This is a genomic window from Streptomyces sp. GQ60 (genome assembly GCF_059758875.1).
On sequence record NZ_JCAXEG010000002.1, the window covers coordinates 1 to 113,930 of the forward strand.

At 71.4% G+C, this 113,930-nt stretch carries 96 protein-coding genes and 5 pseudogenes (1 of these 101 running past the window's edge); 46 read left to right on the top strand and 55 right to left on the bottom strand.

The window, feature by feature from the left end:
- On the bottom strand, window positions 1-851 hold an 851-nt coding region (locus AC6CKD_RS05090; RefSeq protein WP_498325453.1), incomplete at its 3' end, for a hypothetical protein.
- Window positions 852-1,315: 464 nt separating this feature from the next.
- On the opposite strand from AC6CKD_RS05090, the gene AC6CKD_RS05095 reads away from it, so the two are divergent.
- Entirely contained in the window at window positions 1,316-2,926 is a 1,611-nt protein-coding gene (locus AC6CKD_RS05095) for an alpha/beta hydrolase (protein WP_498325454.1), read from the top strand.
- 213 nt (window positions 2,927-3,139) lie between these two features.
- On the opposite strand, the gene AC6CKD_RS05100 is transcribed toward AC6CKD_RS05095, so the two are convergent.
- Complete coding sequence (locus AC6CKD_RS05100; protein ID WP_498325456.1) at window positions 3,140-3,775, bottom strand: hypothetical protein; 636 nt, start codon at window positions 3,773-3,775, stop codon at window positions 3,140-3,142.
- Between AC6CKD_RS05100 and AC6CKD_RS05105 the strand changes: the two genes are divergently transcribed.
- Window positions 3,774-4,904 (top strand): YwqG family protein, encoded by a 1,131-nt coding sequence (locus AC6CKD_RS05105; protein ID WP_498325457.1) that lies wholly within the window; start codon window positions 3,774-3,776, stop codon window positions 4,902-4,904. The genes AC6CKD_RS05100 and AC6CKD_RS05105 overlap by 2 nt on opposite strands.
- Window positions 4,905-5,009: 105 nt before the next feature.
- Here AC6CKD_RS05105 and AC6CKD_RS05110 read toward each other — a convergent pair whose 3' ends face one another.
- Entirely contained in the window at window positions 5,010-5,855 is an 846-nt protein-coding gene (locus AC6CKD_RS05110) for a PaaX family transcriptional regulator C-terminal domain-containing protein (protein WP_498326252.1), read from the bottom strand.
- A gap of 38 nt (window positions 5,856-5,893) precedes the next feature.
- Window positions 5,894-6,529, bottom strand: coding sequence for a GNAT family N-acetyltransferase (locus AC6CKD_RS05115; protein WP_498325458.1), 636 nt, complete (start codon window positions 6,527-6,529; stop codon window positions 5,894-5,896).
- A gap of 118 nt (window positions 6,530-6,647) precedes the next feature.
- Between AC6CKD_RS05115 and AC6CKD_RS05120 the strand changes: the two genes are divergently transcribed.
- A complete protein-coding gene (locus AC6CKD_RS05120) occupies window positions 6,648-7,712 on the top strand; it encodes an alpha/beta hydrolase family protein (RefSeq protein ID WP_498325459.1) in 1,065 nt (354 codons plus the stop codon).
- A gap of 273 nt (window positions 7,713-7,985) precedes the next feature.
- On the opposite strand, the gene AC6CKD_RS05125 is transcribed toward AC6CKD_RS05120, so the two are convergent.
- Complete coding sequence (locus AC6CKD_RS05125; protein ID WP_498325461.1) at window positions 7,986-8,360, bottom strand: hypothetical protein; 375 nt, start codon at window positions 8,358-8,360, stop codon at window positions 7,986-7,988.
- 805 nt (window positions 8,361-9,165) lie between these two features.
- On the opposite strand from AC6CKD_RS05125, the gene AC6CKD_RS05130 reads away from it, so the two are divergent.
- Window positions 9,166-10,026 carry an SDR family oxidoreductase gene (locus AC6CKD_RS05130; protein WP_498325462.1) on the top strand — a complete coding sequence of 287 codons (861 nt, stop codon included), beginning with the start codon at window positions 9,166-9,168 and terminating at the stop codon, window positions 10,024-10,026.
- A 99-nt stretch (window positions 10,027-10,125) separates the two neighbouring features.
- On the opposite strand, the gene AC6CKD_RS05135 is transcribed toward AC6CKD_RS05130, so the two are convergent.
- Window positions 10,126-10,452: a hypothetical protein gene (locus AC6CKD_RS05135; protein WP_323182337.1), complete on the bottom strand. Its 327-nt coding sequence runs from the start codon at window positions 10,450-10,452 to the stop codon at window positions 10,126-10,128.
- Between the two features lie 409 nt (window positions 10,453-10,861).
- Between AC6CKD_RS05135 and AC6CKD_RS05140 the strand changes: the two genes are divergently transcribed.
- The 3 genes from AC6CKD_RS05140 (at window position 10,862) to cutA (ending at window position 12,022) form a co-directional block, all read left to right on the top strand.
- The gene (locus tag AC6CKD_RS05140; RefSeq protein WP_498325464.1) at window positions 10,862-11,098 is read left to right on the top strand and encodes a DUF8825 domain-containing protein; all 237 of its coding nucleotides are present in this window, start codon (window positions 10,862-10,864) and stop codon (window positions 11,096-11,098) included.
- A complete protein-coding gene (locus AC6CKD_RS05145) occupies window positions 11,095-11,373 on the top strand; it encodes a LexA family protein (RefSeq protein ID WP_498325465.1) in 279 nt (92 codons plus the stop codon). The genes AC6CKD_RS05140 and AC6CKD_RS05145 overlap by 4 nt, the downstream gene beginning before the upstream one ends.
- A gap of 322 nt (window positions 11,374-11,695) precedes the next feature.
- On the top strand, window positions 11,696-12,022 hold the full coding sequence (gene cutA, locus AC6CKD_RS05150; RefSeq protein WP_498325467.1) for a divalent-cation tolerance protein CutA: 327 nt from the start codon (window positions 11,696-11,698) through the stop codon (window positions 12,020-12,022).
- Window positions 12,023-12,519: 497 nt separating this feature from the next.
- Here the strand turns inward: cutA and AC6CKD_RS05155 are convergent, their stop codons facing one another.
- Window positions 12,520-13,110 (bottom strand): TetR/AcrR family transcriptional regulator, encoded by a 591-nt coding sequence (locus AC6CKD_RS05155; protein ID WP_498325468.1) that lies wholly within the window; start codon window positions 13,108-13,110, stop codon window positions 12,520-12,522.
- Window positions 13,111-13,876: 766 nt separating this feature from the next.
- Between AC6CKD_RS05155 and AC6CKD_RS05160 the strand changes: the two genes are divergently transcribed.
- Together AC6CKD_RS05160 and AC6CKD_RS05165 are read left to right on the top strand one after the other, a co-directional pair.
- Window positions 13,877-14,440, top strand: coding sequence for a hypothetical protein (locus AC6CKD_RS05160; RefSeq protein ID WP_498325470.1), 564 nt, complete (start codon window positions 13,877-13,879; stop codon window positions 14,438-14,440).
- A gap of 299 nt (window positions 14,441-14,739) precedes the next feature.
- Window positions 14,740-15,165 carry a hypothetical protein gene (locus tag AC6CKD_RS05165; protein WP_498325471.1) on the top strand — a complete coding sequence of 142 codons (426 nt, stop codon included), beginning with the start codon at window positions 14,740-14,742 and terminating at the stop codon, window positions 15,163-15,165.
- A 175-nt stretch (window positions 15,166-15,340) separates the two neighbouring features.
- Here the strand turns inward: AC6CKD_RS05165 and AC6CKD_RS05170 are convergent.
- From AC6CKD_RS05170 to AC6CKD_RS05180, 3 genes and pseudogenes are all read right to left on the bottom strand, one after another.
- Window positions 15,341-15,526, bottom strand: a pseudogene (locus tag AC6CKD_RS05170) (enoyl-[acyl-carrier-protein] reductase FabV); the annotation flags it as partial.
- Between the two features lie 185 nt (window positions 15,527-15,711).
- Window positions 15,712-16,086, bottom strand: coding sequence for a hypothetical protein (locus AC6CKD_RS05175; protein ID WP_498325472.1), 375 nt, complete (start codon window positions 16,084-16,086; stop codon window positions 15,712-15,714).
- A 206-nt stretch (window positions 16,087-16,292) separates the two neighbouring features.
- Window positions 16,293-16,604, bottom strand: coding sequence for an EthD family reductase (locus tag AC6CKD_RS05180; protein WP_498325473.1), 312 nt, complete (start codon window positions 16,602-16,604; stop codon window positions 16,293-16,295).
- Between the two features lie 337 nt (window positions 16,605-16,941).
- Between AC6CKD_RS05180 and AC6CKD_RS05185 the strand changes: the two genes are divergently transcribed.
- Together AC6CKD_RS05185 and AC6CKD_RS05190 are read left to right on the top strand one after the other, a co-directional pair.
- Complete coding sequence (locus tag AC6CKD_RS05185) at window positions 16,942-17,238, top strand: winged helix-turn-helix transcriptional regulator (RefSeq protein WP_498325474.1); 297 nt, start codon at window positions 16,942-16,944, stop codon at window positions 17,236-17,238.
- 193 nt (window positions 17,239-17,431) lie between these two features.
- Complete coding sequence (locus tag AC6CKD_RS05190; protein WP_498325475.1) at window positions 17,432-18,169, top strand: dienelactone hydrolase family protein; 738 nt, start codon at window positions 17,432-17,434, stop codon at window positions 18,167-18,169.
- A 487-nt stretch (window positions 18,170-18,656) separates the two neighbouring features.
- On the opposite strand, the pseudogene AC6CKD_RS05195 reads toward AC6CKD_RS05190, so the two are convergent.
- The 14 genes and pseudogenes from AC6CKD_RS05195 to AC6CKD_RS05260 form a co-directional block, all read right to left on the bottom strand.
- Window positions 18,657-19,464 (bottom strand): annotated as a pseudogene (locus AC6CKD_RS05195) (IS5 family transposase).
- Window positions 19,422-19,820, bottom strand: a pseudogene (locus tag AC6CKD_RS05200) (hypothetical protein); the annotation flags it as partial. The pseudogenes AC6CKD_RS05195 and AC6CKD_RS05200, both read right to left, overlap by 43 nt.
- 1,549 nt (window positions 19,821-21,369) lie before the next feature.
- On the bottom strand, window positions 21,370-22,005 hold the full coding sequence (locus AC6CKD_RS05205) for a VOC family protein (protein ID WP_498325476.1): 636 nt from the start codon (window positions 22,003-22,005) through the stop codon (window positions 21,370-21,372).
- A 579-nt stretch (window positions 22,006-22,584) separates the two neighbouring features.
- Window positions 22,585-22,988, bottom strand: a pseudogene (locus AC6CKD_RS05210) (transposase); the annotation flags it as partial.
- A 295-nt stretch (window positions 22,989-23,283) separates the two neighbouring features.
- Window positions 23,284-23,832, bottom strand: coding sequence for an SMI1/KNR4 family protein (locus AC6CKD_RS05215; RefSeq protein WP_498325477.1), 549 nt, complete (start codon window positions 23,830-23,832; stop codon window positions 23,284-23,286).
- A 319-nt stretch (window positions 23,833-24,151) separates the two neighbouring features.
- On the bottom strand, window positions 24,152-24,538 hold the full coding sequence (locus tag AC6CKD_RS05220) for a DUF8189 domain-containing protein (RefSeq protein WP_498325478.1): 387 nt from the start codon (window positions 24,536-24,538) through the stop codon (window positions 24,152-24,154).
- A gap of 544 nt (window positions 24,539-25,082) precedes the next feature.
- A complete protein-coding gene (locus tag AC6CKD_RS05225) occupies window positions 25,083-26,912 on the bottom strand; it encodes a hypothetical protein (protein WP_498325479.1) in 1,830 nt (609 codons plus the stop codon).
- Window positions 26,909-30,753, bottom strand: a pseudogene (locus AC6CKD_RS05230) (vWA domain-containing protein). Before AC6CKD_RS05230 ends, AC6CKD_RS05225 begins: the two are co-directional and overlap by 4 nt.
- A gap of 4 nt (window positions 30,754-30,757) precedes the next feature.
- On the bottom strand, window positions 30,758-31,948 hold the full coding sequence (locus AC6CKD_RS05235; protein ID WP_498325480.1) for an ATP-binding protein: 1,191 nt from the start codon (window positions 31,946-31,948) through the stop codon (window positions 30,758-30,760).
- Window positions 31,945-36,927: a hypothetical protein gene (locus tag AC6CKD_RS05240; RefSeq protein WP_498325482.1), complete on the bottom strand. Its 4,983-nt coding sequence runs from the start codon at window positions 36,925-36,927 to the stop codon at window positions 31,945-31,947. The genes AC6CKD_RS05235 and AC6CKD_RS05240 overlap by 4 nt, the downstream gene beginning before the upstream one ends.
- On the bottom strand, window positions 36,924-37,778 hold the full coding sequence (locus AC6CKD_RS05245; RefSeq protein WP_498325484.1) for a DUF4132 domain-containing protein: 855 nt from the start codon (window positions 37,776-37,778) through the stop codon (window positions 36,924-36,926). Before AC6CKD_RS05245 ends, AC6CKD_RS05240 begins: the two co-directional genes overlap by 4 nt.
- 548 nt (window positions 37,779-38,326) lie before the next feature.
- A complete protein-coding gene (locus tag AC6CKD_RS05250; RefSeq protein ID WP_498325486.1) occupies window positions 38,327-38,899 on the bottom strand; it encodes a snapalysin family zinc-dependent metalloprotease in 573 nt (190 codons plus the stop codon).
- Window positions 38,900-39,230: 331 nt separating this feature from the next.
- Window positions 39,231-39,764: a hypothetical protein gene (locus tag AC6CKD_RS05255; protein ID WP_498325487.1), complete on the bottom strand. Its 534-nt coding sequence runs from the start codon at window positions 39,762-39,764 to the stop codon at window positions 39,231-39,233.
- 204 nt (window positions 39,765-39,968) lie between these two features.
- The gene (locus AC6CKD_RS05260; protein ID WP_498325488.1) at window positions 39,969-40,823 is read right to left on the bottom strand and encodes a maleylpyruvate isomerase N-terminal domain-containing protein; all 855 of its coding nucleotides are present in this window, start codon (window positions 40,821-40,823) and stop codon (window positions 39,969-39,971) included.
- A gap of 253 nt (window positions 40,824-41,076) precedes the next feature.
- On the opposite strand from AC6CKD_RS05260, the gene AC6CKD_RS05265 reads away from it, so the two are divergent.
- From AC6CKD_RS05265 to AC6CKD_RS05280, 4 genes are all read left to right on the top strand, one after another.
- Window positions 41,077-42,354: an Nramp family divalent metal transporter gene (locus AC6CKD_RS05265; protein ID WP_498325489.1), complete on the top strand. Its 1,278-nt coding sequence runs from the start codon at window positions 41,077-41,079 to the stop codon at window positions 42,352-42,354.
- Window positions 42,355-42,504: 150 nt separating this feature from the next.
- Complete coding sequence (locus tag AC6CKD_RS05270; RefSeq protein ID WP_498325490.1) at window positions 42,505-43,077, top strand: hypothetical protein; 573 nt, start codon at window positions 42,505-42,507, stop codon at window positions 43,075-43,077.
- 172 nt (window positions 43,078-43,249) lie between these two features.
- Window positions 43,250-45,013 (top strand): aminotransferase class I/II-fold pyridoxal phosphate-dependent enzyme, encoded by a 1,764-nt coding sequence (locus AC6CKD_RS05275; RefSeq protein WP_498325491.1) that lies wholly within the window; start codon window positions 43,250-43,252, stop codon window positions 45,011-45,013.
- A complete protein-coding gene (locus AC6CKD_RS05280) occupies window positions 45,010-45,813 on the top strand; it encodes a phosphatidate cytidylyltransferase (protein ID WP_498325492.1) in 804 nt (267 codons plus the stop codon). The genes AC6CKD_RS05275 and AC6CKD_RS05280 overlap by 4 nt, the downstream gene beginning before the upstream one ends.
- Window positions 45,814-45,917: 104 nt before the next feature.
- On the opposite strand, the gene ligA is transcribed toward AC6CKD_RS05280, so the two are convergent.
- Window positions 45,918-47,966: an NAD-dependent DNA ligase LigA gene (gene ligA, locus AC6CKD_RS05285; protein WP_498326254.1), complete on the bottom strand. Its 2,049-nt coding sequence runs from the start codon at window positions 47,964-47,966 to the stop codon at window positions 45,918-45,920.
- Window positions 47,967-48,091: 125 nt separating this feature from the next.
- Here ligA and AC6CKD_RS05290 point away from each other — a divergent pair, with 125 nt between their 5' ends.
- The gene (locus AC6CKD_RS05290; RefSeq protein WP_498325494.1) at window positions 48,092-48,724 is read left to right on the top strand and encodes a DUF2461 family protein; all 633 of its coding nucleotides are present in this window, start codon (window positions 48,092-48,094) and stop codon (window positions 48,722-48,724) included.
- A gap of 50 nt (window positions 48,725-48,774) precedes the next feature.
- Here the strand turns inward: AC6CKD_RS05290 and AC6CKD_RS05295 are convergent, their stop codons facing one another.
- Together AC6CKD_RS05295 and AC6CKD_RS05300 are read right to left on the bottom strand one after the other, a co-directional pair.
- On the bottom strand, window positions 48,775-49,587 hold the full coding sequence (locus AC6CKD_RS05295; protein WP_498325495.1) for an ABC transporter permease: 813 nt from the start codon (window positions 49,585-49,587) through the stop codon (window positions 48,775-48,777).
- Complete coding sequence (locus AC6CKD_RS05300; protein ID WP_498325496.1) at window positions 49,584-50,642, bottom strand: ATP-binding cassette domain-containing protein; 1,059 nt, start codon at window positions 50,640-50,642, stop codon at window positions 49,584-49,586. Before AC6CKD_RS05300 ends, AC6CKD_RS05295 begins: the two co-directional genes overlap by 4 nt.
- 265 nt (window positions 50,643-50,907) lie before the next feature.
- Between AC6CKD_RS05300 and AC6CKD_RS05305 the strand changes: the two genes are divergently transcribed.
- Window positions 50,908-51,339, top strand: a complete 432-nt coding sequence (locus tag AC6CKD_RS05305; protein ID WP_498325497.1) for a VOC family protein — start codon at window positions 50,908-50,910, stop codon at window positions 51,337-51,339.
- A 97-nt stretch (window positions 51,340-51,436) separates the two neighbouring features.
- On the opposite strand, the gene AC6CKD_RS05310 is transcribed toward AC6CKD_RS05305, so the two are convergent.
- The gene (locus tag AC6CKD_RS05310; protein WP_498325499.1) at window positions 51,437-52,714 is read right to left on the bottom strand and encodes a saccharopine dehydrogenase family protein; all 1,278 of its coding nucleotides are present in this window, start codon (window positions 52,712-52,714) and stop codon (window positions 51,437-51,439) included.
- A gap of 117 nt (window positions 52,715-52,831) precedes the next feature.
- On the opposite strand from AC6CKD_RS05310, the gene AC6CKD_RS05315 reads away from it, so the two are divergent.
- The 4 genes from AC6CKD_RS05315 (at window position 52,832) to AC6CKD_RS05330 (ending at window position 56,170) form a co-directional block, all read left to right on the top strand.
- Entirely contained in the window at window positions 52,832-53,620 is a 789-nt protein-coding gene (locus AC6CKD_RS05315) for a TetR/AcrR family transcriptional regulator (protein ID WP_498325501.1), read from the top strand.
- A 192-nt stretch (window positions 53,621-53,812) separates the two neighbouring features.
- Window positions 53,813-55,207, top strand: coding sequence for a KamA family radical SAM protein (locus tag AC6CKD_RS05320; RefSeq protein WP_498325502.1), 1,395 nt, complete (start codon window positions 53,813-53,815; stop codon window positions 55,205-55,207).
- Window positions 55,208-55,385: 178 nt separating this feature from the next.
- Window positions 55,386-55,589, top strand: coding sequence for a hypothetical protein (locus AC6CKD_RS05325; protein ID WP_498325504.1), 204 nt, complete (start codon window positions 55,386-55,388; stop codon window positions 55,587-55,589).
- 131 nt (window positions 55,590-55,720) lie between these two features.
- Entirely contained in the window at window positions 55,721-56,170 is a 450-nt protein-coding gene (locus tag AC6CKD_RS05330; protein WP_498325506.1) for a pyridoxamine 5'-phosphate oxidase family protein, read from the top strand.
- 136 nt (window positions 56,171-56,306) lie between these two features.
- Here AC6CKD_RS05330 and AC6CKD_RS05335 read toward each other — a convergent pair whose 3' ends face one another.
- Window positions 56,307-60,242 (bottom strand): nSTAND1 domain-containing NTPase, encoded by a 3,936-nt coding sequence (locus AC6CKD_RS05335; protein WP_498325507.1) that lies wholly within the window; start codon window positions 60,240-60,242, stop codon window positions 56,307-56,309.
- A 399-nt stretch (window positions 60,243-60,641) separates the two neighbouring features.
- Here AC6CKD_RS05335 and AC6CKD_RS05340 point away from each other — a divergent pair, with 399 nt between their 5' ends.
- From AC6CKD_RS05340 to AC6CKD_RS05350, 3 genes are all read left to right on the top strand, one after another.
- Window positions 60,642-64,022 carry a S8 family peptidase gene (locus AC6CKD_RS05340; protein WP_498326255.1) on the top strand — a complete coding sequence of 1,127 codons (3,381 nt, stop codon included), beginning with the start codon at window positions 60,642-60,644 and terminating at the stop codon, window positions 64,020-64,022.
- A 386-nt stretch (window positions 64,023-64,408) separates the two neighbouring features.
- Window positions 64,409-65,776: a phosphatidylinositol-specific phospholipase C domain-containing protein gene (locus AC6CKD_RS05345; RefSeq protein WP_498325509.1), complete on the top strand. Its 1,368-nt coding sequence runs from the start codon at window positions 64,409-64,411 to the stop codon at window positions 65,774-65,776.
- 223 nt (window positions 65,777-65,999) lie between these two features.
- Window positions 66,000-68,342, top strand: coding sequence for a M9 family metallopeptidase (locus AC6CKD_RS05350; protein WP_498325510.1), 2,343 nt, complete (start codon window positions 66,000-66,002; stop codon window positions 68,340-68,342).
- Between the two features lie 133 nt (window positions 68,343-68,475).
- Here the strand turns inward: AC6CKD_RS05350 and AC6CKD_RS05355 are convergent, their stop codons facing one another.
- Complete coding sequence (locus AC6CKD_RS05355; RefSeq protein WP_498325511.1) at window positions 68,476-68,940, bottom strand: hypothetical protein; 465 nt, start codon at window positions 68,938-68,940, stop codon at window positions 68,476-68,478.
- A gap of 203 nt (window positions 68,941-69,143) precedes the next feature.
- Here AC6CKD_RS05355 and AC6CKD_RS05360 point away from each other — a divergent pair, with 203 nt between their 5' ends.
- Window positions 69,144-69,584, top strand: coding sequence for a nitroreductase family deazaflavin-dependent oxidoreductase (locus tag AC6CKD_RS05360; protein ID WP_498325513.1), 441 nt, complete (start codon window positions 69,144-69,146; stop codon window positions 69,582-69,584).
- Between the two features lie 22 nt (window positions 69,585-69,606).
- Here the strand turns inward: AC6CKD_RS05360 and AC6CKD_RS05365 are convergent, their stop codons facing one another.
- Entirely contained in the window at window positions 69,607-69,921 is a 315-nt protein-coding gene (locus tag AC6CKD_RS05365) for a hypothetical protein (protein WP_498325515.1), read from the bottom strand.
- Window positions 69,922-70,278: 357 nt separating this feature from the next.
- Here AC6CKD_RS05365 and AC6CKD_RS05370 point away from each other — a divergent pair, with 357 nt between their 5' ends.
- Window positions 70,279-71,508 (top strand): serine hydrolase domain-containing protein, encoded by a 1,230-nt coding sequence (locus AC6CKD_RS05370; protein ID WP_498326256.1) that lies wholly within the window; start codon window positions 70,279-70,281, stop codon window positions 71,506-71,508.
- A gap of 31 nt (window positions 71,509-71,539) precedes the next feature.
- On the opposite strand, the gene AC6CKD_RS05375 is transcribed toward AC6CKD_RS05370, so the two are convergent.
- Together AC6CKD_RS05375 and AC6CKD_RS05380 are read right to left on the bottom strand one after the other, a co-directional pair.
- Entirely contained in the window at window positions 71,540-71,686 is a 147-nt protein-coding gene (locus AC6CKD_RS05375) for a hypothetical protein (RefSeq protein ID WP_498325516.1), read from the bottom strand.
- Between the two features lie 398 nt (window positions 71,687-72,084).
- Entirely contained in the window at window positions 72,085-72,723 is a 639-nt protein-coding gene (locus tag AC6CKD_RS05380; RefSeq protein ID WP_498325517.1) for a PadR family transcriptional regulator, read from the bottom strand.
- A gap of 165 nt (window positions 72,724-72,888) precedes the next feature.
- On the opposite strand from AC6CKD_RS05380, the gene AC6CKD_RS05385 reads away from it, so the two are divergent.
- Both AC6CKD_RS05385 and AC6CKD_RS05390 read left to right on the top strand, forming a co-directional pair.
- The gene (locus tag AC6CKD_RS05385) at window positions 72,889-73,827 is read left to right on the top strand and encodes an ATP-binding cassette domain-containing protein (protein WP_498325518.1); all 939 of its coding nucleotides are present in this window, start codon (window positions 72,889-72,891) and stop codon (window positions 73,825-73,827) included.
- Window positions 73,824-74,648, top strand: coding sequence for an ABC transporter permease (locus AC6CKD_RS05390; RefSeq protein ID WP_498325520.1), 825 nt, complete (start codon window positions 73,824-73,826; stop codon window positions 74,646-74,648). Before AC6CKD_RS05385 ends, AC6CKD_RS05390 begins: the two co-directional genes overlap by 4 nt.
- Window positions 74,649-74,798: 150 nt before the next feature.
- On the opposite strand, the gene AC6CKD_RS05395 is transcribed toward AC6CKD_RS05390, so the two are convergent.
- On the bottom strand, window positions 74,799-75,239 hold the full coding sequence (locus AC6CKD_RS05395) for a hypothetical protein (protein ID WP_498325522.1): 441 nt from the start codon (window positions 75,237-75,239) through the stop codon (window positions 74,799-74,801).
- 101 nt (window positions 75,240-75,340) lie between these two features.
- Window positions 75,341-75,805 (bottom strand): MarR family winged helix-turn-helix transcriptional regulator, encoded by a 465-nt coding sequence (locus AC6CKD_RS05400; protein ID WP_498326258.1) that lies wholly within the window; start codon window positions 75,803-75,805, stop codon window positions 75,341-75,343.
- A 198-nt stretch (window positions 75,806-76,003) separates the two neighbouring features.
- Between AC6CKD_RS05400 and AC6CKD_RS05405 the strand changes: the two genes are divergently transcribed.
- Window positions 76,004-77,134 (top strand): NADH:flavin oxidoreductase, encoded by a 1,131-nt coding sequence (locus AC6CKD_RS05405; protein WP_498325523.1) that lies wholly within the window; start codon window positions 76,004-76,006, stop codon window positions 77,132-77,134.
- A gap of 88 nt (window positions 77,135-77,222) precedes the next feature.
- Here AC6CKD_RS05405 and AC6CKD_RS05410 read toward each other — a convergent pair whose 3' ends face one another.
- Both AC6CKD_RS05410 and AC6CKD_RS05415 read right to left on the bottom strand, forming a co-directional pair.
- On the bottom strand, window positions 77,223-77,456 hold the full coding sequence (locus tag AC6CKD_RS05410; protein WP_498325524.1) for a helix-turn-helix domain-containing protein: 234 nt from the start codon (window positions 77,454-77,456) through the stop codon (window positions 77,223-77,225).
- Window positions 77,456-78,040 carry a DUF2975 domain-containing protein gene (locus tag AC6CKD_RS05415; protein WP_498325525.1) on the bottom strand — a complete coding sequence of 195 codons (585 nt, stop codon included), beginning with the start codon at window positions 78,038-78,040 and terminating at the stop codon, window positions 77,456-77,458. Before AC6CKD_RS05415 ends, AC6CKD_RS05410 begins: the two co-directional genes overlap by 1 nt.
- A 129-nt stretch (window positions 78,041-78,169) precedes the next feature.
- Here AC6CKD_RS05415 and AC6CKD_RS05420 point away from each other — a divergent pair, with 129 nt between their 5' ends.
- Window positions 78,170-78,571, top strand: a complete 402-nt coding sequence (locus AC6CKD_RS05420; RefSeq protein ID WP_498325527.1) for a hypothetical protein — start codon at window positions 78,170-78,172, stop codon at window positions 78,569-78,571.
- 180 nt (window positions 78,572-78,751) lie between these two features.
- A complete protein-coding gene (locus AC6CKD_RS05425) occupies window positions 78,752-80,218 on the top strand; it encodes an amidohydrolase family protein (protein ID WP_498325528.1) in 1,467 nt (488 codons plus the stop codon).
- Between the two features lie 86 nt (window positions 80,219-80,304).
- Here AC6CKD_RS05425 and AC6CKD_RS05430 read toward each other — a convergent pair whose 3' ends face one another.
- The 4 genes from AC6CKD_RS05430 to AC6CKD_RS05445 all read right to left on the bottom strand — a co-directional run bounded on the left by AC6CKD_RS05430 (window position 80,305) and on the right by AC6CKD_RS05445 (window position 85,018).
- A complete protein-coding gene (locus AC6CKD_RS05430) occupies window positions 80,305-82,053 on the bottom strand; it encodes a carbohydrate binding domain-containing protein (RefSeq protein WP_498325530.1) in 1,749 nt (582 codons plus the stop codon).
- 370 nt (window positions 82,054-82,423) lie between these two features.
- Window positions 82,424-83,053: a TIGR03086 family metal-binding protein gene (locus AC6CKD_RS05435; protein ID WP_498325531.1), complete on the bottom strand. Its 630-nt coding sequence runs from the start codon at window positions 83,051-83,053 to the stop codon at window positions 82,424-82,426.
- Between the two features lie 88 nt (window positions 83,054-83,141).
- Window positions 83,142-84,638, bottom strand: a complete 1,497-nt coding sequence (locus AC6CKD_RS05440; RefSeq protein ID WP_498326260.1) for a UDP-N-acetylmuramoyl-L-alanyl-D-glutamate--2,6-diaminopimelate ligase — start codon at window positions 84,636-84,638, stop codon at window positions 83,142-83,144.
- A 224-nt stretch (window positions 84,639-84,862) separates the two neighbouring features.
- A complete protein-coding gene (locus tag AC6CKD_RS05445; RefSeq protein ID WP_478686321.1) occupies window positions 84,863-85,018 on the bottom strand; it encodes a hypothetical protein in 156 nt (51 codons plus the stop codon).
- Window positions 85,019-85,183: 165 nt separating this feature from the next.
- Here AC6CKD_RS05445 and AC6CKD_RS05450 point away from each other — a divergent pair, with 165 nt between their 5' ends.
- Together AC6CKD_RS05450 and AC6CKD_RS05455 are read left to right on the top strand one after the other, a co-directional pair.
- Window positions 85,184-85,597 carry a cytidine deaminase family protein gene (locus tag AC6CKD_RS05450; RefSeq protein ID WP_498325532.1) on the top strand — a complete coding sequence of 138 codons (414 nt, stop codon included), beginning with the start codon at window positions 85,184-85,186 and terminating at the stop codon, window positions 85,595-85,597.
- Window positions 85,598-85,694: 97 nt separating this feature from the next.
- Window positions 85,695-86,618: a CehA/McbA family metallohydrolase gene (locus AC6CKD_RS05455; protein ID WP_498325533.1), complete on the top strand. Its 924-nt coding sequence runs from the start codon at window positions 85,695-85,697 to the stop codon at window positions 86,616-86,618.
- A 67-nt stretch (window positions 86,619-86,685) separates the two neighbouring features.
- On the opposite strand, the gene AC6CKD_RS05460 is transcribed toward AC6CKD_RS05455, so the two are convergent.
- Window positions 86,686-87,696, bottom strand: coding sequence for a questin oxidase family protein (locus AC6CKD_RS05460; protein ID WP_498325534.1), 1,011 nt, complete (start codon window positions 87,694-87,696; stop codon window positions 86,686-86,688).
- Window positions 87,697-87,995: 299 nt separating this feature from the next.
- Complete coding sequence (locus AC6CKD_RS05465; protein WP_498325535.1) at window positions 87,996-88,658, bottom strand: deoxynucleoside kinase; 663 nt, start codon at window positions 88,656-88,658, stop codon at window positions 87,996-87,998.
- Between the two features lie 461 nt (window positions 88,659-89,119).
- On the opposite strand from AC6CKD_RS05465, the gene AC6CKD_RS05470 reads away from it, so the two are divergent.
- The 3 genes from AC6CKD_RS05470 to AC6CKD_RS05480 all read left to right on the top strand — a co-directional run bounded on the left by AC6CKD_RS05470 (window position 89,120) and on the right by AC6CKD_RS05480 (window position 93,351).
- Window positions 89,120-90,571 (top strand): purine-cytosine permease family protein, encoded by a 1,452-nt coding sequence (locus tag AC6CKD_RS05470; protein ID WP_498325536.1) that lies wholly within the window; start codon window positions 89,120-89,122, stop codon window positions 90,569-90,571.
- Window positions 90,572-90,621: 50 nt separating this feature from the next.
- The gene (locus AC6CKD_RS05475; protein WP_498325538.1) at window positions 90,622-91,791 is read left to right on the top strand and encodes an agmatine deiminase family protein; all 1,170 of its coding nucleotides are present in this window, start codon (window positions 90,622-90,624) and stop codon (window positions 91,789-91,791) included.
- Between the two features lie 144 nt (window positions 91,792-91,935).
- Window positions 91,936-93,351 (top strand): amidase, encoded by a 1,416-nt coding sequence (locus AC6CKD_RS05480; RefSeq protein ID WP_498325540.1) that lies wholly within the window; start codon window positions 91,936-91,938, stop codon window positions 93,349-93,351.
- A gap of 36 nt (window positions 93,352-93,387) precedes the next feature.
- On the opposite strand, the gene AC6CKD_RS05485 is transcribed toward AC6CKD_RS05480, so the two are convergent.
- The 3 genes from AC6CKD_RS05485 to AC6CKD_RS05495 all read right to left on the bottom strand — a co-directional run bounded on the left by AC6CKD_RS05485 (window position 93,388) and on the right by AC6CKD_RS05495 (window position 97,002).
- Complete coding sequence (locus AC6CKD_RS05485) at window positions 93,388-95,310, bottom strand: DUF2264 domain-containing protein (protein ID WP_498325542.1); 1,923 nt, start codon at window positions 95,308-95,310, stop codon at window positions 93,388-93,390.
- Window positions 95,311-95,432: 122 nt separating this feature from the next.
- Entirely contained in the window at window positions 95,433-96,188 is a 756-nt protein-coding gene (locus AC6CKD_RS05490; protein ID WP_498325543.1) for a hypothetical protein, read from the bottom strand.
- Window positions 96,189-96,372: 184 nt separating this feature from the next.
- A complete protein-coding gene (locus AC6CKD_RS05495; protein ID WP_498325544.1) occupies window positions 96,373-97,002 on the bottom strand; it encodes a TetR/AcrR family transcriptional regulator in 630 nt (209 codons plus the stop codon).
- A 105-nt stretch (window positions 97,003-97,107) separates the two neighbouring features.
- On the opposite strand from AC6CKD_RS05495, the gene AC6CKD_RS05500 reads away from it, so the two are divergent.
- Entirely contained in the window at window positions 97,108-98,142 is a 1,035-nt protein-coding gene (locus AC6CKD_RS05500) for an aldo/keto reductase (protein ID WP_498325545.1), read from the top strand.
- A 14-nt stretch (window positions 98,143-98,156) separates the two neighbouring features.
- On the opposite strand, the gene AC6CKD_RS05505 is transcribed toward AC6CKD_RS05500, so the two are convergent.
- The 4 genes from AC6CKD_RS05505 to AC6CKD_RS05520 form a co-directional block, all read right to left on the bottom strand.
- Window positions 98,157-98,417 (bottom strand): hypothetical protein, encoded by a 261-nt coding sequence (locus AC6CKD_RS05505; protein WP_498325546.1) that lies wholly within the window; start codon window positions 98,415-98,417, stop codon window positions 98,157-98,159.
- Window positions 98,414-98,719, bottom strand: coding sequence for a DUF6247 family protein (locus AC6CKD_RS05510; RefSeq protein ID WP_498325548.1), 306 nt, complete (start codon window positions 98,717-98,719; stop codon window positions 98,414-98,416). The genes AC6CKD_RS05505 and AC6CKD_RS05510 overlap by 4 nt, the downstream gene beginning before the upstream one ends.
- Window positions 98,720-98,864: 145 nt before the next feature.
- Window positions 98,865-99,485: a TetR/AcrR family transcriptional regulator gene (locus AC6CKD_RS05515; RefSeq protein WP_498325549.1), complete on the bottom strand. Its 621-nt coding sequence runs from the start codon at window positions 99,483-99,485 to the stop codon at window positions 98,865-98,867.
- The gene (locus AC6CKD_RS05520) at window positions 99,482-100,534 is read right to left on the bottom strand and encodes a redoxin domain-containing protein (protein WP_498325550.1); all 1,053 of its coding nucleotides are present in this window, start codon (window positions 100,532-100,534) and stop codon (window positions 99,482-99,484) included. The genes AC6CKD_RS05515 and AC6CKD_RS05520 overlap by 4 nt, the downstream gene beginning before the upstream one ends.
- A 108-nt stretch (window positions 100,535-100,642) precedes the next feature.
- Between AC6CKD_RS05520 and AC6CKD_RS05525 the strand changes: the two genes are divergently transcribed.
- A complete protein-coding gene (locus AC6CKD_RS05525; RefSeq protein ID WP_498325551.1) occupies window positions 100,643-101,554 on the top strand; it encodes an NAD-dependent protein deacetylase in 912 nt (303 codons plus the stop codon).
- Window positions 101,555-101,611: 57 nt separating this feature from the next.
- Here the strand turns inward: AC6CKD_RS05525 and AC6CKD_RS05530 are convergent, their stop codons facing one another.
- The gene (locus AC6CKD_RS05530; RefSeq protein WP_498325553.1) at window positions 101,612-102,673 is read right to left on the bottom strand and encodes an oxygenase MpaB family protein; all 1,062 of its coding nucleotides are present in this window, start codon (window positions 102,671-102,673) and stop codon (window positions 101,612-101,614) included.
- Window positions 102,674-102,770: 97 nt separating this feature from the next.
- Between AC6CKD_RS05530 and AC6CKD_RS05535 the strand changes: the two genes are divergently transcribed.
- Window positions 102,771-103,442, top strand: a complete 672-nt coding sequence (locus tag AC6CKD_RS05535) for a TetR/AcrR family transcriptional regulator (RefSeq protein ID WP_498325554.1) — start codon at window positions 102,771-102,773, stop codon at window positions 103,440-103,442.
- 49 nt (window positions 103,443-103,491) lie between these two features.
- Here AC6CKD_RS05535 and AC6CKD_RS05540 read toward each other — a convergent pair whose 3' ends face one another.
- Together AC6CKD_RS05540 and AC6CKD_RS05545 are read right to left on the bottom strand one after the other, a co-directional pair.
- Complete coding sequence (locus AC6CKD_RS05540; protein WP_498325555.1) at window positions 103,492-105,129, bottom strand: glycoside hydrolase family 13 protein; 1,638 nt, start codon at window positions 105,127-105,129, stop codon at window positions 103,492-103,494.
- 145 nt (window positions 105,130-105,274) lie between these two features.
- Entirely contained in the window at window positions 105,275-106,237 is a 963-nt protein-coding gene (locus AC6CKD_RS05545; RefSeq protein WP_498325556.1) for a helix-turn-helix domain-containing protein, read from the bottom strand.
- Window positions 106,238-106,383: 146 nt separating this feature from the next.
- Between AC6CKD_RS05545 and AC6CKD_RS05550 the strand changes: the two genes are divergently transcribed.
- Complete coding sequence (locus tag AC6CKD_RS05550) at window positions 106,384-107,412, top strand: saccharopine dehydrogenase family protein (protein WP_498325557.1); 1,029 nt, start codon at window positions 106,384-106,386, stop codon at window positions 107,410-107,412.
- A gap of 73 nt (window positions 107,413-107,485) precedes the next feature.
- On the opposite strand, the gene AC6CKD_RS05555 is transcribed toward AC6CKD_RS05550, so the two are convergent.
- Window positions 107,486-108,067, bottom strand: a complete 582-nt coding sequence (locus tag AC6CKD_RS05555) for a hydrolase (protein ID WP_498325558.1) — start codon at window positions 108,065-108,067, stop codon at window positions 107,486-107,488.
- Window positions 108,068-108,231: 164 nt separating this feature from the next.
- Here AC6CKD_RS05555 and AC6CKD_RS05560 point away from each other — a divergent pair, with 164 nt between their 5' ends.
- From AC6CKD_RS05560 to AC6CKD_RS05575, 4 genes are all read left to right on the top strand, one after another.
- Complete coding sequence (locus AC6CKD_RS05560; protein WP_498325559.1) at window positions 108,232-108,888, top strand: YwqG family protein; 657 nt, start codon at window positions 108,232-108,234, stop codon at window positions 108,886-108,888.
- Window positions 108,889-109,061: 173 nt separating this feature from the next.
- Window positions 109,062-109,403 carry a hypothetical protein gene (locus AC6CKD_RS05565; RefSeq protein ID WP_498325560.1) on the top strand — a complete coding sequence of 114 codons (342 nt, stop codon included), beginning with the start codon at window positions 109,062-109,064 and terminating at the stop codon, window positions 109,401-109,403.
- Window positions 109,404-109,514: 111 nt separating this feature from the next.
- A complete protein-coding gene (locus AC6CKD_RS05570; RefSeq protein ID WP_498325561.1) occupies window positions 109,515-109,949 on the top strand; it encodes a YdeI/OmpD-associated family protein in 435 nt (144 codons plus the stop codon).
- A 110-nt stretch (window positions 109,950-110,059) separates the two neighbouring features.
- Window positions 110,060-110,668 carry a GOLPH3/VPS74 family protein gene (locus tag AC6CKD_RS05575; RefSeq protein ID WP_498325562.1) on the top strand — a complete coding sequence of 203 codons (609 nt, stop codon included), beginning with the start codon at window positions 110,060-110,062 and terminating at the stop codon, window positions 110,666-110,668.
- Between the two features lie 66 nt (window positions 110,669-110,734).
- Here the strand turns inward: AC6CKD_RS05575 and AC6CKD_RS05580 are convergent, their stop codons facing one another.
- Window positions 110,735-111,910, bottom strand: a complete 1,176-nt coding sequence (locus AC6CKD_RS05580; RefSeq protein WP_498325563.1) for a terpene synthase family protein — start codon at window positions 111,908-111,910, stop codon at window positions 110,735-110,737.
- 326 nt (window positions 111,911-112,236) lie between these two features.
- On the opposite strand from AC6CKD_RS05580, the gene AC6CKD_RS05585 reads away from it, so the two are divergent.
- Both AC6CKD_RS05585 and AC6CKD_RS05590 read left to right on the top strand, forming a co-directional pair.
- On the top strand, window positions 112,237-113,271 hold the full coding sequence (locus AC6CKD_RS05585) for a hypothetical protein (protein ID WP_498325564.1): 1,035 nt from the start codon (window positions 112,237-112,239) through the stop codon (window positions 113,269-113,271).
- A gap of 20 nt (window positions 113,272-113,291) precedes the next feature.
- On the top strand, window positions 113,292-113,930 hold the 5' portion of the coding sequence (locus tag AC6CKD_RS05590; RefSeq protein ID WP_498325565.1) for an MFS transporter. It continues 741 nt past the right edge of the window; only the first 639 of its 1,380 coding nucleotides appear in the window; its start codon is at window positions 113,292-113,294; its stop codon lies beyond the right edge, outside the window.

The following is a 113,930-nucleotide window of genomic DNA, read 5'->3' on the forward strand; positions in this document are numbered from 1 at the left end:
ACGCGATCGGCACGATCGGCGTAGCGCACCGAGCGGAGCTCCAGCATGGCGTGGTGCAGGAGCGCGGCGGCAGCGTGCGCGTCGGGGCCCAGTTCTCCGCCAGGCGGCCGACGTAGACGGTCCGGCCGGCTGGTACGGGGAGGAGTGACCACGTCTGCGCGTCGACCGGCGGCTGACAGGTGCCATGAGCGGTCGTCCAGGCGATACTCGCCACCGGCGGCGCGGAGACGGCCGCCCCGCCCCAGGGAAATTCCGGTCACCCGCGCTCCGGGGTCCAGGGTCACTCCCCGCGTGTCGGGAGGGTCGAAGGCGATGTCTGTGACGCCATCCAGCCACACGTCCAGCAGGGCGGGCGGCGCAGCCTCATCGACACCGAACTTGCGGTCGACGACCAACTGGAGAAAAGCGGTCAGGCGGCAACCAGCACGCTCTACCCGCAGGTGGCGGACGGACGCCGTCGCCAGGTCGTAGTCGGGGAGCAGCTCATCCACGTTCTGGCGCGTAAGCCGGTACTGCGGTGCCATGACGTGTCCGCGGTAGTCGCGGCCCGGCGTGTGCGGCACGGGTGGTGGTAGGAGCGATTCGATATCGTGCCCGGCGGCTGCCGCCTGCTCGGTCATCCATGCCCGCCGCCGCTCGCCGAGCCCGGCCATCCACTCCAGTACGGTCGTCGCCCGTCGTTCGCGTTCGGGGGCGCCGGACGTGCTCGCGGCCCAAAACAGGGGAACCAGGTTGTTGTCCCACACGTCCGATGCCGCGCGAATAGCCTCACGGTCGAACAGGCGGACGTCTGCCGCAGCCTCCGCCATCTGTTCCACTGAGCGGTCCAGCAGCGCCATCAGCACGGCCATGGCCGACGGGTGACGCGTATGCGAGCGCGGCGCATCGGACGGTGGAAGGCTAGGTGTGACCACGTCGTGATCGTCGCACGCCCCTGGACGCGGCATGGAAGAGGGTCAGCATGCCGCTGACGCTATGAGCTGGTTGAGTTCGAGCTCATGGCGTCGCAGGTACAGATACGAAAGGGTCGATGTCGAGTTATCCGGCCCCGGCGACCTTGATCCCGTCGTAGAGCGAAACCCAGGCACCCGCAACCGCCTTTGAGAAGGGCTACGTCGGCTGTTCGTGAGTCGGTCGCTCCGACCGGGCAGCGTGAGACGTGGGTGGGGGGTTACCCCCTCTCGGTTGGGGGGTCAACTGTAGTGAGCGGGTCGGCTGTTCCGCCTAGCGTCTGACGGGTGAGAAACATACGACTGGCACCCACGACCGCAACGCCCCGCACGCCCCGCGCCCATCTCCCCGAGGAGACTTCGTGATGACCGCCGCCCCGGCCGTGCGCCGCGCCCCGGCCGTGCGCCGCGCCCCGGCCGTGCGCCGCGCCCCGGCCGTGGGCCGCGCCTCGGCCGTGGGCCTGGCCCTCGCCGTCTGCCTCGGGGTTGCCCCCGCCACGGCCACGGCGGTCCCCGGCACGCAGAAGCCCGCCTCCGGACTCGACCGCTTCTACAACCAGCGGCTGGGCTGGGGCAGCTGCGCCGAAGGCCCGGACGACACCGTGGGCGGTGGTCTGGACGCGGCCGGCGTGCAGTGCGCGGACGTCACCGTGCCGCTCGACTACACGGCCCCCCGGGGACGTACGATCACCGTCGCGATATCGCGGCTCAAGGCCACCGACACCCGCCACCGCATCGGTTCGATCCTGCTCAACAACGGCGGTCCCGGGGGCACCGCTTTCGAATCCCCGCCGGAGTTCCACGCCTGGATGAAGGAGGCGGGACCGCGGTACGACATCGTTGGTTTCGACCCGCGCTTCGTCGGCCGCAGCACCCCGCTGGACTGCGGGTGGCCCGTCGGTACCAGTCTCTCCTCGGCCGGTCTGGACCGGGCGGCCTTCGAGAGCCAGGTCGTCCTCCAGAAGGACCTGGCCGCCAAGTGCCGTGCCGCCGACGCCGCCGTGCTGCCGCACGTCAGCACCCGCAACACGGCGCGCGACATGGACGTCATCCGCGGGGCGCTCGGCGAGCGGAAGATCTCCTACTTCGGCTACTCGTACGGCACTTACCTGGGCACCGTCTACACCCAGATGTTCCCGGGCCGCACCGACCGCATGGTCCTGGACGGCGCCATCGATCCGCGCAAGTTCGGTCCCCGGTTGCTGCGGGAGGCCGTCGGCGAGAACGAGCAGGCGCTCGCCGGCTGGGCCGCGTGGGCCGCCGTCCGCAATGACACCTACGGTCTCGGCAGCACCCGCGACGAGGTCCTCGCGACGGTCGACCGCCTCATCGAGCAGTCCGCGCGCCGCCCGATCACCGTCGGCACCGGCCCGGACACCTTCCACCTCGACGACGCCCTGGTCCCGTTCGTTCTCGTCGCCGGGATCGACAGCGACACCGACGCGTCCCGGGCGGCCCTCGGTGAGCAGGTGTCCGTACTGAACCGGGCGGCGGCAGGGCAGCCGACACCGCTGACGCCGCAGTTCGCGGGGATCCTGCGCCTCGTGACGACCGGCGAGCAGTCGCACCACGGCAGCGTGCAGTCCGCGGTCATCTGCGGGGACGTAGCGGCCCCGCGCGACCCGGAGGTCTACTGGCGCGACATCGAGCGGAGCCGTGCCGCACACCCGCGCCTCGGTCCGCTGGTGAACAACATCGGTCCGTGCGCCTTCTGGGACCGGCCCCGCGAGGAGCCCACCGAGGTGAAGCGCGACGCCAAGATGCTGATCGTGTCCGCCACCGGCGACCCGCGCACCCCGCACACGGGGGCCGTCGCCCTGCACGGCCTGCTGCCCAGCTCCAAGCTGCTCACCGTCACGGACGCCAACCGCCACGCCGTCTACGGCCTCTACGAGAACGCCTGCGTCGACAACAAGGTCAACCGGTACCTGGCCACCGGCAAGCTGCCCGCCACCGACCAGACCTGCTCCAAGTAGGCCGGCGGGCCGGAGCGGACCAGTGGCTCGGCCAGCCCTTCGCGTGACGTCGCCCTGTGGTCTGCCGCAATGACAAGTCCCATCGCCTGGAGAGCGGCTAGCTGGATGGCTCGGGGGCCGTGACGTCGTAGAGGCGCCGACCTCGGTGGTAGTGGCGGGGCTGGTGGAGGTTGTCGCATGGGCGACGGTTTCGCCTTTGCCGTACAAGTTGGGTCAGGGAGACCCAGGGCCGGCTTCGGGGGCCAATCGCGCCGCGGCAGCGGCCCGTACCTCTGGTATCTCCATGGGGTCGTCGCGGAGTACGCCGATGCGGTCCAGGGTCCGCGGGGAGTCGGGTGCCGAGGCGATGGCCAGCAACCGTGCCCGTTCCTCGCAGTCCCATAGCGACTCGGCGTACGCGTCGTCCACGCCGGTCGGGTCGATCGCGGCGAGGGCCGCCAGGGAGTCAGCGCGCTCGTACGAGTGCGGGGTGTGCCGCCAGAAGCGCCAGAGGACGGGCACGGCGTCCGCTGCCTCTGGCCCGAAGCGGGCCAGTCTCTTCGCCGTCGTGTCGGGACCGCACCAGGCACGCGCCTTCCACTGTTCGGTGAGTTCGGCCACGAGTCCCGGTAGTGCTTCAGGCCCGGAGTGGTCGGCCAGGACGTCCTCCCCCAGCCCGGCCAGCCACTCCCGCCCGTCCACGGCCCACCCACGTGCCGCCGGCACGGCGAGGGCACCGAGGCGGTCGACCGCCCGCCGTAGCAGGGGCAACGGCCGGCGGCCGCCCGTGGTTCCGAGTGAGGGGACGAGCGGGATCAGCCCCTCTACCGGCTCCCGCCCGGCCAGCGCACGCAGCGCATCGATCTTCATGTTGAACTCCGGTGCCGTCAGCGGCCAGCAGGGCGAGCAACTCCTCGTCGCTCAGCCCGCCAAGGGACGGCCGCTGAGGGAATCTGCGGCCCGGCACCTCGATCCCGAACCGGCTCCACGGGCCGAAAGGACCTGCCCGATCCACCTCCCCGCCGATCCGGGCGCGCGCGACCTCGCCCAGGTCATCCCACCACTCGGCCGGCCAGCCATCCGCGACCGCCTCCAGTACGGAGACCCAGTCCTTGCCGTTCCGGATGTATGCCCGGAGCCCCTCACGGGCCTCGTCCGAACCGGCGAGGGCGAGCCCCTTGCCCACCAGCACTTGCCTTCCCCGGTCGCGGAGAAATGGATCGCGCTGCTCCGTCCGGCCGTCCGCTTGGAGACGGACGCGGCAGTGGGCCAGATCGGCGGCCTGCCGAAACTCCCGGCAGGTGCGGAGTGGCCGTCGTGGGAAGGCCACGGGCCGCTCTCGTTCATCGCCTCAGTGGACTGCGCCATGCTGCCTGCGGGTGCAGTGGACATCACGCTCCCTGCCTCGGGAACTCTGTCCTTCTTCTACTTCGACGGTCAGCTGGACGACGGCGAGGCCCTCGTACTGGCTGAGGATCGAGCCAGTTGGGCAGGGGCACGCGTCCTGTACACGCCGGCCGAGGAGACCTGCGGCGAGCGTGACGCGCCCGCATGCCTCCAGCCGTATCCCAGGGTTCCACTGGCTGCCCGGCCCGGTACGACCGCGACCGAACCCTGGCATCCTCAGCTCCGTGATGCCTTTGCCCACGGGGCTCCGCTGAGCAACCGGTATGACCATGCGGTGTGCGCGCAGGACTTCCTCGACGCGATGTGGGAGCTCGACGAAGGGACGGGCCACCAGATCGGCGGTCATGCCCACTCGATGCAGAACCCGGTGGAGATCGAGATCGCGGAAGCAGTCCTGGACGGGGGTGTGGTGTGGGGCGACCCGGCCCTGGACAAGGAGATCGGCAACTGGGTGTTGCTCGCTCAGTTCGACAGTGATGACGCTGCCGACATGATGTGGGGCGATGGTGGCGTGCTGTACTGGCTCATCCGCCCCCAGGACCTGGCCGAGTGCCGTTTCGACCGAGCGATGTTCACCTGGCAGTGCAGCTGATCAGCGCCGATCCACTCTGGTGTCGGCGTGCATACGCGAACACGAACATGCACCGGTTGGCATGAATCACCGTGCACGCCCTCTGCCCTGTCTTCTCTCCTGTCTTCAGCGCGCGGCCCGGTCCGCGGCTTCTCGGGTGATGTCGGTGTAGAGGCGGAAAAGGGCTGGACGGGCTTCGCCGCCGTCTCGTTCGCGCAGGGCCGCCCAGCACCGGGCGACGAGCTCGCGGGCCTGGGTGCCTGGCCAGGGCTGGGGCAGGAGCTGAGGCGGCAACAGCGGGTCGGGTTCCAGGGCGCGGGTGAGTTCGGCGGCCAGCTCGACCGCGATGGTGAGGAGTGCGGACGGGGAGGGTCCGGCGGGGCCGGTGAGCCGGGCGAGGCGGGGCCGGGTGATGCGGCTGAGGCGGTGGTAGCGGTCGGCGATGTCCGGCAGGGGCCATAGCCGGCGGGCGAGTTCGACGGGCTCGCTGGTATCGCCCTTGCGCAGGTCCGTCGTGGTGAGAAGGGTGAGCGCGCTCTGGGCGCCGAGGCGGTGGGCCGCTTCTTCGAGGTACGGTTCCCAGGCGTTGGCGCAGACGTACAGTCCGCCCTGGAGCGGGGCGCCGCCGAGGTGGACGAGCGTCTCGCGCAGGGCGTCCCGGGTCGTGCGCGCCGATTCGGGCACCGCGAAGGCGGCCAGGTGCCAGACACCGTCCCAGGGAGCGAGTCCGGCGTCCTGCTGGAACGCGTGCCGGAGGAAGTCGGCGTTGGGTGCCAGGGCGCGCGTGGTGTCCGCCGTCGCGTGCAGTACTGCCTTGCGGCCGCGGCCCTCGTGGGTGAACCGGCCCTCGGCCACGAGGCGTTTGACGCACAGCCGCACCTGCTGGTCGCTCATGCCCAGGGTGTTGGCGACGGAGTAGAGCTCGTCCGCGCCGACGGTGCCGTCCTCGCGGATCAGGGCGTGGACGAGCATGCGGGTGGGGACCTCGACGTGGTCCTCCGTCGTGGTGCTCACAGTTCTTCTACCCTTCTCGTTGCGACGGCGCGACGCATGGTGGTCACCGCGCCGAATCCCAGCAGCTCGCGCAGGTAGGGCGTGCGCTCGGTCCGCACGGCCGTGAAGCCGCGCCGCTCGTACAGGGCCCTGGCGCGCGGATTGGTGTCGATCACATCCAGTCTGATCTCCCGGCAGTGCTGCTCCGCCGCGACGGCGGCCACTTCCTCGATGAGCAGGCTCCCGACGCCACGGCCGCGCATGCCCGGGTCCACGGCGATGCCGTCCATGACGAGCTCTCCGGGGGCCGGGTGGCGTTCGAACAGGGCGAGGAGCGCGAGCCTGGGCAGTCCCCGCAGGTGTCCGTACGCGCGCAGCACGGCGGAGGCCGATCCCCCGGTGAGGGCACGGCCGTCGAGCTGGTAGCCGGCGAGGCCGACGAGCCGCCCGTCGAGGAGCGCGCACACCGCGCGATCGGCGTTCAGGTGGGCGGCGATGAAGGGCACCGCCTTGTCCGGCGGGTTCAGCGCGGGGCCGAGTTTGCGGCCGAAGGCGTCCCAGTACATCTCGGCCGCCCGCCGCTCGGCGCCGGGCGGAAGACCCCGCCGGACCGTCACCGGTCCCGTACCGGTGCCCGTGGCGTCCAGTTCCATGCCGTGCCCCCTTCTGCCGCCGCAATCCGAAACTCAAAACTATCATTCTTACGACGGTCGTGTTCGTTCTGTTAGTTTTGGGTTGGCTCACCCGAACAGAGGGAGACGGTCAGATCCCATGCATCCAAAGATCCAGCCCCGATGGCGCGGGCTCCGCATAGCCGTGTGGTCACTCGTCACGGCCTTGGTCGTGTCCGCCGGTCTCGGCGGTGTGGTGCTGTGGCAGCACTCCTACGCCATGGACGAGCAGCGGGTGTCGATCCGCCACGGCGGCCACACCCTCAACGGAGTACTGGCCACCCCGAAGGACAGCCGCGAGCGCCACGGCCTGGTCGTGTACGTCCACGGCGACGGCCCCGTCGACGCCACCCATGACGACGGCTACAAGCCCCTGTGGGAAGCGAACGCCAGGGCCGGCTACGCCTCCCTGTCCTGGGACAAGCCCGGCGTCGCGGGCGCGCCCGGGAACTGGCTCGGCCAGTCCATGGACGACCGGGCCGACGAGGCGGCCGCCACCATCGCCTGGGCGCGCGCCCGCCCGGACATCGACGGCGACCGGATCGGGCTCTGGGGCGCCAGCCAGGCGGGCTGGGTCCTGCCGAAGATCGCCGCCAAGACCCCCGTGAGCTTCGTCATCGCCGTCTCGCCCGCGATCAACTGGCTCCAGCAGGGCCGCTACAACCTCCTCGCCGAGCTGCGCGCCGACGGCGCGTCAGCAGCCCGTACGAGCGCGGCGATCGCCAAGAGCGACACCACCCGACGGCTGCTGGAACGGCACGGGACCTTCGAGGAGTACACCGAGGCCATGGGGGGCGACACGGACGGCATGACCGCCGACCGCTGGGGCTTCATCTCCAAGAACTACACCGCGGACGCCACTCACGACCTCCGCACCCTGCGCGGCGTACCGCTGCTGCTGGTCCTCGCGGGCCATGACATCAACGTAGACACCGCCGACACGGAGCGCGTCTACCGCGAGGTGCTGGACGCGGGTGGGGCGATGACGGTCAAGCGCTATCCGGACGCGACCCATTCACTTCTCAAGCAGTCCATCGAGCAGTCGGACCTCAAGATCACGCTCACCGCACTCTTCTCGCCCCGCTCGCTCTTCGCGGACGGATTCCTGGACGGCCAGCGACAGTTCCTCAAGGATCTCGACCGAGGCGGCAATGCCACTCCGTGACAGTCCAGGACCGTCCAGGACCGTCCAGGCGGGCCGTCGGCAACGTGGTCTGACGCCCCGGACGAGGATGCCGCACTGCTATGCCACGGGTTCGTCACGTGTCCTTGTCGTCGTCCACCCAGTGCGCGCCGGCGAGGCGGTCGCGCAGGTTCTGGGGCGGGACTCATCGCGGCCTGCCAGCCCCGGGTCTGGACGGCGTACCCGCCGGTGATCACGAGGGGTACGGGGCGCCGATGTCGATCACGGCGGCGAGGAGCCGGCGGTGCAGGTCGGTCACCTGCTCGCGGCGGCGGACCCCGTCGCCGCGAGCAGCTCGGGGAACGCCTCTTCCCAGACCTCGCGCAGGTGCCGGCTGACGAGGGTGCGAAGGACGGGCCACTGCGCGAGGAGGAGGTCGCGGTTCAGGAGGGCGACGAGGTCCCCGTGCTGCCCGTCGGCCAGGACGGTGCGGTACAGCCCCATGCGCAGCCGCGGCCGGTCCAGGTCGTAGGAACGTAGTCCGGACCAGGCAACATGCAGCGGCAGCTCGACCACACCGTGCCGGGGCCCCGCGAGCTTCTCCAGCGAGGCGGGCAGCCGGCCGGCGTACCGGGCATGGAGCACCTCGGCCGCCGAGGGCGCCGCGCTGCCGGAGGAGAGCATGACCATGAACCCGAATATCCCGCGTCCCGCCCGTCCCCGGTACCGCAGACGCGCGTACGGCCCCCACCAGCCGCATGGAGCGTCCCGCGCGGGGCCTACGCGGGCTACGACCGCTGCGGACATCCGCGTACGCGCCGCGATCCCGGCGCACGCATGGCGTTGTGGTCCGCCGTAGGAGGCTGCGGTGCTGTGGGACGAGACGGCAGCGCGACCGCTGCCGCTGCCGCTGCCTTGCCGATGATGCCGTGCGGCTCGGAACCTACAGGTGGCTCCTCTGGCCTCCCCGTCGGAGGGAAGACGGCGTCCGGGCGGCCGAGAGGCAGCCGCCCGCCGCGGCTTCGTGACCGGCTGAGGCTAGGCGTGTGCTGCCGACTTAAGGTTGACGTGGGGCTCGGCGCCCGGCGCCCGGCGTCTCAAGCAGGCAACGCGGGACCCCCGGACCGGGTGTCGTGCGAACCGCGATCGGATCGGCGGATCGGTCGGAAGATCCACGCGCACCGTGACGCGCCTGTCGCCCCAGGTCGTGGCGTGTCCCGTCTCCTCGCCGTCCACCAAGGCCTGCACCTCTACGGTGCGGCCTGTCTGGACGGTGGCACTGACCGAGTGACCGTCTTGGTCGATGTGGAAGTGGTGGCGTCGTCTCATGAGTGCGTCACCCTCGTCTGCCCCACCACTCAAGCCTAGTGCTGCTCCGCGGGGCAGCCCTTCGGGCACCCTGACGAGTGAACCCGCGCGTGTCCTGAGGGGCTCAGGACGGTCGTGCCGCACAACGTGGGTGGAAAGCCCCGAATCGGTGTGAGGACGCGACGAGATGACGACCGTAGTGGTAACCGGCGCGACCGGGAACGTGGGGCGACACGTGGTGAGCGAGTTGCGTCGGCGAGGCATCCCCCACCGCGCGCTCACCCGCGACCCTGAACGAGCCATGGCCGTACTCGGCCCCGGCGCCGACCTTGTGCAAGGGGACTTCGCCGATCCCGAATCGCTCCGGGCCGCCTTCGCGGGCGCCGATCAGGCCTTCCTGAGCTGCGCCAACGACCCGCGGCAGGTCGAGAACGCGACAAACGCGATCGAGGCCGCAGCAACGGCCGGTGTCCGGCAGATCGTCATGCTGTCCACGGTCGGAGCCGAGGCCGGAGCCGAGAAGACGTTCGCGGACCAGCACGGCCGCATCGAGGACCGCCTGCGCTCGGCGGGGATCCCTTTCGTGATTCTCCGGTCCGGCTTCCTGATGTCGAACCTCCTCGGTTCACTGCCGACGATCGGGCAGACCGGACAGATCTTCGTGCCCGCGGACGATGCCCGCGTCGCCATGATCGACCCCCGTGACGTGGCCGCCTGCGCGGTCGCAGTGCTCAGCGGGCAGAGCAGGAACGGAGAGACCCATCTGATCACCGGCCCCGAGGCCGTCACCTTCACCGAGGTCGCCGACCAACTCTCCACCGCCCTCGGACGGACGGTGGAGTACGTCCCCGTGCCCGACGAGGCAGCCCGGGGCGGCATGCTCGGGGCGGGTATGCCGCCGTGGCTCGCCGAGGGGGTGGTAGGCATCTTTCAGCTCCTCAGGGAAGGCGCCAATGCCGACACCACCGACGCCGTGCGCCAGCTGACCGGGCACGACCCACGCCCCGTCGGCGACTTCGCCCGCGACCTCATGGCACCGCTCCAGTGATGCTCGGTCTGCCACGCCACCTGGTCACGCTCCCGCTCCGTCCCTGACACGTGTGCACCGGGCAGGATCAGGACAGGTCATCCTGCGGCCCCGAAGTGATCAGGAACCCGTGGACTTGTGGAGGGTCAGGCGGCGGTAGGCGGCGCGGGCGTTGGCGATGCGGGAGATGGCGGTTCCGATGCTCGCCGCCGCCAGGAGGCATCCGAGGCGGCCCAGGTCGTAGCCGGCGGACCAGGTCAGTTCGCCCATGGGTGGTGTGGCAAAGCCGTTGAGGGCGAGCCAACAGACCAGAGCCGTGCCCGGTGCGGCGATGAGCCGGGCCCCGGTGCTCAGTACGGCGCACAGCACGGACAGAAGGAGAAGATCGATCGTGGGGTCGCCCTGGCCGTTCAGGTAGTTCAGCACGGTGACCACGACGAGGGCCACGACACCTGAGGCTGCCCACACCGAGGGGGTTGCGACGGGGTGTGGCACAGGGCGGGCACCTGAACTCAAACGCCTCCACTGCACCACGCGATTCCTCCCTCGCCCCGGCCTCCGCCGTTGGAGGGCCTCCGCCATGATGCCGGAGCCTGTCGCGCAACGACAGCATCGCCTACGCGCTCGTGGCCCAGGTGCCACCGGGACCCGGTTCTACCAGCTTCCGGCGGCGGACGTCTGATCATTTTGGGGCACAGCCCAAGCTCACGTGTCAGGGCTCAACCGATGACCACCGGGGCGTTTGGTGACAACCGCAGCGTTCAAGTGACCTCTATCGCGTTCGGTCACAGTCGCGACCATGGTGTGCAGTCGTGTCGGCTTGCCATTGAAATCGAACATATGAGCTACTGAGGGAATGGCTCCGCTTTTCCCTTCCGACCTGATCCGCCTCCAGAGCGAGTGGATCCGCACCTACGAGGCGCTCGCCCGGCTTGCCCCCACGCAGGGGTCCACTGAGCTGCGTCGTCGGCTCATCGAGTTGTCTGGCGCGTTGGCCTGCCATCCCTACTGGGCTACACCCGGGCACTCGCCCGCCGCGCGCACCGACCTGCTGCGCCGGGCCCGCGCGTGTGACTGGGAGGCGGCAGCGTGATCCGGCTGAAGGGACGCGGGATCTTGATCCTCGAGTCCATCTCCGGCTACATCGCGGCGCATGGGAGGGGCCCCACCATCCGGGAGATCGGGGTGATGGCCGGGCTTCGCTCGAGCTCCTCCGTCGCGTACCAGCTTGCCCAGCTGGAGAAGGGCGGCCTGCTGGCCCGGAGCGCGCGGTCCTGGAGCAGCGTGGAACTCACCGGCACCGGCCAGCGCCGCCTCGCCGCCGCGCAGGGCCGGCAGGGAGCAGCCGTCGATATCGATGCTTCATAGGTGATCGTCTACACCAGCTGGAGAACGGCATGCTCCTCGGTGGGCGCAACCTCTGGAGCGCGTGCGAGGACGGCGGCTGCGGTGTGTGGGAATGCTGCGGCAGCCCCTTCGAAGCACGGGAGTTCCTGGTTGCCGTGATACACGGCATGTCCCGGCGCCGGGCTCGCGAGCTTCGATTCCTCATAGAGCAACTCGACAACTCGTACTGAGCGAGGCAGGCAGGACGTTGAGCGTGATCTGCACACGTTCCCCTGCCGGGGCCGCAGCCTGTGATGTCGTAGGCATCGGACACCACAACACACAGACGACACGGGAGGACATCGTGGCGACCGAGATCGTGATCGCACAGACCACCATCGATGACGAGGGTGGGGCGAGGGCGCTGGCGCAGGGTGCGGTAGGGGCCCGGCTGGCAGCGTGTGCGCACATCGATGCTCCTCTCACCGCGGTCTACCGCTGGAAGGAGAACATCGAGACGGCCACAGAGTGGCGCGTGTCCTTCAAGACCACGAAGGACCGCCTGACGGCCCTGGCCGAGTGGGTCGGGAAGAAGCACTCCTACGACGTACCGGAGTGGATCGTGCTCCCCGTGATCACTGCCTCCGATGGCTACAGCGCGTGGGTCGTGGAGGAGACCACCGCCAGATAGTCATTCGCCGGCACGGCTGTGCAGGCGTCGGATCCTTGCGTGGGCCGGGTGAAATCGCGCCCTTCAGCCCGCGCGGGTGCACTCCCGCCTTCAGATGTACCGAGCCGGATCGGCGCACGCGTGAAGGGCCGGGCGGAAGATCCTCCATCTCAGCTCCGCGACCACCCTCGCGGCCGCGTTCCTCCCGTTAGACGGCGGGGCCGGCGGTGGCGGACTCCCGTTCCTGCACACACCACTTCTCCGGCCCGCAGATCTGCGCCCGGCTGGAGGGATCAAACGCGTGGCACACCCCGGTCGCCATCTGGGTCGACTGCCGAAGGGCGTGAAGTCGAGGCAGGTCTCGCTGAAACGTGAACGGAGAGCTGGCCCCCTACGCCAACAACCCGGCGGCGGCGAACCGAGAGGTGAAGATCATCAACCGGGCCCACTCTCAGTGCTTTGGGGTGGCGCGCGCCGGCCCGTCGGCGATGAGGTCCTCGTACTGTCCCGGCGCCAGGTCACATGTGCAGTGAGCGCTCACCGGGCGCAGGTACCAGCGCGGGCAGAAGCGTGGCGAGAACCTTTTCCATGTAGGCCTCCGGCAGGGGGCGGGTGCGCAGGAGCCAGGTGTGGTAGATCGGCCCGTAGAGCAGCTCGACTGCCATCTCGAGGTCGAGGTCGGGGCGGATCTGCCCGGCATCGCGTGCTTTGGCGAGGCGCGCGACGCATGCGTCGATGGAGACCCGCAGGATGCGGGTGACGCCGTCCGCCGCAGCCTCATCGGATTGGGCGGCGCCGATCAGTCCACGCCAGATCTCGCCGAACTCCGTGTTGAACAGTCGCATGACGCTCGAGGTCTGCGCGGCTAGGTCTGCATGGATGTCACCGGTGTCGGGGAAGCCGGCGGCGGCGTCCCGGGCGTTCTCGACGCCCTCGATGAGGATCGCGGCCTTGGAGGGCCACCACCGATAGATGGTCGTTTTCCCAACACCCGCCCGGGCGGCGATGCCTTCGATCGTGGTCGAGGCGAATCCCCGCTCGACGCACAGGCTGAGAGAGGCCTCGATGATGGCCTGTCGGGACTCTTCGCTGCGGGTTGCGGGGCTCACGGACCGACCCTATCCGAGCGCAACGCTACGTCTCGTGTTGACAGGCTTCCATTTCAGCCACACACTGATCACGCAACGAAGCGTTTCGTATCGATTGCACAGCGGGGGGCGTCCCCGGTACCCGGGACACGGGTACCGGGAAGACGCCCCAGCGTCGTCAGACAGCTCAGCATCCCGGCAGTGGGCATTCCCCCGCGGGTGACAGTCAGGCGGCCCGGCTCTGCTCGGCGAAACGGTTGGCCCGGCTCGTGGGTGGCCCGGCTCGGGGGTCTCCTACCTTGGACGCGATGCAACGTCCCCTCGCGGTGTTATCTGCTGCCACTGCCCTGTTGCTCGGCGCCACGCCCCCAGCTGCCGCCACTACGGCTGCGCTGTGTGCGGACCTGAAGGACTCCACCAGAGCAAGGCCCACAGCTCCGTCGGCGAGGGCGAGATCCGAGGTGGGCGTACGTCGAGCACGAAGTACAGGACCGAGTGGGCGCACGCGGTCAGAGTGTGGGTCTCCGGTGCGAAGATCAAGGTCCTCGCGGACTCCGCCTCGACCGTAGACCACCTGGACGTGGCCTTGCTCGCCGGATACGGCGCCGAGATGCGGCGCAACGTCCTCGTCCACGAACTGGGGCACGCACGCCCTTGGCTTCTGCCACAAGCCCGACGGCGGGAAGGCGGCTGTGCAGTCCGTGATGTGACCAAACGCGTCGGTGCACGAGGCTTCGGCCGAGGTTGACAAGGCGAATTGCCGAAAGTTGTGGGGCTCACGAAGAAGATGCTGCTGATCGCGCCGGTCGCCGCCACTGTGCTCCTCGGAGGTGGCGGCTGGTACGTCTGGGACTCGTCTTCGCCCGAGTATGCGGAGAGCCTGTGTGACGCGCCGTACGGCACGGACACTGAAGTTGCCACCTCCGCGCAGGGCGTTGCCGTGGTGGAGGCGACCGGCCCGGCTGGGCCGGTCTCGCTGGAGGGGATCTCCGACGCTGAGGCACGGAAGTTCGTGACAACGCCCGAGCGCATCCTGGAAGTGATGAAAGAGGAGTGGGCGCCTGCGGTGGCGATCACCCAGCGGGTGCAGGCGGGCGGGGCCCCGGGCAGCTACACGCTGACGGTCACCCCGAACCGGCAGGAGGTGCTCCTTGAGGCCGGCCGCCAGTACGTGGTGGCCGTCGGCCCCCGAGACCTGACGGCCGGGCCCGGGACGAAGAACTACGGCTTCGCATTCGCCGAGGTCGTCCAGCCCGTGAAGCGGGGCGTGGCCGGAGAGGCTGCCTACTGGCGGGACGTTCTGGCGAAGTCACCACCGAAGCCGGCTTGCGACGACTCGGTCACCAGCTGACTCTTGGCCTCGGGCCAGATCTGGGGGCATTCTCCCCTCGTACATCACCCTTGAGCCGACCCTCGATGTCGATCCGGCGCTGCCCGCAATCTCCCGCCCACGCCGCGATCGCCCCGCGATCGCTGTCGGTCGCGCTTCCTTCTCAGTGCCGTCTCGTTGACCTGGTCACTCGACCATTGGAGGCGTACCCCGTGCTCAGGACATCCCCCACCCGGCGGCTCTCGGCAGTACTGGTGGCAACCTCGGTCATCGCGGGTGCTGCGGCGATCAGCCCAGCGCATGCGGTGGAGCGGTGCAAGGTGTCGTCCAAGACCGTCGACAACCCGGCCTACAGCGGGGCCTGGCCCGACAACTGGGAGTTCACCGTCAAAGCCTGTGTGACCGAGTCCGGCGCCACCATCCGGCACTGGGCGACAGTCTCGTGGGACCTGCCTGAAGCCTCCACCGGCCGTAGCCCCGTCTTCAACGCCAAGGGCACGTACATTGAGGTGACCGCGATGATCGTCGGGGGCGGCCTGGCCGTCACGAGGCGCACCGACCTGGCCCAGCGGCTCAACAAGGCGAAGGACGGGGCCACGACCCCCGCCTCGTACTCCTCAAGCTGGTCCAACCGACACCGCCTTCTCACCGACGTGATCTTGTTCCTCGACTGGAAGGGGGACGGGAAAGGTTCCCGAGGGATCCGTTTCGCCCCTTCACCCTCCCTCCCCGGCTCGGCACGATGACGTAGGACACCGGGCGGCGACGAGGGACCTGAACGGCTGCGCCGCTCCTCCCAGGCTTCGTCCGTGCCGAGGAAGGTCCTCCCGGGGGCAGGCACACCGTACGGCCGCCCCTGGGCCGGGAGTTGGTCATCGAGGACGTGGAGAGGGACGGATCCCGGCCGGTGGCCGTGCAGCCTCACGTGCTGGGCGTAGGCCATTCGACCGTCGTCTCCACGGGCTGCCCGTAGTCGGTGCCCTCGACACCCCACCCGTACAACTCGCGGATCTGGCCCATGAACCAGTCCGCGCCGCCCTGCGCGCGGTCCAGTCCGGCTTCCGGGTCCGCCCAGAGCTCGCGCACCCGGTCTTGGACGTGGTCGTCGAGCTCCCAGCCGTGTTGCGTTGTGTGTAGGTCTCGCGGTCAAACGCCGGCGGTCTCCCGCCCCGGCTTCTCCGCCGCAGCCGATGGCCACGCTGATGGCGCTGGCACGGGGATCACCGCACGGACGCCCCGCTTGCGCAGGAGCTCGCGGATCGCGCGGGAGGAATACGCCAGGTCGGCCATGACTACGTCCGGCCTGGTTCGGGGGCGCCCGCGTCGACGCGGTACACGTAGTCCGCCCATGACGTGCATGAAGGCGGGTGCGTCGCCCGCCTGGCAGCCGGCCAGAACGCACAGCACGGGACGACAGCGGCCGTCGGCAGCAAGATTGGTTTCGTTGTAAGTCCCCCGCGCGACCGGCCGATGGCGTGGTCGCGCGGCTCGGCGGCCGCGCTCCCTTTCTTGCGGACCCCAGCGGCGTGCTGATGAGCGCGCACGATGGTGGCGTCCACCGAGACGGCCCAGTCAAGCTCCTTGGCGGCGTCGGTCTGCACCATCAGCGCCGTGAACAGCCGCTCCCAGGTGCCCTCGACGGCCCACATCCGCGGCCAGTTGTACACGCCTCGCCAGTTTCCGTGCTTCTCCGGTAGATGGACCCACGCGGTTCTCGTCCGGAACATGAAAACAATCGCGGCTCGATCCGCGCCCCCTGGGCGTCAGCCAGCGACACGCCTAGACCAACGTTCCACCGATCCGAACGAGACTGCCTAGCCGGGACCTGCCCTAAGCGGCCGACCGAACGCGTCCCGGAGCGTACCGGCCTGCCTCAGCCGGTGCCGTTCTGCACCGGATAGTGGATGACGACCGCACCGCCGGTGGCGTAGTTGGCGACATCGGCGGCCAGCCGCTGGCCGTGCGGCGACGCCAGCGCCGCGTCCATGGCGGCGGCGTCAGCGAATTCGGCTTCGAAGACCGCGAAATACGGCGCTTCTCCCTCGAGCGCCGCCACGTCGAAGCTGTAGCGCCACGCAAGAAGGCCGGGCCAATTCAAGACCAGCGGAAGGTGGTTGGTCACGTAGTAGGCGCGGAAGTGGTCAGGGTCGGCGGGTTCGGGATACAGGACAACAAGCTTATGCAAGACGACCTCCGTCCAGAGACGTCAGCCGGCTGCCCAACTCGTAGCGACCCGACCCGTACATGGCGCCAGCCATCGGGAGGTTTCTGGCGAACATGCGGAAGAGCCCGATCGGCGGGGCGTCCCCGGGCATCATGCGCGCGAGCGGTACGCCGGCCTGGTCGGTGTCCGGCGGTTCCAACAGGGGCATCCGCGACATCGTCTCTCCCGTCGAGTTCGTTTCGAAATCAGAAACACCGGGGGTGGATGCTAGTGTTTCGAATAACGAAACGCAAGGAGGGTCATGCCGACACCGCGCCCAGGAACACCGGTTCGTGGATCGACTACCGGCCGTCCCCTCATGGCCGCGATGGACCTGTTCGGCCGTCGGTGGGCGCTGCGAATTCTCTGGGAACTGCGCGCGGGACCGCTCGGCGCCCGCGCGCTGCTGGCACGGTGCGAAGGGCTGTCATCCAGCGTCCTCTACCAGCGGCTCCGCGAACTCACATCGAGCGGGATCATCGCCCCCTCGGCCGACGGTTATGAGCTCACTCGACTGGGGACAGCACTCCGTGATGCCCTCCGTCCGCTCGACGAATGGGCGATCACCTGGGCGCAGGAGCAAGAACACGACGATCAGGAGCCCACGGAGACGTGAAGATCACGCCCAACCAGGTGGAGCGGTGATCTGACGGGTGTGACCGAGGTACGCGCCAAAGGGGCAGCGATATGATCTTGAAGCCCTGAGCCTCGGCCCCGTATTCCAGAGGGGCACGAGGGACACGCACGCTGTTCTGCCAGCGGCAGAACACCGGCCGGACCGAGCTCGACGATCACTACAGTCCAGTCTCATGACGACGATCACGACGCGCACGGTCGAATACCCGGCGGACGGTTTGACGATGATCGGGCACCTCGCGCTCCCGGCCGGTGTCGACCGCCGGCCCGCGGTGCTGCTCGGACCAGAGGGCATGGGACTCAGCGACGTCGAGCGCCGCCGGGCCGATGCTCTCGCCGAGCTGGGATACGTAGCGCTGGCCTTCGACCTTCACGGCGGGCGCTACTTGGACGACCCCGAGGAGATGCTGGCCCGTTGCATGCCGCTGCTCGCCGACGCCGACCGGATGCGGGGCATCGGCCATGCGGCACTCGACGTGTTGCGCACCGAACCGCGGACCGATCCCGACCGGATCGCCGCCGTCGGCTACGGCACCGGGGGAGCCATCGGGCTCGAACTCGGGCGCGACGGCGTCAACCTGCGCGCGATCGGAACAGTCAACGCGACCACCACGGGCCGGACGGGCGAGGCAGCGCGCATTCGCTGCCCGGTGTGGGCCGGGGTCGGGTCTGAAGACCCGATCATGCCGCCCGCGCAACGGAACGCGTTCACCGCCGAGATGCAGGCAGCGGGCGTCGACTGGCGCCTCACGGTCTACGGCGGCGCCTTGCACGCCTTCCACCACCCGCCGGTCGACCACCCCACGGTCCCCGGCGTCGGCTACCACCCGCAGCACGCACAGCGAGCCTGGCGCGACGTCGTCGACCTGCTCACCGAGTGCCTGCCCGTGACGGAGGATCTGGGGGCATGACCCGACATGACCCAAGCAAACAGCCTGGCGCCACGTTTGGTCCGCGTCGAGCACTGACGGTCCAGTCCCGATCCCTCAAGTCCGCATAACAAGAGCACCTGAGGGCGGGCGCTCGATCGCGGAGATGCGTTCGCAACGGTCGCAGTAAATCCGGCATTTACTGGGATAGTTCGCCTTGCAAGATCATCCTGTTGCCCCGTTGACGGCGTATCTTGGCTGAACCCCCACCAAGCAGCACGGGCACCCCGGTCGGCACGACGACATCCCCATCCCCTAAGCGCACGCCGCGCCACCGTGCGCGCCCTGCACGCCGCACACCGCCGCCTGGTCTTCAGCCTCCTCGGCCACCCCCTGCACCTCGGCGAACTCCGACCCCCCAAACCGGCCGGCCACTAGGCTCGCCGCATGACCTCCGACGACGAGTACGCGCATCGCCCAGAACCCTCGCCGGAGGACGCGCAGGCCGACTCGCCACTAGGCTGTGTCTTCAAAGGGGTTTCAGCCAGAGGAACAGGGACGCGATGGTGACGGCAGCCTGGTAGGACTCGCGGGTCTTGTCGTAGCGAGTGGCGATCGCGCGGAACTGTTTCAGGCGGTTGAAGCAGCGTTCGACGACGTTGCGCTTCTTGTAGAGCTGCTTGTCGAAGCCACAGCGTCTGCCGCCGGCGCGGCCTCTGCGGGATCGGTTGGCGCGCTGGTCGCGGCGTTCGGGGATGGGTGACCGATCCCGCGTTTGCGCAGGTAGGCGCGTATTTTGCGGGAGCTGTAGCCTTTGTCGCCGAGGACGTGATCCGGCCGTGTTCGTGGTCGACCGGGCCCGGCCCGGCGGACGTTGATGGTGTCCATGACCTCTTCGAAGTGGGTGCAGTCGGCGGCGTTGCCGCCGGTGAGTACGAACCCGAGCGGCCGGCCACGCCCGTCACAGGCGAGGTGGATTTTGGTCGTCAGTCCGCCTCTGGATCGTCCGAGGGTGTGATCGTATATTTCGTCCCCCGGCCCTGCCCCTTTTTGCGGGCGCCTGCGGCATGCTGATGGGCCCGCGCGACGGTGGAGTCCACGGACACCAGCCAGTCGATGTCTCCGGCCGAGTGCTTCTCCGCCTGGACCGCGGCCAGCATCCGCGTAAACGTCCCGTCCAGCGCCCACCTGCGAAAACGCGTGTACAACGTCTGCCAAGGCCCGTACCGCGCCGGCACATCACGCCAGGCCAGACCGCGGAGGGAACGGGTTCGGTGATCGCGGGCCGGTAGGTGGTGCTCGGCTTGAAGTCGAAGTCCGCGTAGAAGCGGTCCCACAGAGGACCGTCGTCGTGGAGCCAGTCGAGGAACTGTGCAGGGCGGGTGGTCTCGGGGCTGGCCGGCGGGCTCCAATAGTAGGAGCGGACAGTGGCGGCCTCGGTGAAGCCGGCTTCCAGGAGGCTCTCGCGCTGGGAGCCATCGGCTTCGGCGAGCAGGGGGTGCCCGAGCCAGCTGTCGCGCCGCCACCGGTCGGTGACGGCTGTGACGAACTCCGGATCGTCGCTGGTGAAGCCGCCGATGAGAGTGAAGGGGATTTCGTCGCCGTGCGCCCAGGCGACCTCGGTGACGATCCCGGCCTTGAGCAGGACCTCGATGAGGACGTCGCCTTCGTCCGAAGAGCCGTCCGCGATCATCTCCGCGTACGGTGCCGCGTGGGGCCCGGGGGAACCGACGGCGACCTCCCAGGCCCGCTCAGCTTGGCCCCGTACCCGGTACAGGTCGTGAACCCCCTCCCGGGGCTCCGTTACGTCGCTGGGCTGCTCACGGGAGAGCGGGGCGGCGATCAGCACAGAGCGCTCCCAGCCCGGGGTGAACCCTGCCGCTGTCAGTTCCTGCGCCAGGTCCGGCGAGTCGTGCCCGTACACCTTCCACTCCACCGGCTCACCACGCTCCGCGAAGGCCTCCTGCTGGCTGCGCACTACTGCGGCGATGTCCGTGCCGGGCGTGAGCGGGGCGTGCTCAGCGGTGCCGTGCGTACCCTAGTGCCGACGTACGACCGGCCCGTCGACCTCGACGACCACCCCGACCGGATGCCACGCGGGAACCCGCCCCCCGCAGCCCCTCGTGCATCGCCCACCATTCACCCATGTTCATGATCGGAAGCTTAGACGGCACCGCACGGGCCAAGTAGAGGGCTCAGGGGCCAGCTACAGCGCTCAAGATTCCGTGCGTCCATACCTGCAGGTCAACGTCGCTATGGGCCGCTTGCGGAGAGAGCTGCCCTGGGGAGATCCGCTGTCAGAGGCGCCAGCCGCGCCAGGAGCCTGACCCGCAGGAACGAGCAACCTTGAGCGGATCCCCCCCTCGGAAGTACCCGCATACGCTGGCCGTCCAGCCGTACGACGGGTCCATGGCGATACTGCCCGTTGCACAGTTGCACGCGCGGGACGTACCCGATCTGCACACGCCTGAAGAAGCGGATCTGCTGCAGGTTCTGTGGCGTCCGTTCGACCACCCGATCATGCCCAGGCCCGTGCTGTTCTGGCGGTTGGCAGCCAGGGTCACCCACATCCTCAGCACGCCGCCCGAGCCGCCCGCGATGCAGTTCGACGGCTACCTGACCGAGCCGTGCCTGCTCAGCCAGGAGCAAGTAGCCGAGACTCCGCCGTCTGTGACGGCTTCGACCCAGGCGTCCCACTGCCGTCCAGATCGGCAGCGGATACGACCAGCAGCTTTACATCTGCCCGGCTGCTCGCAGCAGCACCCCACGCCGAGCAGATGCAGTGGTGGTCAGACGAAACCGACGCCCCTCCGTGAAGGAGCAGCACAGCACGGGCCGATGGCACGCGGCGGCGCGAGTCGGACCTGCCGGCCGCTGGGGCCAGAACCACGGTGATCGCGGACGGCGGCTACTGGGAACCGGCCTGATCGTCCGTACCGCAGACGGCCGGATGCCCCCTCCTACACGGCCAGGAGGAGGGCAACGCCGAACATCGAAGGCTCCGCGCCCGCGTCGCGCGCACCTTCGTCCGCATGAAGAACTGGAGGATCCTCCGCGAGTGCCCGCAGAAGGGAGACGCCTCCCCCACGCCGTCCAGGCCGTCGCCACCCTGCACGACCTCGCCCTGGCAGGGTGAAACAGCAGCTCAAATGCCCCTCAGGCCTGCAAGGGCCGGACCTTCTGCAACGACGTTTGGCCAGGAGACTCCAGCTGGCTGCACCCGCTGGGCAGTAGGGCCCTTGTCAGATCGTCACCGGGCCGTGGGCGGTGGCGAACTCGACCGAGACCAGGCCCGGTTCCTCATCCTCGACCCAGGTGACGTCGATCTGGTCGAGGGGGTGGTCGGCCGGTTCGCCGAGGAATCCGGCGATGGAGGCGGCGTCGCCTGCGATGGAAACCCCGTGGATGGTGGTGGAGGTGCGGGGGTCGGCGCTCGGGCGCTCCTCCATGGGGACCAACCACTGAAGGAAGTAGGGCAGTTGCGGGTCCTCGATCAGTTCCAGCAGGCCGATCTGCTTCCACCTCAGGTCGAACCCGTCGGGGCGGACACGGTGGCCCTCGGCCGAGGCGCGGCCGAGGCGGGCCTCGACGGGGGTGATGTCGTCGACGGAGACCACCCAACCGAGCCAGCCGCCGCCCTCGGCGGCGCGGCGAGCGACCGCCTGGCCGAAGGGCGCGCGGTCGGCGGCGGGGTGGTCGAGTGTGGTGACGACCTCGACGTAAGCGCCGCCGCTCAGCGGGAGAATGAAATTGCGGGTGCCGAATCGCGGGTGTACACCCCCGTCGACGAAGCCGGCGCCGAGGGCCGACCCGATCCACTGGACGGTCGAGACGAAGCTGTCGCGGGCAACCGCATAGGACACGTGATCAAGTCGCACTGCGCCATCATCACCCGACAACCCGCATGAATCCGGACGCCACGCCCGTCGCCCCGGCCGCGTCCGCCGTGGATACATCCCGGGGAGCGGATCCATCATCGTCATCCCGGCGGGGCAGGCCCTGTCGAAGCCGGATAGCAGCGCTGCCGCTTCGTCCAGGCCCCCGACCCGCTCGATCATCCGCTGCGGAACGAGCGTTGCTGCCAGAGAATAGCGATCCGGCATGCAGCACCATGCGCACCGCACTTCAAAGAGGCAGGCTCGGAGCTGCGGATTCTGACTGCCTATAGGGCCGCCGCCCGACGCACGTGCGGGATGCCGCCGAGCAGCCCTGAGGGGAACGCGACCAACCCCTACGGACCGAGCGTCACCGACTCCCCTCAGCGGCCGGAGCAGGGTAGCCGTCACTGGGAGGTTCGCTCGGGCGTAGCGCGAATGCCCGGCTGGGCCCGCCATGGTGGCAAGGCCGCAGCGACGCCGTTCCACCCGCCGACATCGGTCGGTGGCTCTCGTCGCGGAACTAGTCCCACCCGGCCCCGCGGCCGACGCTCAGCGCTTGACGCATGCCGCGCTTCCGCAGATGTCGAAGTCGTAGCCCCGGTCGGCATACAGACGCCGTGGCTTGCGGCGGGGACGTCCCCGCCGACCCCGAATTCGTGGGATTGTTTTGCGTAGAGGCAGAGGCTGGGTGACGTCGTGCCGATTTCCGCCGGTGAGCGTGACGGCGAGCGGGTTCCATGACGGTCGACGATCAGGTGGTGCTTCGAACCGTGGCGGGCGCGATCGACGGGTGAGGGGCCGACGTGGTCCTGCCTTTGAGGGACCGGACGTGCGACCCGTCCACGAAGCAGTCGTCCAGGTCCAGCGGACCGGCGCGGCGCAGGTCGGGCAGCAGGGCAGCGCGGCCACACGCCTGTCTCCGTCCAGTCCCGCATCCGACGCCAGGCCGTCACCCCGGAACAGCCCACCGCCTCCGCGGGAACATCACGTCACGCGCGATCCGCTCGCGGCTACGCCGGCGCGGGATCCGGGGGGTGATCCCACAGCCCTCCGAGCAGGCTGCCCACCGCAAACGTCTCGGCGGCCGTGGCGGCAGGCCACAGGCCTTCGACCGCGAGGCCTACAAGCAGCGGAACACCGTCGAGCGCTGCATCAACAAGCTCAAGCAGTGGCGCGGCCTGGTCAACCCGCTACGACAAGACCGCCACCATTTGCCTCACCGGACTCCACCTCGCCGCCACCCACATACGGTCAGCGAGGTGACCCGGAAGAAGTGGCCTAGCCGTTCCGCCAGCTGACGAAGGACGCCTCATCCTCCAGGACCACGCTGATTGTCCCCTGTCGAAAGGCCGCATCGCTCAGGAGCCTATGAAGGAACCCGGCCATCCCGAGGGGGTGCAACTGCATCTCGGGGCTGGTGTGCCTGCCGCATATCAGGACAGGCCATTGATCCGGGTCGTTGTCCGAGGTCACCCAGCAGTAGATGTCCGCGCCCGACGTCACGCCCCACGCCAGAATGGACTCGGGGTCCACGTCGAAGTCGGCGTCGTCGCAGCACATCTCCCAGGTCTCGCGGGCGATCTCCGTCTCGTCCTGCAGTCCTGGGCCTGCCGTGTACGGATACCCGTCAGCCTGCAGTGACGGCAGCAGGATGCTGATCCCGTCGCCGATTGCGCCCGATCCGTACACCTCCATGAAGCGGACGTAGTCCGAGGGGAACCGGGTCCCCCAGGCCGCCTCGACCTCACCCCAGTCGACCCGCTCGTCAGCCCCGTGAGTCACCGGCATGAACTCGGCAAGCGCCGCCATCGCGTCCGTCCCGCGCATGTCCCACCCTTCGTCCCGCCGCCCGCTCCGTGCGGTGCGTCGTATCCGAGGGCCCGACCTACGAAGCCGGGCTCTGCAGCGAATCTCCGGGGCGCCACCTCCGGATCCTCACGATCCGAAAGAGACGGCCTAGCGGCGGCGCCTCTCAGGAGCGGGCGGCAGAAGCGGGGCCGCCAGCTCCCACAGGTCGTACGAGCAAGATCCGCACGCAGCCCGGACGCCCTGCCGACCAAGATCGGTGAGTGCGAGACCCGCGGCTCAACTCGTTCTGAAATGACAGTAAGCCCGCCGGCTTTGTTGGGCCCCGGCTCATCGGGGGTTACCTGAGGGGCCTGAACCAGGCGGTCCAGCCCTCGATGACACTGGTTCGTCTTCTGTTCCAGGTGGCGCCGTCCGTACCCGTTACGGTGATCATGCCCCACCCGGTCTCATGGAACGTCACCCCGCTCCGGGCGACTCCACCCAGCGACTTCCACGGACCCCATTCCCCGTCCCTCGTCATGCGAGTCCACACCGCGGAGTCGAGACCGATCAGAAACTCTTCTTCTTCCCCGTGGAACAGCGTGTGCTCGGTCACCCCGTACTCACATATGTAGAGGGCCCCGCCGCCTCCCTTGCACGGCGTGGCTTCAGCCGGAACAACAGACACCGAAAGACTCGCTACGACAGCAGCCAGGACGACCGCGGCCTCTTTTGCTCTCTTCACGCTCGACACCTCCCCGTTCACTCGGACGCCGGCAGCCGGTCAGCCGGCCCCCGTACGCCCGGCAACCTTAACTTCAAGATCAATTGGGGCCCGCGACTCATCAGAGAACCTCGTAGGTGATGCTTCACCCCGTACTCGTCATCGGCCCGGCCCTGCTCATCACCGGTCTCGATGACAGCAGCCGAGCGCACTCCCTGGCGAAGTCGGCGCGGGGGTTCGCCGGGAGCCGTGGCGTCAGTTTTCCTCAGTGAGGATGAGATCGGCTACGTGGTGCGGGCAGACAGGGGTGTGCCAGGTCACCGACAGGGACTCCCCCTGCGCGCTGAGGGTCCGCGCTCCGCCAGTGGCCGTGGTGGCCCGGCAAGCAGGTCTGCCGAGAGGCGGGCTCGTGTCGTCGGTTCCATGGTCTGCTCCTGTGGTGCCGGCGCGGGCGATCTCTCACCACCGTTCAACGCCCAGCAGCCGCGGGCGCGCACGGCGAAACCACGAAGTGCGCAGCAACAGTGAGCGGGCTCCGACGCATCTTCGCGGCGCCAGGGAGGGATCAGGTGAGTAGGAGGGGGTTGATGCCGTCGTAGCCGCCATCGGCGTGGTCCTCGTCGGGCCCGTCGTCCCGCCCCTCCGGCTGCCACGCCGCCGCACACAGTGAGGTCTCGGCCGCCTCTGCGTACAGGGCCGCGCCCAGCCAGGCGCGGGCGAAGTCGGTCGGGTCGGCGGGGAGGAGGCGGCCGAAGGGGTCACGGGGGCGCCGGGCTGCGGTGCGTTGCAGTTCGGCCAGAAGGTCGGAGGCGGTGGGGAGGGCCGAGCGGCGCAGCTGCCCGGCGTCGGCCGACAGCGATCCGGGGACGGCCAGGAAGGGGCGTCCGGCGGCGACGGCCTGTTCGAGGCGGCGGCGCAGGAGGTGGAGGGGGGCCGGGTCCGCCCCCCGGCCGGTGGGGACCGGTGCGACGGGCAGCGGCGGGGTGGAGGGGAGGTCGGCGCGTTGCAGCCGGTCCAGGCCCAGGTCGACGCGCCGGGCGGGATCCGCCGGATGGGCGGCCGCCAGGAGCTGGAGGGTGGGCCGGGAGTCCGGGACGAGGCGGCCTACGACGCGCAGGCGCGTGCCGGGCAGGGCTGCCAGCATCCGGAGGTTGTCGCGGTACGCCAGCGCGGGATGGTCGTGGGCGGCGGTGAGGCGGAGCGTCAGGTCGTCGCACGTGGCGAGGAGGCAGTCGCCGCCGATCTCGCGGGCGGGGCCCAGGATCGTCACGTCGAGGAAGAGCAGGTCGCCTCCGGGAGCCTCGGAGTGCAGGGCGCGCGCGGCCTGTTCGGCGGCCGGCGGGGCCCATAGGGCGGCTATGGGTTCGTCCGTCCAGGCCGCGCCCGCCGCCTGGACGGCCTTGCTCCCGGCGCCCGCGCCGAGGCGGCCGGTGGGCGAGACGGTGGCCCCCGACAGGGCGAGCCCGGCGTGGGACAACTGGCGGTGGGTGAGCGCGGTATCGCCCAGGCGTACGGTGCGCCCGGCTGCCGCCGTGGCACGGCCGGGGCCGCCCGGGGCGATGTCCGAGACCGTGTAGAGGCGGCCGTCGGCGGCGGCGGTCCAGGTGATGGCACCCGCGTAGCCGCCGGCGGTGATCAGGGGTTCGGTGAACAGGCCGTACAGGCGCAGGGATCCGTCCGGTACGTAGGTCTGCCGGGCGGTGCCGCGCAAAGCCGCCAGTTCGGAGCCGGTTGCGTCGGGCAGCCGGTGGGCGGTGCCGAGCAGTTCTCGGACGGCTGCCGTGAGGGCGGCGAGGCGGTGGGCGGGGTCGGCGGAGCGGGCGGAGCGCAGCGCGGTGACGACGGAGACGGCGGCCGCGGCCGGCCGGGGCAGACCACCGAGCTTGGCAGTGTGGGCCGCCCGCAGCAGCTCGGACTGCAGGACCGCTCCGGCGCCTTCGATGCCCGTGTCGAGCACGGCGGCGCCCGCGGCCCACAGGTGGCCGGCCGCGGCACGCTGCTCGGGGGTGGCCCAGCTCTCCTGGGCCTCCGGCGGCTCCGGGGATCCGGTGTCCTCGCCGGAGGCCGATGGCCCGGCGTCCGTGTCGGAGGACGTGCCGGCCACGGGGTCGGCCACCGGCGCGGCGGACGCGATCGCCGCCCGGTGCAGGCAGTCCGGGGCGAGCAGGCAACCGCAGCGGATCGCGGCAGCGGTGGCCACCACCCCGGCGGGGGCGTGGAGTTCCAGGCCGGTCTCGTCGTCGATGGCGATCCGTACGGTGTCACCCTCGCGGGTGACGGGCCGGTCGGTGATCTTGGTGATGGCGGCGTCGAGCCTCTTGCGCAGCCTGGGCGAGAGCGCGCCGACGATCTCGGCGGTCACCGCGGGCGCGACGGCGGGCAGGTGCTGGCTCATGCGATCTTCTCCCCTACCCAGCGGGCGAGTTCGAGTGGGCTGAGGGCGGCTACCGGCATCCCCGCGGCGACGAGCTGCCCGGCGACGCCGGTCGAGTACCGGGGGCGGCCGGCGTCGTCCAGGCTGGCGCAGCCGAGTACATGGCACCCGGCTCCGACGAGGGTGCGCACCTCGGAGAGGAGCCCGCCGACCGGATGGCCCTCCTCGAAGTCGCTGATCACGACGACCAGGGTGCGGGACGGCACGGTCACCAGGGTGCGGGCGTGGCGCAGCCCGGCGGCGATGTGGGTGCCGCCGCCGACCCGTACCTCCAGCAGGAGGGAGAGCGGGTCGTGCACGTGGTCGGTGAGGTCGATGACCTCGGTGGAGAAGGCGAGGAAGTGGGTGGAGACGGCGGGTACCCCGGCCAGGACGGCGGCGGTGAGGGCCGACCAGATGGTGGAGGCCTCCATGGAGCCGGAGACGTCGGTGACCAGGATCAGCCGCCAGTCGGCGGCGCGCCGGGCGCGGGAGCGGAACACCGGGTGCTCGGGGATGATCTGGACGCTGCCGTCGGGGGTCCGGCGCGCGGTGGCGAGGTTGGCGCGCAGGGTGCGGGCCAGGTCGAGCTGTCCGCCGGGGCGTCGGCTCGGGCGGGGCAGCGTCATGCCGGTCAGGGCGGGGCGCAGCCGGGTGGCCAGCTGCCGGGTGAGTTCGTCGACGAGCCGGCGGACCAGGGGGCGGAGTGCGCCGAGCCGGGCTTCGGGGAGGCCGCCCGCGTGCTGGAGGACCGTGCGCAGCAGGTCGACGGAGGGGCGGACGCTGGCGGGATCGAGTTCGCCCAGGACGTCGCGGCGGCCGGTCGCGGCGGCCGCGGCGAGGACCTCCTCGCGGATGCCGGGGCCGAACAGGGCGGACAGTTCCTCGGACCATTCGCGGGCGCCTGGGTAGGGCGACTGGCGGCCGCCGCGGTTGCCCGCGCCGAGATCGCCGCGGGAGCCCTCGCCGCGGCCGTTGCCGTACAGCTCGTCCAGCGCGGTGGCCAACGGTGCTGCGGATGGGGGCAGTTGGTCGGTGCGGCGGCCGAGCACCAGTCGCCAGCGGTCGGCGGGGGCCAGGACGCGGTCCCGCGCGGGTGCGGCCTTCACGGCCGCGCGCCCGGGTGCGGGGGCCGCCGCCGCCGGGAAGGCTGCCGGTGGCAGGCCGGCCCGCTGTGCGGCCGCGCGGTCGGCGGTGCCACCGGGTGCGGCGGCGTCCGGTGCCGGTGGGTGGCCAGGGGTGTGCTGGTGCGGTGGCGTACCGGTCGGATCAGGGGTCGTGGGCTGCGCCAGGGGGGCGGGTGACGGTTCGCCGGGGCGGTGGTCGCCGTCGTGCGGCGGCGTCGCGGACGGTCCGCCGACGTCGGGACCCGCCGAGAGGGCTGGAGGCAGGAGGCCCAGCCGGGCCAGGGTCTCGCGCGCGGCCAGGTCGGCGCGGGTCCACAGCGCGAGCGCGGCGGGGTCGATGCCGCCCGTGTCGGTGACCAGGCCGGCCGCGTCGCCGAGCCGGGCTTCCACCGCCGTGAGCAGCCGGTCGCGGGAGGCGGGGCTGAGCGTGTCGAAGCCGCCGCGCAGTGCGGGCAGCCGGTCCAGGAAGGCGGTGTCCGCGAGGTCGGTGACGCGGTCCAGCACGGGGTCGAGGACGGGGGCCATGGTCTCCAGGAGCGGGGCGGCCGCGGTGAGCAGGCCGGTGAGGCGGGCGGTCAGCGCGGTCCGGGTGACGGCGTCGGTGGCCGCGTCCACCCAGGACGCGGTACGGGTTCCGAAGGCGTGGGCGTCCTCGTGGCCGAGCAGGACGCGGACGGCTCCGGCCGCGGCGGACATCAGCGGCGAGCCGTCGGCGGCCAGCCGGGTGAGGGCGTCGTTGAGCCGGATCCCTCCGAAGACGTCCGCGCGGTGGGCGAGTTCGAGCAGGGCTCGGGCGTCGGCGGGGTCGTCGGAGCCGGTGAGGCCGTCGACCTGGCGGACGGGGCCGAGGTGAGCAGTTCGCCTGTCGCCGCCGACCGCGCGGCGCGGTCAGGGTCCGGGCCGAGTCCGGCGACGTGGCCGGCCCGGATGCGGTCCAGCAGGCCGAGGGCCGCCAGCAGTTGGGGCAGCGTGCCGGTGGCCGGGACGACCTCGGCCAGTTCCGTGAGCCGTTCGTCGGCCAGTGCGGGCAGTCCGCAGGCCGCGGCCTCCGCGAGGCCGTCGATGCTCTGGGCGGCGGTGGGCCCTCCGTCGTCCTGTTCGGCGCGGCGCCGTTCGCGCAGCAGGCCTTCGGCGGCCTGGGCCGGGGTGACGCCGCGGATTCCGGCGGCGGTGAGCATGGCGGCGGTGGCCGGCGTCCAGCGCACCTCCCACCGGGTGGTCAGGGCCTCGCCGGCGCCGGCGCCCGTGACGGGCGTCGAGGTGGCGTAGGGGATGCCGCAGACCGTCAGCCGGCGCAGCAGGAGTTCGCGGCGGCGGTCGAGGTCCGAGCGCGAGGGGTCGAGCCGCAGGTCGCGGGCGGCGGGGCCCGTGTCGGCGGGACCGGGCAGGCCCAGGGCCGCGACCTCGTCCTCCACGGCCGGTGCCAGACCACTGCGCGGGGCGGCGGGCGCGGGACGGCCGGAGCGGGTGCCGACCAGGACCCGTTCCAGCGATCGGGCGACTGCGCGCCCGCGGCCGAGGGGTTCGCCCTGGGTCAGTACGGTCTGCACGGCTTCGATGAGTTCGCCGCGGCCGGGCGCGGGCAGGTCGCGCAGCCGGGCGAGGTCGCCCGCCAGCCGGACGATCTCGCGGGCGTCGGCGGGCCCCGAGGGGTGGTCCTGGGCGCGCAGTTCGCCGCAGATCCGCACGGCGGTGGTGAGCAGTGCCTCGTCGATGGCGGCCGGACGGCCCGCCGCCTCCAGGACGAGGTGCTGCCATTCGGGGTCGCGGATGCCCGCCGGGTAGCCGGACCGCTCGTCCAGCAGCGGATAGGTGTACGGGATGAGGGAAACGGTCCAGGCCGGACCGCTGGGGAGCGCGTCCTCGGGCGGCACCGGGCCGGGACCGGGGCCCAGCAGCGCCGGGGTGTGGAAGGCGCCCACGACCACGGCGGCCCGCCGGCCGGCGGCCGTGGCCTCGTCGATCCGGGCGCGCATCCAGCGCTCGCGGGCCAGGTCCGACTCGGCCACCGCCCCGTCCCGTTCGGCGTCGTGCCGCAGCGCCCAGCCCGTGAGCAGGGCGGCGCGGCGCAGCGCCTCGGGCGGGGAGCCGGGGGCGGCGGTCTCCACCAGGCGGTCCCACAGGTCCTCGCCTGGACGGCCGGTGAGGCGGGCGGTGAGCGCCTCGCGCAACCCGGGTCCTTCCTGGCCCGCCCCGGCCGGGCGCCGGGGCTCGTGCCGGGCCGGGTCGGACAGCGGCAGGTCGCAGGCGATCACGGGGATGTCGTGGCGGGCGGCCCAACGCAGGGCGACGAGTTCGGGCGAGAAGTCGGCGAACGGGTAGAAGGCGGGCCCGCGCCCGTCCCCGGCGCCGTCCCTACGGGAGGTGGCGGGGACGGCGGCCAGGGCGACGGGGGCCCGGGTGTCGGCGTGGGCGAGCCAGGGCAGCCACTCCTGCAGGTCCGCGGGAAGCTCGACGAGCAGCACCTCGGGCTGCGCTGCGTCCAGGAGTTCCGGCATGACGGCGGCGAGCGACGGCGCGTGGTGGCGCACGCCGATGAGGTACGGGGCGGTGGGGTCGGTCAGGGCCGCCACCGCCCCGTCCGGAGTCATGGACGGGGCGGTGGAGGCGGCCGGAGCGGAGGCGGCGGCCGGGGGCGGAACGGTGGCGGCGGCCGGGGACGGAGGGGTGGCGGCGGCCGGGGACGGAGGGGTCATGGCGTCAGCTCTCCAGGGCCGGGCGCAGGTCCCACAGGGTGCGCCATGTCGCCGAACCCTGCTCGGCGCGGCGGCGCACCGCGCCGTCCCAGTAGCCCAGCAGCCGGGCGGCGTCGGCCGGGTCGTCCTTGCGGACCACGCCCAGCAGGTGGCCGGGGAGCAGGGACAGCACGTCCCGGTCGCCCGGGAAGTACGCGGCGGCAAGGGCAAGCGAGCCGGCCACGGCCACCGCCTCCGCGGTGCTCATCACCGTGGAGGGGCGCTCGACCTCCCAGCCTTCGGCCGACCGCCCGTCCCGCAGGTCGCGGAAGGCGGTCACGAGGGCTTCGAGGATCGCGTCGTCCACCTGGAAGGGGGCACCGGCCCGGGTGACGGCCGCGTGGGCCTGGCGGCGTACCAGGGCGGTCTCGGCGTCCAGGTCGCCGATGGGCCCGACGGTCTCGAAGTTGAAGCGCCGCTTGAGGGCCGCGGACATCTCGGAGACGCCCTTGTCACGGAGGTTGGCGGTCGCGATGAGGGTGAAGCCGGGGGCGGCGTGGGCGAGGGCGTCGGCGCTGCCTGCGAGCTCCGGTACGGCGATGCGCCGTTCGGACAGGAGGGAGACCAGGGCGTCCTGGACCTCGGGCAGGCAGCGGGTGATCTCCTCGACGCGGGCCACCGCGCCGCGGGTCATGGCGGTGAGGACCGGGGAGGGCACCAGGGCCTGCCGGGTGGGGCCCTGGGCCAGGAGCAGCGCGTAGTTCCAGCCGTACTTGAGCTGGTCCTCGGTGGTGCCGGCGGTGCCCTGCACCACCAGGCCGCTGGTGCCGCACACGGCGGCGGACAGCAGCTCGGAGAGCATCGACTTGGCGGTGCCGGGCTCGCCGACGAGCAGCAGCCCGCGTTCTCCGGCGAGGGTGACGACGCAGCGCTCCACCAGGGCGCGGTCGCCGACGAACTTCTGCTCGACCACCAGCTTGCGGGGGACGCCGTCGGGCGCCGCGGCGCCCTCGGGCAGCCGCAGGGCCTCGCCCGCGCTGCCCATCACGAAGGTGACGACGGCGCGCGGGCTCAGCAGCCAGGCGGGCGGGCGGGGGCCGCTGTCGTAGGCGGCGAGGAAGGCCAGTTCGGTGGCGTGGCGGTCCTCGGGCGGGCTGACCTGCCGGGCGGACGGGGGTACGGACGGGGGTACGGAAACGGTGGTGTCGGTGGTCATCGGCGGCGGCCCTTCCGGGTGGCACGGGTGGTGAGTTCTTCGAAGGCGGGGGCGTCGCCGTCCTTGACACGGCCCCATGCGCGGGCGAACAGGGCGGGCACCGGCAGGTGCGGCACGGCCCGGGTGTGGTCGCGGAGCGGGTAGAGGGGTTCCTTCCAGGTCTCCACCGGCAGGGCGGGGGCCTTGAAGTCGTGCCAGCCGCAGGGCAGGAACAGGGTCCGGCCCGCGCGGGACCGCTTGGCCTCCAGGACCAGGCCGGTGGCGGCCAGTTCGGTCCTGGCCTTCTTCGACCGGCCCGGCGTCCAGCCGGTCCAGCGCGCGCGGTCGCGGTCGGTCGGGTCGGGCAGTGCGAGCAGTTGCAGGTAGAGCGCGGCCGCGTCGTCGCCCAGCCCGTGGGTCGCGGCCACCTCGGCGACCAGCTCCGGAACCGAGCGGGCGGGGTCCTGGGCGTAGCCGGTGAAGCCGCCGGAAGCCGACCCGGCCAGGACGGCCTGTTCGAGGTCGTCGCCGAGCAGGGTCCGGACGGCGGCCAGGGAATGGCCACGGCCCGGGCCGACGAGCCCTTCGAGCAGCCCGAGGACGGGATCATCCGCGCCGGTGATCCCGGCCGTACGCACCAACGTCATCTCGGTGTCGCCGTACCAGGGGCGGAGCACGAGGGCATCCCCGAGCCGGGTGAGGCCGTCGGCTCCCGCCCCTCCCGTCGCGGGCAGGCCGTAGGCGGTGCGCAGCGGGACCGCTGTCGCGGTGCCCTTCTCCGTCCACTCCACGTCCAGGTCGAGGAGGAGGTCGGGGTCGGCCAGGCGCCTGCGCAGCGCGGCGAGTGCGGCCGGGAGGTGGGCGCGTAGCGGATGGCCGTACGGCAGTCCGTAGGCGAGCCCGCTGAGCGCCGCCACCGCGCTCGTGAGGTTTCCGCGGCCAGGTACCGCGGCCGGATCCTCCGCCACGAGGTCGCCGTCCTTGTCGAGCCGCATCGGGGTGGTGCGGCTGATCCACGCGGTGTGGCCGGGGTTGAGGACGGCTTCCGCCGACGCGATGGAGACGCCTGCCAGGACGTCTCCCAGCTCCTCCGGCAGCCGGACCAGCGATCCCAGGCGCTCCGCCCAGGTCTTGGCGGCCGCCGCGGTGTCGGGGCCGGTCTCCCACAGGTCGGCGGGGTCGGCGGGCAGCAGCGCGTCCAGCAGTGCCAGCCGGTTGGTGCCGCCGAGCGCGCTCAGCCGGGCGTCGGCCCGTTCGGCCTGCCGGGCCTTGAGGCCCACCAGGGCCAGCCCGGACGCATCGAGTTCGCCGGTCCCCGCCGCGACGAGCAGGGCCGCCTGCGCGGGCCCGATGCCGGTGGCGGCGTCGAGGGTGACGGGCGCCTCGGGCCGCCACGGCGCGGCGCCGCGCTCGCGGACGAGGCGGATCAGCGGGAGCAGGCGCTCGTGCGGGAGGGCGGGGGTGTACCGCCGGTCCTCGTGGTGGGTGAAGTCGGCGATCTGGCCGAACGCCCCTTCCGGGTCGTGGTCGAGGGCGAGCCAGTGGACGCGGTCGTTGCGGCGGGTGTGCTCCCGGCCGAGGATCACCACCGTTCGGTCGCCGCGGCGCAGCACCTGGCCGAGCCGCTGCTTCTTGCCGACCTGGTCCTCGCTGTCCTCCTCGCACAGCAGGACCTGTCGCAGGGCGCCCGCGGGGTTGGCGAGCGGGCCGGTGGCGACCGCTTCCAGGAGGAGGACCAGCGCCTCCCGGTGTTCGTCGGTGGTGGTGGGGGCGGCGGCGCGGTAGGCGAGGGGGCCCAGGACGTCCAGGAACGGCAGCCAGGCCAGGTCGATGCCGGGGACGGTGTGGGTCTCGCTCGTCCAGCCGTCGCCGAGTGCCGGCAACGTGGTGGGGTCGGGCAGCGGCTTGCCGTCGGCGGGCTTGCCGGACAGGACGTGGTTGACGGAGAGGATCTGCTGGAGGGCGCTCCACTTCGCTTCGCGCCCCCAGTAGCCGTATCTGTCCGGCGCGGCGATCCCGTCCACGGCGGCCGTCAGGGTCGTGTCGTCCCCGTGGAGGGGCCGGTGGTCGGCGTACATGCCGTCGCCGTGCCGCTTCCCGCCGTGCGGCTCGTCCTGCGGGGGTGCGACGTACGCGGCGGTGTCGGCGCGATGGCGGGCGGCCGTCCGCACGAGCGCGCTCACGCCGGTGAGCAGCCGGGCGTCGGTCAGCGCGGGGAGCGCCGTGGCGACGGCGGCCTCGATGAGCTCGTCCGCGGAGGGGCCGTCGTACGACTTGTCGGCGGCGACCGCGGCCTTCCGCCCGGCCAGTGCCGTGGCGACGGTGTCGAGGAGGGTTGCGATCTGCGCGTCGGTGACCGCGCGCAGGGCGGCCGAGCCCCGCTCGTCGCGCGGGCGCAGGGCGTGCCAGAACGCGGGCGGCGGGACGTACCGGGTGCCGGCGGCGTACTCGCCTCCCTGGTCTCCCAGGGGTACCGATCCCAGCGCGTCGGTGGTGACGGCGCCCGCCGGATAGAGCTCGACGGTGCCGCCGACGACGGCGGCGAGGGGCGCGGCTCCGCCCGGCACCCGCAGGGCGCCCAGCGGTACGGGGTCGTTCCGGCGGCCCGGCTCGACGGCCAGGGTGACGGTCCGCCCGTCGGGGGTCCCGGAGGTGACGCGTCGGTCGGGGTCCTGTCCTTCGGTGCGCACCCAGCGGCCCAGGACGGTGCCGTCGGTGCCGAACGGCGTGGTCTCCAGGCCCGGGAGCAGCGGCAGGACCTCGCATTCGTCGGTGACGAGGCGGGCGCCGTCGCGGATTCCCGACTGCAGGAAGGCGGGCAGCGAAGCACGCCCGTGGGTGCCGCCCGCCGGGTCGTACTCGACCCAGCAGTGGTCGCGGCCCTGCTTGCCCTGGCGCCAGTGGCCGGTGCCGTCGCCGAGCACGGGGCGGGTGGAGGGCAGGGTGGTGTCGCCCGCGTGCAGGGTGCGGCCGCCGGTGGCGCGGCCGCCGCCGGGCAGCGGCAGCGACGGGGAGCCGACCTCCTGCCCGTTCCACCACTGCGGCAGCTGCTCGCCGCCGAGGGTGAAGGGTTCGCCGGGGCGGGCCGACCAGTACGCGCGCTGCTTGCCGTCCTCCACCCAGATGACCAGCAGTTCGCCGTCGGTGTACCGGAAGCGGGGGCGCCGCCAGCGGTCCAGGTCGGCGGGCAGGCGCAGCTCGTGTTCGAGCAGCACCCCTTCGGGGCCGACCACGACGGCCGTGTGGCGGTTGGCGAGGACCAGGGCGGGCCAGGCCTCGGCTACCACCATCCAGTGGTTCTGGTCGGTCCGGTCGGTGTCGAGCCGCCGGTAGGTCTCCTCCAGAGCGGGCCAGCCCAGTTCGTCCAGAACGCCGGCGCGCAGGGTGGCGCCGAGGACCGGCGCCAGGTCGTGGGCGGCGATCCGGGCGATGGCCTCCGGGTTGACCTGGCCGGCGACCGCGCGGAAGGACGACAGACGCCCCAGCGCCGCTCGCGAACCGGGCAGTCCCGCCGCCCCGGTGAGTTCCGCCGCGCGATCGCGCAGCCAGTCGTGGAGCACCGCGCCGAGCACCGGGTGGGCGGCGATCGCGGCGAGCACGGAGTCCTTCGAGCGATGGCCGTTCATGCCGTTCAGCGCGTCGTACAGCAGGCCGCGCAAGCGGGGACGGCCGGCGACGGCCGTCAGGTCGCGGCGGCCCGGGGTGTCGTCGCCTATCCAGCGCTCCAGCGGCAGGTGGACGGTGGCGCCCGCCGCCGGTTCGGTGACGGGGATGCCCCAGGCCACACAGGCGTCGAGCAGGTCCAGGTCGGCGCCCGCGTGCCAGCGGCCCTGGAAGAGGTCGACGGGGCGGCCGTCGGAGCGCAGGCGGGGGGCCATGCGCTCGACGAGGGCGAGGGTGCGCGCACAGCGCTCCGAACTGGACGAGCCGTGCTTGCGGTGCAGGGCCCAGCGGCTGAGCCAGTCCGCGGGGTCGACGCCGTCCGTGCTCTCCGCATCGGTGAGCAGGGCGTCCGCGCCCGTCTCGGCGAGCAGCGACAGCCAGGCCTCGTCGGCCTTCCGGTCGTCGCCGAGGCCGGTCGGCATGATCTCCAACAGGCGGGTGCGGATCTCCGGTCGTGCGGCGGCGAGCGCCACCAGGGTCGGACGGTAGGCGGTCCAGAACGACGCGGGTGCCCGGACGATGCTCGGTGAGCCGATCAGGTCGCCGACGAAGGCACTCTCGGTGGTCTCCCGGTCCAGGCCCGCGGCCTTGACGAGCGCGCGGGCGTCCTGCGGCAGGGCGGCGTACGGTGCCATGCCCGCAGCGCAGCGTTCGACGGCGAGCTGTCGGAACTGCGCCCAGGCCTCGGCCGGGTCGAGGCGACGCGAAAGGTCCTGCGCGTGGTCCTTGAGCGCCTTGACGGTCAGGGCCCCGGCGAAGGCGAACTCCAAGAAGACGGCCCGTTGGCGCTCCTCGTCGACCGGCAGGCCGTGGACGCGCTCGGCGGCGCGCGCCTTGCCGAAGAGCGTCGCGGCGTACGTGCTGTTGTCGTGCTGGAGGAAGACGCGCGCGGCCTGCTCGTAGAACGTCGGCAGGAAGTGCGGTACGGCGCGACCGAGCCGGGTGGCGAGTGCCTCGAAGCCGTCCTTGGCGGCGCCGGCCCGGGACTTGGCCTGACGGGCCAGCCGTTCCATGTCCTTGACCAGGGCCAGCGCGTGGTGGCCGTTGGCCGGATCGTTGACCAGGGCCCAGGCGGGAAAACCCAGTGTCTCGCGGCGCACCTGCCCCACCTCGGGGGCGTCGGGCTCGCGGGCGAGGCCGAGGAAGTCCAGTGCCAGGTCCTCGGCCTCGCCCAGGGTGCCCGCGACCAGGCGCACCACGCGCCGGTCGTCCAGGGCCGGGTGGGTGTAGGTGCGGGCGGTGAGGGTGTCGGCGTCGTCACGGGCGACCGTGTCGGTGCGCAGGATCGCCCCGGCGTCCAGCAGGGCAGCGGCCCGGGTGATGTCGTCGGTGTTCATGCCGCCTGCTCCTCGTCGTCGATGTCGCGTCCCGCGTACAGGGCAGCCGCCATGCGCATGCCTTCCGACCAGGCGACCGGGCCGACTTGTCCGGCGGTCAGTGCCCGGCCTGCGGCGTCGGTCCAGGTCAGCGAGCCGGTCTCGGTCCGCTCGTAGCCGTCGTAGTCGCCGATCCAGATGCGCGCCTCGACCGTCGCGCCGTCCTCGACGACCGGGCATACCGCCTGGCCGCCGCGGGCCCGGTAGCCGAGCTGGGTGGTGCGCCCGTGCAGGAACCGCAGTTCCTTGAAGGCGCCGCCCGCGTAGTCGTCGACCGAGGCGGTCTCCGGGTCGAGGTCCGCCGGGCGGTGCCAGACCTCGCGGAAGAGCTGCTGCACCCGCTGGTCCACGGTGAGTTCGACCGCGAACTCGCGGAGTTCTTCCAGGTCCGCCAGCAGCACCGGGTGCGGGATGCGGACCAGCTCGGGGCTGATGCGCACCGTGTCGCCGTCGAGGTCGACCAGGCCGAGGCCCCGTACGGGGTCGGCGTCACGCAGGAATCCGGCGACTTCGCCGTCGTCTCCCGTGACGACGAGGTCGTGCAGCGCGGAGCGCCAGGCCGTGTCCTGCCACACCTGGGCGATGACCGCGACGGGGACGGGCAGCGAGCGAACCATCCAGCGCTCGACGTCGGCCACGCATTGGCGTTCGTGCCGATCCAGCCACTCCACCAGCTGGCGCAGACCGACCACGGCCGGGTCGTCCGCGAGTTTCCCCGGGACCGTCTTCAGCCGGCGACCCGCCGCATTGCGGCAGACCACTTTCCCGTCGTCGAGGGCGACTTCGTAGTCGCCGGCCGGAACCCACCCCATGTGCTGTCTCCTCGGTCAGACGGCCTGGTCCGGGGCATGGCACGGCATGGCACACCCCCGGTCGCAGCGCCGCCGCGATCACGTTGGTGTGACTCTAGGCGCAGCCTCGGACAATGCCTCCGGCAGCGCCTCAGGGAGGGGCGGATCACGACTGCGGGGGTCCGGAGCGACGCCCCGGGTGGCCATTTCACGCCATGCCGGCACGGGCATCGGTCGAGCCGGCGGCAGCGATACCGCCCCGGACGCAACGTGCCGGTTGCCGAACGTGGCGTGCCGCCCGGTCCCCCGGGCCGCACGGGAGACACAAGAAGGGGATGCCGACGCGGACTTGGCCCGCGTCGGCATCCCCTCTCACCCGGCGGGGCCGAGTGTGACTGCTGCGCCCAGTGGGCGGATTCAAGGGTGTGGAGGCGTACTCGACCACGACACCGTGCTCATCTACGGAGCCAGCACGTGCGACTTCGTGCCTGCCCGAGGGCACCAGCCACGGACAGGGGCAGTCCCGTCCCGGCCAGGACCCCGCACCGGCCCAGCCGCCGACCCGCCGGTCAGGGGGCGTCGATGAGTACCCGGCCGTCGGCCGGCACGGTCGCCGCGAGCCCGTTCGCGTACGTGTTCTGCACGCGGGACCGCTCGGTCGAGTTGGGCACGGCGTTGGTGCAGGCCGTCCCGGCGCTGGACCCGGACATCAGCTGGGAGCACGGCCCCGGCTTGGTGTCCGGGAGGCCCAGGCTGTGGCCCAGCTCGTGCGCGGCGATGCGCGTTTTGTCGTACCCCTGGCTCACGGCCTGCGCGCCGAGTTCGACTCGCACCTGTCGCCCAGGACGGACCGGACCGAGAGTGGCCTGCGGCCAGCCGGTGGTGGCCACGATGACGATCTCGGCTCGGACCCCGGGTGCGGCCTCCACCAGGCGAACGTTACTGACGTTCGCGTTCCAGGAAGCGACGCCGGCCGCGACGGCCGCTTCCCAGCCGCCGGCCCGGCTGTCGTCGTAACGGAGCGTCACTACCGCTGTGGCGGCGTCCGGTAAGGGCGCGGGTGCAGCGGTCGCGGCGGTTGCCGCTGTGAGGACCAGCGCGGCGGCAGCGGTGCCGGCCTTCAGCCAGGTGCCCAGAGACATGTCGTCTTCCTTCACGCGTGGGGGGCCCGACCCCTCGGCGGAGCCGGGGCACTGGAGACGCCGCCACCGCCCGCCTGTGGCCCGCACGTTCGGACAGCCGCCCCTCCGGAGCCCTAAGAAGGTAGCCCCGCACCCCGCCAACCCGTCATGCACCTGCCAGCCAAATTCGGCAGGCGCTCCAGCCGATGCCCGGTCAGCGGGCGATCAGTGTCAGCGGGCGGACCGACGCCCGGCCCGGTCCCTGGACGCGGCACCGAGCGGGTGGCCGTGTTCGTGGACGAGGGCTCCGGCCCCCACGCTCAGCAGCAGGGGTGCCACTCGGCGTCTCGCCTTACGGGCAGAGCCTGCCAGGCATCGGCGTACAGTCGTCGCCCGGATCCACAGGGCCGCCCGGCCGGAAATTGGACCACCACAGGGGGGTGGACCCGTAAGAGACCACGAGGTTCCCGCCGTTCTGGATCGCCAGATGCGCACCCCAGTGATGGTGGGTGGCACTGTTCCACAGCGGGCGCATCGCCGCGTCGTAGGAGACGAGGTTCCCGTCGGCCTGCATGAAGAAGGTGTTCCCGTAGCCGTAGCTGCCCACGGCCGTCCAGATGGCGACGTTGTCGTGGTAGAGCACCACGTGGCCGTCGTACTGCTGGATCAGCATGGTCCGGCGGTCGGGCGAATACCAGGCCTCGCCCCGGTTCAGGCCGGTCGTGCCCGTGATGACGGTCTCGGTGTCACTGCTGCCCGGGGCGGCCGGGGCAACAGCCGAAGTGGCGGGCGAAGCCTGCGCCGCCGTAGCGCCGAGCCCGGCTGGGACCAGGGCGAGCACCGCGGCGGCGGTCAGTAAGAGGGGGCGAAGGCGTACTCGGTTCATGGGAACTCCGTCTGGTGCGATCCGGATGGACGCCCGTAGCCTCGCAGTGGAATCTCGCACTCAGCAGAAGGAATTCGGCCGATGGGCCGCGCGATGACCGGGAGGGGGCCGCCGGAATGGTTACGGAGAGTCAGGCAGGCTTCCGCGGCCTGGCGAGGGACAGAGCAGGAGCAGGTATTCGCAGGGCAGAGTCGTTTTCCCCGGTCAGGGCGTGGCTATGAGTTGGCCGAGCCGCATGGCCAGCCACGGCTTGCGGCCGCCGGCCCTCATCTGGCCGCGTGCGATCGCCTTCCAGATCGGCGTGCGCCGGAAGGCGACCAGAAGGAACGCGGTCGGTGTCGCCGTGATCCTGCAGTCGTAGGTCCGCGGCGCGGCGTCGCGGAGCACCGCCGCCTTTCCGTCGTCGATGACGACGGCGAGCCGCGGGCCGCCCTTGATCGCGAGGTCGAACGTGATGCTGACGCCCTGAGCCTTCACCGGGTCCAGGGCCAACGGCATCGTCGCCGGCATCACCTGGCCGATCACCAGGCGGGCCTCGTCCGGGCTGATGGGCCAGGGAAGTGCGGCGCCCCGCGCGATGTCCAGGCCGTGCACGAGGCTCTCGCTGAGCATCAGAACGGTCACCGTCGCCAGCGTCACCTCCTGCCCGTACCAAGGCGCGGAAACGGGAGTGTCCGGGGCGAGGCCCTCAGTGACCCGCAGGAACATCTGGCCGCGCTCGGCGAGCAAGTCGCCCAGACGAGCGCGCGCCTCACCGGCGATGAGACTGATCGACTGGGCGTTCATGGCCGTTACCCGGTCGATGAACGGCCGGTCCCCCGGGGGCATCACGTCGGCCCATGCGGTGGACTCGTCGCCGGAGGAGGCCGAGGTGTACGCGAGGTACACGGCGGCAAGGTGCGCACCGACGTCACCCACCGTCCATAACGGGACACCGGAGTCCGCGTGCAGGTCGGGGACGTCGCGCAGTAGACGAACCAGGCGCGGGATCGCGGCACGCAGCGCGGCGCGGGCCTTGTGGTGCTCGGAGACGGGATCGAAGCTCGTGACGGCACTCATTCCACTCCCCTGCTGGGACGAGCCTGCAGGTTACCGCCGGGTAGTACGTGTGCGGTAGCGCTCTCGCGATCACGCGGGCACGTATCGCCGTCCGCTCCGTGGTTCCAGCAGTACCGCCAGCAGACTGGGCAGCACAGCGGCGAGCCCGTTCCGATCGGGCGGAGCCCTCGGCGCAGAGGGCCTCTTGCGGAACCGCCGCCGAACCGTTTTGGTGACTCCCGTCACTCACGGGGCGAACGGGAAGGCGGCCACGATGGCAGACACCACCCAGGCCAACACGGTGGAGAGCGAGAACCACACTCCACGCAAAGCGAGTTGGCGATCCATCGGCCCCGGAGTCGTCGTGGCGGCGACCGGTGTCGGGGCCGGCGACCTCGTTGCCACGCTCATCGCGGGCAGCAAGTTCGGCTACACCCTGCTGTGGGCCGCGGTCATCGGCTGCCTTGTCAAAATCTCGCTCGCCGAGGCGGCCGGCCGCTGGCATCTCGCCACCGGCCGCACCCTCTTCGACGGCTGGCGCAGCCTCGGCTCTTGGACCACCGTCTACTTCGCGGGGTACGTCGTCGTCTGGGGCTTCGTCTACGGGGCCGCCGCGATGTCCTCCAGCGCGCTCCCGCTGGCCGCGCTCTTCCCGGACACGATGGACCTGAAGCTCTGGGCCGTGCTGTGTGGTCTGGTCGGGCTGGTCTTCGTCTGGTTCAACCAGTACGCCGTCTTCGAGAAGGTCATGACGGTCCTGGTCGGCGTGATGTTCCTGATCACCGTGTACCTCGCGATCCGCGTCACACCCCGCCTCGGCGCCGCCTTCGCCGGCCTGGTGCCCGTCCTGCCGGACGGTTCGCTGGTCTACACGCTCGGCCTGATCGGCGGTGTGGGCGGCACGATCACGCTCGCCGCGTACGGCTACTGGGTCAACGCGAAGGGCTGGACGAACACGAGTTGGATCAAGGTGATGCGGCTCGACAACCGCGTCGCCTACCTCACTACCGGCGTCTTCGTCGTGGCCATGCTCATCGTCGGGGCCGAGCTGCTGCACTCGTCCGGCGTAGCGCTGGCGAAGGGCGACAAAGGCCTGCTCGACCTGAGTGCCGTTCTGGAGGAACAGTACGGACAGGCGACCGCAAAGCTGTTCCTGGTCGGGTTCTTCGCAACATCCTTCACCTCGCTGATCGGCGTTTGGCACGGCGTGAGCCTGATGTTCACCGACTTCGCCATGAAGTTCCGGCCGTCCCTCGCCCGAGCCGGGACGAACCCGGCGAAGTCTCTGCCCTTCCGGGCCTATCTGCTCTGGCTCACCTTCCCGCCCATCAGCCTGCTCTTCCTGGACCAGCCCTTCGGGCTCATCATCGTGTACGGAGTGATCGGCGCGCTCTTCATGCCCTTCCTGGCCCTCACGCTGCTGTGGCTGCTCAACTCCTCGCGCACACCGGCCGACTGGCGCAACGGCCTCCTGAGCAACGCGATGCTCGGGGCCGCCGCCCTATTGTTCGTGGTGCTGTGCGTCCAGCAACTGCGGGAGCTGCTCCGGTAGCGGCCCGAAGTCCCGGGGGTGACGACCCGGCGGCGGCGCGAGCCGACCCACGAGAGGCCCGAGGGGCCTGGTCAGACTCGGAACGGTGTCGCGGCGTGGTCGGGCGGGGGTGACGCCGGCGCCTGGCGGCGCGCCGCGTACGGTCAGCGTGTGCACGATCAGCGAGATCAGGACCAGGGCGGCGGCGAGCCGGAGCTCAGCAGGCAGGCCTCCTTGCCTGCTGACACCACCGACGGAGGTGGAGAGGCTGAAGCGGTGGTGTTCGTGTGTGCGACATGTGGCATACCACTGACGGGCCCACTCACACGGCTGCCCGAAGTTCCCGATGCTCCGTACTACGAATGGTGGGAGGCGGATGAGCCCGGGCCGTCACCCGCGACCGTACCGTCGGGCCGCTACGCCATCGAGACGGAGCCCTACGGTGCGCCGCTGGTCGTCGCCGAGGTGCCCGGGCCGGTGATGCCGCGCCTCGGGCAGCGCCGGAACGTGGACAACAAGCCCTTGGTCTCGCAGGGCCCCCGGGGCAACATCGTCATCAACCCGGACGACTCCCGCGGCCTGGAGCTGCGGCACGCGTCCTCGGCCTGCTGCGGAGCGACCCCGGGCGGTGGGATGAACCAGGTGTGCGCCTGCGGGACCCTCGTCGCGACCCTCTGCTCCGACTGTTGCCTGCCCTACGAGTTGCACCTCTCGGCCGACCACGTCCGAGCGGTGCGCCCTTGAGGATGGCTCGTGCCCAGCGGGGCGGTGAGGGCGTCACCCGCCCGTGAACTCGGCCTGACCTGGACCTCTGCCAACTCCCCCACGGGTCGGCTGAGTACGCGTACTCAGGTGCTGGATATCGGACTCCTCCATGCTGGGCGCGAACGCCGGACCGCCTCAGGAGGACATACGCATGGACCACGCCCTGCAGCTGCGCACCGCCACGCCTGGGGATCACGACTGGATCCATGAACTGCGCCACCGGGTCTACGCGGAGGAGCTCGGCCAGCATCCGGTGGATCCGTCGGGAAGGCTGAGCGACGGACTCGACGGTGACAACGTCTATCTCGTGGCCGCACGCGGCGAGACGCGCATCGGCTTCGTCAGCCTCACTCCGCCGTGGGTCGGCCGCTACTCCCTCGACAAGTACCTGACGCGTGAGGAGCTGCCGGTCCTGACGCAGGAGGCTCCGTTCGAGATCCGCGTCCTGACGGTCGAGGAGCACTGGCGGTCCACCGCGGCGGCGCCGCTCCTCATGTACGCGGCGCTGCGCTGGGTCGCGGCGCGGGGCGGCCGCCGGGTGGTGGCCATGGGACGCACGGAGCTGCTCGACATGTACCTCGCCGCCGGGCTGCGGCCGGTGGGGCGCACGGTCCGCTCGGGCGCGGTGTCGTTCGAGGTCTTGAGCGGCTCCGTGGCCGAGCTGACGAGGACGGTCGCGGAGCGCCACGGCCGGACCCTGGAGCGGCTGCGGACGGGCCTCGACTGGCGGCTCGACGTGCCCTTCGCACCGCGCGCGGACGGCTGTGAGCACGGCGGGGCGTTCTTCTCGGCGATCGGCACCGACTTCCGGACCCTTGCCCGCCGTCACGAGGTGGTCGCCGCGGATGTGCTGGACGCCTGGTTCCCGCCGTCTCCAGGGGTCCGCGCGGTCCTTTCGGAGGATCCGGGGTGGGCGGCCCGTACCTCGCCGCCGACGGGCGCGGAGGGACTGCTCGCGGAGATCGCCGGGGTCCGCGGGCTGCCGGTGGAGTCGTTGGTCGTCGGGGCGGGCTCGTCCGATCTGATCTTCAGGGCGTTCGGCCGGTGGCTGACGCCGTCAAGCCGGGTGCTGCTGCTCGATCCGGGCTACGGGGAGTACGCCCATGTCACCGAGCGGGTGATCGGCTGCCGGGTCGACCGGCTCCCACTGCGCCGGGAGGACGGCTGGCTGCTCGACCCGGCCCGGCTCGCCGCCGCGACCCGCGACGGACGGTATGACCTCGTGGTCGTCGTCAACCCGAACAACCCGACCGGCCGCCACGCCCCGGCCGACGCGCTGCGCGCGGTGATCGAGGGCTCGCCCGTGCGGACCCGGTGGTGGATCGACGAGGCGTACCTGGGCTATGTCGATCCGGAGGACTCGCTGGCCGGGCTGGCCTCGACCGACGCCCGGGTCGTGGTCTGCACCTCGCTGTCGAAGATGTACGCGCTGTCGGGCATGCGGGCCGCCTACCTGGTGGCCGCTCCGGAGACGGCCGGGGAGCTGCGGCGCTGGACGCCGCCGTGGCCCGTGAGCCTGCCGGCCCAGCTGGCTGCCGTGACGGCGCTGCGCGACCCGGCCTACTACGCGGAACGCTGGGCCCGCACCCATGTGCTGCGCCGGGGGCTGGCGTACGACTTGGAGAAGTTGGACGGGTTCTCCTCGGTCGACGAGGGGGTGGCGAACTTCCTCACCGTGACCCTGCCGCCGGACGGGCCGAGTGCGGCGCGGCTGGTGCGCGAGTGCCGGCGGCACGACGTGTTCCTGCGTGACCTGTCGCCGATGTCCCCGGCGTACGAGGGGCGGACGGTACGGATCGCCGTCCGCGACACGGCGGAGAACGCGCGGATCGTGGCGGCGTGCCAGAGCGCCCTGGACGCGCTGCGTGAGCGGGCCGCAGTGGTGTCGGGCGCGCCGGGGCGGGCCTCCCGGTGACGACGGTCGCCGGCCTCGTGCCGTACCTCGGCGGGGCACTGGCGGTCGGAGGCGTCGCGGTGGCGGCGACCCGGCGCCGTGAGCTGATGGTCCGCTGGTGCGTGTGGGCGCTCGGAGTGCCCCTGGTGACCTCCGCGTTCTGGCTCGGTCCACCGGGGATCGCGGTGCTCGCGACCGTGGTCGGTGTGGTCGCGGTGGCGGAATTCGGCGGGCTGCTCCGGATGGGGCCGGTGGACCGGCTGGTGCTGGGCGCGGCGATCGTCGGCCTCGTCCTGACCGCCTGGCTGGCCCCCGGGGAGGTGCTCCGCGTGGCGGCGGCCGGGGCGCTTGCGATCGCCGGGGTCCCGTTGCTCTCGGGCGACGCGGAACACGGACTCCGCCGCCTGGGGGCGGGGCTGTTGGGGCTCGTGTGGCTGGGCGCCCTTGCAGGCCTCGTGCCGTCCGGCGCCCTCGGCCTCGTCCTGTTCGTGGCAGTGTCGATCGCCGACATCGTCGCGTACGCGGCGGGTCGCCGTCTCGGGGGCCCCCGGCTCTCCCCGCTGTCGCCCGCCAAGCGGTGGAGCGGCACGCTGGCCGGGGCCGCGGCCGGTCTCCTCACGCTGGCCGTGCTGTCCTCCCTGACGTGGCAGACGGCGGTGGCCGTGGCGATCGGCGGCCCGCTCGGAGACCTACTGGAGTCGATGGTCAAGCGGGGCGCCCGCGCCAAGGACGCCGGGCGGTGGCTGCCCGGCTCCGGCGGCCTCCTCGACCGGATCGACTCCCTCCTCGTCGCTCTTGCGGTGCTGTTGGTGCTGGAGTGAGCTACGGGGCGGGGGGAGCCCCGCGCGGGGAGGCTCACCCCGAACCGGAGCGGGCACCTCCCCCGGGCCCCTCCCCCGCCGGGGACTTGTGGGGGGGGCGACGGCTAGGCGGTGGGGAGGAGGCCGGCGACCAGGGTGGCGAATTCCTCGGGGTCGAGGATCCGGATGCCCAGCTCTTCGGCCTTGGTGCGCTTGGATCCGGCCTTCTCGCCCGCCACCAGGAGGGTGGTGCGCTTGGACACCGACGAGGACGCCTTTCCGCCGGCCCGCTCGATCAGCTCGTTCATCTCGTTCCGTGACAGCACCGCGAGGGGACCGGTCATGGATCCGGTGACCACGACGGCCTGGCCGGCCAGCGGGCCCCCCGCCTGGTCCCCGCCGTCGTTCGCGTCGGTCGCGGGCGGCTGTGGCTCGGTGACCTGCGTGCCGACCTGCCGGGCCTGGAGCTTGTCGAGGAGCGGGGCGAGTTCGACGAGTTCCGCCTCGATGACGCGCGCCTTCTCGGTGCCGATGCCGTCGACCCCGGCCAGCACGTCCGCGTCGGCGGCCCGGATCGCGGCCATCGAGCCGAAGTGCGCGGCGATCCGGCGGGACATCGTACGCCCGGTGCCGCGGACGCCGAGGGCGCAGAACACGCGGCTCAATGCGGCCCCGCGGGCCGTCTCGATCGCGGCCAGGAGGTTGGTGGCGCTGGTCTCGCCCATCCGTTCCAGACCGAGGAGCTGCTCGCGGGTCAGCGTGAACAGGTCGGCTACGTCCTTGACCAGGCCGGCCTCCACCAGCTGGATCGCGCGCGTGTCGCCGAGACCTTCGATGTCGAGCTGGTCGCGGCCGGCCGCGTAGATCACCGAGGCCACGGCCTGACAGCTGCGGCCGCGCACGCACCGCCACCGCTGCTCGGACGTGTCGATCGCGTCGCCACAGCGGGGGCACGCCTGGGGGAAGTCGATCGTGCTCTCGGCACCGGTGCGCTGGTCGAGCAGCGGTGCCTCGACCCGGGGGATCACGTCGCCGGCCCGGTAGACGAACACCTGGTCGCCGATCATGAGCCCGCGACGGGTGATGTCGGACGGATTGTGGAGCGTGGCGTAGGTGACGGTCACCCCGTCGATGACCACGGGCTCCAGGACGGCGCGCGGGGCGATGATCCCGGTCCGGCCGACGTTCCACTCCACCGCCAGCAGGCGCGTCACCTTGTGTTCGGCCGCCAGTTTCCGGGCCACCGCCCACCTCGGGGCGCGCGAGCCGTTGCCGGCCTGCCGCTGGTCCTCGGACGTGTCGGCTTTGACGACGACACCGTCGATCCCGAACGGCAGGTCCGCGCGCATGCCGGCGATCGCGTCGATGCGCTTCTGCACCTGCTCCACGGTCTCGCAGCGCATCGGCGCGGCGGCCGTGCCGGCGGCCGTGTTCGCGCCGAGCGCGGCCAGGTTCTCCAGCAAGGCGACGTGGCCGAGGTCGTTGAGGCCGATCGCGCCGTAGGCGAAGAAGGTCAACTCGATCCGGTAGGGGCGGTCCTTGGCCCGCAGGGTGCCGGCCGCTCCGCTGCGCGGGTGCGCGAAGGGCGTGGCCTCGTGGGCGAGCCGGATCCGGTTGGCCTCCTCGAACTGCGCGGTCGTCAGCAGCACTTCGCCGCGCAGCTCGACGTCGATCGGCTCGGTGAGCATCGGGGGCAGACCGATGACGGCGTCGGCGGCGTGCGTGATGTCCTCGCCGGCCAGGCCGTCGCCGCGGGTGAGGACCTGAACGAGCCTGCCGCCCCGGTACCGAGCGGCGACCGCGAGGCCGTCGAGCTTCGGCTCCACACACCACCCGGCCACAGGGCGCCCCAGACGCCGTTCCAGTCCCGCGGCCCACTCGGTGAGCTCGTCGGCGCCGAAGACGTTGTCGAGGGAGAGCATGGGAACCGAGTGCGGCACGTCACCCTGTACGGCCCCGCCCGCCACCTTCCCGGTCGGCGACTCGGCAAGCACCTCGCCCGGGTGGGCGTCCTCGTAGGCCGCGATGGCGCGGAGCAGCCCGTCGTATTCGTCGTCACCGAGCGGGGTGGTCCCGTTGCCGTAGTACGCGGCCGACGCCGCCACGGCGGCGGTCACGGCCTCCGTGTAGGCCACAGGGGAAAGCAGGGCGCTGTTTTCGGTCATGCGGGTCATCATGCTGCCCCGCACTGACAACGCCGCCGGAGCTCGACTTGCCGCAGCACGCAAGCGGGCCGCCATGGGGCCGCAGCCGCCCTGCGGCCCCATGGACGGCAGTGGCGGTGAGCTAGCCTGCCCACATGCGCGGACAGTTCACCGGCTGGCCTGAGCAGGCCATGGACGTGTTGTGGCAGCTCCAGGGCGAACCGACCCACACGACCCGCGAGCGCTGTCGTGCGGACCGTGAACGCCTGGTCCGGCAGCCGATGATCGACCTGCTCAACGAGGTCGCGGACACCGACTCCCGGTACGAGGACTTCTCGGTCTGGCACTACCGCACCGACTCCTGGTGGTGGCAGCACCAAAGTGCGGTGATCCGGCTCGACCGCAAGATCGAGATCGGTCTCCGGTTCGCCCTGGACGGCCTGCGGATCCAGGGCGCCTGGTGGTACCCCGATCCCGGCCAGGTGGACAGGTTCCGCAAGGCGGTGGCCTCCGAGGGGAGCGGCCGCGAACTGTCCGCCATCGTCGAGGACGTGCGGAAGAAGGGCTACGACATCTCCGGGGACGTCATGAAACGTCCCCCGCGCGGCTATCCGACGGACCACTCCCGTACGGACCTGCTGCGCCACCGTTCTCTGATCGCCGCCCGGCCCCTCGGCTGCGAGGAGTGGCTGCACACCCCCGAGGCGGTCGACCGGGTCCTCTCGGCCGCCGCGGACCTGGACGAGCTGCTGATGTGGCTGGTCCGCCACGTGAAGCACGCCTCCTGACGAGCTTCGGGCTACCACCTCCTGCGGAGCGGAGCCGGACCCGCTCCCGCTCAGCGGTCCTGAGAGCGGTACGCGCGCATCGCGAGCGGCATGAACACGGCGGCGATGCCCGCCGCCCAGACCAAGGACCACAGGATCGGTTGGCCCGCCGGGGTGCCGAGCAGGAGCCCGCGGAAGGCGTCCGACAGGTGGGTGACCGGGTTGACCTCGACCCATGCCTGGAGCCAGCCCGGCATCGTGTCGACCTGGGCGAACGCGCTGCTGGTGAAAGTGATCGGGAAGATGACGGTGAAGGCGTAGACCTGCACCTTCTCGGCGTCACCGGCCACCATCCCGATGAGCACCGCCGTCCAGGAGACGGCGGCGGCGAAGATCAGCACCAGCACGGTGCCGCCGAGGAAGCCGCCGATGCCCCCGGTGACCTCGAAGCCCAGCAGCATGCCCAGCGCGACCATCAGGACGATCGCCCAGAGCTGCTTCGCCAGGTCGGCGGTGATGCGTCCGAAGAGCGGTGCGGAGCGGGCGATGGGCAGGCTCCGCAGACGGTCGAAGACCCCCTTCGTGAGGTCGGAGTTCAACGACATGGCGGTGTACATGCTCATGAAGAGGGTGTTCTGGACGATGATCCCCGCGAGCGCGTACTGGAGGTAGTCGCGGGGAGTACCGGACATCTGCCCGCCGAAGACGTAGGTGAAGAGGAACACGAACATGATCGGCGTGATGCTGTAGTCGACGAGTTCCAGGGGGTTGTGCTTGACGGAGACCAGGCTGCGCCACGCCATCGTGGCGGTCTGCCGCACGGCCGCCAGCGGGCGCACCCGGCCGCCGCGGCCCAGGGTGTCGGTGACGGTCATGGACGTCATGACGGGCTCCCCGCGTTCACCTGCCGGGGGTCTCCCGCACCGGCATCTGCGTCTGCCTCTGCGTCTCCATCTGGATCTTTGTCTGCGTCTGCGTCCCCATCGGCTTCGCCCCGGGGGCCGTCGGCCTCGGCGCGGTGTCCGGTCAGGACCATGAACACCTCGTCGAGGGACGAGCGCCGCAGGGTGATCTCGCCTACCTCGATGCCGGCCTGGTCCAGCCGGCGCACGACGCTCGGCATGAGCGCCGGGTCGTTGACCGGCGCGGTGATCCCGTCGCCCTCGATCTTGGTCTGCGGCCCCGCCACCTCCGAGATCAGCGCGTGCGCCGCGCCGAGATCCGCCGGGCGGGTGGGGCGCAATTGCAGCACCTGTCCACCGACCTGCGACTTCAGCTCGTCGGGCGTGCCGTCCGCGATCACCGTGCCCTTGTCGACCACGACGACGTTGTCGGCGAGCCGGTCGGCCTCGTCGAGGTACTGGGTGGTCAGCAGGGTGGTCATGCCCTCCGCGACCAGGACGCGCAGCATGTCCCACACCTCGCCGCGGCTGTGCGGATCGAGTCCGGTGGTCGGCTCGTCGAGGAAGAGGATCCGCGGCCGCCCGACCAGGCTGGCCGCGAGGTCGAGACGTCTGCGCATGCCCCCCGAGTACGCCTTGGCGGCGCGCCCCGCCGCGTCGGTCAGGTGGAACCGGTCGAGCAGCTCGGCCGCCCGGGCGCGGGCGTCCGCTCGCGGCATGTCGAGCAGCCGCCCGATCATCAGCAGGTTCTCGGTCCCGGTCAGATTCTCGTCGACGGCGGCGTACTGGCCCGTCAGGCCGATCAGGGAACGGACCCGCCCCGGCTCCCGTACGACGTCGTACCCGCCGACCTCCGCCCGCCCGCCGTCCGGGCGCAGGAGCGTCGCGAAGATGCGGACCGCCGTCGTCTTGCCCGCGCCGTTGGGACCCAGCAGCCCGCACACGGTCCCGGCGGGAACCTGGAGATCCACCCCGGCGAGCGCGCGCGTTTCCTTGAACCGCTTGGTCAGGCCTTCCGCCTGGATCGCGTGCTTCATCAGATTCACCTCACCCTCCCCACTGTGACCCACGCCACTGACAGTCCGCCTGCCGGGCGGTGCCGTGGCCGGAGCGAGCGGATCGGCATACGAAAGGTGCCGGTCGCGGCCTCTCCGCCTCCCTGCGGCCCGGCTCGGACGGCTCGGACGGCTCGGACGGCTCGGCCCCCGTGAGGATGACGCGGCGCGTTATGGCTCGCACACGGGCAGGCTGTGGGCGACCGTGGACCTTTCCCGCACCATTCGTGTTCCGAGGAGGCCCGTCATGAACTGGACACTCGAAGTGGTTCTTGTCCCTGTCACCGATATGGACCGGGCGAAGGAGTTCTACGCGGACAAGGTCGGCTTCAGGGTCGACCTCGACAGCGAGGTCGCGCCCGGTATCCGCATCATCCAGCTGACTCCGCCCGGCTCGCGCTGTTCGATCGCGCTGGAGCACGGGATGCCCCCGGCGCCCGGTGCGCGCCAGATGACCCCGGGAGCGCTGCAGGGCCTGCAGCTCTGCGTCACCAGCATCGAGGCCGCGCGCGAGGAGCTGACCGGGCGCGGCGTGGAGGTGTCGCCGGTGCGGCACATCGGCGAGAAGGGCTGGGAGGACGGCAGGGGTGACACCTGGAACTCCTTCCTGACCTTCACCGACCCGGACGGCAACGGCTGGGTGGTCCAGGAGGCACCCTCGGAGCTGTCGGAACGCTGACGGCTCCGGTGACCCCTCCGACTCGGGCCCCCTGCCCGGTCGGGGGTGCTTTCGTGCGCCGGCTTCGTGGCGGGACCGTCCGGGCAGGGTGACGGCGTCAGTGGTTCGTTGCCGGAGTCGGCTGTGTCGCGGCCGGCTGTGCCGGAGCCGGGTCCTGTTCCCGGATCGCCCAGGGGGATCCGTACGCGGTGAGCAGGTCGAGGAAGGGGCGGGGCGGGAGGGCCTCGGGGCCGAGGACTCCTGCGCCGGTCCATGCGGCGGCGGCGAGCAGTTCGAGGGCCACCACCGGGTTGACGGCGGTCTGCCAGACCACGGCCTGGGAGCCGTACTCGCGCATGGACCACTGGTTGTCGACCACGTGGTAGAGGTACACCTCGCGCGGCAGGTTGTCCTTGGTGCCCTTGACCCAGGTACCGGCGCAGGTCCGGCCGGTCATCCTGTCCCCGAGCGTCGCCGGGTCGGGCAGGCAGGCCGCGACCACGTCGCGCGGTGAGACGCGGACCGGGCTGCCGTCCTCGCCGCGGACGGTGACCGGTTCGGTCGAGTCCAGGCCGAGCGCGTGGAGGGTCTTGAGCTTGCCGATGAAATCGTCGCCGAGGCCGTACTTGAAGGTGACCCGGCGGGCACCGACCCAGCGCGGGATCAGGAGGACCTCCTCGTGTTCGACGTTGACGCACTCCACGGGGCCGATGCCCTCGGGGAAGTCGAAGACCTCCGGCTCGCTGAACGGTTCGGTCGTGAACCAGCCGCGCTCGCGCTCGTACACCACCGGAGGGTTCAGGCACTCCTCGATCGTCGTCCAGATGTTGAAGGACGGTGCGAAGTCGTAGCCCTCGACGGTCAGATCGGCCCCGTCCCGGATGCCGATCTCCTCGATGTCGTCGAAGAGCTCCTCGGCCGCGTAGCGGGCGAAGACGTCCGAGAGACCGGGCTCGACGCCCATGCCGACGAGCGCGAGCCGGCCCGATTCCTCCCACTCCGCGGCCCGTTCGAACTGCTCGTCGCCGAGCTTCACCCCGCACGTGCCGTACGGGTCTCCGGGGTGCGGGCGGGACAGGGACATCGCCATGTCCACGTAGTGGGTGCCGGCCGCCAGGGCGGCGTTGAACAGCGGCATCACGAACCGCGGGTCGGTGGCGTTCATCAGGACGTCGCACCCGTGCCCGGTGAGCAGCCGGGCGATCTCCTCCTCGTCGGAGGCGTCCGCGCGGCAGGCGCTGAAGCGCTGCTCCGACGCGCCCAGGGCGGCGACCGCGGCCTCGGCGCGGGCCAGGTCGTAGTCGGCGACGACGAAACGGTCGAAGAAGCCGCGGCGGGCGGCGATCTTGGCGATCGCGCTCCCGACACCGCCGGCACCCACAAGCAGAACGCGCATGGCGAAGTCCTCTCTCGTCGGGGCGTGTGCCCCAGGGGGCTGATGGAATCGTCTGCCGGGAGTTAAGGTCAATGCCGTTGGCATAAGGCTACGAACGGTCCAGGGGGCGAGTCCGCGATGCCGAAGGACGTGGTTCCGGAGGAGGCCCGCCGACGGCGGCGTCCGACCCGGCAGGGCACGGTGCTCTCCGAGCGGCTGATCGTCGAAACGGCGCTGCGGATGGTGCGGGAGCACGGCAGCGCGGGCCTGACCGCCCGGCGGCTCGGCGCCGCCCTGGGCGCGGACCCCAGCACGCTCTACCGCTACTTCGACGGTATGGACGGGCTCACGCTCGCCATCGGTGAGGAGCTCATCGGCCGTGCCCTCGCCGGCTGGGTTCCCACCGGGCGCTGGCGCGAGGACCTGCGCTCACTGGGCCTGCGCATCCACGGTGCCTACCTCGCCCATCCGCAGGCCGCCCTGCTGACGGCGAGCCGGGTGACCGGGCGACCCCGGGAGATCGCGGCCGACGAGGCCATCCTCGGCAGCCTGCGCGGTGCGGGGTTCGGCGACCAGGACGCCGTGCGGATCTACCACGCCTACATCGACCAGTGCCTGGCCTTCGCGGCGCTCGACGCGGGTTCCCTGGCGCTGACGGAGCAGGCCCGGGAGTCCGACGAGGAGCGGTGGGAGTCTACGTACGCCCGCTTGCCGGCCGGGGAGTACCCGAACATCGCGGCCACCGCCGGACTCCTCGCGGCCCGGATGCCGCACAGCGCCTATCCGGTCGCGCTGGACATGCTGCTGGAGAGCGCCGAGCGTGAGCTGGCCGGCGCGCGCGGGAGCACAGGCGCTGGCGGGGACGCGGACGCAGGCGCGGGCGGGAGTCCTCGCCGCCGCCCGAGGGGCCGACCGGCCGGGCCGTGAGGGCGCCGGGCGACGAGGACTTGGGGCTCTGAGGCAGGCCCGGGGTGACGGGCGAGCCCGCCTCGGGCCCACCATTCCGGCCATGTGCCACTCCTATCGGCCGACCTTGGGCGCACATCGGTCCGCCCGGCCCGATCGACCTACGATCAAGGAACTTGGCCGCGTCGACTTCTGAAGCCGGAGACCTCCTCCATGCCCATAACGCCTCCCGCGGCCCTGGAAACGGAGAGGTTCCACGCCTACGGCGCCCGCCACGTGGACGAGCTCAGTCGACGGTTCGCGATTCCGGGCGACATCTCCCGGTCCATAAAGTCACTCGCCTCCGTTCTGCCGTTCCGCGTGAACGAGTACGTCCTCTCCCAGCTGATCGACTGGGGCGACGTTCCGGACGACCCCGTCTTCCAGATGGTCTTCCCCCAGAGCGGCATGCTCCGGATCGAGGACGAACGGCGGCTGGCCGGCCTGGTGGACGATCCGGGCGCGAGGAAGGAACTCCGGCTCGCGGTCCAGCAGATCCGAAGCGGCCTCAACCCCCACCCCTCGGGCCAGAAGCAGCTCAACGTCCCGACCCTGGACGGGGATACGGTGCCCGGCCTCCAGCACAAGTACCGCGAGACCGTCCTGTACTTTCCCGGCCAGGGGCAGACCTGCCATGCGTACTGCACCTACTGCTTCCGATGGGCGCAGTTCGTGGGGGATGCCGGCCTGCGCTTCGCGGCCCCGGCACCCGACGGCCTCGTGGACTACCTCGGCCGCCACCCCGAGGTCGACGACGTCCTCGTCACCGGCGGCGACCCGATGATCATGTCCACCGAGCGGCTGCGCAGCCACCTCGGCCCCATCCTGGGCGTGCCCAGTGTCCGTACCGTCCGCATCGGTACCAAGTCGGTCGCCTACTGGCCCCAGCGGTTCGTCACCGACGCGGACGCCGACGACGTGCTCCGGCTCTTCGAGGGCGTCGTCGCATCGGGGAAGAACCTGGCGCTGATGATGCACTTCACCCACCCGCGAGAGCTGGAGTCGGACCTCGCCCGCCGGGCCATCGCCCGGATCCGGTCCACCGGTGCCCTCGTCTACTGCCAGGCGCCCCTGGTCGCACACGTCAACGACGACCCGCGGACCTGGAGCGCGCTGTGGCGTGCGGAACTGGCCGCGGGCGCCGTCCCGTACTACATGTTCGTCGAGCGGGACACGGGCCCGTACGAGTACTTCAAGGTGCCGCTCGCCCGTGCCCACGACATCTTCCGGTCCGCCTACCTGACCCTGCCCGGGCTCGCCCGCACCGTGCGCGGGCCGGTCATGTCGGCCACACCCGGCAAAGTGGTCGTCGACGGGGTCACCGAGACCGCCCAGGGCCGCTTCTTCCAGTTGCGCATGCTCCAGGCCCGCGACCCGCAGCTGGTCGGGCGACCCTTCCGGGCCCACTACAGCGAGGACGCCGCCTGGCTGGACGAGCTCGAACCCGACCACGACACACCCTCCGACATCGCCGCGGCCCTGCGGCTCGGCACGCAGCGGCAATGCCCCGACGGTCCGCAGCGGGCAGGAATCGGCGGCCGGGGACCGGCAGACCTGCCGACCGCGTGAACCTCGGCGGGTCTTGATCCGATCGATGGGGCGTTCCGTCAGCGGCATGGTGGGCTGGCTCAGGTGCGCGACGAAGGCTTCCCCGCCCGCCCTCCGACGAAGCCGGCCGATCGGTCCGCCTCGTCGGTTCGTGCGGCCCCCACTCGTTCCCCGACGCCGAACGAGCCCCGGGATCGGCATGGTCCAGTACTTCCGGGACCGCGCGTACGACCTCGAAGTGGACGGCCGGGGCAACATCGTCGGCGCCGGCATGTCGCTCATCGCCAACTCCCGGCACACCGTGGAGATCGACGGCACCCTCTTACGTCCGCTTCTGCGACCGCGTCAACCTGTACGCCGACCAGGCCTGGACCACTCCAACGACCTCGCCAACCTGTTCTGACGTGCCCCGGCCCTTCGCCACCGCCGTCGTCCGTGACGTTGTGCAGACCGGTCACCGCGCGCGGGGTCGGCCCCTGGTCGGGGGCATGCCTGGCGACCGGCGGCCCCACCTTCCGGCCGGGCGTCCGCGCGATGCCTAGAGCGCTGTGCGTCACCGCGACCCTGATCGACGGTGTCATCTTGGGCCGGGCCTCCTCCCACCACTCGGCCGCCTACCGCTCAGTCATGATCTTCGGCAAGGCCACCCCCATCGAGGACCCGGCCGAACGCGCCGACGCACTCGCCCGCGTCGTCGAAAGCGTCGTCCCCGGCCGCCTGGACGGGCCCTACGCCGCCCGCCGCCCCAGTGTCGAGGAAGCCCACTACACCGCGTGCCTCACCCTGCCCATCGAGGAGTTCTCGATGAAGGTCCGCGCCGGCTTCGCCCGCGACGAACCCAAGGACGACGCCGTCGAGGCATGGGCGGGTTGGATCCCGCTGACCACCGCCCCCGGCACTCCCGTCCCGGACACCATCACCGGCACCCGCTTCCCCGCCCCCGTCTACGACCCCGCCGTCCACCGCTTCCGGCAGGACCGCTGACCCACGTCCGCGCACCGCACCTCGACGGCCGGCCCGGGCTGTCGGGCGGCCCGGGCGTCGGAGCGGGCCCCGGTGGGGAGACGCCTTCGCCGCAGCGGGCGCCCGTGGCGGTCGCTGTGCTCGTCCGCGGGCCCTGTCAACAGGTCTTTCTGTACGGGAGATCCGGGAGGTAGGTGCTCCAGTCGGTCCGGGAGAGTCCGGTTCCGGCACGGGTGCAGACGGAATCCGCGAGTCGGCCCGGGGCCACCTGGTGGGTGCGTACGGCACTGTGTTCGCCCGCGCTGTGCAGGGCCTGTCCGTCGGGAGAAAAGGCGACGGCGACGATCCCGTCGCCGGGGGTCGGCAGCGGTAGTCCCAGAGGTCGGCCCGAGTCCACGTCCCAGAGCCGCAGGGTGCCGGAGGCGCCCGCCACGGCCAGGGTCCGTCCGTCGGGGGAGAAGGCCAGGGCGGTGACGGCCTTTGCCGAGTCGGGGCCGATCGCGTCGAACCGGGCCGGGAGGGTGGCCACGCGTCGCTCGGCCTCCCCGTCCCACAAGGTGACCCCGCCCGTCGCGTCACCGACCGCCAGGCGCGTGCCGTCGGGGCTGTAGGCCATCACCCCGGCCCGTTCCGTGGTGGGGCCCCCTTCGGTGCGTCGGCCGGTGGTGATGTCGAAGATGTCCGAGGACGTCGCGAGCAGTCGGCCGTCAGGGCGGACCGCGATCGGGGCGGCTCGGTCGCTCCGCGGGCTTTCCACGGCACTGGTCCGGTCCTTCGTGAGGTCCTCGGGTCGGGTCCGGTGGCCGCTCGCCACGTCCCGGACGTCCAGGGTGTCAACGCCCGCGCGCGTCGTGAGGAGGGACCGGCCGTCGGGCGAGACGGCCAGTCCCGTGATGGGCATCCGGGCGGCGAACGGCGGTTCCGGGTCGGTGGGGAGCGGGCGGACCGAGTTCGCCGTCACGTCCCAGAGAGTCGGCTCCTTGGCGGTCTCCCGCTGTCCGTCCCCGGCGTCGGAGCCTTCGCCGAAGTCGGTTCGGGCGTGGGCGAGGGTTCGTCCGTCGGGAGTGAGCGCGAGCAGGACACGGCAGTCGTGTCCTGTGGGAGCTCCGGTGGATCCCGGTTCGGCTTCCGGGCAGTCGGCCGGCGGGGTGCGGGCGGTGCGCCGGCCGTCGGCGACGGCGTAGGCCTCGAACCAGGTACTGGCGCCCTGCCGGCGGTCGACCGCGACGGTCGCGGCGTCCGCGCTGAAGGTGCCCGTCGAGGCCGGTTCGGGGTTCCAGTCCGGTGTCGTGGCCGGTCCGTAGGAGATGGTGCGCACCATCGTGTCCCCGAGCCGGCGCTCGGTCAGGTACCTGATGACGCCGTCCTTCGGGTCGATCCGGAGCTGGGAGGCGGCCCCGTTGGCGAGGGAGTACCGGAAGACCGGCCGTTCGGGCGAGGCGAGTCGCCACATCAGGATCTCCCGGCCGTCCAGGGCCGCGGCGAACCGCCCGTCGGGGCTGGTGGTCACCTCGGTCAGGCCGGGATGGTCGATCCGGGCCGGTTCCCGGTCCGTGACCGGGTCCCACAGGCCCAGGCCGCCCGGCGCTTGGGTCATGAGGACGGCGCCGTCGCCGGTGAAACGGAACGAGTCGACGGCACACGCGCCGGATCGGGTGGCGGGCAGCTCCGCGCTCCGGGCCACGTCCCAGACCCGCAAGGGCACGTCGGCCCGTTCGGAGGAGTACGCCGCATCCCCTCCGCTGGCGCACAGTGCCAGGTGGCGTCCGTCCGGGCTGAGTGCCCACATCGGGTGCCGTCCGGTCGGCACCTCCAGCAGGGTGCGGCCGCTTCGGGCGTCCCGGAGCGAGAGCCGGCCGACGGCGCCGTCCATGTCCAGGTTGGCGAGGACCTGTTCGGCGGCTGTCCAGACAACCGAAGGGCCCGACGGCCGCGGCACGGCGTCGAGCGCGGTCCCGGATGCCAGATCCAGGCGGCGCGCCCCGAGCCCGGATTCGGGCTCCGCCTTCTGCCGGGACTCCTGTACCAGGGCGGTGCGGCCGTCCGGGGAGATCCCGCGGAACAGAGCGTCCCGGCCGAGGGCCGTCTCCGGTCCGACCGCCGTCCTCTTCGTGACGTCCCAGGCGCGTACGGAGTCCACGTCGGCGGTGACCGCGATCCGGCCGTCCGCGCTCAGCCGGACCGGGAGCGCGGGGTGGGAGTCCCAGGGCCCCGCCTCGTCCGGCACGTCGTAGGCGTCGGATTCGGCCTGGGCGGACGCCGCCAGCAGCGCCGAGCGGGTCTCGGCGGTCTCGGCGAGCCGCCAGGCGGCCACGCTCAGCCTCATCGCCAAGGCCGGGTCGGAGCCCCGCAGGCCCTGGGCCACGGCCGCCAGCTGGCCGGCCGCCAGTTCCTCCCCCTTGACCCGCCGGATCTCGGCGTCGACCCGCTGCCGGACGTTGTCGCGCCCCTGCTGCCAGGCGGTCGTGCTCGCCACCGTGAGGAGGACGAGGAGGAGGGCGACGACGGAGGTCACGCCGCGACGGATCCGACGCGTGCGGGCCCGGGAGGCGAGACCCGCGCGCAGGAACTCCCGCTCCGTCGGGACCAACTCGGCGGAGCGGCCCGTGCCGTCCGCGAAGGTGGCCTCGGCCTCGGCCAGTTCCCCTCCGCGCAGGAGCGCTCCGGCGTCCCGTCGGCGGGTCAGCCAGTTCTGGGTGGCGTGGGTCAACCGGCGGTGGCGTCGCAGCCGTTCGCGGTCGGTGTCGATCCAGCCGCGCAGCCGCGGCCACCCGGTGATCAGGGCCTCGTGCGCCAGGTCCACGACGTCCCGGTCCAGGGTGACGAGCCGGGCCCGGGCCAGCCGGTCCAGCACGGCACCCGCCTCGGCGGCCTCCGGTGCGTCCGGGGGCACGAGGGTGTCGCGGGGTACGGGCCGACGGGTGTCGGGGGCTCCGTCGCCGGGGGTGATCAGGTTCAGCAGGAGACGGCGCGCGACGGGGGCGCGGTCTGGCCCGAGTTCCGCGTACACCTCCTCGGCGGTCTGGGTCAGGGCGCCTCGCAAACCGCCGGCCGCCTCGTGTCCGGCCAGGGTCAGCATGCGGCCGCGGCGGCGCCGCCAGGTCTCCAGCAGGGCGTGGGAAAGCAGCGGGAGGCTGCCGGGTTCGCGGGTGACCTCTTCCACGAGCCGGGCCGTGAGGGCGCGTTCGACGGTGAGGCCGGCCGCTGCTGCGGGGCGCACGATCGCGCCGCGCATCTCCTCGGGGGTCAGCGGGCCCACGGGGAGGGTCGCGGCTCGGGCGGCCTCGGCCAGGGCCGGGTGGGCCAGGTAGTTCGCGTAGAAGTCGGCGCGCACGGCGAGCACCACGCGGATCCGGCTTCCGGGGGTGCGGGCGGCCAGGAGGGCCGCGAGGAAGTCGCGTCGTTCGTCGGGGTCCGTGCAGAGGGTGAAGACCTCCTCGAACTGATCGACGATCAGCCAGGTCTCGCCGTCGCCGGCGGCCGGGGTGAGAACCGGGGCGTGGGTCCGCATCGGGTGTTCGCCCGGAGTGAGGACGCGCAGGGCGGCGGCGGGCGGCAGCGGCGGCGCGGAGCGGCGCAGCCGCGGGACGAGACCGGCCCGCAGCAGGGAGGATTTGCCGCTGCCGGAGGGGCCGAGGACGACGGCGAAGCGGTGCTGGGCGACCAGGGCGGTCAGTTGGTCGGTCAGGCGTTCCCTGCCGAAGAACACCGATTCGTCCTCGGGTTCGAAGCGTGTCAGGCCCCGGTAGGGCGGAGTGCCGCCCCCGCCCGCACCGGGCGAGGGGCAGGCCAGGGCTGCGGTCTGGGCCTCGGCTCGGGCCTCGGCCTCGGCCTCGCGCCACCGTCGTTCCCACTCCGTCCGGGCTGCGCCGCAGACCTCGGCGTAGGCCAGCGTCACGGGCAGGCTCGGGAGCCGGTTCCCGGCGGCGGCCTGGGAGAGCGCCGTCACCGAATAGCCGGCCCGCGCGGACAGTTCCCGGTAGGGGACGGAGCCGGCCGCGCGGCGCAGTGCGCGGAGCTCAGCGGCGAACCGGGCGGTTGGACCAGCCTGTGGATCGAGCGCCTTCTCCGGACGTCCCACACCACTTCGCATGCTGCTCCCCTCCCCCGGGGTCAAGATCCTTTCCACCGTAGGAGGGGGCACCAGCAGCCACAAGGGACTCTTCGGCCACGGAAAACAATTGTTCAGCCCCCCGGATCAGGGCTGCTGAACAATGCGCGAGCCGGTGGACTGCTGCCGTACCCGGTCGCCGCACGGCCCGGACGGCTCCCGCGTCCCACCTCCGCCCCTCCCCCAGGGAGCGCTGGTGGGACGCGGGCCGACCGGGCCCCGGCGATCGGCGTCACCACAGCGCCACGCATACACCGCACGCACCGCACGCACCGCACCGCATACACCGCACGCACCGCGTACGCCACGTACGCCACACGACGGGGGCGTGCGCCGCGGCTCCGGCCGCCGTGCACGCCTTCCACAGGAGCAGAGTTGTTCATACGGACACGCACGCCTCGACGCGCCGCCGGGGCCCTCGCCCTCGCCACCGCCGTCGTCGCCCTCAGTACGGGGCTGACCGGCCCCGCCGGGGCGGCACCCGCCGCCTCCCCCACAAGGACCACCCCGTCCGCCGACACCGCGACCACGCCCGTGACCGTCACCCTGATCACCGGCGACCGGGTGACCGTGAACGGCAGCGGCGCCGTCGTACGCTTCGAGCCCGCCAAGGGCCGTGAGCGCGTACCGGTCGAGATCGAACGCGCCGACGGCCGCACCCTGGTCCTGCCCGCCGACGCCCGGGCCCTGCTGGCCGCCGGCACGCTGGACCGGCGCCTCTTCGACGTCACCACGCTCGCCGACCCGACCCTGCGCGCCCTGCACCGCGGCGGACTCGGCCTGATCGTCCAGTACGAGGGGGCCGCCGGGGCGGCGCGCACGGAGCTGCGGTCCGCCGCCGGAAACGGACCGAAGCGCACCCTGCAGACCGTCAACGCCGAAGCCGTCGAGGCCTCGCCCGCCGACGCCACGAAGGTCTGGGAGGCCCTGACGGCTCCCACGGCCCGCGGCATCCGGGCCACCGAGGCCGGCATCGGCAAGGTCTGGCTGGACGGCGTGCGCAAGGCGAGCCTGGACACGAGCACGAAGCAGATCGGCGCCGACCGGGCCTGGCAGGCCGGGTTCGACGGCACAGGTGTGAAGATCGCCGTCCTGGACACCGGTGTCGACAAGACCCACGAGGACCTGAAGAGCCAGGTCGTCGGGGAGAAGAACTTCTCCGACTCCCCCGACACCGCGGACCGCGTCGGCCACGGCACCCACGTGGCCTCCATCGCGGCCGGGACCGGGGCCGCGTCCGGCGGTGCCCTCAAGGGCGTCGCGCCCGGCGCCAAGGTGATCAGCGGCAAGGTACTCGACGACCAGGGCTACGGCACCGATTCCGCCGTCATCGCGGGCATGGAGTGGGCCGTCGCCGAGGGTGCGGACGTCGTCAACCTCAGCCTCGGAAGCAGGGACTTCCCCGGCGTCGACCCGGTCGAGGCCGCCGTCGACCGGCTGTCGGCGGAGAAGGGGGTCCTGTTCGCCGTCGCCGCGGGCAACAACGGCGCCGGCGAGTCCACGGTCGGATCGCCCGGCAGCGCCGACGCCGCCCTGACCGTCGGCGCCGTCGATGCCAAGGACGTCCTCGCGGAGTTCTCCAGCAGGGGCCCGCGCGTGGGCGACGGCGCGGTCAAGCCCGACGTCACCGCGCCCGGTGTGGGCATCACCGCCGCGGCGGCCCCGGGGAGCATGCTCGACACCGCTCCGGGTGCCCAGCACCCCGCCCCGGGCTACCTGCGGCTCAACGGCACGTCCATGGCCACCCCTCACGTGGCCGGAGCGGCAGCGCTGCTGAAGCAGAAGAACCCCGGCTGGACCGGGACGGAGCTCAAGGGCGTGCTGACGGCGTCCACGAAGGACGGCTCGGCCGGCGTCCAGCAGCAGGGCACCGGCCGCGTTCAGGTGGACAAGGCCCTCGACCAGACCGTGATCACCGAGCAGCCGTCGGTGTCCCTCGGCACGGCCCAGTGGCCGCACGCCGACGACGTACCCCTCACCAAGAAGGTCGCCTACCGCAACCTCGGCACCACCGACATCACCCTCGACCTCGCGGTGACCGGCACCGACGCCCGGGGCAACGCCGCCCCGGCCGGGTTCTTCGCGCTCGGCGCCGACAAGGTGACCGTGCCGGCCGGTGGCCGGGCCGAGGTCGACCTCACGGCCGACACCCGGCTCGGCGACACCGACGGCGCCTTCTCCGCCTACGTCACCGCCACCGGCGGAGGCCAGTCGGTGCGCACGGGCGCGGCGGCCGTCCGTGAGACGGAGGCGTACGACGTCACGATCACGACCCTCGACCGCGACGGCTCGGCCGCCCGCGCGTTCTCCCACTCCCTGTTCGGAATCGCAGGCGCCGCCTCCGGCGTATGGGTGGGCGTCAGCAACGAGGCCGGTCCCCGCACGCTCCGTGTCCCCAAGGGCACGTACGCCCTCCACGGCTCCGTGTACCAGGACGAGTCGGACCTCGCCCGGGGCGTCGACTGGCTGGTCCAGCCCCGGCTGGAGGTCTCCGGAGCCACCGCGGTCACGGTCGACGCGCGCACCGCGAAGCCCGTGGACATCACGGTTCCCGGTCTGGCCACGGCCGACTTCGCCCTGCCGTACTACCAACAGGCGGTCGGCGACGGCCACCTCGGCAACGGCTGGGTCCTCCCCAAGGGGTACACCGGGTTCCGCTCCGCCCACATGGGACCGGACGTGACCGACGGCTCGCTCACGCAGAGCTGGCAGGCGACCTTCCTCAAGGACCCGGCGACCCAGTACTCCGTTGCCCTCGGCGGCGTGACGAAGCGCCTCGCGACCGGGTACACCCGGCACGTAGGGGCGAATGCGCTGGCGAAGCTCTCCCTGGACATGGGCGCGCCCGCCCCCGGCAAGTCCGGCTTCGCCTATGCCGCGCCCACCCTGCCCGGCATGCGTGAAGGCGACCTCTACGGAGCCGTCCAACCCGCTCCCGGCACCCGTACGATCCTGCTCTCCGCCCTCGACGGCGCGACCTGGCGGAGCGGGTTCTGGCAGCTCGGCGCCCCCGACGAGGACGGCAACCAGCGCATCGAGGCGGACCAGGCCGCTCTGAAGCCGAAGCGCTACGCGGCGGGCTCCTCCCACCGCGAGACCTTCAACACCGGAGTCTTCTCACCGCTCCTGGGCAAGGGCCTGGGCGTGTTCCGCAGCGCGCCCGACCCGGAGACGGGCGAGCAGACCATCACCCCCTCGGTTCCCCTCTTCAGCGACGCCGCGGGGCACGCGGGCTCCTCGTCTCTCACCAGGGCCGCGACCACCCTGTACCGCAACGGAGTCAAGGTCGCCGAGAACGAGGACCCGCTGAGCGGCTGGGCCCCCTTCACGGTCGACGGCGCCGACGCCGAATACCGGCTGACGACCTCCGTCGAGCGGTCCCCGGACCTCTCCGCCGTCTCCACGCGCATCGACACGAGCTTCACCTTCCGCTCCCGCCAGGTCGCCGCGCACACCGAACTCCCGGTCTCCACGGTGCGCTTCCACGCCCCGCTCGACACCGCCTCCCGCGCCCCCGCGGGCAAGGTCACCCGGATCCCCGTGACCGTGCAGGGCGCGGCCTCCGGCAAGAACCTCAAGTCGCTGACGATCTCCGTGAGCGAGGACGGCGGCACGACGTGGAAGCGCGTCACGGTCACCGACGGCGCGTTCTCCGTCCGGAACCCCGCGAAGGACCAGGGGATCTCCTTCCGAGCCCAGGTCACCGACAAGCAGGGCAACGTCTCCGAGGTCACGACCATCAACGCCTATCTGGGCAAGTGATCTCCCTTCCCTGAGCCGACAGCGGTACGGAGGCCGGTCCCCGGGCTCCACCTCGCCCGCCCGCCACACGACGTGGCGGGCGGGCGAAGGTACGCGGCGGCATTCGCCCCCTTGCCCCATCAGCCCGCCTCCTCGAAGGCGGATTCTCTCCCCTTGATCCGAGTAGGAGTTCCATGTCTCGACCATCCATTCATCAGGCACACCAGGGGTCACGCCCGTGGCTTCGCCGGCTGGCACGCCGGATGGTGACCGGTGTCGCAGCCGGCGCGGTCGTGATCGGTGTCGCGGGCAGCACCGCTCTCCTCGCGCCGACTCCCGCCCGAGCCCACGGGAGCAATTTCGGGGACGCCTTCGGAAACATCGGATCGGCGACGAACGCCGACTGGATGAAGGACATCGCGGGCGGCACATGGCTCGCGGCCCTGTCCCTTCCCGGCACCCACGACTCGCTTTCCATCCAGGGAGGACCTCCGGCGGAGACGCAGCAGAACTTCGGAAAAAGCGCGAACACCTTGACGGCGCAATTGGAGCGAGGCATCCGCGCTGTTGACATCCGGGTCCGTGTCACTGGGGGAACGCACTTCACGATTCATCACGGATCGTCGTACCAGGACGCCAACTTCGATGACGTACTGACCAAGGCCAATGATTTCCTCGGCAAGCACAAGAGCGAGACCATCGTCATGCGCCTGAGGGCTGAATGCCCTCGCGGTAACGTGGGCACGTTCGAGTGCGCGAACGATCCGAAGAACGTCGACAGCAAGAAAATCGAAGAGATCTTCAAGAACTACACGGATCGCTACCCGAACCTGTTCTACGCCCCTTCGATCTCCAGGGGAACCGTGGCGTACGTGCCGCGCCTCTCGCAGGTCCGGGGAAAGATCGTGCTGGGCAGCTTCGACAACGTCGACGGTCAATACGGGATCAACACCTTCAACAGCCACCAGGAAGATCACTGGGAGCCGGATGGCATCCAGCAGAAATTCGGCTTCGTCAAGGAGAACATCGACAAGGCCGTCCGTGACGGCAGCGGTGAGATGTTCGTGACGTACACGTCCGCGTCCGACTACAACGGCGACCTCATGTCCCCCGCGCAATTCGCCGGGGGGTACGGGTGGGCCAACGGCCGGCCCGCGGTTCAAGGCGTCAACTTCCGCCTGATGCAGTACCTGAACTCCGGCGGCGGCAACGGCCACCTGGGCATCGTCATGATGGACTTTCCCGGCTGGGCCCTGATCCAGAACATCATCGACCGCAACAAGGGCTACACCGTTGCCGGTGGCCACCAGGCGATCTGGCTGGTCAATGCCGACAAGACCTACGTCGACACCAAGTACGGCAAGTGCATGGTGCGTGGCCCGGAGTTCGACAGCTCCAAGACCGGCGGCCTGGTCACCCAGCGCACCTGCCAGTCGACGGCGCCGACCAGCCACCGGTGGAGCGCCGAGGCACCCTCGTACGACGGCCAGGGCTACTACTGGATCAAGTCCGGCAACGGCATGTGCCTGACCATCCCGTGGAACAACGGAACCCCACCGTCAGCCGGGACCCAGCTCTACTGGTGGGGCTGTGAGACCCGCTGGTTCTCCGGCAACCAGATGTGGAACATCATGCCGACGCAGGTCGAGGTCGGAAACGAGCGCCGGACCGCCTTCAGGTTCATCAACCAGTGGACCGGCCTGTGCCTGACGGTCAACCCCGACACCGCCGCCACCGCGGGCGGCAAGGTGACCCACGACACCTGCCCGAAGTAAGAGCCTCGTGTCTCGCGGCCGTCCAGGCCGCGAGACACGCACTCGGTTCACCACCGGGTGCCGACGGCAGCCCGAGGCAGCCCGACGGCCGACAACGTTCCCCTGCTCCAGGTGCCAATCCAGCCAAAAGACTTCCGGCGCGATGCGACATGTGAAATTTTACATGTCACACACCAATCGCCCGTGTATCACGCGGGCACAACGGCCCCGGAGGCCCCCGCAGATGCATCCCTTCCGGATATCGAAGGCCACCACGCGCAGACTTCCCGCGCTGGGCGCAGCCGCCTTCCTCGCACTCGGCCTGCTCGCGCCACAGAGCCAGGCCGCCTCCGTCGGCGCCACGACCCAGGCCGCCGCGTACGCGGGTGGAACCGCGGCCGCGACGCCGCGGTCGATCCCGGTTCCCAAGTCGCCCGACGCGATGAGCAACGGCTCCCGCTTCCGGATCTCCTCGCAGGACAGCACCGAGGAGTCCCCCACCGCCGCCGCCCCGACCGTCAAGCCCGTACTGCCGACCAAGTCCGGCAAGGACGGCCATCGGTCCTCGGCCGCCGCCGGGGACGAGTGCGGCGACCTCTCCGGTGTGATCAACGCGACCGGCGGCACCCTGGTCCAGCAGCTCAAGGCACTCCCCCGGATCACCTGTACGTACCCGCTGTTCAACCTCACCGGGGAAAACGCGCGGAAGGCCTTCAACGAAGCCCAGATGGTGACCGTCGCCAACGCGCTGCGCGACGCCTCCGCCACCTACTCGGGCAGCAACAGCGCCTCCGTCGGGCAGTTGGTGCTGTTCCTGCGGGCCGGCTACTACGTGCAGGACAACAACGGGGACGCCGTCGGCCCGTACGGCACGGCGCTCGACGGTGCCGCGCTCGGCGCGCTGGACGCCTTCTTCGCCTCCCCGCGCAGCAAGGACGTCACGGACGCCAACGGTGAGATCCTCAACGAGGTCGTCACCCTGATCGACAGCACCCACGCGGCCGGCCGCTACGCCGGCGTCGTCAAGTGGATGCTCGGCAGCTACGACGGCACGTGGCCCGGCCAGATGAACCTCGCGATGCAGCACGTCGAGTGGGTCGTCGAGAACGGCTTCAAGGCCAAGAACGACGACCGCGGCTGGCGGGCCGCCCTCAAGGCCGACCCCGCCATCCTCAACACCTGGGCCGGATTCGTCACGCGCAACAGCGCGCAGCTCAACCGCCTGGACGTCGTCAGCAACGTCGGCCGCTTCCTCGGGCACGCCCTCGACGTCCCCGAGCTCAAGGACCGGGTCCGCCCGCTGCTGAAGGACCTGATCAACCGCTACCCGAACGTCGGCCCCACCGCGCCGATCACCATGAACCTGGGCTGGTACACGCGCCAGTACGACAGGAACAACTGCGCGGCCTACGCCATCTGCGACCTGGGCGCACGCGTGCTCCCGGCCATCCTCCCGATCCAGCACACCTGCACCCCGGGCCTGAAGATCCGCGCCCAGGACATGTCCCCCGGACAGCTCGACGGCACCTGCACCAGCCTGTCCAACCAGGACGCATACTTCCACCGGGTCATCGGCGACAAGGGCGCGATCCCGGGTGACGTGAACACCAGCCTCGAGGTCGTCGTCTTCGACGACTACACCAATTACTCGCTGTACGCCTGGGCCATCTACGACATCGACGTCGACAACGGAGGGATGTACGAGGAGGGCAACCCGGCCGTCGCCGGCAACCAGGCCCGCTTCATCGCCCACGAGGCGCACTGGCTGCGCCCGGACTTCCAGATCTGGAACCTCAACCACGAGTACACCCACTACCTCGACGGCCGCTACAACATGGCCGGCGACTTCGAGGCCGGCATGACCACGCCCACCATCTGGTGGGTCGAGGGCATCGCCGAGAACATCTCGTTCGGCTACCGGGGCGAGCGCAACGCCGACGCGATCACCGAGGCCGGCAAGAAGACCTACAAGCTCAGCGACCTCTTCGACACCGTCTACGGCCAGGACGCGGACCCCGAGGTCAACTCGAACCGGGTCTACCGCTGGGGCTTCCTCGCGGTCCGCTACATGCTCCAGGCGCACCCCGCCGACGTCGAGACCGTGCTGGGCAAGTACCGCACCGGTGACTGGAACGGTGCCCGCGCCTTCCTGAAGCAGACCATCGGCACCTCCTACGACGCCGGCTTCGCCACCTGGCTGACGACCGCCTGCGCGACCAACGACTGCGGCCCCCTGCCCGACGCCCCTTCCACCCCGCTGTGCACCATCAGCGACCCCCGTCAGTTCGACAAGAACTGCCGCCGGGACAACCTCTCGGCCACGAGCGGGAACTACAGCTACCACTTCGTGTACCTGCCGGCCGGTGTCAAGCAGCTGACCATCACCAGCAGCGGCGGCGCCGGCAATGCCGACCTCTACTACGGCGGCAGCGGCTGGGCCACCACGAGCAGCTACCAGGCGAAGTCCACCAACGCGGGCAACAGCGAGGCCCTGACGGTGGACAACCCGCCTTCCGGGTGGGTGTACTTCAGCCTCGCCGCCGCGCAGGACTTCAGCGGGGTGAGCGTCTCCACACAGACCAGGTGAGGCGGCCCACCGGGTCCTGAACGTGCGGACGCTCCTTGCCATCCGATCACGGATGGCAAGGAGCCCGTACCGGAGAAGCCGCCGAACGCGCGGGGCGCGGGTGAGCGATGCCGCCCGCGAGGCGCGCGGGGTCTCAGCAGGCGAGGGTGGCCTCGTGGACCACCGGCACGGCCGCGTGGGGGTACACGGCCACGCCGAAGCTGCCGCGGACGGTCGAACCGCACGATGCGGTGACGGCGGGAGCGCGCACCTCGAGGGTGGTGGCGGTGAAGCGGACCTGCTTGACCTGCGTACGGGGTGCGGCGGCTCCGACGACCTCCACGGACAGGGTGGTGAGGAGCTCCTTGGCCGCGGGTTGCGGGCTGCCCGGGGAGGGCGGGCCGGCCAGTCCGACCTTCCCGTAGAACGTGATGGTCGTACCGGTGATCTCCGCGCACAGCCGTGTGGCCAAGCCCGCCTGGAGGCCGGCGTTCCCGCAGGAGGTGACCGTCCCGATGGTGTCTGCCGGCGGGGTGGCGGCGGTGGCCGTGCTGGTCGTGGTGGTGGTGCAGACGGCCAGGGCGATGGCACCGGCCGCGAGCAGGGCTAAGCGGTTCATGGTGGTTCGTTCTCCTTGTGAGGGAGCACCGTCCGAGGGTTCTCGGAACCGGTGCTGATGTCATGTGATATTTCACATGACATCAGAACGGAACATGTTCAGGATCTGAACTCCACCCGGCCGCATCACGACACTCTTGCCCATCAGCAGGTGGCCATGGTGGATGATCGACGACGCCGCCCCTCACTTCCGGAGGTTCCCCCATGACCAGCTACGACCCGGCGACCGTGAAACTGAGCCCCCATCCCCAGGTGCGCGACCAGAGCGTGAGGTACGAGGAGTCGGACGGTACGGAAGGTACCGACATGAACGGGTCGCCCTGCCTGTTGTTGGACTATCAGGGCCGCGTCAGCGGTGCATGGCATCGCACCGTCCTCATCCACGCGCAGGACGGTGACCACTATCTGGTCGTGGCGTCCAACGGAGGTGCCGACCACCACCCGATGTGGTTCGCGAGCGTCGAGGCCAACCCCGAGGTGCACGTACGGGTACGGGGCGAACGCTTCCGGGGACGCGTCGAAGTCTTGCCCGCGGAGGAGAAGGCCAGGGTCTGGCCCCTCCTGCTCTCCGTATTCCCTCGGTACGAGCAGTACCAGAAGGGGACCGACAGGGACATCCCGGTTCTCCGGATCAGTCGGGCCTGAAACCGGGCGCGGCGGCCACGTCCTAGGCGGACCGGCGGCGCAGGACCATGCGCACCCCGAACACGACCACGAGCAGCGCGATGACGAGAAGCACGACGATGAGGAGGCTCTTGAAGAGCCCGCCCTTCTTCTTGCTCTTCTTTTTCTTCTTGCTGCCGGTGGCGGCCTGGACCTGAGACGACGTCGGCGTGCGAAGCACGGTCACCACGCCGCCACCGGCCGAGAGGGGGCTTTGAGACAGGACCACAGCCGCGGGCGCCTGCCGGACTGCCGGCGCCGCAGCGGCGGCGGAGGCGGCGGAGGCTGCCGGGCCCATCAGCAGCCCGGCGAGGAGCACGAGCGGTACCAGTGTGGAGACCGACGCACGAGAGCGGTTCCTCGGAATGCGATGGTTCGTCACTCTATCCCCCTGTTTGTTTGATGCTCCCACCCAGGCCCGGCAGAAACCGGACGGAGGGGGCCTTGCAGCATGGTCGGCGAGTCCAACCGCCCCGGCAAGAAGATGAGCGGGGAAACACCCCCTCGATGCACCTTCGGCGGCCTACCGGCGTGCTCACCCGTTGACAGGCGGGCAGGGGACCGGCGAGCATCTCCAGGATTTTTGCGGAGTCGCGGCAGTCCCGAGAGTGAACTCGTGCTGGACGTGGCTGTGTTGGCATGCGAAAGATCGGACGCCGGGCAGAAGGGGATCACCATGAGCCGGAGCAAAGACGGTTTCTCCGAAGCAGGGCTGCGCAGAATGCGCGACGTCCTGGCGCGGTACGTCGAGTCCGGGAAGATACCGGGCCTCGTCGCACTGGTCGGCCGGGGAGACGAGACGCTCGTCGAAGCGATCGGGACGATGCGCCATGAGGGTGGCGCGCCGATGCGTCGGGACACGATCTTCCGGATGGCCTCCACGTCCAAGCCCGTCGCCGTGGCAGCGGCGATGATCCTCCTCGACGAATGCAGGCTGCGGCTGGACGACGTAGTGGATCCGTGGCTGCCCGAACTGGCCGACCGTCAGGTGCTGAAGCGGATCGACGGCGAGTTGGACGACACCGTGCCGGCGCGGCGGCCGATCACCGTGCGGGACGTGCTGACGTCCACGTTCGGGCTCGGCATGGATATGACTTCTCTGGGCACTCCGATCATGAACACGATCTTCGAGCAGGGGCTCACGCCCAATCTGCCGGAGCCCATGCCGGAGCCCGACGAGTGGATGCGACGCCTCGGCGCGCTGCCGCTGATGCACCAGCCCGGAGATCGCTGGCAGTACCACATCGCCAGCGATCTGCTCGGCGTGCTCGTTTCCAGGGTCACCGGCCAGTCGTACGAGACGTTCCTGCGCGAACGCATCTTCGACCCTCTGGGAATGAACGACACCGGTTTCCACGTGCCTGCCGACCAGATCGACCGGCTGCCGCCCCTCTACGCCCCCGATCCGCAGACCGGGGAGTTTCACGTATGGGACGAAGCGAAGGGAGGACGTCACAGCCTGCCTCCCGCGTTCCAGAGCGGCGGCGGCGGATTGAACTCCACCGCCGATGACTACCACGCCTACTTCCGGATGCTCCTCAACGGCGGGATGCACGGCACCGAGCGGATCCTGTCCCGGCCCGCCGTCCAGCTCATGACCACCAACCGTCTCCCGCCCGAGCAGCAAGCGGCGCGGCATGCCATGGCAGCGGACAACGTCCACGTGTCATTCGGTCAGGGGCAGCACGGCGGCTGGGGATTCGGGATGGCTACGCGGACCCACCGTGGCGATTACGCGCCCATCGGCCAGTTCGGCTGGGACGGCGGAAGCGGCACCTCGACCTACGCCGACCCGGAGAACCAGCTCACCGGAATCCTGCTCACCCAGGTCGGTCTGTCCGTCCCGGACCCGGCGCGCCTCGTCCAGGACTTCTGGACCACGCTCTACCAGGCGATCGACGACTGACACCCAGGACTGCAGGCCCGCCTGTGTCTTCTCAGCGCAGAACTTCGACCAGTGCGATCCAGGAGATGACGAGCGCCGTGATGATGGCGACGACGGAGCCGGCGGCGAACCGTACGACGCCCTGCGGTGACCCGCCGATAAGGAGCGCGGCACCGAATAGGTATGCACAGGGTGCCAAGAAGCCGATGGCGGATTTGGCGAATTTCATCCGATTGCGATGCCGCCGGCCAGCCGCGACGCGAGCGACGGCGTTTTGACGACCTCAGCGATGTTGACGCTAGCCGCCACGATGACGAGGCCGTCACCTGAAGGGATCCGATACTGGGCCGAGAACAGCCGACTGGGTGCGGGGTACCTCACGCGCATCGACGCAGGGATGCCGGCTAGTGCCGTGGCCGGAAAGGTTTGCCGGGTCGCGGCGTCCGGTGCATGGGGTCTCCCCAGGCCCGAAGGGCCGAGGGGACGCATCGCAAGGCGGAGGGCCGTGCCTCGTACTGGACGTACCGGCTCGGCCCGACAACGCGGCGAGGTGCCGTGCCGGGCGTCGCGACCCGGTGAACCTTTCCGGTCACGGCACTAGCGGTTGTCCTCCGGGTGGGGACCCGTCGCGAACGGATTCGGCTCATCGTCCGCGAGTACGCCCACGAACGGTTCGCCCTCCCCCGCGAACGTGTACGCGCCGCCTTCGATCCGCTCGATGAGGCTGCGCGTCCATTCCGCGCCGCTGTCGGCCGAGTGCACCCACATGTTCATGATCTCGCCGATGTGCCCGAGCTGCCCGGGCCCGTCCTCCGGCGTGTAGTACTCAGTGACGGCGGACCGCCACTGCTCAAGACCCGCGATCCGCTGGTTGAGGAGCACGACGGCCTCGTCCCGGGGCAGGTCGACGATGAAGCCGAGGCCGGCGGAGATGACGTCCGGCTTCTGCTCGTGCGAGCTCAGGGCTTGGCGCAGCAGCGTGAAGAACTCCTCGGTCCCCTTGTCGTTGATCTCGTACTCGACGCGGGGCGGGCCGCCGACGGCGCTCGGCGCGACCTCGTGCTCGACGAGGAGCCCTTGCTTCGCCATCTGCTTGAGCGCGTGGTAGATCGAGCCCGGCTTGGCGTTGGACCACTCGTGGGCACCCCAGAATTCCAGGTCGTTGCGCACCTGGTAGCCGTGGGCCCGTCCGTGCTGACGGACCGCGCCGAGGACCAGCAGCCGGATCGCTGACATGAGGCGTCTCCTCCGTAGATAATTTTGACTAGGCTATCCCTATCCAAATTTGACTAGTGGCGCACTCGTCGCGACTTCCCCGCCTAATCAAGTTTGACTAACGGGTCGGGGACGCCCTACCTTGGAAGCTCTAGTCAAGCTTGACCACTAGGACAGGAGGGTGCGTTGTCCGACCACGAGAGGGCGATCGTCGTCGAAGGTCTCCGGAAGAGGTACGGCGACAAGCAGGCCCTCGACGGCCTCGATCTCACCGTTCGAGCCGGGACCGTCCAGGGGATCCTCGGCCCGAACGGCGCCGGCAAGACCACGGCCGTGCGCATCATGTCCACCCTGCTGCGCCCCGAGGAGGGGTGTGTCGAGGTGGCCGGCATCGACGTGCGGACCCGGCCCGACGAGGTGCGGTCGCGGATCGGACTGCTCGGCCAGCACGCCGCCGTCGACGAGGAGCTCAGCGGCCGCCAGAACCTGGAGATGTTCGGCCGCCTCTACCATCTCGGCGCCCGCCGTGCGGGCGCCCGGGCTGACGAGCTCCTGGCCCGGTTCGGGCTGGCGGACACCGGCAAGAAGGCCATCAGGCAGTACAGCGGGGGCATGCGGCGGCGGCTCGACCTCGCGGCCTCCCTCATTTCCCAGCCGCAGGTGCTCTTCCTGGACGAGCCCACGACCGGGCTCGATCCCCGCGGCCGCACGGAGGTGTGGAGCGCGGTGCGTTCCCTGGTCGACGGCGGCACGACCGTCCTGTTGACCACGCAGTACCTGGAGGAGGCCGACCAGCTGGCCGACCAGATCGCGGTGATCAACCACGGGAAGGTCATCGCCGAGGGCACGGCGGACGAGCTGAAGACCAAGACGGGCGGCGACCGCATCGACGTGGTCCTGCACGACAGCGGCCAACTGGCCCGCGCGGCCGCGCTCCTGCCCGGTGAGGTGACGGTGGACGAGGACCGGCGGATGGTCAGCGCAGCGGTCAGCGACCGGATGGCCGCGCTGACCGAGACCGTGCGGGCGCTGGAGGCGGCCGGCATCGAGGCCGAGGACATCGCGGTACGCCGGCCGACGCTCGACGAGGTCTTCATGCACCTGACGAAGGAGGACTCCGCATGAGTGCGGCGCACGGCATGACCACGACGCACGCCCCGGGGTCGAAGCTGGGCTGGGCGGCCGCGGACTCCTGGACGATGACCCGGCGCGAGCTGACCCACTGGGCACGCCAGCCCGTACAGGTGGTGGTCGGGCTGGTCTTCCCGGTGATGATGATGCTGATGTTCAGCTATCTGATCGGTGGCGGACAGGGCGTCGAAGGCGACTTCAAGGCCTATCTGGTCCCCGGCATGCTCACCATGACCATGGCCTTCGGTCTCGAGGCGACGATGCTCTCGGTCACCCAGGACCTCGGCAAGGGGGTCATCGACCGGTTCCGCTCGATGCCGATGAACTCCGGGGCGGTCCTGGTCGGCCGGAGCGTCGCCGACATGCTGCAGTCGGTGGTCGGCCTGACCGTCATGATCGCGGTCGGGTACGCGATCGGCTGGCGGTGGCACGAGGGCTTCATCCCGTTCCTGGGTGCCGTGGGACTGCTGTTGCTGCTGCGGTTCGCGATGCTGTGGATCGGCATCCATCTGGCGATGGTCGCGGGCAAGCCCGAACTGGTGCAGGCCGTGCAGATCCTGGTCTGGCCGGTCAGCTTCCTCTCCAACGCCATCGCCTCGCCCGCGTCGATGCCCTCATGGCTGGGCACGATCGTGGAGTGGAACCCGATGTCCGCGACGGCCACCGCGGTACGCGGCTTGTTCGGCAACCCGGGCGCGACCGGTGACTCGTGGGCCGCGACCCACGCGGAACTCCTCGCGGTGGCCTGGCCGGTAGCCCTGATCGCGGTGTTCTTCCCGCTGGCGGTGAAGCGGTTCCAGAACCTGAGCCGCTGAAGAACCCGGCCCCGGCCTCCGATCCGGATCGGAGGCCGGGGCCGGTCCGGCGCGGTCGGCGCCGAGCCGGGCCGCGCGACAGCGCTCCGCGGAACCAGTGACGGCCGCCGACTGGATCATCGACATCGGCCCCACCCGCCCCGTGTGCTGTCAGCGGCGGCCGGTGGACAGGATGACGAGGAACTGACCGCCACCGGCCTGGATGTCGGCGGTCACCGGCAGCCCCGGTACGAGGCGGGAGAAGCGGTCCACCAGCCAATCCGCCGTCTCTTGGGCGTCCTTCCTGGTCGGACAGCGACCGACCATCTCGCGACCGCCCTTGCGCTCCAGCCTCTCGGCAACGGTGATCAGCGGCGCGGGTTCGACTACGTACAGGCGCTCCGGCCAGGCGATGACCACCTTGACCGCGCCCTTGCGGGTGTTGCACCCGCGGTGCGCGAGCCGTTCGGCGACCTTGGCCTTCCGGTCGGCGGTCCGGCTGTCGACACTTGGCCCCCGGGGGTCGTTCACCGACTCGTCGGGGTCGACCGGCTCATCACAAACCCAGCACTTCCAGCCGTCACGTTCGGCCACATCATCAAGGAGACTCACCCGAGCAAACTACCTGCCCGGCCGCCACACCGCGTACCAGGACCCCAGGACCCCATGGTCTGGCCCGGACGGTCGGACGCGGCCGGTCGGAGGCGGACGGTTCAGCTTTCGTGCGGGACCGGCGGGTGGCATTCGCCGTGGATGCCGTCTTCCTCCGCGCGCGGCCAGCAGCGGCCTTCGAGGGCCTCGGCGCTGCGGTTGAGCCGGACCAGTGCGTCCTCCAGCTCCCGCACTTCCTCCGGGGACCAGTCGGCGACCACCCTGGCCAGGCAGGACATGTTGACCTCGCGGTCTTCGGTGAGCCGACGCCCGCCCTCAACCGTGATGCGGAGCTTGCGGGCCATGCCGCCTTCCGGGTCCGCGACGCGCTCGGCCAGTCCGCAGCGCAGCAGCGCGGCCGTCTGGCGGTTCACGGTCGAGGTGTCGAGCCCGAAGGCCTCCGCCAACTGTCCGATGGACATGGGGCCTTGCGAGTCGATCCGGCTGAGCAGCAGGTACGCCGACCGCTCCAGGCGTTCGGTGTCGCGCTCGCGCCGGGCAAGCACCTGGTGCCGCGAGAGCAGCATCAGCTCCCGCTCCAGTTTCTCCAGCACTGCGCCTCCCGCTCCTTCCGGCGCTCCATTATCGCCGACCTGTGAACCAGGGGGGACCGGCGGGCCCCCGTACGACGGCCGGATCCCGGCAATATGCATGATACATAACATGTGTATTATGCACTCCTCGTTGTCACCCGACGAGCCACAGTCTCAACCCGGAGGACCCGCATGCCCGTCACCACGTCCACCGCCTCACGCGCGGCCGAGATCCTGTCCCGGCCCGTCAAGGTGAACGGCCTGACCGTCCCCAACCGCATCGCGATGGCGCCGATGACGCGGATGTTCTCCCCCGGCGGCGTGCCCGGCGAGGACGTGCAGGCGTACTACGCCAGCCGGGCCGCCGCCGGAGTGGGCTTGATCGTCACCGAGGGCACCTACGTCGGTCACGACTCCGCCGGGCAGAGCGACCGGGTGCCGCGGTTCCACGGCGAGGACCAGCTGGCGGGGTGGGCGAAGGTCGCCGCGGCCGTGCACGAGTCGGGCGGCACGATCGTGCCGCAGCTGTGGCACATAGGGATGGTGCGCCAGGAGGGCGAGGCGCCGTATCCCGACGCCCCCGCCGTCGGCCCGTCCGGCATCCGCGTCGACGGCACCGAGGGGACCGGCAGGGCGATGACCCGCACCGACCTCGACGACGTCATCGGCGCGTTCGCCGACGCCGCCGCCGAGGCCGAGCGGATCGGCTTCGACGGCGTCGAACTGCACGGGGCCCACGGCTACCTGATCGACCAGTTCCTGTGGGACCGGACCAATCGCCGCACCGACGACTACGGCGGCAACGCGGTGGCCCGCACGAAGTTCGCCACGGAGATCGTGACCGCGGTCCGCGAGCGCGTCCGGGCCGACTTCCCGGTGATCTTCCGATACTCCCAGTGGAAGCAGGAGGCCTACGACGGCCGGCTCGCGCAGACCCCGGAGGAGCTCGAGACGATCCTGGCCCCGCTGGCGGCGGCCGGCGTCGACGCGTTCCACGCCTCCACCCGGCGCTACTGGATCCCGGAGTTCGAAGGCTCGGACCTGAACCTGGCGGGCTGGACCAAGAAGCTCACCGGCCGGCCGACCATCACCGTCGGCTCGGTCGGCCTCGACGGCGACTTCCTCCGCGCCTTCGCCGGCGAGGGTGCGGCGCTCGGCGACATCGACAACCTCCTGGACCGGATGGAGCGCGACGAGTTCGACATGGTCGCCGTCGGCCGGGCGCTGCTCCAGGACCCGCAGTGGGCGGCGAAGGTCCTCGGCAACCGCTTCGACGAGCTGAAGCCGTACGACGCGGAGGCGCTCAAGTCGCTCAGCCGGTAGCCGTCACCGCCCGCCCCACGCCCCGTGATACCGGTCCGCCGAGGTCACGGGGCGTTCGCACGTCCGCACCAGGGCGTGGCTGGCTCCCCTAGGCCGGCTCGGCGGGGTCGTGGGTGATCAGGTCTCCCGGCTGGCACTGGAGCACGTCGCAGATCCTGGACAGGGTGGAGAAGCGGATCGCCTTGGCTCGCCCGTTCTTGAGCACGGACAGGTTGACGACGGTGATGCCCACCTGCGCGGACAGTTCGGTGAGCGTCATGCCGCGCTCCACGAGGACCCGGTCGAGGTGGATCCGGATCGAGTGGAGTTCCTCGTCGGGCATCAGATGGTCCCTTCGAGGTCCTCTCGCATGCGCACGCCCTCGCGCATGATCTTGCCCATGATCACCGCGGCGAGGCCGGCGAGGATGAGCACCTGCGGGTCCGCGACCGTCGGCCCGGAACCCACGATGGGTGCCATGCTGGCGACGAGCCACGACTGCGACCAGCCTACGACGAGGCCCGCCAGCGGCGTGCCGACCGTGACGAACCAGCCGAGAACGGTGAGCCGTCGCGCCACGGCGTCGGTGAAGGGCCCCTGCGCGACGACGGCCTTCAGCAGCCGGGAGAAGAGCAGCAGCGCGAGGGAGGCGAACAGCAGCCAGGGCAGTTCGACGCCGAGGTCGGCGGCCCGCTGCGCCCCGGAGGGACTGTTCTGACAGAGCCGTGCGGCACTGCTGGACGCCTCCACGCCCTTGCCGATCGGCAGGGGGTCCGCCAGGGAGGCATTGGCCCAGAAGCCGGTCTGCACGCAGACCGCCCCGTCGTCGAGCATGTGCGTGAGCCCCGTGCCGATGAAGACGAGCCCCCAGAGCGCCGACAGCACGAAGGTCGCCGAGGCCAGGATCTTAGTGAGTCGCGTGTTCATCGCGCCCTTTCCTATCGATTTTCGATATGCCGAAGACTAGAGGCCATATCGATAATCGACAAGTACCTCGATGTCGGCACGGCTCCCCCACGGCCACGCTCCGGGCGCTGCCGGACTACGCTCCGCAGGATGGAACGCACAGAGGTCCTCAAGCGAGTGATCGGCATCCTCACCGAAGCCCAAGACATCCGCCGGGCCGTCGAAACCGAACAGGACGGGCTCGGAGAGGACGGCGGTGGCGGTGACACCGGCGGCGGCGACTCCGAGGCGACGGCCGGAGTGGCCTCGACCCTCCTGAACGAGATGCTGCCGTCGATCAGCGTGCCGGCCGACGCGTCTCCGCAGCAGGTGGCCGCGGCGGTGGCCGAGGCCCTCGGCCCGGCGCTGCACACGATGGTCTCCGGCTTCAGTTTGGCGTTCACCAGCCTCGCGATCGCGCACGACAGCGGGCGCACGGACGTCTCCGCGATCGAAGTCCTCCAAGAACTCGCCCTCGAGGTCGAGGCGGGGACGTACGACGAGGGGTCGTAGGAGCACGTGCCCCAGGGCGCGGGCGGGACGACGGGTACGGCTTCTACAAAATGTTGACGCGCCTCTATCGGAAAGGTGTCGGCCCGATGGACGATTCATGGAGCCTGCCCCCCTCCATCTGACCACTCGTCAGTGCGGGGAAGGCCGATCCCACCCTCGTTCGTTGGGAGGCCACACGCCATGAACCCGCTCAGCGAGTGTCCCGAACCCGCCTCGACCCCCTTACCGGAAGTCCCCACGCCTTCGCCGACGGCGGGGACGCCCAGCCGCAGGCGCGTCCTGGGCGGCCTCGGAATGGCCGCGGCCGCCCCGCTCGTCCTCGGCGCCGGGAGGAACCGGCCGCCGCACGGCGGCACACCCTCGGCCCGGGCCGTCCTGCTCAGGAACGCCGCACTCGTGCTCACCATGGATCCCGCCCTCGGTGACGGCCCGCTGGGTACGGCCGAGCACGCGGACGTCCTCATGCGGGACGGCGTCATCGCGGCCGTGGGGAACCGGTTGCCCACACCGCCCGGCACACAGGTGATCGATGCCGCCGGCCACCTGGTGATGCCGGGATTCGTCGACGTGCACACCCACCTGTGGCAGTCGTCGATGCGGGGCGGTTGCGCGGACCGCGACCTCTTCGGATGGCTGGCCGACTGCAACCGGGCCACGTTCTCCCGGATCGCGCCGGCGGACATGTACCGCTTCGTCCGCCTCGGCGCCCTCGACTCCGTACAGTCCGGCGTGACCACGCTCGTGGACTGGGTGGACGCCCTCCCGTACGACACGACGGTCCAGTACGTGCGGGCCCTGGCCGGCACGGGCGTCCGCTTCACCTACGCGATGTTCCAAGCCGAGCGGGAAGCCTCGCTGATCACCCGGACGAAGAAGGAGCTCATCGACCCGCTCCCCCTCGCCTCGGCACAGGTCGCCACCCACGCGGCACGGGCCATCAAGGGCCTCAACCGGCTGCATTGGGAGATCGCCGGAGACCTCGGAGTCATGCTCAACAGCCATGTCCTCGAACGCGCCGAGCAGCAGGCGGACGATCCGATCGGCACCCTCGCGGACATCGGCGCGCTCGGTCCGCGGCTGCTCATGAACCACGCGATCCACCTCACCGACGACGAGATCGCCGTCGTCGCCGCGCACGACGTACGGGTCGCACACTGTCCGCTCAGCAACATGCGCCTCGCCTCGGGGATCATGCGGCTGCCGGACCTCGGCCGACGCGGCGTCAAGGCCGGGCTCGGCCAGGACGGCGGGACCAACGACACCTCGGACTTCTTCGCCCTCATGAAGGGGGCCATCGGCCTCCAGCGCGCCCGCGCGTTGGAGACCTCGGTGTTCCCCCAGGTGCACGACGTCCTGCGCCTCGCCACGCTCGGCGGCGCCGAGGCGATCGGCATGGGCGACACGGTGGGTTCCCTGACCCCCGGCAAGCGCGCCGACGTCATCGTGATCAACCCCGCCGCTCTCAACTTCGCGCCGCGATTCGACTGGGTCAACCAGATCGTCTTCAACGGCCGCCCGGAGAACGTCCGCGCGGTCTTCGTGGACGGCCGGCCCCTCAAACTCGACGGCCGCCTCGTCGACATCGACACCGAACGCGTCGTACGGGAAGCGGAATCCGCGGCCACCCGATTGCGCGCCGCCTCCTGAACCCGGGCGGGGCTCCGCGGGCGCTCAACGCTCCCACGGGGCCCCGCCCGCTCATGTCCGACTCCCCCCGAGTGACAGCGGGCCGATCAACGGCCTTGGAGGGACTTGACGTTGTCGCCGAAGGTCCAGCCCTTCGAGCCGTCCCAGTTGACCGACCACGTCATGAGCCCCTTCAGCGCACCACCGAAGGCGTTCCACGACTGGCCGACCAGGCTCGGCGTCATGTAGCCGCCGCCCGCGCCGGGCTGGGCCGGCAGGCCGGGCACCTGCTTGTCGTACGGCACCTTGATGGTGACGCCCTGGATGGTCAGGCCGTTGTTCAGACACGTGGTCTGGGCGGTGAAGCCCTGCACGGTGCCTGCCTGGTAGGAGTCACCGGAGCACCCGTACATGCTGCCGTTGTAGTACTGCATGTTCAGCCACCACAGCCGGCCGTTGTCGGCGTACTTCTTGATGATCGGCAGGTAGGAGCCCCAGATCGACCCGTACGTGACGCTTCCGCCGGTCACGTAGGCGGTTTCGGGAGCCATCGTCAGGCCGAAGCCCGCCGGCATCTGGGCCAGCACCCCGTCGATGATGCGCACCAGGTTGGCCTGGGAGGCGGACAGCGTGTTGATGTTGCCGCTTCCGGTCAGGCCGGTCTCGATGTCTATGTCGATTCCGTCGAAGTTGTACTTCTTGAGGATCGGGACGACCGTCGCCACGAACTTGTCGGCGACGGTGCTGGAACTCAGGTCGATGCCGGCGGTGGCACCGCCTATCGACATCAGGATCGTCGCCCCGGCCGCCTTGGCCCGGCACATCTCGGCGGGGGTCGAGACCTTGACGGTGGCGTCCATGCCGTCCTGCCACAGGACGGTGCCGTCCGAGAGGATCACCGGGAAGGCGGCGTTGATGACGTTGTAGCCGTGCGCGGCGATCCGGCTGTCCGTGATGGGCACCCAGCCCATGCCGGGGTGGACGCCGTTCGCGGCGCCGTCCCAGTTCTCCCAGTAGCCCTGCAGGACCTTGCCCGACGGCTTGGGCTTCGTGGGGCAGGTCTCGCCCGGCGGGGCGGTGGTCGGCGGGGCAGTGGTGGGCGGGGCAGTGGTGGGCGGGGCAGTGGTGGGCGGGGCAGTGGTCGGGGGCGCGGTGGTCGGGGGCGCGGTGGTCGGGGGCGCGGTGGTCGGGGGCGGTGTCGTCGGCGGCGTGGTGGTCGTCGGCGTGGGGCTGCTTCCGCCGGGGCCGGTGAGCGATACGTCGTCCGCGTAGTACGTGGGCTGGGCGTACCAGCCGTGCAGGTAGACGGTCACCGAGGTGGTGCTCGGCCCCGTGGTGAAGCCGACGCTGAGCTGGCCGTACGACGGGCTGTTCGGCGTCCAGGTGGAGGGGGCACCGGTGATCCCGGTGCCGGTGGCGCCGAGGTAGACGTAGCTGCCCTGGACGTAAGCACTCAGGGTGTACTGGGAGTTGGGCTGCACGCTGACGGTCTGGGCGCACTGGGCGTTGTCCTGGCCGGTCGGTGTGGCCCGGAGCGCGGAGGAGCCGGAGCGGACCGGACTGCCGACGACGGCGCCGGAGCCCGCGGAGCAGGTCCAGGCGGAGAGCCCGTTCTCGAAACCGGAGTTGACCACCAGGTTGGTGGCGACGGCCCCGGCCGTTGCGGCTCCCGCCATTGCGGCTCCCGCCGTGACGGAGCCGGCCACGGCGATGCCGGTACCGATGACGGCGGCGGCGCTCACCCAGGCGAGGGAGCGGTTCAGGACGGTCGGTGGGCGCTCTGCGCGACTGCTCCGGTTCACCCGGGGGTCGGTGTCGGCCGGCGGGCGCGGGGTGCGTGGTCTCCGACGGAACATGGTGCGCTCCATTCCCGCCGAGCGCCATGGGCATGACAGACGCGTGGGGGCGTGACGCCCGGCTCTGGGTGAGGTGGGGACAGGTGGGGCTGTTCCGGACCGGATCGTAGGAGGAACGACCCGCCTGGTCAATAGGTCTGGACCAATAGCCGGAGCGCGGCCCGTCGAGCGGGTGCGCGGCCCGCGACCTCGGCGGCGCGCCGAACCCGCCTGCCCCTGGCGGGAGTCCGACCGTGCCGCACCGGCGGTCGTGTCGCGCACGTCGCCGCCGGAGCGGTCACCGCAGGGCCCCGCCGCTCACCCGGGGCGCAGGATTCGAACGCGACGAGCGGACAGGCGGGCAGGCGGACTCGCGTCTCCCCGTCCCTGATCAGGACGCCGGCGGACGCCAGTCCGGGCGTCGGCCGCTCAGGCCCACCACGCGGTCGAGCAGGGGCGCGTCGGGCGGCACCGCGACGATCGGGCCGAAGAATCCCTCCTCGGCCGGAGCGTCTTCCTCCGGGGTCAGCAGGCCCGCGGACACCGCCAGTTCCTCCTGGCTCACGTCGTACGGTTGCCCCGTCGCCCGCGCGAGGTCCCAGCCGTGGATCAGCAACTCGTTCAACGCGACCATGCCCATGACGGAGGCCGGCAGCTCGACGCCGCCCGCCTGGGTGTCTCCCTCCCAGGCGCCCGGCTCGCGCCAGGCCGCCGCCAGTGCGTCCAGCGCCTTCGGCAGCCCGGCGCGCCAGTCGTCGGCCAGGACCGGCCGGACCGAGCCGGGCGGTGTGCCGGTCGTCGGCCCGAAGTCCTTGCGGGCCGCGTCGCGAAAGGCCACGCTCAACCCTGCGAGGTGCGCGAGCACCTCCCGTACCCGGTACTCCGTGCAGGGCGTCGGCTTGCCGAGCTGCTCCTCGCCGATGCCCTCGGCGACCCGGGCCACCCGCGCCGCGGCCGCTGCCAGATCGATGTGCTCCGTCTTCTCCATGCAGGGCAGACCGTCGAGGACGCCGGAACTCATCGCTCGTCGCCGAATCCGGCCCGCGCCGCATCGACGGCTCGGGAAGTCCGCCGCGGTCGCCTTCAGGCGGGGCCTTCAGGCGGGGCCTTCACGGGAGCAGGCGGGAGGCGAGGTCGCGTACGGTCGCCATGTCGCTGAACGGGAGCAGGTCCTCGCCCACGATCTGGTGCGGTTCGCTGCCCTTTCCCGCGATCAGGACGATGTCTTCCGGCCGGGCCGCGGACAGTGCGGAGCCGATGGCCCGACGCCGGTCCGCGGAGCGCTCGTACGGTGTGCCCGTGCTCTCGATGCCGGCTGCGATCTGGTCCAGGATCGACTCGGGGTTCTCCGTGCGCGGGTTGTCCGAGGTCAGGACGCACAGGTCGGAGTGGGTGCCGGCGATGCGGCCCATCTCGGCGCGCTTGGTGGTGTCGCGGTCGCCGCCGCAGCCGAAGACCGTGATGACGCGGCCCCGGGCGAAGCCCCGGATGGCGGTGAGGACCTTGTCGAGGGAGTCGGGCGAGTGTGCGTAGTCCACGATCACCGAGGTGCCGGCGGGGGTGACGAAGCGCTCGAACCGGCCCGGCACGGGCGGCATCTGCGCGAGCGCGGCGACCAGTCCGTCCAGGTCGTGCCCCAGGACCCGGCAGGCCGCCACGGCCGCCAGCGCGTTGGACACGGAGAACCGGCCCGGGACCGGGATCGCCGCCGGGTACTCGAGGCCGGCGTGGTGCAGCGTGAACCGTGTGCCCGAGGCGTCCGCGATCAGGTCCGTGGCCCGGAAGTCGGCATTCTCGTCGAGACCGTACGTCGTCACCGCGCCGGGCATCATCGCCCTGATCCCGGCTCCCACGACGTCGTCCATGTTGACCACCGCGTGCCGGCACAGCCCCTGGAACAGCCGCATTTTGGCGTCCGTGTAGTGGGCCATCGTGCCGTGGTCGTCCAGGTGGTCCTGGGTCAGGTTGGTGAAGACGCCGACGTCGACGAACGTGCGGTCCATCCGGTACGTCTGCAAGGCCATCGAGGTGGCCTCCAGCACCACGCTGCCGGTGCCCTGGTCCCGCATGCGGCCCAGGAGGTACTGCAGGTCGGGCGATTCCGGTGTGGTCAGGGCCGAGGGCGGCATCGGGATCACCTCGTCGCCGATCCGGCTGCCCGCCGTCCCGATCACGCCCACCGAGGCGCCCTCGGAGATCTTGAGGAGCGACTCGACCATGTAGGAGATGGAGGTCTTCCCGTTGGTACCGGTGACCGCCACCACGTCCATGTGCCGGCCCGGCTCGCCGAAGTAGCGGGAGGAGACGACGGCGGCCGCCTTGCGGGTGTCGGAGACCCGTACGACGCACACCGCCGGCAGCAGCTCCCGCCCCGGGGGCGCGGCGGCGGCTCCCGCCTCGTCGACGAGCACCGCGACCGCTCCGCGCGCGAGCGCCGCGCCGATGGATGCCGGGCCGCCGCCGCGGTGGCCGGGTACCGCGATGAAGAGCGAGCCCGGCACCACCCGGTCGACGTCGAAGGTGGTGCCCGCCGTGATCCCCGTCGACTCGGTGTCGCCCTGGATGACGTGGTGTTCATGGCCGGTCAGCAACCCGCTCAACTTCACGGTGGTCCCTTCGGAGGCGGCTACGGCCCGGCGCACGGCCCTAGCCTGGCGGCAGTGCCGACGGAGCGTCGGGACTGCGGTGGTGGGGACGGGGAGGGCGATGCGTCGCCCTAGGGCGACGGGGCCGGGCCGGGCGCGGTGATCGGGCCGGGCTGCCGGGGCAGGGCCCGTCGCTTGAGGATGGTGCGGCGGGAGGTACGGGGCCCGGGCGCGGTGGGAGAGCGCTAGCCGTGGCCGTGGAGGACGCCGCGGCCGACCGTGGGGGCCTGGCCGTCGGCGGCGGTCCGGGGGCTGACGCCCGTCCGGCCCGCAGCGGCCGCGCGCACGCCGGGGGCGGCCTGCGGCAGGCACTCCCCCGTGACACGTCGTGTGCGGCTCATAGGCCGAGTGTACGTGCGCTCACCCGGTCCCCACGCCGCGTCGGCTCGCCGGTCGGAGGCATCCGCCCCGGTCGGGGCTCCGCCGCCGTGGAGGGGGAGCATTTTCGCTTGCGCATCGCCGTCACGCGGGTCACCGTCGCCTGACACCGAACGAAGGCAGAGGACATGACCACGCAGAGTCAGCACGTCGACCACGAACTCGTCGAGGCAGCGGCCGAGGTCGCCCGCACGCGCTGCCGGGGCGACAACCACACCGTGGCGGCCGCGGCCCGCGCCCGGGACGGTCTGATCATCACCGCGGTGAACGCCTCCCACTTCACCGGAGGCCCCTGCGCCGAGCTGGTCCTCATCGGTACCGCGGCCGCCCAGGGCGCCTACGAGCTGGACACGATCGTCGCCGTGGGCGACCGTGACCGCGGGGTCGTTCCCCCGTGCGGCCGGTGCCGGCAAGTCCTCCTCGACTACTTCCCCACCCTCAAGGTCATCGTCGGCAACGGCGAACGCGTCCGAGCCGTGCCCATCGCCGGCCTGCTGCCCGAAAGCTACGTCTGGTCCGACCACCGGCTCAACGCCGAGTAGAGCGGTCGTGCGGGCACGATCCGTCACCCTCGGCCGCCAAGAGCCGCCCGCCAATCGGGCGAACCTCGTCTGCCGCGGTACGCGAAGGAGGAGTTGGATGCACAGCCTGCCTTTTGACCGACCGGGCCGCTTCTGGCGGGGGAACCTGCACACGCACTCCGACCGGTCCGACGGCGCCCTGTCCCCGGCGGAGACGGCGCAGTACTACCGGAACGCCGGATATGACTTCCTGGCCGTCACCGACCACTTCCGCCCGGAATACGGCTTCCCGCTGACCGACACCACCCCGCTGCGCACGCAGGGATTCACCACGCTGCTCGGAGCCGAGCTGCACGCTCCGCGCACCGAGGCCGGATCGTCCTGGCACATCGTCGCCGTCGGGCTCCCGCTGGGTTTCGCACCGCCCGAGCCGTACGAGACCGGGCCCCAGCTGGCCCGCAGGGCACGCGCCGCCGGGGCGTTCGTGGGCATGGCCCACCCGGCCGCCTCCCTGCTGAGCATCGCGGACGCCGAGAGCCTGGACGCGGCGCACGCGGTCGAGGTGTACAACGCGCTGGCCGCGCGTGAGGACCGGGGTGACAGCTGGCACCTGACCGACGTCCTCCTCAACCGCGGCCACCGGCTGCTCGCCTACGCGGCCGACGACGCACACCTCCAGCCGCAGGACCCTCCGGGCTGCGCCGCCTGGGTCCAGGTTCGCGCCGAGTCGCTCGAACCGGATCGGCTCCTGGCCGCGCTGAAGGCCGGGCACTACTACTCGTCCACCGGCCCCGAGCTGGTGGACGTCGGCGTGACCGGCGAACACATCACCGTCCGGTGTTCCCCTGTCCGCAAAGTCCTGATCACGGGCGGCGCACCCGGGGCGCAGGTCGTCCGAGGCGAGGATCTGACGGAGTGCACCCTGCCGCTGGCGATGTTCCGGGGCAGATCCTTCCGGGTCACGGTCGAGGACGCGGCCGGCGGCCGAGCATGGAGCAACCCCGTCCACTGGGAGCACGCCGGGGCCGCCGGCCCGCGATGACCCCGGTGGACGCGGCCGCATGCGGGGCGCCGGGCCCTTCGGGCCGTGCGGCGGCGCCGGGGTCTCCCTAGCGCAGCGGTTCGCTCAGCTCGATGGCGCGCAGCGCTGCCGCGAGGGCCGGTGCGTCGCCGATGTCGAGTGCCGTGTCGGTCAGTTTGACGACGTGTTCGTCGCCGTGCGCCCGGGCCCGTTCGAAGACCTCGTCGGGTGTGCAGGTGCCCGGCGGGGTGAAGGCGACCGGGGAGTCGGGTGCGTACATCGCGGTGACTGCTGCGGAGGCCGTCCAGGCGGCGCGCAGGCCGGCCGCCCACAGGGCGGGTGGGAGGGCGGGCAGGGTGCGCAGAACGGCGTTGGGGGCCGTGGCGGCGTGGACCAGCATGGTTTCGTCGCCGTGGCCGTGGGTGGCGTAGCGGTGGGTGGCCGCCCGCACCAGTTCGACGAGGCGCAGGCGTGCCTCTTCGGGGTCCGTGATCGTGGCCGCCCAGACCGGCAGGCCCGTGACGCGGCCGAGGCGGTCGGGGAAGGTGCCCAGCCGTTCGGTGAGGGCTGGTACCGCCTCCAGGGCGGCGGCCGCGCTGTCGGCGCCGGGCAGCGGGGCGAGGTCCGCGACGCGGTGGTGGCGGGCGGCCCAGTAGCCGAGGCCGTGGGCGAGTTCGGCCAGCCGTGGTGCGGTGCTCTCGCCGGCCAGGAGGGTGCGCACGGCGTGGCCCACCCGGATCAGCGGATGCGTCGATCCGCCGTACAGGCCGGGCAGAAGACGCGGCCACCACTGTGCCAGCACGTCGCGCCAGGGGCGGTCGGCGATCTCGCGCTCGAAGTAGCCGATCCAGTCGGCGGCGCGGCGCGGGTCACCCAGCGCGGCAGGCCAGTTGGCGGAGGTGACCGGCTCGACGCGTGACGGGAACTCCTCCAGCTTGCGCGCGTACAGATCGAGCCAGCGGTGCACCGAACCCGCCTGCCCGCGAACGGAGAGGGCTTCGACAGCCATCGGCGCATGGTTGGTCAGTCGCCCGAGCCGCTCGGGGCCGGAGCCGTGCAATCGCTGAAGCGCCTCGTCGAGGATGCCCGTCGTATCCATGAGGACGACCGTAGGCCAGGCACCGCGACCGCGAATCGGGCCGAAGGCCTAAGACCCGGCCTAGGCCGGACGCCGCGCTGCGCGGCTACGAACGGGCCGCCGCCTCCACGCGCGAACCGGGGCGGGCGGTGTCCTTCGGCGTGCTCGTCCGGCCCATGGCGGCCGGGCAGTGTCGCCGCACGACCTCAGGCGGCGGCCGGGCGCTCGCGCGGAACCCCGGCCGCCCGGGGCGACTCGTGGCAGCCCGCACCACACCACACCGACAAGGGCGTGAAGGCGTTCGGTGGGCTCCGGGCCGGTCAGCCCCGGAGGCGGCTCACCACCAGGGCGTCCTTGACCTCGCGCACCACGCGGGCCGCGTCCTCAAGGTTGTTCACCACGTCCGTGTGGTTCATGTCGACGACGAGGACCTCGCTGGCCGAGTAGTGCTTGTGCACCCAGTCGTCATAGCCGGACCAGAGCGTCCGGTAGTACTCGACGAGGCCCTCGTCCTGCTCGAAATCGCGGCCCCGCAGCCCGATGCGATACAGCACCGTCTCGAAGTCGGCCTTGAGGTAGACCATGAGATCGGGCGCCTTGCGGTACGGCAGGCCGTCGGTCTCGCGCATCATCTCGTTGAGCAGCCCCTCGTACACCCGCATCTCGAGGGAGCTGATCCGGCCCAGGTCGTGATTGACCTTGGCGAAGTACCAGTCCTCGTAGATGGACCGGTCGAGGACGTTGTCGCCCTGCTTGTACGCCTCCTTGATCGCGGCGAACCGCGTCTGCAGGAAGTAGAGCTGGAGGAGGAAGGGGTAGCGCTTGGCCTGGATCTCCTCGGGGCTCGACGTGTAGAAGAGCGGCAGGATCGGATTGTCGTCCACGCTCTCGTAGAAGACTTCGCTGCCCAGCTCCTTGGCGAGCAGCTCGGCAACGCTCGTCTTGCCGATTCCGATCATGCCTCCGACGCAGATCACTGGCATACCTCACTTCTCCCTGGGGGTCTTCTGTTCACGGGCGCGTGGGCTGGGCGCCCCACCCCACTGAGACGCGTGTCGGTGGTCGTCCGATTCCCCACGATCTTCATGATCAGCGCCGTGCGGTCCCCGTCCGAGCCGAGGCCCGGACACAGGACGCCTCCTGGACCGGCCGTACCGACACGTTCCGCAGGCGCCGCGCAGGGCGACGAGCCACCACCCCGCGGCCGCCTTGAAGCATAAGTGACGCCCCGCCGCGCGTCGGCCGGGGCGCCGGGAGGCCGAAGCCCTCCCTGCCCGACCGGCGCGCGCCGCGGTGACATCCCCGTCGAAGTCTCCGTCAGCTCGACCCGCCAAAGGCATTGACTGAAATTTCCGTCAGTCCCTACTGTGAGCGCACCCCGATCGGCCCTGGAAGGCCAGGGCCTCTCACGGTCTCATGCAAGCCCCCGCGTACAGGAGCCCACATGGCCCCAGTTGCCTCCCCCACGCACGACTCCGCATCTTCCGCGGGCATCGAACAGCACTCGATCGACTGGGTGCCCCTCTCCGAACGGCACGGCAAGCCCTCGAGCGTCGGGGCCATCTGGTTTGTCGGCAGCCTCAACCTCACCGGCCTGGCGACCGGCGTCGTGACGCTGTCCATGGGGGCTTCGCTCGTCTGGACCGTGGTCGCCACGGTCCTCGGCTCGCTCTTCGGAACGTTCTTCATGGCGTTCCACTCGGCCCAGGGTCCCCAACTGGGATTGCCCCAACTGGTGCAGTCGAGGGCGCAGTTCGGCTACCTGGGCGCCGCGCTCACGGTGTGGGTGTTCGCGCTCGTCAACTACATCGCCTTCAACACCTCCGACGCCCTGCTGTCCGGCCAGGCCATGAACCTGCTCACGGGAGTTCCCAACGGGGTCGGCTATGTGCTGGCCGCCGCGGTGGCGACCGTGATCGCCCTGTTCGGGTACGAATGGATCCACCGCCTGAACAGGTGGCTCACCTGGCCCTTCGTCGTCGTCACGGCAGCCGTCACCGTGTCCGCCCTGTTCGGCGGAGACCTGCCGGACGGCGTCTGGGACGCCGGCCCGCTCGACCTCGCCCCGTTCATGCTCGTCTTCGTCTTCGTCGCCGGCTTCCAGTTGGGCCGGGCGCCGTACGTCTCGGACTACTCGCGCTACCTCAGACCCGACGTACCCGTGCGCAGCACCTTCTGGTGGACCTACCTGCCCAGCGCCGTCTCCGGCATCTGGGTGTTCATACTCGGCGCCGTGGTCTCGGCCGCCGCACCCAAGGGCACGGATCCGGTGACGGCCCTCAAGATGTCGGCTGACCGTTTGTTCAGTGGATTCGGCACGATCGCCGTCGTCGTCCTGCTCGTCGGGCTCCTCTCCATCATGGCGATCAACCAGTACGGCGGCAGCCTGACCATGATCTCGATCTTGGACTCGTTCCGGCCGGTCAAGCCGACGCGGACGCTCCGGGTCGCGACGATCGGGATCATGCTCGCGGCCGTCGGAACGGTGTCCACCCTCGTCGGCATCGACCAGTTCAACTGGTTCTTCGCCAACGTGGTGGTGCTGCTGACCTACCTGTTCATCCCCTGGACGGCCATCAACCTGGTCGACTTCTTCTTCGTCCGGCGCGGCCAGTACGTCGTCAAGGAGATCTTCAACCCGCACGGCATATACGGCCGATGGGGCTGGCGGGGAAATCTCGCCTACGGCATCGGCCTCGCCTGCATGGCGCCGTTCATGGTCATTACCGGCCTCTACGTCGGCCCCGTCGCGGAGCTCCTCGGAGGCGTGGACCTCTCGATCGCCGTCGGCCTGCCGGTGGCCGGCCTCCTCTACTGGGCGTTCGCCCGAAGTCTCGATCTGGCCACCGAGCGCCGGATGGTCAGGGAGGAGGGGCTACTGGCGCCGCCCCACTGAGCACCCCGCACCGCACGGACAGAACGAACCCCGGCGACAAGGAGCACCACGTGAAGACAGAGCACAACGGCGACGCGGCGGGCATCAGCCGCAGAACCCTCCTCGCCCGAACCGGAGCAGTAGCGGCCGGTCTGGCCGTGGGTCCCGTACTCGGCGGCATTTCCCCGGCCCGGGCCGCGGCCTGGCGCGTGCCCGGGGAAGAGACGCCGCACAAGCGGACCTGGACGGCCTGGCCCTCCAGTTACACGATCTGGGGCAGCGCGCTGCCCAGGATCCAGACCGACATCGCCAAGCTCGCCAAGGAGATCGCCAAGTACGAGCCGGTCACGATGTGCGCGGACGGCTCGTCGGCCGCATCGCAGGCCCGGAGCATGTGCGGCTCCACCGTCACGGTGATCGGCTCGGTTCCCGTCTCGGACTGCTGGATGCGGGACACCGGCCCGCTGTTCCGCGTCGACGGCGCCGGCGGCCTGGACGCGATCGGCCTGAACTTCAACGCCTGGGGCGAGAACGCCACGACCTTCTACGGCATCCCCGGCTCCGCCTACAACAAGGACCGCGTCGTCGCGCAGAAGCTCGCCGCCTACTCGGGCGTCGCGTTCACCAAGGCGTCCGTGGTCGGCGAGGGCGGCGGTGTGGAGTACGACGGCGACGGCACGCTCATGGCGACCGAGAGCTGCTGGGTGAACGGCAACCGCAATCCCGGCAAGACGCGCAGCCAGATCGAGGCGGAGCTGCTGACGCGGTTCGGCGCCACGAAGATGATCTGGCTCCCGGGCGTCACCGGGGAGGACGTCACCGACGGCCACATCGACGGCACCGCCCGCTACATCAAGCCCGGCGTGGTGATGGTGCAGCTGAACGGCGCCGTACGGCCGGCCGTCTGGACCCGGAACGCCCAGGCCATCCACGACGTCCTGGTGAACGCGACCGACGCGAGAGGACGCCGGCTGCAGGTCCTCACCATCCAGGGCCCCGACATCCTGCCCCGCATATCGGCCGGCAAGCGGAGCGAGTTCCTGAGCTCCTACATGAACTGGACGGTGACCAACCAGGCGGTGATCACGACCCAGTTCGGCGACACCGCCAGGGACGCGGCGGCCAAGACGTCCATCGCGGCGGCGTACGGCAGGCCCGTCGTACAGCTCAACCTCGACCACCTCTACGGCAACGGCGGCGGTGGCGCCCACTGCGTCACGATGCAGGAGCCCAACCGCTGAGCAACCGGCCCGGGTCTCCCTTCGAGGCCCGGGCCGGCCCCGGCGCGGCGGGGTGCGACGGAAGCCCTGCGAAATCCTCGCGTGTTACTTGACGGTAGGGAATGATGGCGGGCGACCATCCACACGGCGGAGGCTGAGGCATCGGTGACGATTTTCGACGAACGGACCATCGTGCACGCGTTCCGGGACGACGCCCTGGGAGAGCACGACGCCGTCGGTCTCGCCGCGGCCATCCGGCGGGGCGAGGTCTCCCCCGCCGAGGCCGCCCGGGACGCCGGGGAGCGGGTGCGGGTGGTCGACGGGCGGCTGGGCGCGGTCCAGGCGCACGTCGACGGCCCGGCGCACACCGCGGGAACGGACGGTGCCTTCGCCGGGGTGCCGACCTTCGTCAAGGACAACACCGACTACCAGGGGCTGCCCACGGGCCACGGCAGCACGGCCTTCCGGCCGAGGGCCGCCCGGCGGCACGCGCCGTTCACCCGGCAGCTCCTGAGCAGCGGCGTCACGGTCCTGGGCAAGACCCGGCTGCCCGAGTTCGGGTTCAGTCCGACCACCGAGTACGACGGTGCGGAGCCCGTCCGCAACCCGTGGCACACGGACTACTCGGCGGGCGGTTCGTCGGGCGGCAGCGCGGCGCTGGTCGCCGCCGGTGCCGTGCCGATCGCGCACGCCAACGACGGCGGTGGCTCGATCCGCATACCCGCGGCATGCTGTGGACTCGTCGGCCTCAAGCCGTCCCGTGGACGCGTCGTACCGAGCGCCCTGGGCCGCCAGCTGCCGCTCGACATCATCTCCGACGGAGTCGTGAGCCGTTCCGTGCGGGACGCCGCCGCGTTCCTCGCCGCTGCGGAGAAGTACCGGCCGAGCCCCGGGCTGCCGCCCGTCGGCCTGGTCGAGGGCCCCTCGGCGCGACGTTTGCGCATCGGGTTCGTGCTGGACTCGCCGAACGGCGTCCACTCCGACGCCTCCACCCGGGCGGCGGTCGCGGAGACCGTGGCGACGCTCGGACGGCTCGGACACACCGTGGAGCCGGTGGAGCTGGGCATGGATCCGAGCTTCACCGACGACTTCCTCACGTACTGGGGGATGCTGTCCTTCCTCCTCGGCGTCACCGGCCGCACTCTCGGCGCGGACTTCGACCGGCACCGCATGGACGGCCTCAGCCAGGGGCTGCGCGAGGAGTACCTGCGCAACTGGCGGCGGACCCCCGGCGTGCTGCGGCGGTTGAAGCGCACGAAGGAGGCGTACGCGGCCTCCTTCCGCGGGCTCGACCTCGTGATGTCGCCGGTGCTCGCCCACACCACGCCGCCGATCGGCCACCTCAGCCCGACCGTCCCCTACGCGAAGCTGATCGAGCGGATCCTCGCGTACGTGGCGTTCACGCCGGTCGACAACGTCGTCGGCACTCCGTCGATCTCGCTGCCCGCCGCGAGCCCGACGCCGGACGGGCTACCCGTCGGCGTCATGTTCGCCGCCCGCCCGGGCGGTGAACGCAAGCTGCTGGAGATCGCGTTCGAGCTGGAGGCGGACCGGCCCTTCCGGCGCATCCAGGACCAGTGACTTCGGCACGAGGAGGTCCGTGGAGCGTGCGGGCCGCTAACCGGCGGCAGCCGGCAGGTGTTCCACCCGCAGCGGCTCGAAGGCGATGCGCGTCCGCGATCCGTCCTCGGCCCAGCGCACCTCTACGGATCCTTGGTCCGCCGCCACGGAGGTGACCGCCTCGGCCGCCGCCACCGAGGTGACCGCCTCGGCCGCCGCCGGATCCGGCTCGCCGGTGAGCGCGACGAGCGCCGCGTACAAGCGGGTTCCCCCGGCCTCGGCCGTCAGCCGGGGGACGCTCGCCCACCGCGTGAAGGCGGTCCCGGCCGGCGCCCTCGCCTCGTCTCCCGCCTCCCAGCCGTGCACCGGATGGAGCTCCGAGCGCAGCGGCTCCTCGGGCCCCGTGGCCCAGCCCGTCTGTTCCACCCGGGCGCCGTACGGGGCTCCGTACACCCGGTGCACGCGCAGTTCGTGCCGGCCGCGGACGAAGGTGACGCTCTCCACGCGCAGTCCGGGGACCATGGGTGCGCCGCCCGGGAAGACCGGCCGGTGCCAGGACGCCGCCCAGCCCCAGCCGTTCCCCTGGCCGGTGCCCAGCGGGTGGATGCGCCGCCGGGCACTGCGGGCGCCCGCCACGACCACGGCGAGGTGGTTGTCCGGGATGTTGGCGCCCGCGGTGGGGCCGCTGCGGGTGGAGTAGGCCTGGCGGGAGTAGAGCGGGTCCTCGTCACGGGCCGCTTCCGGCTGGTGCGGCCCGACGGTGTCGCTCCCGTGGTTGTGCAGTCGTACGATCCCGTCCGCGCGGGTGGTCTGGATCAGCAGCCCCGGCGCGGACAGGGCGAGCACCCGGTCGGGTCCCTCGCTGGGGGTGGGTTCCTCCTTCGCGGTCCACAGGGGGTGCGTCTCCGGGGCGAGCAGGCAGACGAAGGCCTTGGAGGCCCAGTACGGCGAGGCGGGCCCGGAATAGGGCTGCAGGGTCGCCTCGTGCGGGCCGTGCCAGCCCAGGTTGAGCAGGCCGTCGGCGCCGACGGCCCCCCGGTCGAGGAAGTAGCGAAGCGATCCGCTGATCAGTCGGCGCGAGGCGCCGGGGGCGAGCGGGGTACGGCCGGTGACGGCTCCGAGGCCGACGGCCGACGCGGCGGCGAAGCGGTAGGTGAGGGAGCGCCCGAAGTGGATCGGCGCCCCGTCGGCTCCGAAGAGGAGGGAGAAGCCGTCGAGGTGGGCCCGCAGGCGGTCACCGTGCGGGGCAGCCGGGTCCGGCGCGGCGTCGAGATGGGCGTCGAGCACCGGATACAGGTGCAGCGCCCAGCCGTTGTAGTGGTCGAAGGCGCGGCTCTCGCCGTCGGCGTACCAGCCCTGGCCTCCGTACCAGCCCTCCAGGAGGTCGAGGGCCCGGCTGCGTGCCCTGGCCGTCTCGGCGTCGCCGCGGCCCACGGATTCCAGGAATCCGGCCACGGTGTACGGGAAGAGGTACCAGTTGTTGGGGGCGGGCAGATGGCGCAGGGCACCGCGCAGCCACTCTGCGGTCCGGTCCTGCACCGCGCTGTCGAGGCGGTCCCACAGCCACGGCCGGGTCAGCCGGAGCCCGAGGGCCACCGAGGCGGATTCGACCATAGGCTGGCCGCCCGTGTGGATGTCGCGGATGACCGGCCAGGACTCCGCGTCGTCGCGGCCCGGCGTCCGGGTTCCCGCCGCCAGGCCGTCCGCGTACCGTTCCAGCCAGCCGTACGGGTCGGCTCCCCCTGCGCCGGCCACCCGGAACGCCGCGGCGAGGAAGGTCCGTGCGTAGCCTTCGAGCCCGTCGGAGCGCACCCCGGACGCGGACGGCCGTCCCGGCAGGTCGAGCAGGGCCCCGCGCGGTGTGGCCCACCGCCAGGCCGCGCGCAACAGCCCGTCGGCCACCGCTTCCCAATGCGCGCGGGCGTAGCCGGTGTACGGGCTCAACGCGCGGTCCTCGCAGGGCAGTCCGGGAAGGGTCATGCGGGGAGCTTGATCGCACGGCCGCGTCGGGTCAAGAGAGCGGATCACGGCGGGTCGAAACGATCGGACGGAGGTCAGGCGGCCGGGCAGTCGGACAGTCAGGCGGTCAGGCGGTCAGGCGGTCAGGCCGACGCGTCCCAGGCCGTCGTCAGACCGTCCAGCCACGCCGGCGGCAGCTCCGCCGCGTCCCACTCGTCCCGCAGCGCCCCGGGCTCGGCGACGAGCCGCTCCAATACGGCGATGCTCGTAGCGGAGTGGACGAGCGAGAAGCGGCCGTGCACCGTGATGGCGCTGCCCGCTCCGAACCGCGCGAACAGCCGCCCCAGCCGGGCCCGGTGGGCTTCGGTGAACTCCGTCAGCCGCCCGGCGTAGCGGGCCCGCTGCCTCGGGCTCATCGTGGCGAGGACCGCGGTGAGCACCTCTTCGGTCGCCTCCGGATCCAGTTCCGAGACCTCGGCGAACGACAGGTACAGGGGCGTGAGCGCCACCTGCGCCCGCTCCACCTCCATGCGCCTGGCCCGCGGGCGCTGTCCGGCCTCGTCCTGTTCCCCCTCCGGGCTCACCACGCGGAGCAGGGTCCGCTCGGTGACGGCGCCCAGCTCCGCCAGGAGGTCTCCGGCACCGTCGAGCCATCCCGACTCGTACGGCTCGCCCTTGTCCGGGGGCGCGCCGCGGCGCCCGGCGCTGAGTTCCCCGTGCGCGAGCGCCAGCGTGCCCGCCTCCAGCAGGCCGATCAGTTCGCGCGCGTCATCGGAAGGGACCCCGGCTCGCGCGAGGAGCTGGAGGAGCGTCGTCCTCGCGTTGTCGACACTGACCTCGTCCGGCCACTGCCGTCCCTCGTCGGCCCCGCTCATCAGATCCTCTCCGTTCTCGGCCACCGCACCGCCCAGCGCTCCATTGTGACCGAGCGCCGTCGAGGAGGCCGGACCGGTGCTCCCCGGTTCATGCCCGGCGTTGCGCGGAACAGCCTTCCTGAGCTGGGACTCTATGCGGCCGTGCGCCGATGTCGAGCACTTTCGCCCCCATCCGGCAATCTACCCGTGGCCGGCCTCCGGGGAGCCGCTACGCCTCCCGGACGTACGCCCCCGCGCGCGCGGCCGCCGCAGCCGCGGCCGCGGAGCGGTCGGCCGCGGCGTCGTCGAGGGGGAGGGCGGTGGTCAGGAGGCGGTAGTAGAGGGGGGCGGACACCGCGCGGATCACCTCGTGCGGGTCGGTGCCCTCCGGCACCTCGCCGCGCGTGACGGCCTGCCGGACGCACGGCGTCCACTCCTCGACGCGCACGGCGTAGAAGCCGTGCAGCGATTCCGCCGCCTTCGGATCGCTGGTGGCGGCCGCGATCACCGCCTTGAACAGGGCTCCTTGGCGGGGGTCGGCCAGCGTGCGGCACACCAGTCGGGCGTTGGCCGTCAGGTCGCCGAGGAGCGAGCCCGTCTCCGCCCGCGGAACGGACTGCTGGGCCATGTCCAGCAACACGTCGGCCGTGAGCCCGGCGACGGTGCCCCACCGGCGGTAGACGGTCGTCTTGCCGACGTCCGCGCGCCGCGCGACGTCGGCGAGGTCCAGATGCGCGAAACCGCGCTCGGCCAGGACGTCCTCGGCGGCCCGGAGTACCGCCTCCCGCACCCGCGCCGTACGCCCGCCGGGCCGGGCACTGCCGGGTCCCGTGGCCGGCTCGGCCCCAGTGAACTCCATAACGGGACTCCAGTTCCTTTAACCGTCGGATCTTGGTACGCTCGGGCCATCTTAACGGAACCATGGACCCATTAGATGGATCCGCGGGTAATGAGAGGATGCGTCATGGAGTACAGGCGGCTGGGTGCGTCCGGGCTTCTGGTCCCGGAACTGAGCTTCGGAGCGGGCACCTTCGGCGGGCGGGGGCCCGTCTTCGGCGCCTGGGGCGACACGGGCGTGCAGCAGGCACGCCGCCTCGTGGACATCTGCATCGACGCCGGCGTCACCCTGTTCGACACCGCCGACGTCTACTCCGACGGCGCCTCGGAAGAAGTGCTGGGCGCCGCCCTCAAGGGGCGCCGGGACCAGGTGCTCGTCTCCACCAAGGCGGGCCTGCCCATGGGCTCCGGCCCGGGCGAGGCCGGGACCTCCCGGTCCCGCCTGATCAGGTCCGTGGACGACGCGCTGCGCCGGCTGGACACCGACCACATCGACCTCTTCCAGCTGCACGCCTTCGACGCGGGCACCCCCGTCGAGGAGGTGCTGTCCGCCCTGGACGACCTGGTCCGGGCGGGGAAGGTCCGGTACACCGGCATCTCCAACTTCTCCGGCTGGCAGGCGATGAAGTCCCTCGCCGCCGCCGAACGGCACGGCCGCCCGCGCTACGTCGCCCACCAGGTCCACTACTCCCTCGTCGGCCGCGACTACGAATGGGAGCTCCTGCCGTTCGGGCTCGACCAGGGGCTGGGCGCGATCGTCTGGAGCCCGCTCGGCTGGGGCCGGCTGACGGGCAGGATCCGCCGCGGTGAGCCGCTGCCGGCCGGCAGCAGGCTGCACGACACCGCCGACTACGGCCCGCCGGTCGAGGACGAGTACCTCTACCGCGTGATCGACGCCCTGGACGAGGTCGCAGGGGAGACCGGCAGGGCCGTCCCCCAGATCGCCCTGCGGTGGCTGCTCCAGCGGCCGACCGTGTCCTCCGTCATCATCGGCGCCCGCAACGAGGAACAACTGCGGCAGAACCTCGGCGCCGTGGGCTGGACGCTCACCCCGGAGCAGATGGCGAAGCTCGACGCGGCGAGCAGCCGGACGGCCCCCTACCCGTACTTCCCGTACCACCGGCAGGAGGGCTTCGCCCGGCTCAACCCTCCGGTCGTCTAGGAGAAGGAGGCGGCCTAGCCGAGCCAGAGGATGTTCAGGACGGACAAGCGGCGCGGGGGCCTGTTGATCCAGTAGGTGAGCGACAGGCCTCCGACGGACGCCAGTCGTACGTCCTGCCCCTCCGGGTCGTCGGTGTTCCACTGGTGGAACCCCCAGGGATCGGCCGCGGCGGCGTCCAGGACGTCCCAGACCGTGTCTCCGGCGTGCTCGGGCAGGGTCCCGAGAACCTTTGCGGCCGGCGTGGAGAAGCGGATCGCGTACGGCCGGCCGGTCACCGGCGCCTGCTCCGCGGCTCGGTCATCTCCACGAAGGTGCTGTCGTCGTAGCCGGACGCCATGAACGCGTCGACCGCCGGGGCGGAGGCGAGGCGGGCCTGCCAGACCTGAACCGTCTCGTACAGCGCGGTGAGGGAGAACGTGCGGCGGGACTCCTCCAGCGCGGCGGTCCACTCCTGCTCGAAGGCCGGCACCCACTGGGGGGCACGGCGGTCGGCGCGTAGCCGGTCGAGGAGTTCGGCCGGGGCTCCCGGGGCGGGGGCGTACGGCGTGACCGTGACGTGGTCGGGCTGCGCGCTCATCGGCTGGTCCTCCCTGCGGGTCGTACCGCAACGGTACGCGCGCCGGGACGCCTTGGATGCGGGCACGGGCAGATACCTCCCGGCGCGTCGGCGGCGCGCGCCCTGCCCCGGCACCAGGCCGACCGGGGCGTCAGCGCGCACCTCGTCAGGGCGCGGGTGCCTGCAGGAACGCGGCTACGGCGGCCCTGGTGAGGGTTTGGTAGCGGTGTTCCGTCGTTTCGGCCGTGAAATGGCCGGCGAGTTCCAGGGTGATCGAGCCGTGGGCGGCCGCCCAGATGACGTCCGTGACCTCGTCGACGTCCACGGCCGGGGGGAACACCCCGGCCGCCGCGCAGGCCCGTACGGCTTCGCGGAGGACTTCCAGGCTGGCGGCGGCGACCGCGCGGGCCTCTGCGGTGGGGGTGAAACCGGGGATGAGGCCCGCGAACATGACCTGGTAGAGGTTGCGTTCGGTCAGGGCGTTCTCGCGGTAGGCGCGGCCCAGGTCGGCCAGGCGGGTGGCCGGGTCGACGGATGGGGGGACGGCCTCCAGCCTGCGGCGCAGGCGGGCGAAGCCTTCCAGGTACAGGGCCTCGGCGATGCCGTCCTTCGCGCCGAAGTGGCGGTAGAGGACCGTCGTCGAGCAGCCGGCCGCGGTCGCGAGGCGGCGCATGGTCAGGGCGGCCGGCCCTTCCGCGGCGAGGAGTTCGGCGGCCAGGTCGAGGAGGGCGGCGCGCAGCGCCTCCTGCCCCTGGGCCTGGGTGCGGGTGTAGAGGTCGCCGCTCATGCCTGCTGCCAGTCACCGAGGGGGCGGTAGATCGGGATGCCGGCTTCGGTGAGCGCGGTGCGCTTGGCGAAGTACTCGTCGCCCATGGGGTCCAGGCCGCGCAGGGGCATGGTCCCCCGCCAGATCGTCAGGTCCTCCGGTGCGAGCTGCTCGGCCCGCGCGAAGTGCCGTTCGGCTTCCGCCGTGCGGCCGGTGCGGTGGAGCCACAGGGCCAGGGCCGCTTCGGTACGGGCCTGCTGCTGGGCGGCCGTGGCGCGGCGGGTGTGCCGGGTGACGTCCTCGTCGGACAATCCGCTGTCGCCGGTGAGGACCCAGCGGTCGAGTGCGGCCAGCGCCGCGCCGGAGTCCAGGCCCGACAGTTCGCGGAACAGGTCCGTCGCGAACTGGGTGTCGTTGGGGCGGGCCACCTTCCCCTCCTCGTCGATCCACAGCACGGTCGGGACGTTGAGCACGTCGTAGAGGTCGGACACGGCTCCGTGGGTGTCGATGAGCGCGGGGTGCGTGACCGCCGCCTCGGCGATCCACGGCGCGGCGTCGGCGGCGCGGCGGTCCACCGCGACGCTGAGGACGCTGAAGCCGTGCGCGGCGAGTGCGCGGTGGCGGCCTTCCCATGCGGGGAGGTCGTAGCGGCAGCCGCACCACGAACCCCAGAAGACGAGGGCGACCTTGCGGCCGCGCAGGTCGCTCAGCGAGTGCGGCACGCCGTCGACGTCCGGGAGGGTGAAGTCCGGCGCGACGGCCCCGGCGAGGGCGTGTGCACGTTCCTGCGCGGAGACTCCGAGGGCGATGACCCCGGTGGCGGTCGCGACCGGCCGGTCGAGCACCTCGGCGAACGCCACCGGGTCGAGCAGCCCCTGGTGTTCGGCCCGCGCGGCGGCGGACGAGGGCACGCACAGGTCGCCGCGGCACCAGCCGTGCGGCTTGCGGACCCAGCCGAGGGCCTGCTCGACCGCCTCGGGGGTCAGGAGGACGCGGCCCGACGGGCCTGTGCGCGCGCCTACGACCGATTCCCTGCCGTCGTCCAGGATCGTGATCTGCATGGCGTCCATGGCAATCCCCGCCGCACGTGAGTGGAAACTATGTGATGGAAAAATAACATCGTTATCACCAGCTCAGCAAGGGCACCGGACGGGCGGGGGTTTCCGTACCCTGGCGGCATGCGTACGCGTCCCACCTTGAGCTGGACCCCGACCGCGGACCTGCCGCCCGGCACCACGGACCCGGAGCCGGTCGCCGACGCGCTGCGAGCCGGCGGGGTGCTGGTCCTGAGCGGGGCCGGGATGTCCACGGAGTCGGGCATCCCCGACTACCGCGGTGAGCGCGGCAGCCTGCGCCGGCACACGCCGATGACCTACCAGGAGTTCACCGCCGACGCCCAGGCCCGCCGCCGGTACTGGGCGCGCGGCCACCTCGGCTGGCGCACCTTCGGGCACGCCGCGCCCAACGCCGGGCACCGGGCCGTCGCGGCGTTCGGACGGCACGGGATGCTCTCGGGCGTGATCACCCAGAACGTCGACGGTCTGCACCAGGCCGCCGGCAGCGAGGGAGTGGTGGAACTCCACGGAAGCCTGAACCGGGTCGTCTGCCTCTCCTGCGGCGCCCTCAGCCCCCGCGCCGAACTCGCCCGACGGCTGGAAGAGGCAAATACGGGCTTCGCGCCGACGGCCGCCGCGCTGAACCCGGACGGTGACGCCGACCTCACCGACGACCAGGTCGGAGACTTCCGCCCGGTGCCCTGTGCGAGGTGCGGCGGGATCCTCAAGCCGGATGTGGTGTTCTTCGGCGAGACCGTCCCCCCGATGCGCGTCGGGCACTGCCGCGAACTGGTCGACGCGGCGACCTCGCTGCTGGTCCTGGGCTCCTCGCTGACGGTGATGTCCGGGCTCCGCTTCGTCCGCCAGGCGGCCGGGGCCGGGAAGCCCGTGCTGATCGTCAACCGGGACCCGACCCGCGGTGACCGCCACGCCGTCACCCGGGTCGCGCTCCCCCTCGGAGCGACGCTGACCACCCTGGCCGACGGGCTCGGCGTCCCCGTCGGCCAGCCGGCTACGGACCACACCGCGACGTGACTCGGGTCGCGCCGGCTCCCCCAGGTCCAGGCATCGGCGGCCGCTCCCCGTCGCGCGTCAGGCGAGCGGGCCGAGCACCTCCTGGGACTCGATGAGCCCCTGGTCGCTCGGAGGCTCGCCGTCGCCGAAGACGCGTACCGCCTGGCGCGCCCGGAACTCGGCGTGCGCCTCGGCGGGCCGCACGTAGCCGTGACGGGTGCGGGCCTGTTCGGGGGTGAGGACCTCCTTGGTGCGGGGAGGAACGCCGAGCTTGATGGGCGCGACCACCTTGACCGTGGACGGGGAGAGCATCCCCAGCAGGAACAGTTCGACCCGGGGGCTGAGGTGGGCGAGCGCGAACGACGCCCGCATGACCGGGACGACGAGGACGTCCAGCAGGCGGGACTGCCGGATCTGCGCCATCTCCCGCATCCAGCGCGGCATGGTGGCGATGGTGGCGATCCGCTGCGTCCTCGCCACGACCATCCGTGCGGGCTTCATCCACCACGGGGTCGGCGGGAGGACGAGGTCGGTGTTCAGGAGGTGGTGCATGGCCTGCCGGGCGATCGGGCTGGCCTCCAACCGCGGGCGCATGCGCTCGAAGTAGGCCCGGATTCCCGCGCGGTCGCGCGGGACGTCGTCGGGAGAGCAGGTCTGGAACTCCGCGGCGAGGGCGCAGGACTCCCAGTACTCCTTCTCCTCCTCGGCGGTGAGCTTGCCGGGCCCGTACTTCTCGTAGGCGTAGAGGATCGAGTGCCAGCCGGTGAGCTGGATCCACAGCTGCGAGACGGGGTCGTTGGCGTCGTAGGTGCCTTCGCCATACGGCAGTTGGCCTATGGCCTTCGAGTGGACCTTCACCAGGACGTCCGCCGCCTTGCACACCTGGTCCGAACCGGCGAAGGCCACCATCGCGAAGTAGCGCAGCGTGCGGTCGTAGCGGGTGCGCGTGCGGTCGTAGATGCCCTGGGTGCCGTGGACCGCGGCCACCAGCGGCGGGTCGAGCTCCTCCACCACCACGGAGCGCTGGAAGCCCACCGTGGGGGCCGTCGGGTAACTCCAGACCTTCCAGACCACCGATCCGGGACCGAAGAACCCGTAGTCCTCGTGCGGTTCGACCTCTGTGCCGTGCAGTCGGGCCATCAGACCGCTCCTCGTGTTCCTGGCAGCGGGTGCGTGCCGCTCCCCCAATAAGACAGGACTGTCTTAAATTAAGACACGACTGTCGTAAGATGCCAAGATGTCGACACCGACGTCTCCCACCGACGGGCCGCGCAGGCGGCGCCCCTACGCTCCGCGCGTCCCGATCACCGAACGCCGGCAGCAACTGCTCGACGCGGCCCTCGCCGTGATCGTGAGCGACGGCTACGGCCGGGTGTCGATCGACGCGATCGCCAAGCGGGCGCAAGTCGCCCGCTCGGTGGTCTACGGGGCCTTCGACGACCTCGACGACCTCCTGCTCACCCTCCTCGACCGGCAGCAGGAACTCGCCTTCACCCGCCTGCTCGCGAGCGTTCCCGACACCCGCCGCACCCGTGACCCGGTCGAGTTCGCCTGCGAGGCGGTGCACCGGATGGCCGCCATGCTGCGGGAGGACCCGGACACCTGGCGCCTGATCCTGCTGGCTCCGGCGACCACTCCCCCGGCCGTCCACGCGCGCATCGAAACGGACCGGGAGCGCTTCCGGCGCCGGGTCGCCTCGTGGATCGAGTCCGCGGCGGCCGCCGGAGGGTCCGCGCCGGCCACCGGAGGGTCCGCACTGGACGCCGAGGTCCTCGCCCACGCGCTGGTCGCCTCCGCGGAGCACTTCGCGCGCCTGGCGCTCACCTCGGACAGCACCTTCGACGCGACCCGGCTCGTCGGCCAACTGCGGCTCCTGCTCGGCGGCATCTGGCCCGCGCCCGCGGCGTAGGCCTCGCCTCCGACGGGAGGAGCCCGACCGGCCCGGCCCGACGGTTCCTTCAGCGCAGCCAGACCGCGGTGTCCGTGGGCAGAACGCCGTTCTCCACGAGGCCGCTGGAGATCAGGACTTCGGTGTGCTCCGGCAGCGGAACCGGGCCGGCCGAAAGGTTCAGCAGGCAGCGTACGGAGGACCCGGCCGCGGTGCGGGCGAAGGCGAGTACGCCCGGCCGGGCGGGCACCCAGGTGAACCCTCCTTCGAGCAGGGCCGGTTCGCCGGATCGCAGGGCCAGCGCCCGGCGGTAGAAGGCCAGCATCGAGTCCTGGTCGGCACTCTGCTCGCGCACGCTCCGGGCGGCCCACTCGGCCGGCCGGGGCAGCCAGGACTTCGCGTCCGGTGCTTCGTCTCCCCACGGGAGGGGGACCCGGCAGCCGTCCCGGCCGAGGTCCTCTCCTCCGGTCTGGAAGAACGTCGGGTCCTGGCGGAGGGCCGACGGGATGTCCTCGACCTCCTCCAGGCCCAGCTCGTCACCCTGGTACACGTAGACGCAGCCGGGCAGGGCCATCGTCAGCAGCGCCGCGGCCCGGGCCCGGCGCCGCCCGAGGCCGAGGTCGGCCGGCACGCCGTGCACGCGGCGGCCGTCGAGTGCGTACGAGGTGTCCGTGCGTCCGTAGCGCGTGACGTGTCGGGTCGTGTCGTGGTTGGAGAGAACCCAGGTGGCGGCGGCGCCGACCGGGGCGTGCTCGGCGAGCGTCGAATCGATGACCGTGCGCAAGGCCTTCTCGTCCCAGGGACTCTGGAGGAAAGGGAAATTGAACGCGGTGTGCAGTTCGTCGGGGCGCAGGTAGCGGGCGAAGCGCTCCGGGTCGGAGGTCCACACTTCGCCCACGAAGACCGGGTCGTGGGCATAGGCGTCGAGGACCTCGTGCCACGCGCGGTAGACGTCGTGGACGCCGTCCTGGTCGGCCCAGGGGCTGGGCCCGCTCTCGTGGTCGGGCAGGGCCGGGTCCTTGACGAGGTTGTCGGCGACGTCGATGCGGAAGCCGTCCACGCCCCGGTCCAGCCAGAACCGCAGGATGGACTCGAACTCCGCGTGGACCTCGGGGTTTTCCCAGTTGAAGTCGGGCTGTTCGGGAGCGAACCGGTGCAGGTACCACTCGCCGGGCGTGCCGTCGGCCTCGGTCACCCGCCGCCAGCCCGGACCTCCGAAGGCGGACTGCCAGTTGTTGGGCGGCAGTTCGCCGTGCTCGCCGCGGCCGGGACGGAACCAGAAGCGCGCCCGCTCGCGCGAGCCGGGGCCGGCCGCGAGGGCGGCGCGGAACCAGGGGTGCTGGTCCGAGCAGTGGTTGGGGACGATGTCGACGATCACCCGGATCCCGATGTCATGCGCCTCGGACAGCAGCGCCTCGGCCTCCGCCAGGGTGCCGAAGACCGGGTCGATGTCCCGGTAGTCGGCGATGTCGTACCCGCCGTCCGCCATCGGGGACGGATACCAGGGGCTGATCCACACCGCGTCCACGCCGAGCCCGCGCAGGTACGGCAGCCGCGCGCGGATGCCGGCGAGGTCACCGATGCCGTCACCGTTGCCGTCGGCGAAACTGCGCGGATAGATCTGGTAGATCGCGGCACTCCGCCACCAGGCGGAAGGTGGCGAGGGTCGCCGTTCGGTGGCCGCGGGAAACGCCTCGGGAGTCGCCATGCGGTGAATCTAGGGAGGCGCTTCGACGGCGTCAACGGTTCGCCGGGATCTCATGATCGCAATCGATCGATGGGGTGGGAACCGTACGGGGATCCGCGGGGCGGGTGCCGGTGGGCGGGCAGCGGGGGCTTGGACCGGTCGGGGCTCAGGCCGTCGTGGAGGCCGGGGCGCTCCGGGAGCGGAAGGTGCGGCGGTAGGTGTCCGGCGGGACGCCCACCGTGCGGGCGAAGTGGCGGCGCAGGGTGGTGGCGGTGCCCATGCCGGTGGCCGTCGCGATGGTGTCGACGGTGTCGTCGGTGGTTTCGAGCAGTTCCTGGGCGTGGCGGATGCGCTGGGTGAGCAGCCACTGCAACGGGGTGGTGCCGGTCACCGACTTGAAGTGGCGGCCCAGGTGGCGTGAGCTCATCCGGGCCCGGCGGGCCAGGTCTTCCACGGTGAGCGGCTCGTCGAGGCGTTGCAGCGCCCAGGGGAAGAGGTCGGCGAGCGGGTGGTTGCCGGGAGCTGGCACGGGGGTGGTGACGAACTGGGCCTGACCGCCGTCGCGGTGCGGTGGGACGACCAGGCGGCGGGCGATCTTGTTGGCGGCCGAGGAGCCGTGGTCGAGGCGCACCAGGTGCAGGCACAGGTCCATGGCGGCGGCCTTGCCGGCGGAGGTCAGCACGCTTCCGTTGTCCACGTAGAGGACATCGGGGTCCACGGTGACGAGGGGGTGGCGTCTGGCCAGCTCCCGGGTGTGGGCCCAGTGCGTGGTCGCGCGCTTGCCGTCCAGCAGCCCGGCGGCGGCCAGCACGAAGGCGCCGGTGCACAGGGAGGCCACGCGCGCGCCCGCCTCGTGAGCCGCGCGCACCGCGGCGACGAGCTCGGCCGGCGGGTCCCGGTCGACGTCGGCCCAGCCGGGGACGATCACGGTGTCCGCTCGCGCGAGGTGGTCGAGTCCGTGGTCGGGTCGCAGGTGGAAGCGGTCGATCTGTACGGGGCCCGGTCCGCAGAGCGAGAAGTCGTACCAGGGGTCCACCAGGTGGGTCAGGTCGGAACCGAAGACCTCGCAGGCCAGGGACAGCTCGAAGTGCAGCATGCCGTCGGTGACGGCCAGCGCGACGGTGGTCATGTCCGGAAGTGTACGGGTCGTGTCGTTCCAGACACTCGTGACGGCATGGTGTTCCGGGACAGGATGTCCATGACGGAGCGCGGCGGGCCCGGTGGGCCGGCCGCGGCGGGGCATGCGGGTACGGACGAGTACAGGGGAGCGGGACCATGGGATCAGGTCAGCTGGTGGCGGTGTTCGGCGCGTACGGGCACACCGGGCGGTTCGTGGTCGCGGAGCTGGTGGAGCGCGGGTTCGTACCGGTGCTGTCGGGCCGCGACGGCGAGAAGCTGAAGGCGCTGGCGTACGAGACCGGGTTGGAGGCCCGCCCGGCGACGGTGGACGCCCCAGCCGCGCTGGACCGCGCGCTGGCCGGCACGGCTGCTGTGATCAACTGCGCGGGGCCCTTCGCCTCGACGACCGGCCCGGTGATCGAGGCGGCGCTGCGGGCCCGGATCCCCTACCTCGACGTGGCCGCCGAACTCGAGGCCAACATCGACACCTTCGCGCACTTCACCGACCGGGCGCGGGACGCCGGGGCGGTGATCGTCCCGGCGATGGCCTTCTTCGGCGGTCTCGGCGACCTGTTGGCCACCGCGGCGATGGGTGACTGGACCGAGGCCGGAGAGGCGCACATCGCGTACGCCCTGAGCAGCTGGCACCCCACCGCCGGGACGCGGCTTTCGGGCGCGGTCTCGCGGGAGCGGCGCGGAGAGCGGCGCATGCGCTACGCGGGCGGGCAGTGGGAGTACCGCACGGACGCCGCGCCGACGCTCCAGTGGCGGTTCCCCGAACCGATGGGCGCCCGGGAGGTGATCGGGGAGTTCACGATGGCCGACGTGGTGACCGTGCCCAGCCACCTGTCGATCCCGGACGTGACCACGTACATGACGGTCGAGGCGGTCCGTGACATCGCGGCCGCCGGTACGCCGGCCCCGACCGCGGCCGACGACAGCGGGCGGTCGGACCAGACCTTCCTCGTCGACGCGGTCGTCCGCTCGGGCGGCGCCGAACGGCGCGCCGTGGCCCGCGGGCAGGACATCTACGCCGTCACCGCCCCCCTCGTCGTGGAAGCGCTGGAGCGGGTCCTGACCGGCCGCACCCGTACGGTCGGCGTCGCCTCGGCGGGCGAGATCTTCGACGCGCCCGACTTCCTGCGCGCGCTGGCCCCGCACATCACCCTGGAGCTGCTCGCGTAGCGGACGGGCTGCGGCTCCGTACCGGCCCTCGGCCTCGGCCTCGGGGCGCACGTTCCGTAGGAGGGCCTGGGGTTCAGCCGTCGAGGTTCTCGAGGGCGGTCAGGATCTCGTCGGTGGAGCGGACCCGGCCGATCCTGGGGAAGATCTTGCCGAAGGTGTGGGCGTGCGCGTCCGCGTCCGTGTCGGTGGTCGCGTCCTCGGCGAAGACGAGGTCGTAGCTGTGCTCCCAGGCGGAGCGGGCGGTGGACTCCACACCGATGCTGGTCGAGATGCCGGCGAGGACGATCCGCTCGATGCCGCGGCGGCGCAGCTGGAGGTCGAGCTCGGTGCCGGTGAAGGCGCCCCAGTGCCGCTTGGTGACGACGATGTCGTTCGCACCGGTGGTCAACTCGGCCGGCAGCACGGAGAACTCGGCCGGAGGCGCGGCCGAGGGACCGGGCCGGTCGGCGTGCGTGGTGGGCAGGTCGCCCCCGTCCGGGGACCAGGCGACCCTCACGAGCACGACGGTCAGCCCGGCCGCGCGGAAGGCGTCGGCGAGCCGGATGCCCCTGGCGAGGATCTGCTCGGCGGGGGTGACGACGGGCAGGGCCATGACTCCCTTCTGAAGGTCGATGAGGACCAGGGCGGTGTTCCTGTCGAGCGTGGTCTTGGACATGCGAGTGCCTTCCTTGGCTGGTCGTAGAGGTACGGGTACAGGTAGAGGTACAGGTACGCATACGAGCCGTCAGGTGCGTGCGACCGGCGGCTCGCAGGCGTTGCGGCGGTCCCGTCGCCGGACCGGGCGGCTCCCCTGTCATAGGCCGCCCGTAACCTCTCGCCATGCAGACAACCACTCTGATGATCTACGACGGCACCGCGCCGGCCGACTCCGACGTCCCGCGCACCGGTGGTGTGCCGCTGGCTCCCGCGGGGTTCACCTGGCCCCTGTGCGGCGACTGCTGTGGGGGGCCGCTGCAGTTCTTCGCCCATCTCCCCGTCGAGGACGGCGTCCTGTCGGTGTTCGTGTGCCAGAACGACCCCGGCGCATGTGAATTCTGGGACGCGACGTCTGGCGCGAACCGGGTCTACCTGTTTCCCCGGGAGGAACTGCGGCCGGTAGAAGTGCCTGCGACGGGAGTGACGCTCCTGCCCACCACCTCGGCCATCCGCACCCACGTCGTGGCGCTCGACCCCGAAGAGAGCGCCGACCCCGACGAACTCGTACCTGACGCCTACGACCTGGCTCGCGCGGGATGGAAGCGGGAACCCGAAGAAGCCTTCGGCAAGCAACGCGAAGTACTCGGGTCACTCGGGGGCAGCCCCTCCTACCTTGAGGACGACCGCCTGCCCTCATGCCCCTCCTGCACCGGCCCGACGGAGTTCGCGGCGCATCTGGAGGAAGGGATCTCCGCGCGGACCGCGATGAACCTCGGCGGCCAGCTGGGCTACGTCTTCGTCTGCCGCGCTTGCCGCGAAGGTGCCTTCCTCACGGACTGAGCACACCACACCACGCCAAGCACGCCCGCTGATGAGCGACGCGTGATCTGCGGGGCGCGCAGGGTGTCGGTCGGGGTCGGAAAGACACGCGTCGCACGAGCCCCACGAACCCCACCGACAAGCCGGACCGCCGGCCGACGACGATGTCGGTCCGGGATGAGATCGTGTCCCGCATGGCCGACACAGACGAAGCAGAAGCCGACGTGGAGCACGCCGTCGTCGCCAGCTACCGACTGGCCGATGACGGCCTCGGCGAACCCAGCCAACGGGAGGCCGTCCGCCAGGCCCAGACCCTGCTGACCGAGGCGATCGAGCAAGCCGAGGTCGGCGAGTTCGACGGAAACGAGTACGGAGGCGGTGAGGTGGTCCTCTACGCCTACGGACCGGACGCCGACGCACTCTTCGCGGTGATGGCCCCCATCCTGCACGACCTGCCGTTCCGCCCGGCCCACGTCACCTTGCGCTACGGATCGGTCGATGACCCTTCGGCTGCCGAGCACCGCGTCGACCTCTGACAAGACGAGTCACCAGCAGACCGGCACCACGGTCCTCAAGCCCGTCGGCGCCCTGCCGTGGGACGGGTGGGCGGGACCGCGGCGAACCGGCATGACGAGCAGGAGAAGATCTTGAAGTTTCGGTCCATCGTCGAGCCGCCTGAGCCCATGCGGGGTCTGGAAGTTCCGTCCGAGGTGGTGGCCGCGCTCGGCGAGGGCTCGCGGCCGCCGGTGACGATCACGATCAACGGGCATTCCTGGAAGAGCCGTCTCGCCCTGCTGCGCGGCCGCCACTTGATCGGCCTCAGCCACGCCAACCGGCGGGCCGCGGAGGTCGAGATCGGCGAGGAGATCGAGGTCGGGCTGGAGCTCGACACCGAGTCGCGCGTCGTGGTCGAGCCCGCGGACTTCGCCCAGGCCCTGGACGACGACCCGGCCGCCCGAGCCGCGTACGACAACCTTGCGTACAGCCGCAAGCGCGAGCACGTACGGGCCATCGAGAGCGCGAAGATGCCCGAGACGCGCCGACGGCGCATCGAGAAGGCCATCGCCACCCTGCGCGGATGAAATCCCAACGAAATTCGGCCGGCAAGATCGGTGACCCGAGTCGCCCACAGACGGCCGAGCTGATCGATAATTGGCCGGCGTTCTGCCTGCACGGTTGAGAGGAGCCCTTGATGACCACACCGCGGGACTTGTTGATCATTGCCATGGACGTGGAGTCCGGCCGGACCGTCGAACAGGGCGATCTGTCGCTCGCGCTCGCCGGGGCAGAGGTCGTCGATCTCCTCGCCGCACGGGCCATCGAGCTGGACGGTGATCAGATCGTGCCGGGCGAGCAGGTGGTACTGGGTGACCCCTTGCTGGACGCGGCGGTCGCATCGCTCGTTCGGGAGACTCCCTACGAGTCCGTCGGCGACTGGCTGTGGCGTAGGGGGCGCGGCCTGTCCGCGAGCTATCAGGCCGTGCTCGAGCAGGAAGGGCAGCTCGTCCGGGCGCGCCGCCGCGGGTTCTCCCTCCGGGCCGGTGAGCTGGTGCCGGCCGATTCACCCGCCCGCCGCCAGGCCGAGGAGCGGTGGAGCGCGGAGGAACCCGTCCTCGTTCTCCTGACGGAGGCCCTCGGGGGTGGCGGCGACCGGACCGCGGACGCCCCGGAGGTGGCCGACGACGGCGTCGCGACCGTGCTGGCCGCCGTCAACGACGCGATGGTGGAACTGGCGGGCGTACGGCAGCGCCGGGCCATCGAGAACGCGGCCTTCGACAACATCTGGCGCGGCGGCGTGTGACGGTGGTGCCATGGCCGGCCGGCGCAGGCGTACGCGGGCGCGGTCCCCATGCGGGCCGGGCCCGGCTCATGGAGACGCCTGCGCGGCGTCGGCGACGGTCCACCACCATGCGATCGATGCGATCGGCGGCGGTGTGAGGGGGGTCTCGACCGGTGGGTCGTACGGGGTTCCGGGGCGTCCGGGCCGGTGGTCGCCGCCGTCCGGTTGCCCGGGGTGATAGCGGGAGGTCGCCCCGCACCAGTCCCGCACGCCGCAGACGTACTGGGTGAGCGCGTCGAGATGGCGCCGGATCCGCGGGTCCGCCGGGGCCCGCGCCGTCTGCTGACCCAGGTGCAGGAACAGGCGCATGATCGAGGCCCGCAGCGCGGAAGCGGCTCGCAGGCCCTGCGCGGGGCCGGCTTCCGCTCCGGGTTCCGGTCCGGCTTCCGCTCCGCTTTCCGGTCCGTGCAGGCCTTCCAGGAGGGCGATCAGGTTGCCGCTGCGGCTGCCGCGTTGGCGCTCCTTCGTGAAGGAGTGGATGTCGGTGTCGATGACGACGATCCCCGCCGCCATCTCGGTCAGTGCACGGATCCGCCGGTCCTCCCACAGCGGTGCGGGCAGTGCGGCACCGATCGCGTCGAGCAGCACGGGTACGGCGAGGGCGGCTCCGGAGTGCAGGCGGGTGAGCAGGTAGTCGCTCACGTCCTGCGGGCCTCCCGGCGCCGTCGCGTCAGCGCCGACGCGGGCCTCGGCGAGGAAGTAGCCGCGCATCGCGTCGACCCATCTCCTGACCTGTACCGGGGTGGCGATCGCCTCCACGCGGAGCCGGATGTCGCGCAGGGCCAGGCCGAAAGGATCACCGCCGAGGGGAACCTCGGGGGCCTCGATCGTCCGCTGGAGCCGGGCGACCATCGTGATCATCTCCGTGGGGGTGAGACTCGGAAGGTCCTCGTCGCAGAGGTCGTCGAAGGCGAACACCCACGCGGCGAGGTCGCTGAGCAACTGGGCCGCGAACGGGTCGGCGTCCGGTGCGATCCTCACCGCGATCCGGTTCAGCCCCGTCGTCAGCCGCGCACGGCGCTCCGGCCCCCCGCCCAGTCCGAACCGGCTCATGAACACCGCCGAGCCGGCGTCGAAGTCCTCCGCGGCCGGGCGGGCGGGTCGGGCCGTCGGGATGGTCAGGCGTTCCGCCGGGGCGAGTCCGGCACTACCGTCGGCGCGGTCGGCCGCGTGGCCGGCCGCCTGCGTCCGCGTTCCTGTCATGAGTGATCACCTCGTGTTCCGTCAGGGCTGACGCGCACAGGCCCTCATCGAGGAACGAGTCCTTGCCGAACCGTTTCGCCCTGCGCCCGTCCTGGCGCCCCATCAGCTCGTCGGCGTCCGTTCGCTCCGTCGGCCCCTCTCATTGAACGCAGGATGTCCCGAAGTCACCACGGGCATGCGGGAGCACTCGCGGGGCGCCAGGAGCGCGAAACCCACCCCGGGGCTTCCCGCGAGTGGCAGAGCGCCGGGGGCGGAACGTGCCTACGCTGGAAGGGGTCACTGGAAGCAGCGGACGCCGGCACGGATCCTCCGGATGAGGTGAGGCCATGACAACGGAACACGGAGCCGCACCCCGCTCAAGGCGCCGGATCCCCGTGGTCGCCGTCGTCTCCGCCGTCGCCGTCACGTGCCTGGTGGGCGGGTACGCGGATTCCGGCGACGGAACCACCCCCACGACGGCCACCACGGTTGCCGCCGGCTCGCAGGACGGCTCCTGCCGGACCGCTCCGCCGGACAGCTTCTGGCACGCTCCCGTGGACACGCTCCCCGTGCACCCGCACTCGGACCGCTACGTCTCCTCGATCGGTGCCGCGGAGCCCCTGCACCCGGACTTCGGGGCGGGGCTCATCGACGGAGAGCCGTTCGGCATTCCCATCACCGTCTCGGACACGACGGTGCCGGAATCGAAGGTCACCCTGGACATCGCCGAGGAAAGCGACGCGTCCGGGTACCGGATCCCGCCGAACGCCAGGATCGAGAACGGTCCCGCCAGCACCGGGGACCGCCACGTCGTCGTCTGGGACCGCGCCCTGTGCAAGTCCTACGAACTCTGGAACGCCCGTCAGGAGGCCGACCACGCCTGGCACGCCGGCTCGGGCGCGGTCTTCGACCTGCGGACCCACGAGCTGCGGCCCGACGGGTGGACATCGGCCGATGCCGCCGGCCTCGCCATCCTGCCCGGGCTGGTGCGCTACGACGAGGCGGCGGGCGGGCTGGTCGACCACGCGATCCGGATGACCGTGCCCCGCACGGATCAGAGCTACGTCTGGCCGGCGAGGCATCAGGCGGGCTCGGCGGCGGACGAATCGCTGCCGCCCATGGGACTGCGGCTGCGGCTCAAGAGCTCGGTGGACACCTCGGCTCTGGCCCCTCAGGCCCTGGCCGTCGCCGAGGCGCTCAAGAAGTACGGGGCCATCGTCGCCGACAACGGGTCGGCCTGGTACCTCACCGGCGAGGAGAACCCCGGCTGGGACAACGACCAGCTCAACGCGCTCAAGGGCTTCAAGGGTTCGGACTTCGAGGCCGTCGACGCCTCCGGGCTCCAGCAGTCCCCGGACTCCGGCGCCGTGGCACCCCGCTGACCGGCGGGAGGACGCCCCTCATGCGCGCACAGAGCTCCAGGGCAGCGCGGACGGGTGCCTTCGTCGCGGTCTCCGTCGCCCTGTTCTGCATCCAGCTCGACTTCTTCGCACTCAATCTCGCCATCCCCGGGATCGCGGAGGAACTCGGCGTGACGGTGTCGGCCGCGCAGTGGACCTTGTCCGCGTACATGCTCGCCATCGGCTGCTTCTTCATCATCGGCGGCCGGGTGGGGGACGTCTTCGGCCGGCGGGGCACGCTCCTGGCCGGAACGGCCCTGTTCACCGCCGGGACCGTGGGGTGCGCCCTGGCTCCCGGGCTCGGTCCGCTGGTCGCGGCCCGGATCGCCCAGGGGGTGGGCGCGGCGTTCGTGTTCCCCGTGGCCGTGTCGGTGATCACCAACACCTTTCCCGAGGAGTCCCGCGCCAAGGCCTTGGGCGCCGTGTTCGGCGTCGCCAACATCGGCACCGCGATCGGGCCCTTCGTGGGCGGAGGGTTCACCGAGGGGCCCGGCTGGCGCTGGATCTTCTGGCTGATGGCACCGCTGAGCCTGTTCTCGCTGCTCACCGCTCTCGCGTACGTCCCGGACTCGCGCGATGCGGCGGCGTCGCGCGAGCTCGATCTGCTCGGCTGCGCCCTGATCGTCGGTGCGCTGGCCGCT

Coding starts and splice junctions, on each gene's coding strand:
- AC6CKD_RS05420 (WP_498325527.1), top strand. CDS start 78,170: ATGGAACGCACAGAGGTCCTCAAGCGAGTGATCGGCATCCTCACCGAA.
- AC6CKD_RS05095 (WP_498325454.1), top strand. CDS start 1,316: ATGACCGCCGCCCCGGCCGTGCGCCGCGCCCCGGCCGTGCGCCGCGCC.
- AC6CKD_RS05410 (WP_498325524.1), bottom strand. CDS start 77,456: ATGCCCGACGAGGAACTCCACTCGATCCGGATCCACCTCGACCGGGTC.
- AC6CKD_RS05260 (WP_498325488.1), bottom strand. CDS start 40,823: ATGAGTGCCGTCACGAGCTTCGATCCCGTCTCCGAGCACCACAAGGCC.
- AC6CKD_RS05330 (WP_498325506.1), top strand. CDS start 55,721: ATGCCTAGAGCGCTGTGCGTCACCGCGACCCTGATCGACGGTGTCATC.
- AC6CKD_RS05450 (WP_498325532.1), top strand. CDS start 85,184: ATGACCACGCAGAGTCAGCACGTCGACCACGAACTCGTCGAGGCAGCG.
- AC6CKD_RS05460 (WP_498325534.1), bottom strand. CDS start 87,696: ATGGATACGACGGGCATCCTCGACGAGGCGCTTCAGCGATTGCACGGC.
- AC6CKD_RS05370 (WP_498326256.1), top strand. CDS start 70,279: ATGAGCCGGAGCAAAGACGGTTTCTCCGAAGCAGGGCTGCGCAGAATG.
- AC6CKD_RS05470 (WP_498325536.1), top strand. CDS start 89,120: ATGGCCCCAGTTGCCTCCCCCACGCACGACTCCGCATCTTCCGCGGGC.
- AC6CKD_RS05545 (WP_498325556.1), bottom strand. CDS start 106,237: ATGACCACCGTCGCGCTGGCCGTCACCGACGGCATGCTGCACTTCGAG.
- AC6CKD_RS05315 (WP_498325501.1), top strand. CDS start 52,832: ATGCCGAAGGACGTGGTTCCGGAGGAGGCCCGCCGACGGCGGCGTCCG.
- AC6CKD_RS05580 (WP_498325563.1), bottom strand. CDS start 111,910: ATGACAGGAACGCGGACGCAGGCGGCCGGCCACGCGGCCGACCGCGCC.
- AC6CKD_RS05320 (WP_498325502.1), top strand. CDS start 53,813: ATGCCCATAACGCCTCCCGCGGCCCTGGAAACGGAGAGGTTCCACGCC.
- AC6CKD_RS05140 (WP_498325464.1), top strand. CDS start 10,862: ATGGCTCCGCTTTTCCCTTCCGACCTGATCCGCCTCCAGAGCGAGTGG.
- AC6CKD_RS05510 (WP_498325548.1), bottom strand. CDS start 98,719: ATGAGCGCGCAGCCCGACCACGTCACGGTCACGCCGTACGCCCCCGCC.
- AC6CKD_RS05110 (WP_498326252.1), bottom strand. CDS start 5,855: ATGCTCGTCCACGCCCTGATCCGCGAGGACGGCACCGTCGGCGCGGAC.
- AC6CKD_RS05455 (WP_498325533.1), top strand. CDS start 85,695: ATGCACAGCCTGCCTTTTGACCGACCGGGCCGCTTCTGGCGGGGGAAC.
- ligA (WP_498326254.1), bottom strand. CDS start 47,966: ATGACCCGCATGACCGAAAACAGCGCCCTGCTTTCCCCTGTGGCCTAC.
- AC6CKD_RS05265 (WP_498325489.1), top strand. CDS start 41,077: ATGGCAGACACCACCCAGGCCAACACGGTGGAGAGCGAGAACCACACT.
- AC6CKD_RS05295 (WP_498325495.1), bottom strand. CDS start 49,587: ATGACGTCCATGACCGTCACCGACACCCTGGGCCGCGGCGGCCGGGTG.
- AC6CKD_RS05415 (WP_498325525.1), bottom strand. CDS start 78,040: ATGAACACGCGACTCACTAAGATCCTGGCCTCGGCGACCTTCGTGCTG.
- AC6CKD_RS05390 (WP_498325520.1), top strand. CDS start 73,824: ATGAGTGCGGCGCACGGCATGACCACGACGCACGCCCCGGGGTCGAAG.
- AC6CKD_RS05225 (WP_498325479.1), bottom strand. CDS start 26,912: ATGAGCCAGCACCTGCCCGCCGTCGCGCCCGCGGTGACCGCCGAGATC.
- AC6CKD_RS05550 (WP_498325557.1), top strand. CDS start 106,384: ATGGGATCAGGTCAGCTGGTGGCGGTGTTCGGCGCGTACGGGCACACC.
- AC6CKD_RS05555 (WP_498325558.1), bottom strand. CDS start 108,067: ATGTCCAAGACCACGCTCGACAGGAACACCGCCCTGGTCCTCATCGAC.
- AC6CKD_RS05515 (WP_498325549.1), bottom strand. CDS start 99,485: ATGAGCGGCGACCTCTACACCCGCACCCAGGCCCAGGGGCAGGAGGCG.
- AC6CKD_RS05380 (WP_498325517.1), bottom strand. CDS start 72,723: ATGTCAGCGATCCGGCTGCTGGTCCTCGGCGCGGTCCGTCAGCACGGA.
- AC6CKD_RS05160 (WP_498325470.1), top strand. CDS start 13,877: ATGCTGCTGATCGCGCCGGTCGCCGCCACTGTGCTCCTCGGAGGTGGC.
- AC6CKD_RS05255 (WP_498325487.1), bottom strand. CDS start 39,764: ATGAACCGAGTACGCCTTCGCCCCCTCTTACTGACCGCCGCCGCGGTG.
- AC6CKD_RS05500 (WP_498325545.1), top strand. CDS start 97,108: ATGGAGTACAGGCGGCTGGGTGCGTCCGGGCTTCTGGTCCCGGAACTG.
- AC6CKD_RS05290 (WP_498325494.1), top strand. CDS start 48,092: ATGCGCGGACAGTTCACCGGCTGGCCTGAGCAGGCCATGGACGTGTTG.
- AC6CKD_RS05565 (WP_498325560.1), top strand. CDS start 109,062: ATGGCCGACACAGACGAAGCAGAAGCCGACGTGGAGCACGCCGTCGTC.
- AC6CKD_RS05445 (WP_478686321.1), bottom strand. CDS start 85,018: ATGAGCCGCACACGACGTGTCACGGGGGAGTGCCTGCCGCAGGCCGCC.
- AC6CKD_RS05585 (WP_498325564.1), top strand. CDS start 112,237: ATGACAACGGAACACGGAGCCGCACCCCGCTCAAGGCGCCGGATCCCC.
- AC6CKD_RS05465 (WP_498325535.1), bottom strand. CDS start 88,658: ATGCCAGTGATCTGCGTCGGAGGCATGATCGGAATCGGCAAGACGAGC.
- AC6CKD_RS05250 (WP_498325486.1), bottom strand. CDS start 38,899: ATGTCTCTGGGCACCTGGCTGAAGGCCGGCACCGCTGCCGCCGCGCTG.
- AC6CKD_RS05185 (WP_498325474.1), top strand. CDS start 16,942: ATGGCCGCGATGGACCTGTTCGGCCGTCGGTGGGCGCTGCGAATTCTC.
- AC6CKD_RS05405 (WP_498325523.1), top strand. CDS start 76,004: ATGCCCGTCACCACGTCCACCGCCTCACGCGCGGCCGAGATCCTGTCC.
- AC6CKD_RS05540 (WP_498325555.1), bottom strand. CDS start 105,129: ATGGCGACTCCCGAGGCGTTTCCCGCGGCCACCGAACGGCGACCCTCG.
- AC6CKD_RS05350 (WP_498325510.1), top strand. CDS start 66,000: ATGCATCCCTTCCGGATATCGAAGGCCACCACGCGCAGACTTCCCGCG.
- AC6CKD_RS05530 (WP_498325553.1), bottom strand. CDS start 102,673: ATGGCCCGACTGCACGGCACAGAGGTCGAACCGCACGAGGACTACGGG.
- AC6CKD_RS05305 (WP_498325497.1), top strand. CDS start 50,908: ATGAACTGGACACTCGAAGTGGTTCTTGTCCCTGTCACCGATATGGAC.
- AC6CKD_RS05125 (WP_498325461.1), bottom strand. CDS start 8,360: ATGGTCATGCTCTCCTCCGGCAGCGCGGCGCCCTCGGCGGCCGAGGTG.
- AC6CKD_RS05275 (WP_498325491.1), top strand. CDS start 43,250: ATGGACCACGCCCTGCAGCTGCGCACCGCCACGCCTGGGGATCACGAC.
- AC6CKD_RS05435 (WP_498325531.1), bottom strand. CDS start 83,053: ATGAGTTCCGGCGTCCTCGACGGTCTGCCCTGCATGGAGAAGACGGAG.
- AC6CKD_RS05485 (WP_498325542.1), bottom strand. CDS start 95,310: ATGACCCTTCCCGGACTGCCCTGCGAGGACCGCGCGTTGAGCCCGTAC.
- AC6CKD_RS05575 (WP_498325562.1), top strand. CDS start 110,060: ATGACCACACCGCGGGACTTGTTGATCATTGCCATGGACGTGGAGTCC.
- AC6CKD_RS05345 (WP_498325509.1), top strand. CDS start 64,409: ATGAAGGACATCGCGGGCGGCACATGGCTCGCGGCCCTGTCCCTTCCC.
- AC6CKD_RS05240 (WP_498325482.1), bottom strand. CDS start 36,927: ATGAACACCGACGACATCACCCGGGCCGCTGCCCTGCTGGACGCCGGG.
- AC6CKD_RS05520 (WP_498325550.1), bottom strand. CDS start 100,534: ATGGACGCCATGCAGATCACGATCCTGGACGACGGCAGGGAATCGGTC.
- AC6CKD_RS05355 (WP_498325511.1), bottom strand. CDS start 68,940: ATGAACCGCTTAGCCCTGCTCGCGGCCGGTGCCATCGCCCTGGCCGTC.
- AC6CKD_RS05100 (WP_498325456.1), bottom strand. CDS start 3,775: ATGAAGATCGATGCGCTGCGTGCGCTGGCCGGGCGGGAGCCGGTAGAG.
- AC6CKD_RS05425 (WP_498325528.1), top strand. CDS start 78,752: ATGAACCCGCTCAGCGAGTGTCCCGAACCCGCCTCGACCCCCTTACCG.
- AC6CKD_RS05525 (WP_498325551.1), top strand. CDS start 100,643: ATGCGTACGCGTCCCACCTTGAGCTGGACCCCGACCGCGGACCTGCCG.
- AC6CKD_RS05335 (WP_498325507.1), bottom strand. CDS start 60,242: ATGCGAAGTGGTGTGGGACGTCCGGAGAAGGCGCTCGATCCACAGGCT.
- AC6CKD_RS05360 (WP_498325513.1), top strand. CDS start 69,144: ATGACCAGCTACGACCCGGCGACCGTGAAACTGAGCCCCCATCCCCAG.
- AC6CKD_RS05130 (WP_498325462.1), top strand. CDS start 9,166: ATGACGACCGTAGTGGTAACCGGCGCGACCGGGAACGTGGGGCGACAC.
- AC6CKD_RS05300 (WP_498325496.1), bottom strand. CDS start 50,642: ATGAAGCACGCGATCCAGGCGGAAGGCCTGACCAAGCGGTTCAAGGAA.
- AC6CKD_RS05235 (WP_498325480.1), bottom strand. CDS start 31,948: ATGACCACCGACACCACCGTTTCCGTACCCCCGTCCGTACCCCCGTCC.
- AC6CKD_RS05535 (WP_498325554.1), top strand. CDS start 102,771: ATGTCGACACCGACGTCTCCCACCGACGGGCCGCGCAGGCGGCGCCCC.
- AC6CKD_RS05560 (WP_498325559.1), top strand. CDS start 108,232: ATGCAGACAACCACTCTGATGATCTACGACGGCACCGCGCCGGCCGAC.
- AC6CKD_RS05190 (WP_498325475.1), top strand. CDS start 17,432: ATGACGACGATCACGACGCGCACGGTCGAATACCCGGCGGACGGTTTG.
- AC6CKD_RS05245 (WP_498325484.1), bottom strand. CDS start 37,778: ATGGGGTGGGTTCCGGCCGGCGACTACGAAGTCGCCCTCGACGACGGG.
- AC6CKD_RS05105 (WP_498325457.1), top strand. CDS start 3,774: ATGTTGAACTCCGGTGCCGTCAGCGGCCAGCAGGGCGAGCAACTCCTC.
- AC6CKD_RS05115 (WP_498325458.1), bottom strand. CDS start 6,529: ATGGAACTGGACGCCACGGGCACCGGTACGGGACCGGTGACGGTCCGG.
- AC6CKD_RS05495 (WP_498325544.1), bottom strand. CDS start 97,002: ATGGAGTTCACTGGGGCCGAGCCGGCCACGGGACCCGGCAGTGCCCGG.
- AC6CKD_RS05430 (WP_498325530.1), bottom strand. CDS start 82,053: ATGTTCCGTCGGAGACCACGCACCCCGCGCCCGCCGGCCGACACCGAC.
- AC6CKD_RS05310 (WP_498325499.1), bottom strand. CDS start 52,714: ATGCGCGTTCTGCTTGTGGGTGCCGGCGGTGTCGGGAGCGCGATCGCC.
- AC6CKD_RS05215 (WP_498325477.1), bottom strand. CDS start 23,832: ATGCGCGGGACGGACGCGATGGCGGCGCTTGCCGAGTTCATGCCGGTG.
- AC6CKD_RS05325 (WP_498325504.1), top strand. CDS start 55,386: ATGGTCCAGTACTTCCGGGACCGCGCGTACGACCTCGAAGTGGACGGC.
- AC6CKD_RS05120 (WP_498325459.1), top strand. CDS start 6,648: ATGCATCCAAAGATCCAGCCCCGATGGCGCGGGCTCCGCATAGCCGTG.
- AC6CKD_RS05400 (WP_498326258.1), bottom strand. CDS start 75,805: ATGCTGCTCTCGCGGCACCAGGTGCTTGCCCGGCGCGAGCGCGACACC.